Genomic DNA, 81,826 nt, shown 5'->3' with positions numbered 1-81,826 from the left:
ATCCCGCCCCTCTCACCGCCCCCCTCACCGCCCTGCTCGTCGTTCAGGTGACGCTCTACGCCACGCTCACGACGGGGATCCGGCGAGTGAACGCCGTGGTCGTCGGGGTCCTCATCGCCAGCGGATTCAGCTCCCTGGTGGGTCTGAGCTGGTGGAGTCTGGGGCTGACCATCTTCACCTCACTGCTGATCGGACGCCTGGTACGGGTCAATGAGTTCGTGCCCGAGGTGGCCATCAGCGCGATGCTCGTACTCGGCGTCTCACAGGTCGCCGACACCGCCTGGGAGCGCGTGCTGGAGACGCTCATCGGCGCCGGGGTCGGCCTCCTCTTCAACCTCCTGCTGGCACCGCCCGTCTGGGTCGAGTCGGCGGGCGCCTCCATCGGCGGCCTGGGGGAGCGGATGGGAAAGATGCTCCGTGCCCTGGGCGAGGAGATCGGCGGCACCCACCCCGTGCGGGAGGCCGCCGCGCGACTGCACGAAGCCCGCCGCCTGGACCACGACATCGTCGAGGTCGACGCATCCCTGCGGCAGGCCGAGGAGAGCCTGATGCTCAACCCCCGCGTCAAGCAGGGGCTGCTCTACCGCGTCGTCCTGCGGACCGGGCTCGACACCCTGGAGATCTGCGCCGTGGTGCTGCGCGTCCTCACCCGCACGCTGACCGACCTCGCCAAGGCGCGTACCGAGGAGACGCTCTTCCCCGAGGACGTGGCCAGGGATCTGCGGGAACTGTTCGGGCACATGTCCGACGCCGTCGAGGGGTTCGCGATGATGATCACCACCCCGATGGCAGAGAGCGGCGAAGAGGCCGAGGAACGCCTGGCCGAAGCGCTCGCCCGCAGTCGCGTGACGCGTGACCGCGTGGCAGACCTGCTGCTCGAAGACGTCCAGGAACACCCGCGGCAGTGGCAGCTGCACGGCGCCCTGCTCGCGGAGATCGACCGCATCCTCGACGAACTGGACATCGACAAACGCACGGAGCGCCTGGCCGAAGAGCTGGACCGGCGCTCGGCGCAGGCCCACGAACGCCGGCCCCGGCTGCGGGAGGTGTCCCGGCGGCTGCGCGGCGCGACGCGGACACGACTTCGGGCCGGCGAATGACGAACGCCGGCCGGGACGTCAGTCCGCCGTGTCGTGACGTTCCCCTGGCCGCGCGCGGCGACGATGGCTGGTGTCGCACCACGGGTACATCCGGCTGCGCCGGCACATGCAGACCGCGACGACGAACCGGTCGGAGACGGCCACACTGCCGTCCGGGCCGGTGATTTCGACGGGCCCCTCGACCAGCAGGGGCCCGTCGTCGCCCAGAGTGATCCGGCAGGGGCGTTCAGGCTTGTTCGGCACGGATCACCACCAGCTCCTCCGCCGTCTCTCCTTCGTCCACCAGCCCCGTATCCCTGAGCCAGCGCAGTCTGGAGCGGAGCACGGGGCCGAGGGGTACGAGCGCACGGTCACTGACCCGCGCCCGCAGTCCGGCGTCCGAGAGGCGCCGCAGGGTGACGTCGCTGTCGCACAGGCCGGAGTGCACGAGGAGGAGACGGCCTCCGGGGCGCAGCGCCGCCGGGGCGGTCGCGCAGACCCGGTCGAGGATGGCTCGGCCGTCACACCCGGCCTCCCAGGCCCGCGCCGCACCGTGCCCGGGCAGCCGGCCCACGGGTGACGGCACGTAGGGCGGATTGCAGATCACCAGGTCGTAGGACCGGCCGGGCAGAGCCGCGAGGAGGTCGCTGCGCTGCACCGTGATGCGCCGACGGTGCAGCAGCGCGTTCAGCCGCGCGGTCACCACGGCCCGGCGCGCGATGTCCACGGCTGTCACACGGGCGCCCAGCTGTGCCGCGCGCAGAGCGAGCGCGCCGCTGCCCGTGCCGACGTCCAGTACCTCGGTGCCGGGGCCGACGGCCTCCCTGTTCAGCGCGGCCAACAGCAGGCGGGTGTCGTGCTGGGGCGCGTACACCCCGGGAAGTGTCATCAGGCGGGTGTTAGGTGTGTCCTCAGCCGTGTCTGCGGACATCTGCCACTCCATTCGTTGCCGGGCCGGCGCTGCGGATCAGGACGGGGGTTCAGGCCCGCCAGTCCGCCAGCAGCCGTTCTCCGAGCCGGTCCTCGAGAAACGAGGTGGCGATGATGCCGAAAGCGATGTCGGCCGCCAGTCCGGGTTCGTCGTCGAGCAGACCGCCGATGACGTCGCGGCGCACCACCTGCTCGTGCACCGCGTCGGCTTCGACGTGCTCCGTGTAGAAGTACTCCGCCGCGGGGCCCGCACCGGTGCGCTTCATGGCGTGGGCGAGTCGACGCGAAGCGGGGGAGGAGGTGATCTCGACGGCGGCGAAGTGCCCCACCAGCGCCCCGCGCAGCCTGCGGTGCAGGCCGAACAGCGACATCTGGTTGACGAGGGTCAGCATGGGTGCCGAGCCCTCGTCCAGATACCGGCCGTAGGCGGTGTCGAGGCCCAGATCGGCCATCAGGCCGGCGAACAGCTGGGCATGGACGCGGTCCGCGCGCCCGGCGCCGAACTCGTCGTACTCGATCGCCGCCATGCCTGCCTTGGCCCGTCCATGGAGCCGGGGCAGCACCCAGGCGTGCGGGTCGGCTTCCTTGAGGTGGTACAGCGAACGCTGCATCGCGTAGTCACGCAGGTGGCGCAGTTCGCCCCGGTCCTCGAGGAACCAGGAGACGCCGGATCCACGCACCGGCTCCAGAAGGAGGCCGTCCAGGACGTCGTCCAGGCTCGCGGTTACGGGGGCATCGTGTCGCAGAGCTGTGAGGAAACGTTCCTCCAGTGCGGCGCGTACCGCGAGCAGGGGCGGGTCCCACTCCAGCTCAGGGCGCACACCGTCGAATCCGCGATAGTGCAGCTCGTAGCACACGTAGAGGGCGAGCTGCAGATCGTCGCCGTAGGGGTCGGCACCCCCGGCGGCACCTGGATCCGGCGGGGCACCGTCGTCCCGCAGGTAACCGATCACCCCCGCGGAGAGCACTCCGCGCGGGCGCGGCAGGGAAGGGCCTGTGCGGCGAGGTGACATGATCTTCCTCCTGCCCCGATCTGCCCCGGAGTCACACGGACGACCGTGATCGACTGTACGCCGAACAGCCGCGACCGGCCTGTCCTCACCCGCGGCCCCCGGTCCGGTGCGCTACCCGCGGGCCTTCTCGTTCGTCCAGTCCAGGAGCTGTTCCACGGTCCAGGAGGTGACGACCCGCTCCACGGGCACCCCGCACTCCTCCGCACGCGAGCAACCGTAGAGCTGCCAGTCCAGCTGTCCCGGCGCGTGAGCGTCGGTGTCGATCGAGAGCAGAGCGCCCGACGCGACGGCCTGCCGGAGCAGGTCGCGCGGCGGATCGAGCCGCTCCGGACGGCAGTTGATCTCCACCGCCGTCCCGGCCTCGGCACACGCCGCGAACACCAGGCCGGCGTCGAACTCCGACTCGGGCCGCTTCTTTCCGCCCAGGAGCCGCCCTGTGCAGTGCCCCAGGATGTCCGCGTGCGGATTGCGTACGGCGGCGAGCATCCGCCGGGTCATCGCCACCGCGTCCATGCGCAGTTTCGAATGAACCGAGACGACCACGACGTCCAGTCGCTCCAGCACGTCCGGGTGTTGGTCGAGCGATCCGTCTTCGAGAATGTCGCACTCGATCCCGGTGAGCAGACGGAAGGGTGCCCACCGCTCGTTGAGGCCCGCCACGACGGACAACTGGTCGAGGAGGCGCTCGGTCGAGAGACCGTTGGCCACGGTCAGCCTGGGTGAGTGATCCGTGAGCACCGCCCACTCGTGGCCCAGTTCGATCGCTGTCCGGCCCATCTCCGCGATCGGGCTGCCTCCGTCGGACCAGTCCGAGTGCATATGGCAGTCACCGCGGAGGGCGGCGAGGAGTGCTTCACCGCCCTGGACCAACGGTGCCGACGCCTCTTCCTCCAGCGCTTCGAGGTAGCCGGGCGTCGCGCCCTCCACCGCTTCACGGATCACCTTGGCGGTCTTCGGACCGATGCCGCGCACCCTCTCCAGCGAACCGTGCTCCACCCGCTCGGCGACCTCCGCCGCGTCCATGGCACCGATCGCGTCCGCCGCCGTCCGGAATGCCTTCACCCGGTACGTGGCCGCCTGGGAGCGTTCCAACAGGAACGCGATGCGCCGCAGGGCGTCCGCCGCATCCATGGTCAGGGCCTCGCGGTGTGGTCGGGGTGCCCGTGCGTACGGCGGGCTTCCTTCATCTCCGCCTCGTAGACGTGGCGCCGCCCGCCCACAAGCTCCCGGCGCACCTGCTCCTCGACCGCGAGGAACGGCCGGTAGTACGCGTCGTCGTACGCCTCGACCAGCTGGAAGGTCCAGCAGCCGGGGACGACGTTGCGGCCCAGGATCTCCCGCTCCACCAGGTCGGCCTGCTCCGCGTGCCCACCCATTCGGAGCAACTCGACCGCCCGGTCGAGCGTCAGATCCGCACCGCCGGTGAGCTGGTGGAACCCGTAGAGCTGCCCCCGGGCGCGCTCCACCTTCTCCAGCGCCTCCGTCAGCGCCCCGAGCGCCTCGACGGTCGTGTCACCCGTCCCGGGGGGCCGTACGTGCTCTTCATCGGGCCCGCTGGGGCCAGGGCTCTCACTCATGCCTACGACTGTGACGCGTCCCGCCCGAGGCGTCCCGCCGGAACGCCGAAAGGGTGAGCGCCCCGCCGGCGTCCCGCCCGGCCCGAAGCCCGGACGCCGAGATGCGCCGGAACCGATCCTGATGAGACTGAGTTCCATGGCAGAGAATCGTCGCGCCCGATCCGGGCACACAGCGAAAACGGCAGCGAAAACGGCATCCCCCCGCTCCTCGTCCCGTCGCGGCCCCGAGCACGCTGCACGTGCTGCCTGCGAGAGCTTGGAAAGACTGATCTGCCACGCCGCGGAGGGGGTGTCGGCGGTGCGGCGGAAGGACGACGGATGGTGCGTCGTCGTCGACGTACTCGAAGTCCCCCGCATCCCGGACACCACGAGCCTGCTCGCCTCCTACGAGGTGCAGATCGATGACCGGGGCGAACTCATGGAGTACAGCAGAGTCCGCCGCTACCGGCGTGGCTCGGCCGACGAATGACCCCGTCCTGCCTCCCGTTTCGCCTCTCATCCGGAAGGACCCCCCCATGACCACGACCATGTACGCCGACGAAGTCGCCCCGTGCCCGCCCAGGGCCGGCACGCTCTACGACGTTCTGGAACTCATCCTTGACCGGGGCATGGTCATCGACGTGTTCATCCGGGTGTCACTGGTCGGCATCGAGATCCTCAAGATAGACGCGCGCATCGTCGTCGCGAGTGTGGACACCTACCTGCGCTTCGCCGAGGCGTGCAACCGGCTCGACCTGGAGCGCGACTCGGGCAGCACCACCATCCCCGAACTGCTCGGCGGAGGCGCCGCCAAGTCGATCGGCAAGCGCAAGGTGCGCAAGGCGGCCGAGTCCGTCGGTGACACCGTGCGCAAAGCGGTGGGGAGCGGCGACGACGAGGACGAGGACGAGCAGGAAGAGCGGCCGAAGAAGCGCCGGGCACCCGCACGCGACGGGGCGAGCCGACGCCGACGTGCGGAGGCCTGAGCCGTGACCGAGAACGGCGTGTATGTCTATGCGTTCATCCCGGAGGGTGAGGTGCTCTCCGCCGACGCGGTCGGCGTGGGCAGTCCTCCGGCCCCGCTGCGGCTGGTGGGCGAGGGGCGCGTCATCGCAGTCGTGAGCGACGCGCCACCGCAACTGCGCGCCAGGCGCCGGGATCTGATGGCGCACCAGGAAGTGCTCCTCCGTCTGTCGGACAGCGGTCCAGTGCTGCCCATGCGGTTCGGGGCGATCGCACCCGACGAGGAGTCGGTGCGTGCCCAGCTGTCCGGATCGCAGGCGGAACTCCTCGCCACGCTGAGCCATCTGGAGGGCGCCGTCGAGATCAACCTCAAGGCGCTCCCCGCACAGAACGCCCTCGCGGCCGTCATCGCCGAGGAGAAGAACGTGCGACGGCTGCGCGCGGCAGTCCGCAGGCGCCCCGACTACGAAGCGAATGTCAGACTCGGCGAGGCCGTGGCCACCGCTCTCTCACGCAGGGCGGCCGACGCCGGGAAGAAGGTTCTCCACAAGCTCACGCCCATGGCCCGTGCGGTGGTCCCCGGGCCGGAGGTCCACGGCTGCGCCCTCAACGTGTCGTTCCTCGTCGACCGGAGCGAGAGCGACACCTTCCGGGCGACGGCCCAGCGGTTCGCCGACGCGCATCGCGAACGCGTCGAGCTCCGCGTAGCGGGGCCGCTGCCCTGCTACAGCTTCGTCTCCTCCCAAAACCTCCGGACACCGGTCGCGGGAGGCTGAGATGGGACTGTTCACCGGTCTCCTGCTGCTGCCACTAGCCCCGGTCCGCGGCGTCGCCTGGGTTGCGGAGAAGGTCAACGACGTCGCCGACCGCGAACTCCACGACCCTGGCGTGATCCGGGCTCAGCTCGCCGCACTGAACCAGGAGCTCGAGGACGGCAACGTCAGCCTGGAGGAGTTCGAACGGGAAGAGGAGGAGCTGCTCGACCGGCTCCATGCCGGACGAGTCCGCCCCGCGCCGAACCATCGAAGGTGACTCACTCATGGAAGATCAGACAAAGGTGACGCTCGCAGCAGCTGTGGTGGGCGGATACGTACTCGGCAGGACGAAGAAGGGCCGCCTGGCCATCTCCGTCGCGACCTATCTCGCAGGCAGGCGCTTCGGCCTGGAACCGCGCCAGCTCGCCGCCGAAGGCATGCGCCGGTTGGGCGAGATGCCGCAGTTCGCGGAATTGCAGGACCAGTTGAAGGGTGAGGTTCTCGATTCCGGCAGGAAGGCGCTGACGGCTGCGGCGGACCGGGGTATGAATTCCCTCGCGGATGCCATCAGTGGCCGGACCGCGCGGCTGGGGGAGTCTGACGAGCAGGACGAAGAGGACGAAGAATCCGAGGACTACGAGGGCGAGTACGACGAGGACGAGCCCGAGTACGAAGACGAGGAGGAGGAGCCGGAGGAAGAGGAAGAGCCGGAGGAAGAGGAAGAGCCGGAGGAAGAGGAGGAGCCGGAGGAAGAGGAAGAGCCGGAGGAGGAGGAAGAGCCGGAGGAGGAGGAAGAGCCGGAGGAGGACGAGGGGGAAGAGGAGGAGCCGGAGCCGAGCGCTCGCCGGGGCAGGGACTCCGGGGCCAAGGCCGGCCAGAAGGCGGCGGCGAGCAAGCGGCCTGCTGCGAAGAAGGCTGCCGCTAAGAAAACCACTGCGAAGAAGAGCGCTGCGAAGAAAGCAGCACCGGCTAAGAAGGCGGCACCGTCCAAGAAGGCGTCGGCTAAGAAGGCAGCGCCGGCGAAGAAGGCCCCGGCGAAGAAGGCACCGGCCAAGAAGTCCGCTGCCAAGAAGTCGGCACCTGCGAAGAAGTCCGCAGCAGGTAAGCCACCTGCCAAGAAGTCGGCTCAGGCAAAGAAGTCGTCGGCCAAGAAGAGCGCTTCAGCCAAGAAGACGACGTCATCTAAGCGAGCCGCGTCCCAACGCGGCGGACGACGGAGGTAGGCAGCCATGGCCAGGACGGAAAAGGACGAACCCGAGACGAAGAGCTCGGGCATGGACCGCCTGCGCGAGGAGCTATCGGGTTTTGTCGGCGCACAGACCGAGAAGCTCGCGCAGAAGGCCGGAGACAAGCTGACCGGGCTCACCGGGCAGCTTACCGACATCGCCGACAACGGCGGTTCGCTGCCGTCGATCGCATCCCGCGTCATGCAGGGCGAATCTCCGGTGAAGGCATTCGTCTCGGAAAAAGCCGGGAACGTAAAGGACAAGGTCGTGGACAAGGCCAAGGAAGCGTTCGGGGGCGGGAAGGGCAAGAGCAAGCCCGGCGGAGGCAAGTCCATGAACATCATCGAGGTCCTCGATGTGGGGGTGCCTCTGCGGGACGCGTACGACTACTGGACGCAGTACGACCAGTTCAGCAGTTTCACGAAGGGCGTGCAGAGCGTATCGATGGACGAGGAGATGTCGAGCGACTGGAAAGTCAAGATCGGTCCCTCCTCGCGCAGCTTCAAGGCAACGGTCCAGGAGCAGGTGCCCGACGACCGCATCGTGTGGACGTCCGAGGGAGCCAAGGGATCCACTCGTGGCTGTGTCAGCTTCCACGAACTGGCGCCGAGCCTCACCCGGATCGTTCTGGTTGTGGAGTACTACCCCTCGGGGTTCTTCGAGAAGACGGGCAATCTGTGGCGAGTGCAGGGCCGCCGCATGCGACTCGACTTCAAGCTCTTCCAGAAGTACGTCACACTCACCGACGAGGAGCCCGAGGGCTGGCGCGGTGAAATTCGTGACGGGGAAGTAGTCGTGTCTCACGAAGAGGCCATGGAGAACGAGGAAGCCGAGGAAGGCGAGGAGCCCGAAGACTCCGAGAACGAGGAGGAGCCGGAGGGCGAGGGCGAGGAGCCCGAAGACGACGAAGAGTACGACGAGGACGAAGAGGAACCCGAAGGCGAGGAAGAAGAGGACGAATACGAGGAGGAGGAACCCGAGGACGAGGACGAGGGAGAAGGCGAGGGTGAAGAGGAAGAGGAAGAGGAAGAGGAGGAGGAGGAGGAGGAAGAAGAACAACCCGCTCCCCGGAAGCGTGGGCGGAGGGCGTCACGGTGACTGATCTGGACGTCGGGCGGGAGGCGTACCCCATCCCGGGTCCGCAGAACACCAACCTCGCGGACATCCTCGAACGTGTCCTCGACAAGGGCATCGTCATCGCGGGTGACATCAAGATCGACCTACTCGACATCGAGCTTCTGACCATCCGGCTCCGCCTGTTCGTCGCATCCGTGGATACCGCGAAGAAGGCCGGAATCGACTGGTGGGAAACCGATCCAGCGCTGAGTTCACGGGCCGCGCGCGACTCTCTCCTGGATGAGAACCGTGAACTGCGCGAGCGCCTGGAAGCGCTCGAGTCGAAGACGGACGATACGTCGGACGACCGATGAGCAAGGAGAATCGAGCCACATGACGGAGCGGGGACCCGAACAGACGGCGGACGAGAGCGCCCTGTACGTATTCGCGGTGTGCAACGCACCCGATCCGGCGGTATTCGTCCGCCTGCCGGGTGTCGCGGTGGAAACACAGCTGCGCCCACTGCGGTTCGGTGGGCTGACCGCGATCGTTCAGACCGTCCGGGCGGCTGACTTCACGGACGAGGCGTGGCAGACCAGGATGTCCGACCGGGACGAGCTCGAACGCTACGCACGGGCGCACCACGACGTCGTGTCGGCAGCTGCCGCTTCGTGCCCCACTGTTCCCCTTCCCCTGGCCACTCTCTACCACGGCGAGGAGCGTGCCCGGCGGGCACTCCTCGACGAGACCGAGCGCTTCCGCGCTGCCCTGGAGCGCACGGCGGGCCACTGCGAGTGGGGGGTGAAGGTCTACGCTCCAGAATCCCCGCCGCCGGACCAGGGCCACCTCCCTTCCCGGGAGGAGGCGCCGGCCGCACGCTCGCGCCCGGCACCCGGAGCCGGCCTCGCCTATCTGGAGCGCAAGCGAGGAGTGCAGGCACAGCGTGAACGGCGGCACGAGGACGCCCTCAGGGTCGCCGAGACGGTGGATGCCGCGTTCCAGTGCATCGCCGCCTCAGGACGCAGGCTGCGGCTGCACGCCCCCGAGCCGGCAGGGCAGGGCCGCGTACAGGTACTCAACGCGACCTACCTGGTGGCGGAGCACCAGGCGGCAGAACTCGACGCACTCACCCGGACACTGCGGGACGCGACCGGAGCCCGGATCGAAGTTTCCGGGCCCTGGGTGCCGTACTCCTTCGTCGGCGAGGTATGAGGCATGCAACGCGAAGTGGTGCCCTGGGACAACCCCGAACCCCTGACCGGCCCCATCGGCGTGCCGCTCGTCGACCTGCTCGACCGACTGCTGGCGACGGGCGTGGTGATCAGCGGTGACCTCGTGATCGCGATCGCGGACGTCCCGCTCGTGCGGCTGTCACTCCACGCCCTCCTCTCGTCCGTCAATGAACGCGTTCCGGCCCCCTGGGCGGACGGAGGCCCACTGTGACCAACCAGCGACTCGACATCGACTCCGACCAGCTGGGGCAGGATCTCGTGGCGCTCGTGCTGACCGTGGTGGAACTGCTGCGTCAGCTCATGGAACGGCAGGCCATCCGCCGTATCGATCAGGGGGACCTCACCGACGGTCAGGTGGACGAGATCGGGACCACGCTCATGCTGCTCGACCAGCGGATGGCGGAACTCTGCGAGCAGCACGGGGTGCGTCCTGAGGACCTCAACCTGGACCTCGGCCCGCTGGGGACTCTGCTGCCACGTGATTGACGGGGGCCTGGGACGGGTCTCTGTGGCGGCGGACCGGACCAGAGGGTCTCTGGGCACGGAGCCAATCAGGGCATATCCTCACTTATGTGCTTCCTCTTCATGTGAGGAGCGCTGCGATCGGAGGCAGCCATGATCATCATCGGAGCCATCCTTCTCATCCTCGGCCTGGTGACGGGCCTGGGAGTACTTTGGACCATCGGGATCATCCTGCTCGTGATCGGGCTCGCTCTCTGGCTCCTCGGGGCAGTGGGTCACGCGGTCGGGGGCCGACGCCACTACTGGTAGTCCCTGGCGGTCCCGCGCAGGGCATGTCCGGGGTGCCGTCCTCGCCCTTGCCGTGTGATCGATTGGCGGCCCCGTCCGGTCCGTCCTAACGTCGATGAGTGAACGTTTTCGTTCACTCATCGACTCGTACGGCACACAGAGCCATGACCGGATCCCGAGCGAAGTCCGCGCCCATTGCCGAAACTCCGGAGCGGGGCCACGGCAAGGGCATAGCGCTGCTCATCATCGCCTCGTGCCAGTTGATGGTGGTTCTCGACATCACCATCGTGAACATCGCACTGCCGCACATCCAGACCTCGCTGGGCTTCTCGACCGAGAGTCTGTCGTGGGTCATCAACGCCTACACCCTGACCTTCGGCGGGCTGCTTCTGCTCGGAGGGCGACTGGGAGACATTCTCGGACGCCGCAGGGTCTTCGTCTTCGGCGTGCTGCTCTTCGTGCTGGCCTCCCTGCTGGGCGGCCTCTCGCAGGAATCCTGGCAACTGCTCGCAGCACGGGCGCTGCAGGGCGTCGGCGGCGCGATCGCCTCACCTACGGCACTCTCGCTCATCACCACGACCTTCCGGGAAGGACCCGAGCGGAACCGGGCGTTCGGCGTGTTCGCCGCTGTGTCCGCCGGCGGCAGCGCGATCGGCCTGCTCGCCGGCGGCTTGCTGGTCGAGTGGCTCGACTGGCGCTGGGTCCTCTTCGTCAACGTACCGATCGGGCTGCTCATCGCTCTCATGACGCCTCGGTACATCAAGGAATCAGAACGCCATGCCGGCCACTTCGACCTCCTCGGGGCGCTCACCTCCACGCTCGGCATGGTGCTGCTCGTCTACGGTTTCATCAGGGCTTCCGAGGACGGCTGGACCGACGCCCTGACCATCGGGGCCTTCGCGGGCGCCGTGGTCTTCCTTCTGGTCTTCCTGGCCGTCGAGCGCCGGTCGAGGCAGCCCATCACACCCCTGCACATGTTCCGTGACCGTAATCGCGCCGGCGCTTACGGAATGATGCTGAGCCTGGCCGCTGCGATGTTCGGCATGTTCTTCTTCCTGACCCTCTTCGTGCAGAACATCCTCGACTTCAGCCCGTTGCGGGCCGGGCTGGCCTTCCTGCCGATCAGCGTGATCATCGCGATCAGTGCGGGACTCGCCTCGCAACTTCTGCCCAGATGGGGCCCCAAGCCCTTCATGGTGGTGGGCGCGATCCTGGCGGCGGCGGGGCTCGGCTGGCTCACGCTGACCGATGTCCACAGCACCTATCTGGGCAGCATCCTCGGGCCCATCCTGGTCTTCGGCTTCGGCATGGGCATGCAGTTCGTTTCCCTGACGCTGATGGCGGTCTCGGGTGTCGCACCCCGCGAAGCGGGAGCCGCATCCGGGGTCCTCAACGCCACCCAGCAGGTCGGTGGTTCGCTGGGGCTGTCCATCCTGGTGACCGTGTTCGGTACGGCGAGTCGCAACGAGGCCACGGACCAGATACCGCGCTTTCTCGCCGAGGCGACCCCGGCGCAGCAGTTGGAGTTCCGCAGGACGGGAGAGCTCCCCCCGCCGTGGGGCGACCAGGTGCTGGCCTCGGGTGTCTCCAGCGCGTTCGTCGCCGCCGCTGTCTTCTCCGTCGTGGCCGCCCTCATCGCACTGCTGATCATCCAGGTCCGGTCCTCCGACCTGGAGCGCCTGCGGGGCGGCGGAGCCGTGGGGCCACCAACCACCGAGGGGGAGGGTGGCCCCGAGGGAGCGGCGGCCGGAGGCGCACCGGAGACGGGCCACCGTGCCGACGATGCGCGGGACGACGGAGACCCGACACGGAAACGCGGTGGGGGGGCTGGGTCCCCTCCACCCGGATAGGTGATGCCGTTTCCCGGCAGGTTCCCCGGGGGCGCAGGACAGGTCCGGTGAACCACATCCGGAGTTGCGCGCCGTCGGGACGGCCTCAGACGAGGTTGACGAGGCGGATGTAGCGCACCCAGTCCCAGTTGACCCCGGGGTCGGTGTGGTCGCTGCCCGGCACCTCATGGTGGCCGATGATGTGCGCACGGTCCTTGGTCAGGCCGTACCGGTCGCAGATGTCCGCCGTGAGCCTCGCCGACCGCTCATACATCGTGTGGGTGAAGTACGAGGGCTGGTCCACCCACCCCTCGTGCTCGATGCCGATGCTGCTGGTGTTGTAGTCCCAGTTCCCCGCGTGCCAGGCGATGTTCCTCTCCCGCACGCACTGGGCCACCAAGCCGTCGCCCGAGCGCACCACGTAATGGGCGGACACCTGTTTCGCCGGATTCTGAAAAATGCCGATCGTCTCGGTGAACGTCTGCTGGGCGACATGGATGATGACCCGGTCGACCGGGTACGCCGAAGGGCGACTCGACACGGTGTAGTTGGACGTTGATGCCGGGGACCACTGTGCCCCCGGGTAGTCCGTGTCCGCCGCGGGGGCGGCCACGGCACGGACAGATGCCGGAAGGAGCGCCGCGGCTGCCGTGAGCGCGGCGCCCTGAAGAATCCGTCTGCGCTGCATCAGCACTCCTGAGGGTGGGAGAGGGCCCGTCTACGGCACAACACGCCTTGCCCGACCGTACGGTTCCGCCCGGGCGAAGACAGCTGTGACGGGTGCCGGCTGCTCAGGAACCGGACAGCACGCCGGCCAGGGCCGATGCCGGATCGTCCTCCGCAGGCCCGGCCGGCACCCATCGGCCCCGCTCCTTGGCGTACGGCCACCATCGTCCGTCCCGCCCGTACCGCAGCTGCGCACCTGAACCGACCACGGTCCAGCGGTTGTCGGCGGCCCGAAGATACGGACCGTCGCCCTCCTCCCAGGCTTCTGCGATCTGTGCACGGGCACGGGCGAGGCCGTCCGGGCCGGGCAGCCACTCCTCCTCACACACCGCCAGCGCGGCCGTCCCGCCGAACCGCCAGGCCCGTACGGCGGTCTCGAGACCGGTCGGCCCGCGGCCGGCCGCCGCTCCGAGGCGTGCCGCGAGACGGGTGCCGGCCCGGCCGTCGGAAGCCAGCCGCACGGCGTCCTGTTCCGGTGTCAGCGCGGCTGCCGGAGGCCGCCGTTCGTGACCCGGCGCGAGTGCCTCCGCCAGCATCGCGTACGCCCTTACGGCGCTGTCCGCCGCCAGGAACTCCAGAGCCGAAGGATCGATACCCGGGGCAGGGCCGGTCTCCGTGCCCAGCGACGGTGAAAGGCCCGGCTGCGCGGGCATGGGCGGGGGAGGGGGCAGCGCAGGCAGTATGCCCCGCGCCGCGTACGCCTCATCGGCCCGTACCCCCCGCGCCGGCTTGTCCGTCCGGTCCTCCGCGGGCCCGTCGTCGTCCGGTCCACGGGCGGCCCGGGCGGCGCTGCGCATCTGCAACTCGTCGAGCAGCCGCCGCTCGTCGCGCCCCCGCAACAGCAGCAGCACGAACGGATCCTGGTCGAGCAGCCGGGCAACCTGATAGCAGAGGGCGCCCGAATGCGGACAGTGGTCCCAGGCCTCGCAGCTGCACTCCGGCTCCAGGTCGCCGATGCCCGGCAACAGATCGAGGCCGGCGGCGGCCGCGTCCTCCACCAGGTGCGGTGGCATCTCACGGTCCAGGAGGGCGGCGATGTGCCCGGACCGCTCGGACGCCATGTCCAGAAAGCGGTCCCACTCCTCCTCGCTCAGCTCCTGGAGCAGTACATCACTGCGGTAGGCCGTCGAGTCGCGGTCCTGTACGACCGCAGTCAGCCGGCCCGGCCGGACGGACACAGCGCCGACCCTCCCCTCTCTGGCCAGCCTCCGCCCCGCCTTCAGCTGCTGACCGTCCAGCGCCGTGTCCTCCAGCGCCTTCAGCCAGGCCCGACCCCACCAGGACGAGGCGAAGCCGCGGCCCTGTGAGGGGGGCAGCGCGGCAAACGTACGCTCCGGCTCGTGGCTCTCGTTCATCGTGCGCCCCCTCGCAGCTCGACCAGCTCGGCCAGCTCCGCATCGCTCAGTTCCGTCAGCGCGGCCTCACCACTGCCGAGCACCGCGTCCGCGAGCCCTTGCTTCCGGGCCAGCATGGCAGCGATCCTGTCCTCGACGGTGCCCTCGGCGATCAGCCGGTGCACCTGCACCGGCTGGGTCTGCCCGATCCGGTAAGCGCGGTCGGTGGCCTGCGCCTCCACGGCCGGATTCCACCAGCGGTCGAAGTGCACGACATGACCGGCCCGGGTGAGGTTGAGCCCCGTCCCCGCGGCCTTGAGCGACAGCAGGAACACCGGTGCCTCACCCGCCTGGAAGCGGTTCACCATCGTCTCCCGCGCGGCGACCGGGGTACCGCCGTGCAGGAACTGGGTGAGGATCCCGCGCGCCGCCAGATGCTGCTCCAGCAGCCGCGCCATCTGCACGTACTGGGTGAACACCAGCACGCTCGCACCCTCGGCGAGGATCGTGTCGAGCAGCTCGTCCAGCAGCTCCACCTTGCCCGAACGGTCCACGATCCGCGGCCGTTCCTCCTTGAGGTACTGCGCAGGGTGGTTGCAGATCTGCTTGAGCGCCGTCAGCAGTTTCATGACCAGCCCGCGGCGTGCGAAACCGTCCGCACCGGCGATCGCGTCGAGCGTCTCACGTACCACGGCCTCGTACAGACCGGTCTGCTCCGCGGTGAGTGACACGGCGCGGTCCGTCTCCGTCTTCGGGGGCAGCTCGGGTGCGATGCCTGGGTCGGACTTGCGGCGACGCAGGAGGAACGGGCGTACCAGGGAGGCGAGCCGCTCGGCCGCGGCGGGGTCGTTGCCGCCCTCCACCGCGCTCGCGTAGCGGGTACGGAACGTGCCGAGGCGGCCCAGCAGACCGGGGGTCGTCCAGTCGAGAATCGCCCACAGCTCGGAGAGGTTGTTCTCCACCGGGGTTCCGGTGAGGGCGATGCGGGCCCGTCCGCCGATGGTGCGGAGCTGCTTTGCGGTCGCCGAGTGCGGGTTCTTGACGTGCTGCGCCTCGTCGGCGACGACCATGCCCCAGGAGCCCTGAGCCAGCCGTGCCGAGTCGAGACGCATCGTGCCGTAGGTGGTGAGGACGAACTCGCCGTCCGCCAGGCCCTCCAACGAGCGAGACCCGCCGTGAAAGCGGCGTACGGGGGTGCCTGGGGCGAACCTCTCGATCTCCCGCTGCCAGTTGCCCATGAGGGAGGTGGGACATACCACGAGTGTGGGGCCCGCAGCCGGTTCGATGCCCTGCCGGTGCAGATGGAGCGCGATCAGCGTGATCGTCTTGCCGAGTCCCATGTCGTCGGCGAGGCAGCAGCCGAGGCCCAGCGAGGTCATGGTGTGCAGCCAGTCCAGGCCACGCAGCTGGTAGTCGCGCAGACTCGCGTCGAGCGCCTCCGGCTGTCCGACCGTCCGGCGGTTCCCCGACTCGGGGTCGGCGATCCTCTCGCGCAGCTGCTCGAGCCAGCCCGTCGCGGCCACTTCGACCCGTTGGCCGTCGACGTCGGTGGTCCCGGTCAGCACGGCCCCCAGTGCGTCGATGGGGGCAACCTTGCGGTCCCGGGTCTCCCGGGCGCGCCGGGCGTCCTCCGGGTCGATGAGAACCCACTGGTCACGCAGTCTGGCCAGCGGTCTGCGTGCCTCGGCCAGACCGTCGAGCTCCGCCCTGCTCAGCTTCGTGTCGCCCAGCGCGAACCGCCAGTCGAATGCGAGCAGCGCGTCGGCCGACAGAAAGGACGGCGTGTCCGTCCCGGACCGTGCGGCCGGTCCCGTGTCGTCCTCCTGCGGGCCGATCACCGCTCGCGCGGTGAGCTTCCTCGCCAGCTCCTTGGGCCAGTGCACCTCGACACCCGTTGCCGCGAGGTTGCCCGCCGCCGGGCCCAGCAGTTCCGCGATCTCTTCGTCGGCGGGCTCCACCGCGTCCGGAACCGCGGCCGACAGAAGGGGTGCCAGCGGGGGCCAGGCGCGGGCGGCGCGCCGCAGAGCGAGCAGGGCGTCCATCCGGGCGCGCGGGCCGAAGAGCGACGCCGCGGGGGAGCGGTCGGCCCATACGTCCGCCGCGTCGGCGACCTGGGCGGGGTCCTGGACGCTGTGGATCTGCAGGACCGCGCGGAACGAGGGCGAGCGGTCGGCGTCACCCCCGGTATCCTCAGCGCGCGCCGCGTCGGCGAGCCCCGAGACCTCGATGCGCAGCGAGAGCCGTACGCCGGCATCATGGCCGGCCGCCACGTCGGCCGCCCACGGACGCAGCCCGGGCAGATGCTGTGCGGCCGGGGCGGCGAACGCCGGTGCTCCCGTCACGAATTCGGCCGCCGGTGTGCGTGGAATCGCGTCAACCACCGCGTCGAGGAATGATCGCAGCAGCGCCTCCGGCTCTGCGAGCAGCACGGGATCGGCTGTCAGATCGAGCGGCACAGCGTGGGCGTCGGGAGGCATGGAGGCCGCCAGTACCCGGATTTGTTCGAGATCCTCCGCGGTCAGCGGGCCGGCACGCCAGGCATCGCGGTCCGAGGGACTCAGCCCGGGCAGCAGCCGTCCGCGCGCCACGAGTTGGAGCGCGAGCAGACCGGCCGCACCCCAGAACGCGGCGGACGGGGAGACATGTGCGTCAGCTGACGAGGGGGAGGCATGGGCGGCCGCCCGCGCCCGTGTCAGGATCGGCAGTGCGTCCCGCACGGGCACCATCAACGCCGGGACCAGGCAAGGGCGGACGTCGCTCCCGACGACCGTCAGCTCCGCCGGACTCCCTGGATCGCCAGGAGGGGTGCTACCGTCCGCATTCCAGAACGCGATCAGGCCGGTACGGGCCGGATCCGCGGGGAGGAAGACTGCGGAGCAGCGGGACAGTTCAGAGATCTCGTTGAGCGTTGCCGCAGGGAGCCTGTGCACAGCGATGTCAGATTCCTCAAATTTGACTAGTGAGCCCGGGGTCGCCGAGGGTACTCCATCCACGGCCCGTTCCGGGAGAAATGCACAGTGACCCACCTCACGCATTTCTGCCTTCTGAAGCTTGGGGTGCAGCCCGCACCACCGCCGGACACGGGGGATTCCCCCCGCACGGCCGGGGTGATGGCGCCATGGCTGCCGCAGGCCCGCCCTCCGTACGTTTGACGAGGTCAGCGCAGATGCCCAGAAACCGGAGACGTCATGCCCCAGGCGGCAGCAGCCACCGTTGCGCAGCACACCCGCGACGGATCGGAGATTCCGGAGAGCCCTCAGGCCCCCGGCAGTGATTTCGCACCGCTCCTGAAGGCCGTCAGGGGGCAGGGTCTCCTGGAGCGGCGCACAGGCTGGTACGCGGCGGGGATGGCCGCCAACCTGGTCGCTCTCGGGGTCGTGGTCACCGGCATGGTGCTCCTCGGTGACACCTGGTGGAACGTTCTTCTCGCCCTGCCGCTGGCCGTCCTGTGGACCCGCACGGCCTTCTTCGGTCACGACGCCGGCCACGCCCAGATAACCGGCGACCGCAAGGCCGGCCGGATCGTCGGCTTCGTGCACGCCAACCTCCTCCTCGGCATGAACGAGGCGTGGTGGAACGACAAGCACGTGCGCCACCACGCCAACCCGAACCACATAGACAAGGACCCCGACGTCGGTGTCGGAGCCCTGGTGTGGACCCAGAAGCAGGCCGCTCAGCGCGAGGGTTTCGCCCGCTGGCTCACCCGGAACCAGGCGCGGCTCTTCTTCCCGATGCTGCTCCTCGAAGGCATCGCCCTGAAGATCTACGGCTTCCAGTTCCTGCGGCGCCAGCCCGTCCGTGAGCGCGCGCTGTCCGGTCTTCTGCTGACCTGCCATCTCGCGCTGTACGCCACCCTGCTCCTGACCGTCATGTCCCCGGGCAAGGCTGTTGTTTTCGCCCTCGTGCACCACGCGCTGTTCGGTCTCCACCTGGGCATGGCCTTCGCCCCGAACCACAAGGGCATGGAGATGCCCGACCCCGACGGCGACCGCTGGGGGCATCTGCAGCGCCAGGTGCTCACCTCACGCAACGTGCGGGGCGCCGTCCTCACCGACTGGCTCCTCGGCGGCCTCAACTACCAGATAGAACACCACCTCTTCCCGAGCATGCCCCGGCCCCACCTCAGGCTGGCACAGCCTCTGGTGAAGGCGCACTGCGCATCGATCGGTATGCCGTACGCGGAGACTGGCCTCGTAGAGTCCTACCGGCAGGCTCTGCAGCACATGCACGAGGTCGGCGAGCCCCTCCGGTAGACACCGCCGGGCCGGTGCCTCGCGGGCGGAACCGTCAGGGGCGCACAAGCGTTCTCTCACCAGGAGCGGCTCCGGCCGCGGAGGAGGCGTGGATCATGTCGAACGGTGCAAAGATCGCCATCGGGGGAGTCGTCGCGGCAGTCGTCCTGATTCCGTTCATCGGATTCTGGTGGTCGCTGCTGGTCCTCATCGGCGTACCCACGCTGGGGTACCTGATGCTCGACCCGTCGCAGAGGCGCAGGCTCCGCAGGATCCGTCGTAAGGAGATAGGGCGCTGAACAGCATCGTGGCGGCGGTCAGCAGCAACGAGGGATACGCCTTCACCAAGCCCGGCAAGGACAGCGTCACGCTCCTGGCCGGACTCGGTGTGGAGGGCGACGTGCACGCCGGTGTCACGGTGAAGCACCGCTCCCGGGTCGCCCAGGACCCGACGCAGCCCAATCTGCGTCAGGTCCACCTCATGCACCAGGAGCTCTTCGCCGAGCTCAAGGACGCGGGGTTCGAGGTCGGTCCGGGCGATCTCGGGGAGAACATCACCACCAGCGGGATCGACCTTCTCGCGCTCCCTGTGGGCACCCTGCTCCGCCTCGGCGACGAGGCGGTCGTCGAGGTGACCGGTCTGCGAAACCCGTGCCTGCAGATCGACGCATTCCAGGAAGGGCTCCTCCGGCAGGTCGTCTGCCGCGCGGACGACGGCACCATCGTCCGAAAGGCCGGGATCATGGGCGTCGTCACGACGCGCGGAGTCGTACGGCCCGGTGACGCTGTCGAGGCCGAACTGCCGGCCGGACCACACCGCCCACTGGAGCGCGTGTAGTACGCACGGGCTGTACCGGCCAGGCCCTGATCCCGCGCGACGCGCGGGATCAGGCCGGTCGGGCGGCCAGTTCGTCGAGCGACTTCAGCAGCCCCGGCAGTTCGGGTCCGCGGCCGACCGGAATGATCTCGCCCGGCTCGTCGTCCAGCAGGACGAACGCGATGTCATCGGTCCTGGCCACCAGGGACCAGCCGGGGCCGTCGACCCGCAGGGTGCGGGCCCCGTCCGGAGCGAACGCGGAGCGGATCCGGCCGGGCGGGGGCGGGGAGCCGACATACGCCAGGGCCGCTTCGAGCGCCTTGCGTACGCCGGAGTGCTGCCCGGGTCCGCCGGGCGCCGCCCGACTTCCGTCCTCGTCGTCCGGGCTTACGTCGTTCTGGCCTTCGCCGTCCTCCGTGGGCTCCGCGGAGCTCCCGAACGCGGTCTCGTCGTCGATCTGATCGCGCCACGCCGCCCACTGCAGGGCGATCTCGTCCGCCCCGAGGCGCCGTTGAGGCGGCCCCCAGACCTCGGTGTCCGGCGGCCTCAGGGGAGCCGGACCCCCGCCGTCCGGGTCCGGCGACGGATCGTGCGGCTCGGGTACACCGGGTGCGGAGACCGCCAGTGCCAGCGGCCATCCCGGGAGCGCACAGACCACCGAGCGGTCGTCGGGGGAGAGGTCGTACTCCATCCCGCAGTCCCACGAGGCGATGGCCACCGCCACCGACGAGACGTCCTCCACGACCACCGTCCAGCGTGCACCCCCGCTGTCCTGGCCGAGTACGAGTCCGTACCCCTCGGCGTACGGCTCCAGCCCGAGCGTGGCGCACGCGGCCACGTAGTCGTCACCGAGCACGCTGGGGAACTGCGCGGGGGTCAGCAGCACCGCGGTCAGCACAAACAGCGCGTCGTCGTCGGCGACCGTCTCGTCCGTCGCAGCCACAGCACCCACCCTCATCCCTGATCGCTTGGTCCGTCGGCGCACCCTAACTACTCGGTAACCCTGCCGTCGAGGCCCTGACAAGCGACAACGGACACGTACCCGGAGGAGACGGCCGGCCGCCGCGGCGCACCACGGCGCGCCGTGTGTCGTGGTGCCGGCCTGTCCGGCACCCGTAGGCTGGTGACTCCGGCCGACCAGGGGGACATCATGGTGAAGCGGTACGCGCGCCTGAAGCAGATCCGGCGTCTGGACCCGGAGCGGGACTTCCTGGAGATCTACCGGCTCACCGTCTCGTACGAATTCCCCTGGGACATCACCCGCGCTCTCGAACTCGCCCTGTTTCGCACGTACGCCGTGCCCAGCATCGGCCGGCTGCTCGCGGAGACAGGAGAACTGACGGAACGTTCACAGAAGAGGTACGACGACACCGCACTTCTTCTCGACACCGTCGTCGAGCACGGCTTCGACAGCGAGGCAGGTCGTACAGCCGTCAGGCGGATCAACCGGATGCACCGTAGTTACGACATCAGCAACGACGACATGCGTTATGTGCTGTGCACATTCGTCGTCACCCCCAAGCGCTGGCTCGACACGTACGGCTGGCGCAAGCTGTCCGGTCACGAACTGCGTGCCTTCGCGGCGTACTACCGCACCCTCGGCGCCCGCATGGGCATCCAGGACGTCCCGCAGACGTACGAGGACTTCGAGCGCGCCCTGGACTCCTACGAGGACGAGCACTTCGGCTGGGACGAGGGCGCACGCAGGGTGTCCGACGCCACCCTCGCCCTCATGGGCTCCTGGCATCCGCGTCCGTTCGCACCCTTGGTGCGCAAGGCCGGCCTGGCGCTGCTCGACGACTCACTGCTGCGGACGTTCCGCTACGAGCGACCGGGGCCCGTCGCCCGGGGAGTGACCCGTGGCGCCCTGCGGCTGAGGGCGCGCGCGGTCCGCCTCCTGCCGCCGCGCTCCGCACCCCACTACGCCCGCCAGAACCCTGAGATCAAGGGCTACCCGGACGGATACGCGGTGGCCCGGCTCGGTACCTTCCCCACTCCGGGCGTGCGCGGCTGCCCCGTGCCGCACGGACGGCACTCGGACGCACCGGCCGAGTGAGCGGGGCCGCCCCCTGAAGCCGCGGCAGCTCATGCGGTCCGGAGGAGTGCGGCCTTCGGTGGCTGAACTGCCAGCGGACGCATGTTTGCGCGTAGGTGTGGTGCGGGTGCTTCCCGGAGACCTGCCGAAGCCGGTTGTGTCCGGGCGCGCCAGGCCCGTTCCGCTGACGCGGCTGCCCGCCGAGCGCATCACGGAGCGCTCGGGGCGCCCGTCCTCGGCGGCTTGTGGACCGTGGCGGGAAGCGACGCCCCCGGAGTGGGCAGGCGCTTGCCCGCAGGGGAGCCGTGCGCAAGGCTTGCGCAAAACGTGGGGAACGGACGAACGGGGAGGACGAGCACATGGCGCTGGACCGGGGACTTGACTGGCTTCTCGATGATCTCACCAGCCGGGTGGAGCACATTCAGCACGCGCTGGTGCTGTCGAACGACGGGCTGGTGACCGGGGCGAGCACAGACCTGGCCCGGGAGGATGCTGAGCACCTCGCGGCGGTCTCGTCCGGGCTGCAGAGCCTGGCCCGCGGGTCGGGCCGTCACTTCGGGGCGGGAAAAGCACGCCAGACCATGGTGGAGTTCGATGAGGCGCTGCTCTTCGTGACGGCGGCGGGGGACGGCAGCTGCCTCTGCGTGCTGACCACCGCCGAAGCCGATGTCGGTCAGGTCGCCTACGAGATGACCCTGATGGTCAACCGGGTGGGTGAGCACCTCGGCGTGACGGCGCGGCAGGGCGTCGAGAGCATCGACCGCCTCTGACCCGCACGACCCCATGACGTCCTCTGCTGTCTCTGACCTGCAGGTTCAGTGACTTTCCGGAAGTTGTCCACAGGCCTTCGTGAGGCATTGCTCTCCGAGCTACTGTGATCACAGAGAGTATGCGGACCTCATGGGGGAGGAAGATCATGACCGTTACGGAAGCTGCCCGCGCGCGCATCGCCGGGTCGGGGACAGCCGTGTGCGTCACCGCCGCCCGCGCGGCTCACGAACTGGCTTTGAAGCGGGGCGAATTCGATCTCGCCGTCCATCTGGGGGTGATCGGTTCACAACAGGCGACGGGCTGGGCCCGGCCGCGGGTCCGGCAGGAGGAGATCGACCGGCTGCGGGCTCTGCCGGGGTTCCCCGACTCGCTGCGGGACCGGGTGCGCACGGCGGGGACGGCGGAAGGCGCCAGGCTGCTCGGAGTCAGCCCCGCGCGTTTCACGGGCCTTGCCCGCGTCGGATGCGTCTCGCCGGTCGCGTTCTATCTGAATCGCTACCGCGCGGTGGTGTGGCTGTATCTGGTGGACGAGCTCCTCACTTTCGCGGCGAAGGAACCGGATCTGATCGCGGGCAGGAGCCCGGTGGGGATGCGGACCATGCTGGAGGCCGGCACGGACTGGCGTGCCCGCAACTGGCGTTCACGCAGGATCGACCGGCTTCTGGTCCGTGCGAAGGACCCGTGGGTGCGAGCCGCGCTGCAGGCATCCGCCCTGGACCCGGTCCAGTTGGCGGAGGTGGTGGAGGATCCCTACGAGCGCGCCTATCTGGCCCGGGTGCAGCCGGATGCCGCATTCGGGCGACCGGGGTCCGAATCCGGGAGGGAGGCCATGGTGAGGCTGATGCTGGCGGATGATCCGGACGAAATCCTCTGGCGCCGGGTGAATCTGACGCTGGAGCTCGAACAGGCGCGTGCTGTCCGGGCCGCTCCGCGCCCCGGATGCGACTCGGTGGCGTTCCGGTCAGCACCGGATCAACTGGTCCCGGAGCGACGGGTGTCGGACCTGCGGGTTTCGGACCAGCGGGTGTCGGATGGACCGGTTCCAGGTGTACCGGGGCTGGTGTCCGGGCAAGTCGGCCGGCTGGCCCGCCGTCGCGGCCGGGGGCTCGTTGCCGGGTGGGGGCTGCTCGATCGGATCAGGCTGCGGAGGCCGGGGCGCAGAGATCACTAAAGGGATTGCGTCGGAATGTTCGCCCAGGCATCGTGGCCCCCATGCTGATCAGAGAAGCCACTGAGGAGGACTGGCCCGCAATATGGCCGTTCTTCCACTCCATCGTCGCCGCGGGTGAGACCTTCACCTACCCTGTGGAGCTCGGCGAGGAGCCGGCCCGGGGCTGGTGGCTCCTCTCGCGGCCGGACCGTACGGTCGTCGCGGTGGACGACGCCGGGACCGTTCTCGGCACTGCCAAGATGAACCGGAACCACATGGGCAACGGCTCGCACATCGCCAGCGCCAGCTACATGGTCGCCCCGGAGCACTGCGGCCGGGGCGTGGGCAGGGCCCTGTGCGAGTACACCGTGGACTGGGCGCGTACTGCGGGATACCGGGCCATGCAGTTCAACGCCGTGGTGGAGACGAACACCCACGCCGTGCGGTTGTACCGCTCCCTGGGCTTCGAGGTCATTGGCACACTGCCCGAAGGATTCAACCACCCCACACAGGGCTACGTGGGGCTGCACATCATGCACAAGGCTCTCTGAAATCAACCTCATAGTCCGCCGGGAGGGCCGTGAGTGCGGTGACTTCCGGCTATCCTGGCGTGTCCGACATGTCATAAGTACCGATGATCCGCGCATGGTTGACGCTTCGTTGGGGCGTGGGGCGGGTGGGTGTGCCTGGGACGGGTGGCAGTACTGTGCGCCCCACCGCAATCCCAGCGGTGTACTCAATGGAGGAAAAATCCATGACCATACCCAGGAGATCGTGGCGTGGCGCGGGAGCATTCGCGGCCGCCGCGGTGGTCGGCCTGGCAGGCGGGGTCATCTCCGCAGGTCCGGCCGCAGCTCACACCCCCACCTGGGCCGTGACCTGCTCCGAAGTCACGCTCGACCTGAAGGCCTACTCGGGCAGCGCCACCAATGAGGTGACCGTTTCCGTCGTGGGCGGCGACGATCTGCTCGCCACGACCGAGTTCGGCCAGGAATTCAGCACGAAGACCCCGCTGCAGCTTCCGAAGCACGACAAGGAGCTGACCGTCCGCCTCGTCGTCAAGGCCGGGGACGACGCCCAGTACTCCTTCCAGGAGGAAAAGACCGCCGAGGTGTGCGAGGGCGAGACCCCGTCCCCCACCCCGACGGAGGCGACGCCTTCGGAGACCCCGAACACGGAGCCCCCCGTCTCGGAGACCGCCGAGCCGAGTGCGACGCCGAGCGAGACCGCCACGCAGACCGCCCCCGCTCCCGCTGAGCCGAGCAGCAGCGCTCCGGACCTGGCCGAGACCGGTTCCTCGTCCGCCACGCCCGTCATCGGCGGAGCCGCTCTCGCGGTTCTTCTCGCCGGCGGCGGCATCCTGTGGTCCGTCCGCAAGCGCCGCGCCACGCAGCACTGACGAGTCAGGGCTCTCCGGCACGCCGGTGGTGGAACACCGGTGTGCCGACGGGGGCGTACCGCGTCAACTCCGTTGCGGTACGCCCCCGTGACGTTCCACCACATCCTCAGCCTGACGAGGTGGGGCCGATCTCGCACCAGACGGCCTTGCCCTCTCCGCGAGGCTCGACGCCCCAGCGTTCGGCGACCGCGTCGAGAAGCAGCAGACCCCGCCCCGAGGTCGACGTCTCGCCCGGTTCGCGGCGTCGCGGCCAGACACTCGAACGGTCCTGTACCGACAGCCTGATGCGCCGAACCGGTTCCGGCAGCACCTCCAGCGTCAGCACCGCCCCGCCCTCCGTGTGCAGCAGGACATTGACCAGCAGCTCGCCCGTGACCAGCTCCGCGTCGTCAGCCAACACGGCGAGGCCCCAGTCGCGTAGTGCCTGACGCACGATCGACCGTGCCTCCGAGAGTCCCTGCGGATCCGCCTGATGGATGTACTGATGCAGTCGGGGAGCCTTCGGCGAACCGAGGTCCGGGCTGCGCCGCAGGACCAGCAGGGCCACGTCATCCCCCGAACCCCACCGCTCCCACAGCCGGTCCGAGAGATGGTCGGCCAGCGCCTCGGCACTGTCCGGCCCGTCACTCACTTCATGGATCAGCGCCGCGATACCTGTGTCGACATCGGCACCCGGTTCCTCGACCAGCCCGTCGGTGTACAGGACGAGCGTCTCGCCGGGCACCAGGTCGAGGCGGGTCTCCGGATACTCCTCGTCACGGAAGTCCGTGGAGATTCCCAGCGGCAGACCTCCGCGTACCTGAGGCACACCGACCCGCCCGTCGGTGTGCCTGATCAGCGGTCCGAAGTGTCCGGCCCGAGCGACGCGCACCGCCCCCGTGGCGAGGTCCACCTGCGCGTACGTCGACGTCGCGAACCGGTCGGTGTCCAGCTCCGCCAGGAAGCGGGAGGCCCGCGCCAGCACGGTCGCCGGAGGGTGCCCCTCCGCGGCGTACGCGCGCAGGGCGATCCGCAGCTGGCCCATGATCGCCGCAGCATGCGTGTCGTGTCCCTGAACATCGCCCACCACGACGCCGATACGGCCCCTCGGTAGTGTGATCACGTCGTACCAGTCGCCGCCGACCTCGCGGCCGCTCCACGCCGAGTGGTAGCGGACCGCGATCTCGCCGCCCTCGATCTCCTGGATCCGCCGCGGCAGCATGGCCGACTGCAGCCCGGTGGCGAATTCGCGCTCCTCGTCGAAGAGGATCGCCCGCTGCAGTGACTGGGCCACGATGGCGGCCAGCCCCAGACACAGGATCCTCTCGTCCGCGCTGAACACCGTGCGCTCCCGGTAGAAGAGCGCGAGTCCGCCCAGCGGGCGGGCCTGAGCGATCAGCGGAAGGTAGGCGACGGCGCGGAAGTTCAGCTCGCCGATATGGGGTTCGAGTACCGGATAGCGCCGGAGCAGCGCGGCGAGAGAGGTGATGAACCGGGGGCGCCCGCTGAGGATCGTGTCCCCGAGAGGGAACGTCGCGTCGAGCTGCCCGGAACCCAGGCCTTCGAGAACCTCCACCGAGTCACCGCTCAAAGCGATGATCTTGAGTGCTGAGTTCTCCACGAGCCCGAGCGCCAGTCCGTCCGCACCGATTCCGACCAGACCGCCCGGGCCGGTGAGCGCTGCGGTGACGTCGTCCACGGTCACCGCGCGTGACATCGCCGTGGTGGTGCGTTCGACGATGCTCGTCTGGCGACGGTGCCGCTTTTCCAGATCCAGGACCAAGGCCGAACGGGTGACCTCGGCCGTCGCATCCCGCACCACGCCGACGACGCGGTGCGCCCGCCCGTCCTCGGACCGCAGGATCCGCGCCTGCACATGCGTCCACTGGCTGGTCCCGTCCTCCAGGGGTATCTGGAAGTGGACGCTGTAGGAGTTGCTCCCGCCGGAGATCGCCTCGTCGATGGTGGTCTCCAGACTCGCCCGGTCCGTCGCGTCCAGCCGGTCGGCCACTGCCGACGGCGACGCCTCGAAGGCCGCCGCGTCCAGGCCGAAGACCAGCAGCCCGGCTTCGTCGACGTCCAGGGTCCGGGCGTCCAGATCCCATTCGAAGCTGCCGGTCCGGTTCAGCGCGAGGCGCTCCGCGGTCCTGGTCTCACCGGCGGCTCGCCGTTCGATCCGGAGCCGCGACGCTGCGTCGTCTGCTCGCCGTGAAGAGTCGGTCATGCCTGCTCCGGAGGTTGTCCGGCGGGGCTGCTGGACGTCGCGGCCCGTAGATCTCAATTGTCGAGCCCGCGATGCGGGAGTGCCACAGCGCTGGCACGGGCGCCCCCGGCGCCCGGACCCGACGGCGGCCGTCGCAGAATGGCGGGCAGAGATCGTCCACGGCTGACCGGAGCGCACACATGAACGATGACGAGCCCGTCCTGTTGCACACCGAGGGTCACATCCTGCACATCACCCTCAACCGGCCCAGAGCCATGAACGCGCTCACGCACACCATGGTGCGTGGCATCGATGAAGCGCTCAGCATGGCCGCCGGCGACGACACGGTCACCGCAGTCGTGATAGGCGGAGCCGGCGGGCGCGGCCTCTGCGCGGGCGGCGACATCCGGTCTATCTATGAGGACGCACGGGCGGGCCGTCGTGCCTCCGTGGACTTCTGGCGTGACGAGTACCGCCTCAACGCCCGGATCGCCAGGTTCCCGAAACCGTACGTGGCGCTCATGGACGGCATCGTGATGGGCGGCGGCGTGGGCGTGTCGGCCCACGGCGACGTCCGCATCGTCACCGAACGCTCGCGTGTCGCGATGCCCGAGACCGGAATCGGCTTTGTGCCCGACGTAGGGGGCACCTACCTGCTGGCCGCGGCACCCGGTGAGCTCGGGACCCACCTCGCACTGACCGGCAGGGCCGTCGACGCGGCCGACGCCATCCTGTGCGGCCTGGCCGACCACTTCGTCCCGTCCCACCGCCTGGCCGACCTCACGACAGCCCTCGCCCGTACCGCGACACCCGCCGACCTGGCAGAGACAGTACGGGGCTGCACGGCGGCAGCGCCTGAAGGAGAGCTCGCAGCGCACCGCGCGTGGATCGACGAGTGCTACGCCGCCGACACGGTCGAGGAGATCATCGACCGACTGGTGGACAGTGGGGTGTCCGCCGCGAAGGAGACCGCCGCCGCGCTCCTCACCGCGTCACCCACCGCACTCAAGGTCACTCTGGCCGCCGTACGCCGTGCCGGCCGGCTCGGCAGTCTGGAAGCCGCCCTCGACCAGGAGTTCCGTGTCTCCTGCCGAGCCTTCACGGGACATGACCTGGTGGAGGGCGTGCGTGCCCGGATCATCGACAAGGACCGCACTCCGCGGTGGAACCCCGCCGAGCTTGCCGATGTCAGCGCCGCCGAGGTCGCACGCCACTTCGAGCCGCTCGGTGACCAGGAACTGGGCCTCGCCTCGAACTGACCCGCCCCTCCTCGCACACGCAAAGGTGTTCCCGGTCCCTCCCACGGCCGCCGACGGCGGCAGCGGGAGGGACCGGGCCGCTCACAGGCGTACCGTCAGCCGGCCGGCGGCCCTGTCCCATGCCCCCGGGTCCCCCTGAGGTGTGTAGTGGCGCAGTTCCTGGGTGCGTGCCACCAGTCCGCGCATGTCCGCCAGGCCGCCCACCAGCCCATGGGCCCGCGCCTGGAGCAGTACGTTGCCGAGCGCGGTGGCCTCGGCGGGCCCTGCTGTGACCGGCAGACCGGTCGCGTCGGCGGTCCACTGGCACAGCAGCTCGTTACGCGAGCCACCGCCGACCAGATGGATCCGTGTCAGCTCGCGGCCCGCCAGCTCGGCGGCCTCCCGGAGCGTCCTGCGATGGGCCAGCGCCAGGCTCTCCAGAACGCACCGGACATACCCACCAGGGCCGTCCGGGGTCCCCTGCCCCGTCCGGATGAGAGCGGCGTCGATCCGTGACGGCATGTCTCCCGGCGCCAGGAACACCGGATCGTCCGGGTCGATCACACAGGCGAACGGCCGTGCACGCGCAGCGCCCGCGAGAAGATCCGCGAGACCCGTCGACGTACCGGCGCGCTCCCACGTACGACGGCACTCCTCGAGCAGCCACATCCCCATGATGTTGCGCAGATAGCGCACCGTGCCGTCCACACCGCGCTCGTTGGTGAAGTTCGCGGCCCTCGACTCCTCTGTGAGTACCGGCGCGTCCAGTTCGAGACCGGCCAGCGACCACGTACCGCACGACACATACGCGAATCCCTGTTCGGTGGCGGGGACCGCGGCAACCGCCGACGCGGTGTCGTGCGAGGCGACGGTCGTCACCTGGGTCTCCACCGGCAGCCCGGTGAACCCGGCCACGTGGGGAAGCAGCGTGCCCGCTCGCACACCCGGTTCACGCAAGGCGGGGAACATCGAACGTTCCAGTCCGAGCCGCCCCAGCAGGCGGTCGGACCAGCAGCCTGAACGCGCGTCGAACAGACCGGTCGTCGACGCGTTGGTCACTTCCGCGCCCACCGACCCCGTCAGCCAGTACACCAGAAGATCGGGCATCAGCAGCAGGGTCCGGGCCGCGGGCCACTGAGCTGTGGAACGGTGGGCGGCCAGCTGGAAGACCGTGTTGAACGGCAGGTGCTGCAGTCCGCCGACCTCGTACAGCTCCTGCGCATCGCATCGCGCGAGCACCTCCTCGGCAGCGGCGGTGTTACGCCCGTCGCGGTAGTGGAACGGGAGGCCGAGGAGTGACCCGTCGGAGTCCAGGAGGCCGTAGTCGACGGCCCAGGTGTCGATGCCCACCGAAGCGACCGGGCCGCTGAGCGCCGCCGCGCGCAGTCCGTGCAGCATGCCCTGGTAGAGGGCGAGTACGTCCCAGTGGAGCCCGCCGGGAAGCTGGACCGGGGTATTGGCGAAGCGGTACACCTCGGTCAGCACCAGCTTGTCGGGGCCGACACCGCCGGTGATCACCCGGCCGCTGGTGGCGCCCAGGTCCACCGCGGCGAACACCGGGTCGTGCCGTGAAGTCGCAGACATGGAGAATCTCATCCGATCCGGGCGGAGCCGCGCCCCGGGCTCTCGCCGAACAGCATCCGGGGCGCGGCAGGGTGAAACGTGCTCAGCGCAGGAACGCCGCCGCCACACCGGCGTCGACGGGAATGTGGAGGCCGGTGGTGTGGGTGAGGTCCCCACCGGTCAGTGCGAACACGGCGTTGGCCACATGTTCCGGGAGCACCTCGCGCTTGAGGATCGTGCGCTGGGCGTAGAACTCGCCCAGCTTGTCCTCCTCGATGCCGTAGGTCGCAGCGCGCTGGGCCCCCCAGCCCGCCGCGAAGATTCCGGAACCGCGCACCACGCCGTCGGGGTTGACCCCGTTGACCCGGATCCCGTGCTCGCCGAGCTCTGCCGCCAACAGGCGCACCTGGTGTGCCTGGTCGGCCTTGGTGGCCGAGTACGCGATGTTGTCGGGGCCCGCGAACACGGCGTTCTTGGACGCGATGTAGACGATGTCGCCGCCGAGATCCTGGGCTCGCATCACCCGCGCCGCCTCGCGGGACACCAGGAAGGAACCGCGCGCCATGATGTCGTGCTGGAGGTCCCAGTCCCGGGCCGAAGTCTCCAGCAGGGGCTTCGAGATGGAGATCCCGGCGTTGTTCACGACCAGGTCCACACCACCGAAGGCGAGTGCGGCCGCATTGAACGCATCGACGATCTGCTCTTCGGATGTCACGTCCACCGTCACCGCGACGGCCTTGTCCGGACCGCCGAGTTCCTCGGCGACAGCCGCCGCGTTCACGGAGTGAAGGTCAGCCACGACGACACAGGCGCCCTCCGCGACGAGCCGGTGCGCGATCGCCTTACCGATGCCCGACCCCGCACCGGTGACGAACGCGACCCGCGTGGCCAGCGCCTTCGGCTTCGGCATCCGCCGGAGCTTGGCCTCCTCCAGCTCCCAGTACTCGATGCGGAACTTCTCGGACTCCTCGATCGGCGCGTAGGAGGAGACGGACTCGGCGCCCCGCATCACGTTGATGGCGTTCAGGTAGAACTCCCCGGCGACCCGGGCGGTCTGCTTGTCCTTGCCGAACGAGAACATGCCGACACCGGGCACCAGCACGATCGCCGGGTCGGCTCCCCGCATGGCCGGCGAATCGGGCGTGGCGTGGCGCTCGTAGTACGCGCGGTACGCCTCGCGGTACTCCGCGTGGAGCACCCCGAGCCGGGCAACAGCCTCCTCCAGCGGGGCGTCGGCAGGCAGATCGAGGACCAGCGGGCTGACCTTCGTACGGAGGAAGTGGTCCGGGCAGGAGGTGCCGAGAGCGGCGAGACGGGGGTGCTCGGCACGTGAGAGGAAGTCCAGCACGGGTGCCGCGTCGGTGAAGTGCCCCACCTGAGGGCGGTCCGTGGATGCCAGCCCGCGGACCAACGGCGCGAGGGCTGCGGCCCGCTCCCTGCGCGCATCCTCTTCCAGGGCCTGCCGGCCAGGGAGGACGGCGCCGAAGGGTTCGGCCCTGCCATGGTCCTCGAGGAACTTCTCGGCCGTACGGATCATCCAGAGGGCGTTGCGCTCACACTTTTCGGAGGTCTCGCCCCAGGCGGTGATGCCGTGGCCGCCCAGGATCACACCGACCGCCTGCGGATTGGCCTCCTTGACGGCCGCGATGTCCAGGCCCAGCTGGAATCCGGGCCGGCGCCAGTCCACCCATGCGACCTTGTCACCGAAGCACTCGGCGGTCAGCTTCTCGCCGTCGGCCGCGCACGCCAGGGCGATCCCGGAGTCCGGGTGCAGATGGTCGACGTGCGCGGCCTCCACCAGCGCGTGCATCGCGGTGTCGATCGACGGGGCCGCACCCCCCTTGCCGTGCAGGCAGTAGTCGAACGCGGAGACCATCTCGTCCTCGCGCTCCACCCCCGGGTACACGTCCTTGAGCGCTCGCACCCGGTCCAGTCGCAGCACGGCGAGACCGGCCTCGGTCAGTGTGCCGAGGTCTCCGCCCGAGCCCTTGACCCAGAGCAGTTCGGCCTCGCCACCGGTGACCGGGTCGGTCTCCGTCGCCTTGGCCGAGGCGTTGCCGCCGGCGTAGTTGGTGTTGCGGGGGTCGGAGCCGGTCCGGTGGGCGCGCTCCAGGAGCGCGGCGACTTCGGCGTGCGTCGCGGACGTCATGAGAGTTCCTTCGGGAAGAGGTGACGGACGGGTGCGGCTACGTACGAAAGCGGGGGAGCGGGGCTCAGGCGCCCCAGCCGGCCTGCTCGCCGCCGACACGGTCGGCGGCGATGCGCTCCTGGTTGCCGGAGGCGAGGTAGGCGGCGAACGGGTCTCGCGCCAGGCCGAGTTCCTCGCGGACATCGGCGAGCAGCGGCCGCACGTCCGTGTTGAACGCGTCCATCAGCACTCCGTTGGACGCCAGGACATCACCGGAGCGCTGCGCTTCGGTGAGCGCCTCGGCGTCGATCAGGAGTGCCTTCGCGGTCGCCTCCTGGACATTGGTGACCGAACGGATGACGGCCGGGATCTTGGCCTCGATGTTGTGGCACTGGTCGAGCATGAAGTTGACGTTGGTCTCGGTCTCGAGGCCGCCGTTCTTCACCACCTCGTGCATGATCCGGAACAGCTGGAAGGGGTCGGCGGCCCCTGCCATCAGGTCGTCGTCGGCGTAGAAACGGGAGTTGAAGTCGAAGGCGCCGAGCTTCCCCTCCCGCAGCAGGAAGGCCACGATGAATTCGATATTGGTGCCCGGTGCGTGATGGCCGGTGTCGACGACCACCTGGGCCTTCGGCCCGAGCTTGAGGCAGTGGGCGTACGAGGTGCCCCAGTCCGGGACGTCGGTCGTGTAGAACGCCGGCTCGAAGAGTTTGTACTCCAGCAGCATCCGCTGGTCGTCGCCGAGCCGCTCGTACACCTCGGTGAGCGCCTCGGCCAAGCGGTCCTGGCGGCCCGAGATGTCGTCCTGGCCGGGGTAGTTGGTGCCGTCCGAGAACCACAGCTTGAGATCGGGCGAGCCGGTGGCGTCCATGATGTCGACGCACTCCAGCAGATGATCGGTGGCCTTGCGGCGGACCTTCGGGTCCGGGTGGGTGACAGAGCCCAGCTTGAAGTCGTCGTCCTGGAAGACATTGGAGTTGATCGCGCCGATCCGCAGCCCCAGTTCCTCGGCGTACCGGGTCAGCGCCGCGTAGTCCTCCACCCTGTCCCACGGAATGTGCAGCGACACCTTGGGGGCGACCCCGGTGCAGGCGTGCACCTGCGCCGCGTCCGCCAGCTTCTCGAACGGGTCACGAGGGACGCCTGACTGGGCGAAGACCTTGAAACGGGTTCCGGAATTGCCGTAACCCCAGGAGGGCGTCTCGATGACCTGAGACTTCAGAGCTGCCTTGACGGCCGACACATCAGACATGAACACCTCGTAAGCAGAGTCATCCGACGACCGCTCAGGATCGTGGATGTGAATCGTTTCATCAGTGCGTACGCTAGATTTGTGCACAGCTGCTCGTCAAGCTGCTGGTCACGTTTCTTCTCGGATTTGAATCAATTCATCTCGTTGCGGTGAGGGGCTTCCGGGCGCTTGCCCGACCTTGACATGTGACCATTAGGTCACGTAATTTTGTCCGTATGGACGCGGTGTTCAAAGCCATGGCCGACCCGACGCGGCGCAGCTTGCTCGACGAGCTGTTCCGCGAGGACGGGCAGACACTGAGTGCGTTGGAGGCCCGCTTCGACATCACGCGCTTCGCTGTGATGAAGCACCTCAAGCTTCTGGAGGCGGCGGGCCTGGTCGTCACGCGACGCCGGGGGCGGGAGAAGCTCCACTTCCTGAACCCTGTGCCCATCAGGCTCGTCCACGACCGATGGGTGAGCAAGTACGCCGAGCCCTGGGCGGCCGGGCTCAGCGACCTCAAGAGCCGACTGGAGATTCCCATGGAGAAGATCTTCGAGATCTACATCCGCACCACTCCCGAGCGCCTCTGGGAGGCGATCACCGATCCCGGGATCAGAAGCAAGTACAACTTCGGCGCCCGCGTCACCTCGGACTGGACCCAGGGCTCACGCTTCGAGATGGGCGCTCCCGGCGCTCCGGGCCCGCTCGGGGAGGGACAGAATCTGGAGGTCGAACCGCCGCGCAGGCTGGTCCAGAGCATGGTGGCACTCTGGAGTGACGAGGTGAGGAGCGAGGGCCCGTCCCGCATCACCTGGGAGATCGAGCCCATCGGCGACTCCTGCCGGCTGACGGTCACCCACGACGAGCTCCGCGAGGGTGCCAACGAGGAGCTGTACGGCGGCTGGCCGATGATCCTCTCCGGCCTGAAGACCTGGCTGGAGACCGGCGAGCTGCTCACCACCCCCGGCTCGCTCATGTACAGCGAGCAGTAGCCGGCCGGCCACCCCGGCTGCCCCGTCGAAACACCCGGGCATGGCGGACCCGTTGCCGTCAGAGACGGGGCAGCCACCGTGGCCTGAGGAAGCCGGCGATCTCAGCCCGTAGTGCTCGGCTGCAGCTCCCTCACCAGAGCGAAGAGCCTGTCCTCGTTCCCCGCGAGGCCCGCACTCCGCAGGGCCTCGTCGGCCTCCTCGATCGGGGAGGCGAGCAGCGGCATGTACAGAGGGGCTTCGGCCGGATCGGCGAGCGCGGCGCGTGTGGCAGCCAGTAAACGGACGTACGCCTGGGCCGCAGCCATTTCTTCCTGGTGCATCTCATTTCTCCCCGTCAGAGGTTTCGTACCGTCAAGCTTCCCTCATGGGTCTGACAATGCCTGTTCCGTCACCGAGCGAGGCCGCCGGGGGCGGGGGAGGAAGACCGCGGTTCGACTTCGAGGAAACGCCGCCTCCGGGGCCCGCGGTACAGCAGCGCCGTCCACCCCAGCCTCCGCAACACCCCGGCGCAGCCGGCCAGCGCCTCCTCCTCGTCGTGGGCCGCTCCGCTGCCCGGCGGGCCTGCCCACTCGACCCGCACCGATCCCGGCGCCTCGCCCTCGCTCACCCGGTAGCCCGTGGCGGTCCGCTGCCCGGACGCGTCGACCGCGGACGAAGGTACCCGGGCGGCCTCCAGCGCCAACGCCACGGCCCGTAGCGGCCGGTGCAGCTCCCAAGGGGCCGGCACGCTCTCGGGATCCGAAGCCTCCGCACGGGTCAGCCGCCTGATCTGAAGCATCCCCTCGAAGGCGGTGAGCACCTCCCCGGCACGGCTGCCGGACGCGTCGGGGACCGCGGGGCCGTCGCCGGTCGCGGGCTCGAACCCCCCTTCCTGCGGCGCGCTCATGTTCCGCCTCCTTCACACCCGTGCCGACTTCCGCGGCCAAGTCTGCACCCGCTCACTGACAGAGCCCCGGCTGCCTCCGTGCACACGCGTAAGATCGGCGGATACACCGTGGACCGGAGGAATCAGGCACGTGCCCCACGACGACCCGACCGCCCAGCCCCTCGTGGAACGGGCCGCCCTGCGTGCCGACTGCGCGAACTGCTTCGGCCTGTGCTGCGTAGCGCTGACGCTGACCGCGTCGGCGGACTTCGCGATCAACAAGCGGGCGGGGACCCCCTGCCCCAATCTGGCGGACGACTTCCGCTGTGGCATCCACACCCGGCTGCGGCCCGAAGGTTTCTCCGGCTGCACCGTGTACGACTGCTTCGGCGCGGGCCAGAAGGTGTCCCAGGGAACCTATGACGGCGGGGACTGGCGGTCGGACGCGGCCACCGCGCAGCAGATGTTCCAGGTCTTTCCGGTGATGAGGCAGCTTCACGAACTGCTCTGGTACCTGACCGAAGCCCTCACCCTGCCGGCCGCCGAGCGCCTGCACCCCGACCTCCGCGACGCCCTCAGCGCCACCAGGCACCTCACCGGACTGCCCGCCGACGAACTCGCGGAACTGGACGTGACCGCGCACCGCGACAGGGTGGCCGCCCTGCTACTGCGTGCCGGCGAACTCGAGCGTGCCACGGTCCACCGGCGCAGGAAGCGCAGCCAACGCGGCGCCGACCTCATCGGAGCCAAACTCCGAGGCGCCGACCTGCGCGGGGCCGAACTGCGCGGGGCCTACCTCATCGCTGCCGATCTGCGCGGCGCCGACCTGCGCAGGGCGGAGCTCATCGGCGCCGACTTCCGTGACGCCGACCTGTCCGACGCCGACCTGACCGGCGCACTCTTCCTCACCCAGGCACAGCTGAACGCGGCGAGGGGCAACACCGCCACGAAGCTGCCGGATTCCCTGAGCCGGCCCCCGCACTGGTCGGCGGGCGGGCCGGCCGCAGCCTGAAATCCGCCCTCGGCCGTTCATTTCGGCGTCTGCCGCCCGTGTCCCGAAGCGTCAGCCGCGACCCGGCCCGCCCTCCACATGGCCGGCGTCCACCGAGCCGTCCATCTCCAGCGCCGCCTTGAGGCGCTCCAGCGTGGTCCGGATGTTCCCGCGCTGGAACTCAGCGAACGTGTGCCCCCGCGTCGCGACCCGGTCGAAGGCGTTGGCGAGGAAGTCGGGCCACGCCCGCCGGTTGTCCGTCCATGTCTCCGTGACGCGGGTGAAGCCGTCGACCGCCTCGAAGCGGTACTCCCACAGCGCGATGGCACCCGCCAGCCGCGGACGCCGCACCCCGATGGCGTGCACGTGAAAGGCGAACCGCTGGCCCGGGTCGGCGGCCGTCACCGTGCACTTGGTCGTCCACCTGAAGGAGCCGCGCTTGTTGCGCCCTTCGAAGACCATCCCGACATGGGCCGGCCGGTGCTCACCGAGTATCCTCGCGCCCCGGTTCTCCGGACTCCAGCGTCCCATCGCGGTGGGGTCGCTCAGCTTTTCGTACACGGCCGACGGCGCCACCCGGATGAGGATGCTGTCCGATACGGACATGGTGCGGGGCATGACAGGTCTCCTTGTCCTCGTCCGGCCGGTGCATCTCGCGCAGGCCGGACGGGTCATGAGCGAACGGTTGGCGGTACTGGTTCGTTGGACAGTGTCGCGTACACGTAGCCGTGTTCAGACCACAGGACCCAGGAGCCCCGCACGGGCCCGCCCCTCTTGTCCTCACCGCCCCGGTACGGCCCCGCGGTCGCGGGACACGCTGTGTTCTCCGTGTTTACGTTCACGGGCAGCCGTCCTGGCGGGTGATTCCCTGCACCAACCCGTCTGACAGCCAGACACGCAAGTGGGGCCAAGCCGGGTGCACAACCAGATCCGGGGCCTGCCGAATCGGTTCAGCAGGCGAATGACGGATGCGAGAGCCCCTGACGGGCACGCATGGGAGAGAGAAACGGAACCATGATGCCCCTCTTGGAGTTGGTGCCCGTGCTGCACGGTGTCGATGTCAGCGCTCATCAGACGGATTTCGAGACGGACGGTCTGGACTTCGTCTTCGTCAAGGCGACCGAGGGCCGCTCCTATGTCAACCCAAGGCTGAAGAACCAGGTGAAGCGCGTCAGGGACGCCGAGTGTGTCGTCGGCTTCTACCATTTCCTCTGGCCCGGACACGTGAACGAGCAGGCGGAGTATTTCCTCGACAGAACACCGGAGCGGGAGGGAGACCTCCTCGCCGTCGACTGGGAGCAGACGGGTGAAGGGACGCGCGCAAGCAGCGCGGACAAGGACCGTTTCATCCGCGAGGTGAAAAGGCTGAGGCCGCATCACCGGGTACTGCTCTACTGCAACCGTTCCTTCTGGATCAACCACGACACGAGTTCGTACTCCGGCGACGGACTCTGGATCGCCGAATGCGGCAAGGCGGCAGCACCGCGCATCGAGGCGGACTGGCGCATCCATCAGTACACCGACGACCCCCTCGACAAGAACGTGGCCGACTTCCCCTCGCGAGAGGCGATGCGCGCCTGGGCCACGGTCTGAGGGCGGAGCGCAGCCCACGGAGGGTGCGGCACGTTCGTCAACACCGGGGCCGTGGCCATCGGCCAGTGGAGTGCCCTTTGCCAGCCACTGGTGCAGTGAGCACGGAGATGACCTGCCGTACCGCGGCAGGGAGTCCATTCTGGTCGCCGAGTCCACAATCGGCCGTCGACCGAAGGAGTGCCGCAGTGACGACGAGGGGTCCCTCAGTATCGGCGGAAGCCGATGCCGCCTACCAGGACGAACTGCCTGTACGGCGTCGGCAGCCGGGCAATGTGGTCATCAGGTGGCTGACCACCACCGACCACAAGACGATCGGCACGCTGTATTTGATGACCTCGTTCGGTTTCTTCATCGTCGGTGGCGTCCTGGCGCTCGTCATGCGCGCCGAACTGGCCCGTCCGGGTACGCAGATCATCTCGAACGAGCAGTTCAACCAGGCCTTCACGATCCACGGCACGATCATGCTGCTGATGTTCGCGACGCCGCTGTTCGCAGGGTTCGCGAACTGGATCATGCCGTTGCAGATCGGCGCGCCCGACGTGGCGTTCCCGCGGCTGAACATGTTCGCGTACTGGCTGTACCTCTTCGGTTCGCTGATCGCCGTGGCCGGCTTCCTCACCCCGCAGGGTGCGGCCGACTTCGGCTGGTTCGCCTACTCCCCGCTGTCGGACGCGGTCCGCTCGCCGGGCGTCGGCGCCGACATGTGGATCATGGGTCTGGCCTTCTCCGGCTTCGGCACGATCCTCGGCTCGGTCAACTTCATCACCACGATCATCTGCATGCGCGCCCCCGGCATGACGATGTTCCGCATGCCGATCTTCACCTGGAACGTCCTGCTGACCGGTGTCCTGGTCCTGCTGGCCTTCCCGGTCCTGGCCGCCGCCCTGCTGGCGCTGGAAGCTGACCGGAAATTCGGCGCACACATCTTCGATGCGTCCAACGGCGGCGCGCTGCTCTGGCAACACCTCTTCTGGTTCTTCGGCCATCCAGAGGTGTACATCATCGCGCTGCCGTTCTTCGGCATTGTTTCCGAGATCATTCCGGTGTTCAGCCGCAAGCCGATCTTCGGATATGTCGGTCTGATCAGCGCGACGATCGCCATCGCCGCTCTTTCGGTGACGGTGTGGGCGCATCATATGTATGTGACGGGCGGCGTGCTGTTGCCGTTCTTCTCCTTCATGACGTTCCTCATCGCTGTGCCGACCGGTGTGAAGTTCTTCAACTGGATCGGCACGATGTGGAAGGGGTCGTTGTCCTTCGAGACACCGATGCTCTGGTCCGTCGGCTTTCTGGTCACCTTCCTCTTCGGTGGTCTGACCGGCGTGATCCTGGCCTCTCCGCCGCTGGACTTCCACGTCTCCGACTCGTACTTCGTGGTCGCGCACTTCCACTACGTCGTCTTCGGTACCGTGGTCTTCGCGATGTTCGCCGGATTCCACTTCTGGTGGCCGAAGTTCACCGGCAAGATGCTGGACGAGCGGCTCGGGAAGATGACGTTCTGGACGCTGTTCGTCGGCTTCCACGGCACGTTCCTGGTGCAGCACTGGCTCGGTGCCGAGGGCATGCCGCGTCGTTACGCGGACTACCTCGCCGCCGACGGCTTCACCGCCCTGAACACCATCTCGTCCATCTCGTCGTTCGTACTCGGACTGTCGATGCTTCCGTTCATGTACAACGTCTGGAAGACCGCCAAGTACGGCAGGAAGATCGAGGTCGACGACCCCTGGGGCTACGGCCGTTCACTCGAATGGGCGACCTCCTGCCCGCCCCCGCGTCACAACTTCCTGACACTTCCGCGGATCCGTTCCGAATCCCCGGCGTTCGACCTGCACTATCCCTCGATCCGTGCCCTCGAAGAGGAAGTGAACCGTCCGCACGAATCCGTCACGGTGGCACCCGGGGACAAGCAGGAATAGGACTCCGGGGCGACGGCTCGAGAAGAGGAGGACCGAGTGAAGCCGGACAAGGAGAGCGCCCGGGGCCTGGCTCAGGTCGAGGGCTACCTGCTCTGGAACGCCGAGGTCGACGAGGCCCGCCGACGGGCCCGCCGCTTCACCGACGCCCTGCCCTGGCTCACCACCGCCCAGCGTGAGGACGTCGAGCGCGTCTACGTGGCGGACAGGGTGGAGGCATGCCGTGACACGCTCACAAAAATCGCCGGCCGTGCCGTGGAACTCCGCGGTGAGTACACCGCACGTTACGACCGTCTGAGGGCCCGCTGCGTGGCGGTGTCCGTCCTGACCGTCGGCATGGTGGGCGGCACCTGCGCCGGCCTGACGATGATCAGCCGCTGATTCCGGCCTCGGGTACCCGGGCGCGCATCCGGGTCCCCGAGGCCAGTGGCGACGGGACGGAACGGATGTCCGGAGGCACGGTGGACACAGGCCGTGCCTGCGTGCCGTCCGGGACGGTCGCCCCGAGCGCGAGCAGCAGGCAGGCCCCGGACGCCGCGGAGGCGGGTGCTCCTCGACCGCGGGAAGACGGTCGAAGGGTCCGGCCGGAGCGGTCGTGCTCCGCATTCCGCAAGCGGGTACTCACCGCGCCGGAACCGCCCGTGCCCGGTCGAGCTCCAAGAGGTGCGCGGCGAGCATCCCGGCGTGCACCGGAGGTGGTTCGGCGGCCGGGTGGTCCAACTGCACCGCGCATGCCGTCGTGGTGTCGATGAGCCTCTCCACGGCACCGGCGACCCCCTCGGATCCCGCGGACTGCCTGGCCACCGCAGGGAGTTCGGCAGCCGACAGATCGATCGCCGTGCGCGCCGCCGCCAGCGACCGGTAGGCGTCCCGGCGCAGCGCCCCCCTCCCGGTGTGGTCCTCCTGTGCGTGCAGGACGTGCCCCACATAGCGATGCGCCGCTCCCACCGCCGCGTCGAGAGCGGCCCGCACGGAGTGGCCCCGCCGGCCCGGCAGCGGAAGGTGCCCCACGAGGAGCACCGTCGCACAAGCGAGGAGGGACTCCACCACCCGCCCCCAGGAGGCGGGCGGTTCACCGCCCAGGAGGACGAGGGACAGGACGAGCACGGTCACCACCGCTGTCTGCACGGCGAAGTGACGGGTGGCGACAGGAAGAAACGCACCGCAGAGAGCGACCGTCGTGACCAGGGTGAACGGCGCCGCAGGCAGCATGACGACGAGGCCGAAGACCGCGGCGCCGACGACGGTCCCCACGGCCCGGCACAACACCCGGGAGGCCAGCGGCCCGAGATCGGGCTTGACGAGGAAGACGGTGGTGGCGGGGAGCCAGTACCAGTGGTCGTGATGCAGCCACTGCGCCACCAGCGTGCTCGTAGCGCAGCACACCCCGACCCTGAGACCGTACTCACGCCCCGCAGCGCTCCGCGCCCGGCCCAGGACGGAGGAGTACGAGCGTTCTCCGCGTCTGCCGGGCGACGCCCCGGTGGGGCGGTCGAAGACCGCCGCGGCTCGCAGCAGGGCATCGTCCAGGGCTCGCAGCCCGGCATCCGTCCGGGCGGGAGCCGGCAACGGTCCGCAGGTCCCACCGCTCCGCACCGATGCCGCCAGCCTGCGGGGGCCCTCCGTGATCCTGGCGGGCAGTGGGTTCCCGGCCCACGCCAGCGCGGTCGCGGCCTCGGCCAGCGGAAACGCCGCCGCGTACTGGGCGTGCAGCCGGCGCTCGGCGGATGAGCTCGCGTAGCGCCGGAGCCGTGGACCGGCCAGAGAGTCCTGGGCCCGGTCGAGCGCGGCACTCAGCGCGGCGCGCCCGGCGCGGGCCTGTGGGCCTCCTGAGGCCTGCAGGAGCCGGGCCACGGCGTCGTACACCGCTGCGACGGCCTCCCGCTCCCCGTCGAGCCGGTACGGTCCGCCGCCGAGCCTGCCCGGAGACGGGAGGACCAGCCGGAGCAGCAGGAGCCATCCCGCACCGGCCAGGAAAAGCAGTGCGCGCAGCGGGCCGGGCTCCGGCGACGGCATGCCGGCCCCGATCACGGCCGCGACGAGTACCTGGGTGCCGCACGCCGACGCGACGGGACCCGTCGAGCTCAGCGCGCCCGCGACGAGACCCAGCAGCCCGAGGACGAGCGGCAGGACGACCAGGGACCGGCCACTGCCCACCGTCGCTGCGATCATCGTGCCGGTCAGCAGGCCGGCCGAGCCCGCCAGGGCGGGCAGGCCCAGCCGCGCGACGGATGCGCGGCGGCTGCCCGGCCGGTCGTTGATGCCTGCCAGCATCGCTCCGAGGGCGGCGGGGACCCCGGCGGCGGGCCGTTCGGCGAGTACTGAAACGAGCAGGGGCGAGGCGGCCAGCGCTCCGCGCAGTACCGCGTTCCACGGCACCGGTCCGCGCTGGGCGCGCAGCACGTGGGCGAGCCATGGGGGAAGCCGAGTGGCAAGAAGGGGAGGCGTGGGCACCGTGCTCCTGTCCGCGGGTGAAGCGGCGTATCGCCGGCGGACGCCTTCGGCCTGGGCTCGGGCCCAGCCTAGACCCCTTGCGTGGAGGGGGTGCTACCTGCGCGTTTCCACAGTGTGACGGTTGACCGGGCCGCGGGTGTCAGAGAGCGGCGCCGAAGTTCTGGGTCCACACGGGGCCCCCGGACGACTCCTCCCTGCCGATCCCGATCTCCTTGAAAGCGCAGTTGAGGATGTTCGCCCGGTGCCCTTCGCTGTTCATCCAGGCGTCCATCACGGACTCGGCGGTCTGCTGGCCCTTCGCGATGTTCTCGCCGTACGTGCTCCACCGGTACCCGGCGGCGGTTATGCGGGTGCCGGGGTCCGTGCCGTCCGGAGAGGTGTGGGAGAAGTAGTCCCGCGCCACCATGTCCGCGGAGTGCCTCGACGCGGCCTTCGACAGCAGGCTGTTGCCGCTGACGGGCCCACAGCCCTCCTTCGCCCGCTCGGTGTTGACCAGTGCGATGACTTCCTGGGTCACCGACGGGGCCGGCGAGGCCTTCGGTACGGCGGCCGGTTGCGAGGACGGGGAGCGCGGCTTCGGAGCCTTGTCGGGAACGGCGGTGGCACTCCGGCTCCTGGACGCGGACGGAGACTTCGTGACGGAAGGCGAAGGCGACGCCGACGAGGGTGAGGGTGAGGGGGATGCGGGGGACGCGGACGGGGAAGACAGCGTGCTCATCGGTGCCGAGGGGCCGGTGAGCGGAGCTGTGGCGGTCGCCGGTTCCTCCTTGGCACCGTCCGTGTAGAGGTGCACGGACGCTCCGCCGCCGCCGAGTACTCCGACGGCCGCCAGACCGGCGACGACCGTCGTGCGCCGGCGGCGCCTGACGCCGTCCCGCCGACGCTCGGCGCGTCCGGGACCGGACAGACCCGCTTCGGCGGCCAGGAACGCCGTAGGCATGAGCTCGCCCGGGGGACCACCGGCGGTCGCCGCCACGGGGACGAGCGCCAGCCCCACCAGCAGGCCCTCCGCAGGAACCAGGCCGGACCTGTGCCCCGCACACACCGTGCACTCACGGGCGTGACGCGCAAGACGCTTGCGCCACAGTGCGGACGGCACTCCGTCCCACCCGGCCGTCAGGTCTTCGAGCAGGACGCAACGAGGATCCGCCGCCAGGGCGCGCACCACCACCCTGGCAGCCTCCAGCCGCTCCTTCATACGCTGGACACGCACCGCGGTGTGCTGGGTGGACAGGTCGAGGGCGCTCGCGACCTCCGCCCGGGACAGCTCCCCGGCAGTCTCCAGCCACCAGAGCGACACCAGCTCGCGGTCGTCCTCCTCCAGCCACCGAGTGGCCTCGGCGGCTTCTCGCCGCTGGCCCGTCAGACCGAGCCGGACGATCGTCAGCTCGACGAAGTCGGCAGCCGGGTCGACGACCTCGTAGGCGTCCTCCATCGGGTCCGCGGACATCTCGCCGGCCCTGCGCGCACGCCAGTGCTCGCGGATCTCGTTCATGGTGATGGCCACGAACCACGACCGGAAGCTCTTCGGGGTGCGCAGCGAGGGCAGGCCGCGGAGCATGCGCAGCACACTGTTCTGGACCACGTCGTCTACATCGGCGTGGCCGTTGAGCGCCCGGCCGACGATGTTGTAGATCAGCGGGAGGTAGGCCGCCACGAGCCGGTCCTGCGCCGCGGGGTCGCCCTTCTGCGCGGCCTTGATCAGCGCCGTCTGGCCGGTCTCGCCCATGCTGTGCTCACTCTTCCGGGATCCTGTTCCGTCACTTCCCACACTCGGGAGACGCCGTGCGGCGGGGACGATAACAGGAATCCGGTCAAGCGCTCGAAATTCGTTCCCGGATCCGGGGAAACGCTTGCCGGGCCCGGTGACGGCGGGATCCGTCACCGGGCCCGGCACGGGACGCCGTCAGACGACCGGCCGACGCTTTCCGTGATCAGGAGCGGGGCGGGTCGTCCGGGTCACGGTCCGAGCCGAACTGCTGCTTCAGCTTGTCCTGGCCGGTGTCGACATGCTTGCTGTGCTTGCCGTGGGTGCGGTCGTCGATCATGTCTCCGGCCTTGTCGACGCCCTTTCCGGTCTGGTCCTCGTGGCCCTTCAGCATTTTCTTGATCTTGTCCAGTGCGGACATGGCGGATCCTCCTCGACTCGGCTTCCCCCACCAGACCAGGGTCACCGCACATCGCCGCGTACGCATCCCCGCACGGCCTGGACGGTCCGGACGGGCTGCCGACGTGTGAAGGGCGGCTGGTTGGGCAGATACCGGATTACCTGGAGGAGGTGGTGGCCGTGGGCCGCATCCAGATCGTCCGCCGTCCGCAGCCCCCAGCGGGGCCGCCCCCGCTGGACTTGCGCACACCGTCCGGACGACCCCTGCCCTACTGAGCTCCTGAGCCGCGCACCGGCTTCGCCGCCTTGGGACGCGGGCCCTGAGCCCGCCGACCGGCGGAGCGTAAGCTCCGGAGGCATGATCGACCATTCGGCGCGCGCCCCGTCCCGTAAGACGAACTGGGCCGGCAACATCACCTTCGGCGCGAAGCAGCTGCACACGCCCGCCTCGATTGCCGAGCTGCAGGACATCGTGTCCGCCGGAACGGCTGTGAAGGTGCTCGGCACCGGGCACTCCTTCAACACCGTCGCCGACACCCACGGCGACCTGATATCCGTCGCGGGACTGCCCCGCTCCGTCGAGATCGACCGTGAGGCCCGCACCGCCACGGTGAGCGCGGGCATGCGCTTCGGGGAGCTGACCGGCGCCCTGCAGCGCAGCGGATTCGCTCTGCACAATCTCGGCTCGCTGCCCCATATCTCCGTAGCCGGAGCATGCGCTACGGGGACCCATGGCTCGGGGGTTGGAAACCGTTGTCTGGCAGGTGCCGTCAGTGCGCTGGAACTCGTCACCGCGGACGGCGGCACCGTGCCACTGGAGCGGGGCGACACCGGCTTCGACGGTGCGGTGGTCTCCATGGGCGCGCTGGGGGTGGTGACCCGACTGACCCTGGACCTCGTGCCCGCGTTCGAGATCCAGCAGTGGGTGTACGAAGCGCTCCCGCAGGAGCAGGCCCTGAGCCGGTTCGACGAGGTGATGTCCGAGGCCTACAGCGTGAGCCTCTTCACCGGCTGGCACGGCGGCCCGATCGACCAGGTGTGGCTCAAGCACCGGGTCGAGGACGACGGACCGCGCACCGCCCCGCACCGGTGGCACGGAGCGACGCTCGCCCAGGGGCCCAGACACCCGGTCCCCGGCGTGGCGGCCGAGCACTGCACGGAGCAGCAGGGCGCAGCCGGTCCGTGGCACGCCAGGCTGCCCCACTTCCGTCTCGAATTCACACCGAGCAACGGGGAGGAACTGCAGTCGGAGTATTTCGTCCCCCGGCGCGAAGCCGTCGCGGCCTACGAGGCACTCGACCGGATCCGGCAGCAGTTCTCGCCGCTGCTCCAGATCGGGGAGATCCGCACTGTGGCCGCCGATGACCTGTGGCTCAGCCCTGCCCAGGGCAGGGACTCCGTGGCCTTCCACTTCACGTGGGTACCGGACACCGCGGCCGTCACCCCCGTCCTCGGTGCCATAGAGGAGGCCCTCGCCCCGTTCGGGGCCCGGCCGCACTGGGGCAAGGTCTTCACCACTCCGCCCGGTGAGCTCCGGGAGCTGTACGAGCACTACGCCGACTTCGAGCGGCTGACCGAACGGTTCGATCCCTCCGGCACCTTCCGCAACGAGTTCCTGGCTCACCACTTCCCCCGTACCGACTAGCGCGAGTCCGCCGGTCCCCACGAAGCCGGCTCGCCGCCGGTGGATGCCCGTGGTCACCCCACTCCTGCCACCGCGCGGCGGCACCTGCGGTTTCGGGCGTCAGGAAATTCCCCGGTCGTGCCCGTTGTGCGCCCCGTTCGGCCAGTCCTCTGCCGGAGGCTGCGGCGAGAGCTCCTCCACTAGAGCCGCAAGCTCCTCGCACGCCAGCTCGGTCTCATGACGGATGTTGTTGTGCTCGGTCACGATCGCCGCGAGCAGGAGCGCGGTGAGCGCCACACAACCGTTGAGGACAGACAGGTTGAGCATCACCTCGAGCACCGAGTGGCCGGCGAACGGTCCCACGGCGTCGGTTCCCGCGACGATCGCCATGACGGAGATGAAGAGAGCGCAGGGGGCACTGCCGGCCAGCTGGAATCTGAGCGCCGCCCAGACGAGCACCGGGAAGATGACATAGATCATGGACAGTGAACTCCTGGTCGCCACAGCCGTCGCCACCGCGGTGACGACGGCGAGGGCCCCGGCCTCGGCCCACCGGTCGTCAACCCTTGGCAGGCGCGCCTTGCGCAGGACGAGCAGCAGCGGAGTGACCATGAGCACGCCCATCGCGTCTCCCGCCCACCAGGCCGACCAGACCGACCAGAACTCCGCGGCGGGCAGCGCGCCGCTCAGAAGCTGGGCCCCGGCACCCACGGTGGCACTGATCACCATGCCGCCCATGGCACCCAGGAAGACCAGGGCGACTCCGTCACGCAGGCGGTCCAGTTCTGCGCGGAATCCCACCGCGCGCAGGGCCAGGAAGGAGCACAGCGGGGCGAGAGTGCTGCCCGCCGCGATGGTGAGCCCCCAGAAGGTGAGACCGCCGCTCGTCGAGATGACGGTGAGCAGGGCACCGAGCGCGATGCCGGGCCAGATCCGTGGCCCCAGGTACAGCAGCGATGCGACGGCGATCCCGGAGGGTGGCCACAAGGGGGTGACGAGCGAACTCTCCACCTCGACCGGTCTGAGGAGACCGACCCGTCCGGACGCGTAATAGGCAGCTGCGATGCCCAGCATCTCCAGAACCAGCATGGCTCGGCGTCTTGTTTCCTTGCTGCGGATCACGCGTCCCATAAGACACCGACCGTGAAAGCAGGCCGCTGTGACACGCTCGGCGGGCCGTGCTTACCCGGGCTGTGCGGAGGCGTCTGTGTGGCGCAGGACGAGGACGGCCGCGTCGTCCTCGTGGCCCGTGAACACCGCGGCCTGGAGCACCAGGTCCGCGAGCTCCTCGGCATCGGCGCCGGCATGGGTGCTCACCAGATGCCTGATGCGCTCGAGACCGTCCTCGATCGACAGTGAGGGCCCTTCGATGACTCCATCGGTGAGCAGTACGAAAGCACCGTCGACATCCAGAACTCGCCGGGTGACGGGATAGTGCTGGCGCGGTTCGACGCCGAGCGGCAGGCCCCCGGCGTCGGCGGTGACGCCCGAGCGTCCGTCGGCCGTCGCCCACACCGAGGCGACATGGCCCGCGCGGGCGCTACGCAGCTCCCGGGTCAGCGGATCCAGCCGGAGGAACGAGCACGTCGCGAAGAGGGCGGAGTCCATCGACATGATCAGATCGTTCGTCCGGCGCATGACCTCGCTCGGATCGGAGGCCGATCCGGCGATGGCGCGCATGGCGATCCGGATCTGCCCCATGAAGGCGGCCGCGTCCACGTCATGCCCCTGGACATCGCCTATGGCCAGACCGAGTGCTCCGTCCGGCAGCAGAAATCCGTCGTACCAGTCGCCGCCGATGTCCAGCCCGTCGCGCGCGGGAGCGTAGCGAGCAGCGGTCTGGAGGCCGGGGAAGGCGGGCAGCGTCGCGGGCAGCATGTTGCGTTGCAGAGCCTGGGCCAGCTCGACGCGGGCCTGGTGCAGTCCCACCTCCTGCCGGGCACGGGCAGTCAGGTGCTGCAGGGTGCTGAGCAGGTCCTCGGCGCTCGCGGACCGGGGAGTTCGACGCCGGTTCATGGGCCGCTCCGCGTTGCGATAGTTCCTGCATCATATTTCGGCACCGGAACTCCGGCGAGCGCTGCGCGGGGACGCGGGCCGCAGGGGACGGGGGAGCCGGTCGGGTCAGCCGGCCCGGCCGAGGGATGCGGTGAGACGCCCCAGGGTCTCCTGCAGGTCCAGGACCTCCTGGACCGACAGACCCGTGGCCCGGAGGATCGAGCGGGGTACAGGCAGCGCGCGCTCGCGCAGCCCCGCCCCGGAGTCGGTGAGGTGGACCGTGACGGACCGCTCGTCCTGCGGACCGCGCTCACGTCTGACGAGACCGGCCGACTCCAGCCTCTTCAGCAGCGGCGACAGGGTGCCGGAGTCCAGATGCAGCCGGTCTCCGATCGTCTTGACCGGCAAGGGTCCGTGCTCCCACAGAACCATCATGGCGAGGTACTGCGGGTAGGTGAGGCCCAGGTCCCTGAGCGCCTCGCGGTAGACGCCGCCGAACGCACGCGAGGCGGCTTGCAGCGAGAAGCAGACCTGGTGATCCAGCTTGAGCAGCTCCCTGTCCGGCAGGCCGGTCAGGTCGGGGGTCGGTGGTCGCGTCATGAGCCCAGGATAGCCTGCCGCCCATGATTGAGTTGTGCGCAATTCAATTGTGTGACACTCTCTTGGTGTGGCCGGTCCGCGGTCACGCCGCACGAGGGAAGGTCACCCATGGAAGCGCTGTACACCGCTGCCGCCACCGCCAACGGCCGTGAAGGCCGGGCAGTGAGCTCGGACGGACGCATCGACCTCGCGCTCGCCCTGCCGCCGGCCCTCGGCGGCAACGGGGAGGGCACCAACCCCGAGCAGCTCTTCGCTGCCGGATACGCCGCGTGCTTCGCCAGTGCGATGAGTTCGGTCGCCCGCGAGATGAAGGTCGACACCAAGGACGTCTCGGTGACGGCCGAGGTCTCGATCGGCAAGGACGATACGGGTTTCGGCCTCGCGGTCGTCATGCGCGTAGAGCTGCCTGAAGCGCTCGAGGGGGAGACCGGCCGGCGTCTGGTCGAGGCGACGCACGCGTACTGCCCCTACTCCAAAGCCACGCGAGGCAACATCGACGTCGAACTCGTCATCGAATAGCGGACCCGCTTCCCCGCCCTCCGCCGGGCGGGGAAGCGATCCCGCGGGGGAGTCGGGAGCCGAACCTGCGGCATCCGGTTTCGGGGGCCGGCGTTCCGGGCCATACGCTGCACCCTGCCGTGAGAGCGGTATCGCAGCCGCCGGCAACCGGGTGTCGCGCCGGGGCCCGCCCTTTCCGGGGTCCGGTCCCCGGCAGTCGGAGGGGACCGCGTACACTCGGCTCCCGTTTCCGCTGATTGGCGGGCATAACCGATGGATAGGCAGTTTCACGTGAGTTTCGCAGAGGCGTCCGACGCACCGATCTACGCCGGTCTCGTCGAGGAGCAGGGGGATGTTCCGGCCGAGGTACGGCGGGTGGCCGAGGAGACCCTGCAGGAGGTGGAGAGCGTGCTCGACTTCAGTGCGGTGCGCGCGCCGGCCTCCGCCCGCTGAGCCAGGTCCTCCGGATCATCTCGGCGAACGTGGGCAGGATCATGTCCGGCGTCCCCTGTCCCTCTTTGTTCGGAGTCCCGCGTGACCATCAGCCTGCGCCCCTCAGCAGCCGTCCTGTTCCAGGGCGACAGCATCACCGATGTGGGACGGCTCGTGGAACAGGACACCCCTCTGGGCAACGGGTACGCCCTGATGGCGGCCGAACGTGTGCGCTCCGCCCGACCGGACGGTGACATCACGTTCGTCAACCGGGGCGTCAGCGGCGACGGCGTCTCGGATCTGCGCGCTCGATGGCGAGAGGACACCCTGGACCTCGAGCCGGACGTGGTGTCCGTCCTGATCGGCGTGAACGACACCTGGCGCCGCTACGATTCCGGCGTCGTCACCTCGGTGCGCGCGTACGAAGACGACTACCGGGCCATCCTTACGCAGGTCCGGGACGAGCTCGACGCCCAGCTCATCCTCATCGAGCCCTTCCTGGTCCCCGTACGGGACGAGCAGTGGGCCTGGCGCGAGGACCTCGACCCCAGGATCCAGACGGTCCGCCGACTGGCCGAGGAGTTCGGGGCCGCACTGCTGGCGGCGGACGGCCTGCTCAACCAGGCGGCGCGCGCCGCCGGCGGTGCCGAGTACATCGCGGGTGACGGAGTCCACCCGACCCCGCTGGGGCATACGCTCCTGGCGGAGGCGTGGACGGCACTGGCGGGGCTCTAACTCACAGGGGACCGGAGCACGGGGATCCTGGCCCAGACTGTCTTGCCGGTCCCGCCGGGACGCGACCAGCCCCAGGAACTGCTCAGAGCGTCGACGATGCGCAGTCCCCGGCCGCGCTCCAGGAACTCGTCCGCCCGGCGCAGGACCGGCACATCGGGGCTGGGATCGTTCACCGCGCAGACCAGCGTCCCTTCCTGGCAGGCGAGGCCGAGCCGGGCAGCCCACCGCCCGGTCAGCCGCGCTGTGGGCCGGAGCCCGTGGCAGACCGCGTTGCTCATCAACTCACCAGCGACGAGGGCGACATCGTCCGCGCCGGAGCGCAGGTCCCAGCGTTCCAGAGCGTCGCGGACGAATGCCCGCGCCTTTCGCAGGCTCTCCGCATCCGCGCCCAGACCGTGCGTGGTGAATCCCGGTGCCTCGATGCCGAGATCCCGCGCCAGCTCCTCGTGGGCCTCCGCGCTGCTCCCGGCCGGACCGGGCACGCATGCTGCCGCTCCGTGACGTGGTGTGTTGTCCGCGTACATGAGCGCTGATCACCATCCGCTGGAAGCCGGTCAGAGGTGCCGTGGGGGCCGGACGACCACTAGTATCCTCGCCGTCCGCACACACGGTGCAATTGCATCCGGAATTGCACCCAGGGGTGTGAGCAGAAGACACCTGTTCACCCGGTGCAGGGCCCTGGTTGCACACCAGGACGCATCAGCGCAACGAAAAGGAATGGACGCATGCAGCACATCGACAACGGCGTTCCCGCCACCTCCCTGACCGGCGTGGAGTGGAAGAAGAGTCACCACAGCAATCCCAGTGGGAACTGCGTGGAGATGGCCCGGCTGCCCGACGGTGCGGTCGCTGTACGCAACTCCCGCCACCCCGAAGGACCCGCTCTCGTGTATACCGGCGACGAAGTGCGCGCGTTCCTCGCAGGCGTCAGGGACGGCGACTTCGACACCATGACCGGCTGAACAGCCTGCAGTACGGGCCGAAAAGGCGCGGAGTTCTCGCATCGGCCGGGCCTTCGGGGGGCTCCTGATGGCACACTGGCGTCACGACGTCAGTCCTCAGGAGTCCGCATGCCCGGCATCGAACCGCTACAGCCGTCACGGAGGCCGACCCTCGCCCCGGCCCTGGGGGCGAGTCCTACGGCGCTGCGCCTGGTTCTGGGTGCGCAGCTCCGCAGGATGCGGGGCGAGGCGGGCATCACCCCTGATGCCGCGGCCGACCGGATCCGGTGCTCGACAGCCAAGATCAGCCGGATGGAGACGGGGCACTCCCCGTGCAAGGAACGCGACGCGATCGATCTTCTGGCGCTGTACGGCGTGACCGACCCCGCCAGGACGGCCGAGTTCATCGATCTGGTGCGCAGGGCGGGACAGCGCGGCTGGTGGCGCAACTACGCCGACGTGCTGCCGGACTGGTTCGAGCCCCTGGTCGGTCTGGAAGAGGCCGCCGCATCGATCCGTACATACGAGGGCCATTACGTTCCGGGGCTTCTGCAGACGGCCGACTACGCCTACGCGGTGGTGCGTTCCGGACACGCCCTCGAGTCGGAGGACGTCACTCAGCGCCGTGTCGAACTGAGGCTCAGGCGGCAGAAGTTGCTACGGCGAAGCGATGCGCCGAAGCTCTGGGTGCTGCTGGACGAGGCCGTACTGATGCGCCCGACGGGTGGCGCCCGGGTGATGCGTGAACAACTCGCCCACCTCATCGAGATGACGGAGCTGCCTCACGTGATCGTGCAGGTGGCTCCATTCGAGGTGACCGCCCATACCTCTCCGGGCAACGGCATCACTTATCTGCGGTTCGCGATGGAAGGGCTTCCCGATGTCGCGTACATCGAGCATCTGACCAATGCCACGTCCGTGAACAAGCAGGAGAGCACGGACGAATACCGGTGGATCCTGGACTCGCTCAGTGCCCAGTCGCCGAGCCCCGCCGAGAGCAGGGGCCTGCTGAGGCTGGCACTTGAGCGCTACCGGTGAGCGCCCCGAGGGGATCCACGGGGTGACGTCGACATCGTGCCCCTGAGCTCTCTGAAGGCGGCGCGGTAGGAGGGCAGTTGCACGCCGCGCAGGGGGAAGCTGCAGCCCGGACCTTCCGGCTAAGCCGAGGCCGTCGGCCTCGACGGTAGCCGCCTCCCAGCGGCAGCGGGAACCGTCCCGGGGCCGGCTATCTGGAAACCGGCCCCGTCACCGCTACCCTGCCCTCTCGCGAGGTCGTCACCATTTGCGGCCGACGCCGCCGAACTCGATCCACTCCCGGGTCGCCTGCTTCGGCGCCAGATCCGAATCCGGTCGCCACGTCGACACCTCGACCAGCCCCGGGTCCAGTACATCGAGGCCCTCCAGGAAGCCATGGACGTCATCCTGCTGACGCACCCGCCCCCACTGATTGCCGGTGCTCTTCGCCATGAAGTCCGTGACGAAATCACGAGTGACGGCGTCTTCGCTCACGAGCTGACACACCACCAGGAAGCTTCCGGGCGCCAGACGCTCCGCCACCCGGCGCACCAGCCCCGCAGGATCGTCCGCGTCAGGAATGCAGTGCAGCACGGACACGAACAGGGCGGCCACCGGCTCGTCGAAGTCGATGAGCCGGCTCACCTCCGGATGGCCGAAAATCCCTTCGGTGTCCCGCATGTCCGCCTGGATCACCGCGGTCCTGTCGTTCTCCTCGAGTATGGCCTTGCCGTGCGCCAGGACGATGGGGTCGTTGTCGATGTAGACGACCCTCGCGTCGGGGTCGACGAGTTGGGCGACCTGGTGCACGTTGTCCTGGGTGGGCAGGCCGGATCCGTGGTCGACGAACTGGCGGATCCCGTACTCGGAGGCCAGATGGTGCACGACGCGTCGCAGGAACCTTCGGTTGTTCACCGCGAGTACCTTGGTGCTCGGCACATGCTCCAGGAGCTGCTCACATGCCACCCGGTCGGCCGGGTAGTTGTCCTTGCCGCCCAGGTAGTAGTCGTACATCCGCGCGACGCTCGGCACGTTGACATCGATGTTCTTCGGAATGGAGGTGTCCCCGTTGCTCATCCAGTGCCTCGCGGTTCAAAGAGAGTGAATTAGAGGTCATGCTAGGTATCCAGCAGGGCAGCTGACAGTCCTCGGGGGAGTGAGGCAGGGCCGCAGGGAGTTGATTCAGCCACACGAGAGCCAGGGCAGGACACCCGCACGGCCGGGCCTGCTCCGCCGGGACGATCACTCCGGACATCGATTGCGCCAACTCTGCCTGATAAAACGACTGATGCTGGGCATCGGCGTCGGTGCGGCACCACTGCGCGGACCGTACCGAGCCCATTCCAACGCGGCTGAAAATTGATCGCCGGTATCTCTGCGTACTCTTGCCGCCACGGCCGGGAAGCACGCTCCCCGGACCGCGTCGGACGATCGCCGCGCCGACGCGGCGGTCTATCGTGGGAGGCATGTCCGCCCCCGAGCTGATCCGCATCGTCTCCCGCGACTCACCCATGGCCCTTGCCCAGGTCGAGCGTGTCAGGGCCGAACTGGCGGCCCGCCACCCCGCCACCGCCACCGAGGTCGTTCCCGTCAGGACCACAGGCGACAAATGGATGGGAGATCTCTCCGAAGTCCAGGGCAAGGGAGCCTTCACCAAGGAGGTGGACGCCGCCCTGCTGGCGGGAGAGGCGGATCTGGCCGTCCACTGTGTCAAGGACATCCCCGCCGACCGCCCGCTGCCGGCCGGCACGACGTTCGCCGCGTTCCTCGAACGCGACGACATTCGCGACGCCCTCGTCCACCCGGGCGGTCTCACGCTCGATCAACTTCCCGACGGCTCACGTGTCGGCACCTCGTCCGTACGCCGGACCGCGCAACTGGCCGCGTCGCATCCCCACTTGAACTGCATCCCTTTCCGCGGCAACGCGAACCGGCGGCTGGCGAAGCTCGCCGCAGGAGAGGCTGACGCGCTCCTCCTGGCCGTCGCGGGGCTCCACCGCATCGGCCGCCCCGACGTCATCAGCGACATCCTCGCCCCGGAGACCATGTGCCCCCCGATCGGCGCGGGCGTCCTCGCCCTGCAGTGCCGCGAGGACGACACGGCGACGATCGACGCAGTGAGCATGCTCAACCACCCCGGAACCTACCGGGAGATCACGGCTGAGCGCATGTTCCTCCACGTCCTTCAGGGCCACTGCAACTCCCCGATCGCCGGGTACGCCACAGCCCACCGCAACGGGGATCTCTCCCTGCGCGCCTGTGTGTTCACCCCCGACGGCAAGACCGTTCTCAACGCACACGAATGGGCAGGGCCGCTCGACCCCGCAACCCTGGGTACCTCCGTGGCCGTCACCCTGCTGCGCCAAGGCGCTCGCGAGCTGATCGACACCATCGCCCACTGACTTACCGGCCCGGCGGTCCTCCCGTCCGCCGGGCCGTACGGGCTCAGGTTCCGAGCCGGACCGGCAGGGGCGAGGAGCTAGTCGGTTCCCGCCCGCCGTGGCCGCGGACAACCCGATTGCACGCCGAACGTGCCCGTCCGGCTGCCGGGGGGCCGAGGAGCGCGGATCCTGAGAGGCAGCGTCCCTCCGGAGACGCCACGCCGCGTGCCGCGCACGTCGTACGAGAGGAGACCCCCATGGCCCGGTTCGAGGCGACGGTCGACATCGACCGGCCGGTCGCAGACGTTTTCGCCTTCCTCGCGGACGGCGAGAACGACCGGAAGTTCAGCCCACGCGTCCAGGAGATCTCCAAGTCCCCGGCCGGTCCGACAGCGGTGGGCACCGTGTTCCGCAGTACGGTGAAGGACGCCGGTATGTCGACCCGACGCGAGTTCCGGATCAGCGAACTCGTGGCGCCGGCGCGCATCCGCTGGAACGAAGTGTCGAGCAACCTTGTGACTGCCCGGGAAGGCGGTTACGACCTCGAGCCCCTGACACGCGATCGAACGCGCGTGCGAATCTTCAACGACCTGGAGGGCCACCGGCTGGGCAAGCTCCTCGTCGGACTCGCTGTCGCCGGCGCCCGGAAGGACGCCCCGGCCTTCGGGCAGCGGATCAAGGCCGCGGTGGAAGCCTCCTGATCCCGGACCTGCCGGAAGGGTGTGGGAGCCGCTCCCTCGTGCCGGTCCGCGTAGGGTCGACCCATGGTGCATGTACTGAGCAGCAGGGTATTGCTGAGGCCGGGTGACCCGGAGGCCTCCCGCGACTTCTACGGACGGACGCTCGGGCTGCCTGTCTACCGGGAGTTCGGCACCGGCCCCGACCGCGGAACGGTGTACTTCCTCGGTGGCGGCTTCCTCGAGGTGTCAGGGCGTTCGGACGCACCGCCGACCGAGACGTTGCAGCTCTGGATGCAGGTCGCCGACTGCGCGGCGGCGCACGAGGAGGTGGCTGGCCGTGGCGCACGTGTCCTCCGCCCGCCTCTCCAGGAGCCCTGGGGCCTGATCGAGATGTGGCTCGCCGATCCGGACGGCCACCGGATCGTGATGACCGAGGTCCCCGCCGACCACCCGCTCCGCTACCGCCCCTGAGCGTCGCCGGGTACGTGCCCGGGCCTGACCGGCGAGCGTGAACCGGATCGCCTGCGCGACGAACTCGACGGCGGCCCGCCGGCACGGACGGACCCCGCGGTACGGGGCGCCGGGGGAGTCGCAACGTGACGGCGACGACGCGGAGGAACGCCATATACACCCGGGTGCTTCGCCCGGTACATCGCACCGGGTCGTACGGCCGGCACCGGGCACCGACCCACGGGGGGACGACGGGTCAGCAGGCCGGGCGCGGCCCTGCCGCCACGTTACGGCCAGGAGCCTGAGCGCTCGGACCTATCCGAGTGAGCCCGTCCTCGCCTGCGGGACCGGAGCCGGACTTGTCGACGACGTAGGCGGTGCCGCCGTCGGTCACCTCGACGTGGTTGGGATACGCCTCGGTGACCACGCTCCCCACAACCGTTCCCGCGCGCGGGTCGACCACCGACACGGTTCCGGCAAGCCGGTTGGCGACCAGGACACGGCCCGAACACGGTTCGACGGCAAGGGACTTCGCACCTTCACCCGTCGCCACCGACTTGACGACGATGCCCTTTCGCAGGTCGACGACCGACATGGTCCCCGAGGTCTGGTCGGCGGTGTACGCGGTGCGCCCGTCGCTGGAGAGTGCGAGCGAGAGCGGCCCGTTGCCGGTCGGGACGAGGCGCGGAGCCCTGGAACCGGGAGCGACCTCGATGATCCTGCTGTTGGTGAAGTCGGCGGCGTAGACCGCTCCGGTCCGCTCGTTCACCGAAAGCCCCGTCGGCCCGCTCCCCAGGACGGTGACACGCTTGATCTCCTTGAGGGTACGGCTGTCGAATGCGACCAGCGCGCCGTCGCCGAAGGCACTCACCCACACCACGTCGCGTTTCTCGTCCACCACGACCTCGCGCGAGTGGTTCACGTTCAGCCGGGTGGCGAGATGCCTGCCGGTCTCCTGGCTGTAGACGGCAACCGAGTTGTTCCGGGTGTTGGTGACCCAGAGGGTGTTGTGCTCGTCGTCGACGTCGATGCCGTAAACGGCTTCGACCGTGCCGTTGTTCGTGGGAGGCGTGTACTCCGCTTCCACCTCGAGAGTTCCGGGATCGATCCGCAGCAACCGCGAAGCCGTGACGGGAGCAGGGGGCTGCCCGACGGAGGCGGTGGCCCAGAGCACGTCGTTACGCTCGGAGTACGCCGACTGGTAGAGGCCCTGAGTGAGCGGGACCGCTGCCGTGTGCGAGCGGACAGGATTGCCGGAACCTGCCGCGGCGGTCCCGGTCAGCGCGAGGGCGCCGCCGAAGGCAAGGGCCACGGCGGTCGCGGCTGCGCGGCGGACACGACGATCGAGCGAGGCCATGTGTGCTGTTCTCCCTGGGCGCGCGCCTCGTGCGAAGCGCCCGCGATATCGGGCGCGGTTCGCGCCGCGCCATGTGATCACTGTCGGTCGGCTGCTCCGAGGCTGCGGAGTCCCGGGCAGCTGACGAATGCGGAGTGACGTCTCCGGACGCGCGGGAACCGTCTGTGGCACCACACCTCAGTCGTGTTAGGTAAGCCTAAGCTGAGGTTGATCCAAAGGGCAACTGAGGCCGGACTCCGTGGCGATGGCGTCGGCGGCACCACCCGGAGCCGCCGATGCCATCGCGCGGCGGGATGCCGCGAAACACCCGTCCGCACCCGACCACGTCTTGACGGACCACCACGGGCCGGACGATGTCCCTGCGCAGTCAGGCGAAGCCGGCCGCCAGCGGCCATCCTGTCCGCCCGCATCTCCGTTGCCGGCTGTAATGTCGCGGCCATGTGGGTGGGACTGGAAGCGGTGGACTGGACGGAGCTGGAACACAACCACGGGCCTGCGGGGGACATGGCCGGTCTGTTGCGCCGATGCGCAGGACCTGATGCGCGGGACGCAGCCGACGCGGCATTCGAGATCTCCGACCACCTCTTTCATCAGGGCGGCTGGATCTGCTCAGCCGCCTCGGTCGCACTGCCCTTCCTGCTGCGCCTGGCGGCAACGCCCGGCGTGCCGGTTCCGGGCCGTCGCGCGATGCTGGACCTGGTGGCGAGGCTGGCGGCCGAGGCCGGGCAGGTCAACGGGGAGTCCGTGGATCCCGGCTGGGAGACGGCCTGGGAAAGGGCGCTGCCCGAGGTACTTGCCCTGCTCGCCGATCCCTCCCCGGAGATCCGCAGGGACACGGCCCACACACTCGGTGTCTGCGGCAGCCCTGGTGAATCCGTGTTGCCGTCGCTGCTTCGCTGTTGGGAGGAGGACGAAGATCCGGTGGTCCGACTTGACCTGGTCCTCGGGCTGGGACGAGCGGCCGAACGGGAGCCCGTCGGTGCACAGGCAGCTGAGGTCTTCGACCTGCTCCGCGAGTTGCTCGACGCTCCGGATCCGCAAATACGGCTGGCGGCCGTCCACGCACTGGCTCCGACCGACCCGGGCCTTCCCGTACGGAGACTCGGCTTCCTGCTGGAAGCGATCAGGGACCCGAGCGTTGAGCTATGGCGCCACACCGCTTCGGTCGAGGCCGGCGTCCAGGGTGTTCACCACTGGACGGCGGCCCTGTTCACGGGGCCGTCGCCCACGTTCACACTCGGTCTCCTGGATGAGCATCCCGATGGCGAGCAGCGGATCGGCGCCCTGAACCAGGCAGGCGGCTTGCTGACCCGATGGCGCTCGCCGACCGCCGCACTCCTCCCGAGCCTTTCCGCGCGTCTGGACGACCCCATCGCCGAGGTCCGATTCCGAGCTGTTGAGCTGCTGGCCTGTCTCGGTCCCAAAGCGGTGGCTCACGCCGACCAGGTCGCCTCGCTGCTCGAAGACACCGCCGCCCGGACCACCCGCACGGGGCAGACCGTCGCCGAGGCTGCAGTGTGGGCGCTGGCCCGGTTCAACGATCCGCGCTGTCTGCCGGGGCTGATGGAAGCGATGGCCGGCGCACGATCCGGCTTCGCCTCGGCTTTTGCCTACTACCCCGTCACCGACGGTCTCCACCACTCGGTCCTCCCGGCCATCGAAGAGGTGCTGAGCTTCCTTCCCGACCATGCCGAGCTGCTCCTGGCCCCACTCGGCGAGCGGCTCGAAGCCGCCACGGACGAGCACGCGGTCAACCGGCTGTGCAAGGTGCTCGCAGGCTGGGGTCCCGCTGCGAAGGCGGCAGTTCCCCAACTGCTCGGCCTCCTGGAGGACGACCGCACCTGGGCAGCAGCGGCGCACGCGCTGGCAGGCATCGGAAGGGCGGGCAACGGGGCACGAGACCTGCTGTTGGCCCGATCGGGCCCCGGCGAAGAACGCGCAGAACTCGCGGCCTGGGCCTATTGGAAGGTCGGCGGCGATCCCGGACCTGCCCTGGAGGCGATCGGACGTACAGCTGCGGGGGCATTCCTACCGCGCTCTTCCCTGCGCACACTCGCAGGCCTCGGACCGCACGCCGCCCGCTATGCGGACCAGCTCCGGACGCTGACCGCCGATGCCGACCACTGGACCCGTATCGAGGCAGCCCACGCACTCTGGGCCGTCACCGGCGACACCGAGACCACGGTCCCAGCCATGACGACCGCCGTGCGGGCTCTGGCCGAGGGCACCTGTCTGCCGGTCGCCCTTCCCGCGCTGCGCTGCCTGGCCCTGACCGGGCGTGCTGCCCGGCCTGCTGCGCAGCTCCTGCGCGGCCTGCCGTCGCGGGATCAGCGGTTCTGCAGCAACGGCGGCTGGCGGGCTTTCACCCAGGACGAAGCCGTCCGTGCCGCCCTCGAAGAGCTGTTCGCAGCGTGTGACTCACCTGTGGTGACCACCATCTGAAGCGCGGCCCAGTCACAGCGCGGTTCCGCCCCGGCCGACGAGCGAGGGGATCCGCCGACGAGGGTGCCCGACACGCCCCCACGCGCCAGGCACTCGCCGCCCACCCGGGCGGACATCGACGCCGCTCGCAGCCGAGACCGCTCCGCCGCGCCCCCGCCGTGCGCCCAGGGGTCAGAGCTGGAACTCCGCAGGGGACAGCTGCAGCGCCGTGCAGACTTCGCGGAGGATCATGTGCTCGGCCTGGGAGAAGTTGCCGTCGGCACCGGCGATGACGATGCCCGTCTGGAGCACGGCACGCGCCTCGGTCGGCTTCTTGGCGGTCTTCGCGATCTCCTGCATCGCGTCGGCCTTGCCCTGCTGGAAGTTGAGTGTCAACTGGTCCACGTGCTTGTTGAAGCGCTGACGCAACTGCTCGGGCGGGAAGTTCTGCAACACCTCGTTGCCGAGGATCATCGACTCCACGTGCTGACGCTCGGCCGGGTCGACGTGTCCGTCCGCGGCCGCGACGAGTGCGCACATCGCCATGCTCGCGTCCCGGTAGGCGCCGCTCTTCAGCTCCGTCTTGAGAGACGCGAGCTGCGACTTCAGCGTGCTGACCAACTGCGCTCGCGAACCACCGCCGGACCCCTGCCCGCTGCTGCGTCCGGCTGCCGGCCCGCGCGCTCCTTGCGACTGCTGCAGAGTCCTGGCCTGATCCTTGAGCCGGTCCCACACTGCCATTGAGGTCACCTCGGTCTTCGTCTGAGTTGTCGGTCACAAGCCGTGCGTTCACCCTGCCAACGGCCGAGCACGGGTAAAGGTTCCGCAAAGTGGCCGACGTGTTCCGGTCGCGGTCGATCTCCCCGTGGTGACAGCCTTCGTGACCGGTCGAGTGTGAACCTGAACCGTCCCACCCGGGAGCCACCTGCATGGCACGGCCGGCACCGTACGGGCAGGCTTCCAGAGTCAGTTGCGACTCAGCGACGCGCGCGCACCGGCGGTGAATTTCGCCGCCCTGGGTCAACCCGCCATGCGGTGCAACCATTCGGGCACTTCGGAGGTCACATCAAGCAGGAGCAAACGCTCTCAGGGATACAAGGGGGAAATATGCGTACTATCCGTCATCTCGCGGCTGTCGGGGCGTTCACCGCACTGGCCGTCGGCGGCACCGTCGCGTTCGGTGCCACGGCCTCCGCCGCGCCGAACGTCACGCCGCAGGGTGTCTGCGGCCAGGCATACAAGACGGTGAACTCGGCACCCGTCGGCTCGCTGGGCACCGTCTACCTGACGTACAACTCGTCCAACGGCATGAACTGTGTCGCGACCATCCGTGCCAACCCGGGTTCAGCCAAGTACATGTCCACGTACATCCACGTACCCGCGACCGACGAGTGGGCCGGGGACGACGGGAAGTTCACCTCCTACGCGGGGCCGGGCTACGTCTACGGCAAGGGCTACTGCGTGAGCTGGGGCGGCCACATCGACAACGTGTACGTGTCGGTGGAGAACTCCAACTGCGCCTCCCTGAAGGAGCAGCGGACCACCGAAATCCGCTGACAGGCCATTCGCTCATCTCCGCAGGCCGTCGCGCGGGCATCCAACCTCGCGGCCGCAGCTGTCGGTGGACAGTCCGGAGGCGCCGTACCCGATTCGGTACGGCGCCTCTGCCGGCGGCAAGGCAAACGGAGCAGGGGGTCGCTCCGCCTGCCCGAGAGGCCGGAGCTCAGAGCCCGGTGACCTTGGAGCTCGCCGACACCTCGTAGACCAGGGTGACCGTGCGGTGTCCGTTCGGTGGGACAGTGACCTCCCAGCGGGCGATACCTTCGGCGTCCACCGAATCGGGCGCAGGGGAGCAGGATTCCCCCCGCAGGCGTACCTCCACGGCCGAGACTTCGGAGACCGGCAGCCGCTCCCGAAGGACGACCACCCGGTCGCCCCGCTCTCCTGGGGAGCAGAACCGCGACACATGCAGGTGGATCGTGCGGGTGATCACTGTTCGCTGGGTGATTCCGGCGGTGTCCCGTGACTCCTCGGCATGCCGTACCACCCGGTGGTCGTCACAACTGCCGAAGGCGAGATCGACCGGGGCGCCGGGGGGAGTGAAGCCGAGCGTGCCGCGACCGCTGAACCCACTGTCACGAATCAGGTCCACAGGACCGGCGAGAAGCGCGTGGCCGGCCAGATTGTCGAACCGCACCACCCGGGTGACCAGCGGAGACAACTCAGGTGCGCAGGAGTATTCACTACGGGCGGCCGTGGTGAAGCCGGACAGCGGTACTCGGTGCGCGTGGCCGTCACCGCGCACGGAGACCCGCGCCGGGGACCGCAACACCCGGGCCTCGCCGCCGTCCTCCACCCCCGGCAGGCCCGGCATCGGGGCCGGGCCGAGGATCCCGATCTCCTCCTCGCGCAGTTCCACGCCGACTGTGCGGCGCTCCGCGACGGAACGGTCCGTGAGCGTGAGCCGGTCCTCGCCGAAGCGCGGCGGCTCGGTGGCGAGCGCCGAGCGGGCCGTCGACAAGGTCAGCAGCACGTCCGACCAGTCCTCGCCGGTGCGCTGCCAGACCATTGCGTCGGTCTCCAGCGTCAGGGATTCACCATCGGCCACGGCCCGGTAGGCGGGGCGCCACATCGCGCAGGGGGTGAGGTGGCTCAAGTGCAGCTCGACCCGCCCGGCAACCGCGGCTTCCACGGTCAGTTCGACATGGCCGACGAGTTCGGCGGGTTCCTCCTCGGACACGCGCCACGCCCGTTCCAACTGAGCGACCTCGACGTCGAGAACGGCCAGCCCGGCCTCCACGATGCGTATCTCCTCGCCGTTCGAGGCCCGCTCGTCGTCGACCCGGTCCAGCTCACTGGTCCAGCGTGGTCCGTCGGTCTGTCCGGAGCCCGCGCCCTCACCGATGTCGCGCAGGAGATCGGCAGCGAGCCGGCCCAGCAGATCATGGCGGGCGCGCAACCGGTCGCGCCGCTGTTCCAGGACCCGCTGTTCCCGCGCTAGGGCGGTCGCCCGCCGGCGAAGGGCGGAGCCGCCTTCGGCCCGCGGTGGCGGCTCTCGAGGCGTCCACGTACGGATGATCCGGACGTCGAGTACGGTCGCCTGTTGCTCGGAGGCCAGTTCCGCGTGGAGCGTCCGGTCCACGGCCAGCGCACTGACAGGTCCGAGGCGCAGCCGCTGGACCCCGGCCTTCAGATCGAGCACGACGCCGCGCTCGACGTGGGCGCGATCCTCCAGGCAGGTCACAGCCGTGACGGGAAGGGCGATCGGCTTCCGAATCGTGGTCATGGGGGTGCTTCAGCTCCTGCGGTTGCCGCCGACGAGGGCCTTGCCGGCCGGCATTCGTATCTCGTAGCCGCCGTCGAGTACGGCGGTACCGCCCGCGGGCAGGGCCACCCGCCACATGCGGGTGCCCGGGGCATAGAGGTCCGGCCCGGGGACGTCCTCGGGCGCCGTCCACTCCGCCCGTTCCTCGATCCGGACATCAGGTTCGGAAGTGACGGGCACCCGCTCGCGAACCTCGATGCTGACGGGGCCGGCAAGCCGGTTGGCCAGCTCCACGTGGACGCGATGATCGAGCACGGTGGTGCTGTTGCGCAGTCCCGAGGCGGACTCACGCAGGTTCGTACGCCGCGTCACCTGGATACCCTCCGCCGGACCCAGCCCCACCCGGCGGACCTCGCCGGGAGCGAGCGTGGGCAGTGCCGCGGTCAGCAGGTAGCCGTCGTCGACGGTGACCTCCACGGGTCCGGCAAGAAGCGCCCGATCAGTGGTATTGCGAACAACCAGAGTCGCGTAGACGGTTTGTTCCACTGCCGGTGCACACACGTACTCGGTGTGCAGGCCGACAGCGATCTCGCCGACGGTTACCGAGTGCCACGTGCCGTCCGACGGGATGTCGACACGGGCGGCGGTATCGAAGCGGTGGTCGAAGGAACCCGCCGACTCACGGGTGCGCACAGCGTGTCCGGGCAGCGGCAGTGCTACCACCGTTTCAGCGCGGCGACGGTGCTCGGTCGCCACGGGGTCGAAGGGAGAACCGGGAATCAGCCTGCCCCTGCGGCCTCCCTGTTCGTCGGGGCCGCACAGGACGAGGCATGCGTAGTCGAGTTCGGCAGCGCTCGGCTGCGGTGGACCGGCCGTCGCCGCCGGTGACACCGACGGCACGGCTCCGCCAGGGGCCGCAGGCGCAGCGGGGGGAGGGGCTGCGGAAGGCCCCCCGCCGGGACCCCGCCCGGCGCCCGTACGAGCCCGGACCGGCTGGGGGGCGACGGACATCTGGCCGGCGGCATGCTCGGGGGCCGCGCCGCCCGGTGCCGGAAGTACCGGAGGCGCGCCGTAGGCCTGTGGCGGTGGCGGTGGCGGTGGCGGTGGCGGGGGCCCGGACGCGGAAGCCACGGGTACGGCGGTCGTGGCGCGCGGACGGCCTGCCGCGTCGTACCCGGTGAACAGATCGGCAAGACCTGCGGGCGGCTCGCGCCAGCCAGTGGGCACTGAGGCCGGCTGACTGCGGCCGATCCGGATCGAGCGAAGCCTCGGCAAGCCCGTCCCGCGCCGCAGGTCGGCCGTGGCCAGACCTACGGACACGCCGGTCCAGTCCTCCCCGGTGCGCTGTGCCACCGACGCGCGCAGCACCAGGCGCCCGCTCTCGGCTCCCTGACGGCAGCTCAGCCGGTAGGCCGGTACCCAGACAGCGCCAGGTACCTCGTATTCGAGTTCGAGTTCGACCTCGGCATCCAGGTCACCCGCGGCGGAGACGTCCACGACAAGGTGAGCCGAGACCGTGGTCTCCACATGCGCTGACGGTGCGTCGGTCGAAGAGCGGGCGAGCCTGTCAACGGCGATGTCGAGCTCGTGCTCGGCGAGGCGCACCGCATCCTCCAGCTCGACCAGGCGGGTGTGCAGTCCCGCCAGCCGCTCGTCCACGAAGTCGGCGAGTTCCAGCCAGGCATCTACGGGGGTGCGACGATGCGCGTCTTCACGCCTCCGGGCCGGCGCGACGGGGCGCAGGGCCCCGATCTCCTCGATCAGGCGCAGCTGATGGTCCCGGCGCCCCTGCGCCGCCGTGAACTCGTTGCGCAGCTCTTCCACCTGCTCCTGCAACCCTTCGAGCGTGCGCGCGCCGAGCGGCTCTGCCCCGACCACCACCCGGGCCTCCCTGACGGAACCGTGGGCGCCCGTGACGCGGGCCCGCAGCGAGCCCGGATCCAGAGAGCGCGGCAGCCCCGTCACACGAACCTGTCCGCCCGGCGGGACACTGCCCCTGGCCAAGCGCCTGCAGACCGCGCCCTGTTCGTACACCACCACAGAATCGAGGGTCGATCCCCACCTCTGTGCCGCTCCGACCGTCATGTCTTCCGCCCCCCTGCTGTGCCGAGCCGAGTTTACGCCCGAGCCGCCCAGCGCAGCCTCGTCGCGTGCTGCTTCCTTCGCGCGCACTGTTGCCGGTGGACCGTCTCAGTCTCGCCGTCGTGACCCGGCCGGTCAGCCGGAACCGCTCCCGCCCGTACGAGACGAGGGAGGCTCCCCACTGCCGAACGCCCAGGCATCGATGTCGCGGTAGTGGATCGGCCCACTGCCACGCCCGGCGTTGCTGCCGACCAGATGCAGGCGTTCGGCAGGCCACCGTCGGCCCGTGAAGCCCGAGAACCCCTCGGCGATCTCCGCAGCCGAGGAACGATCCCCTCGGCGTGCCCGTGCCAAGGTCAGATGGGGGCGCAGAGGCCGGTCCTCGAAGGCGATTCCGCAGCTCTTGACCGCGGTACGCACATCGGCGGCGAGCAGGTGCAGTTCGTCGAGGTCTCCGTCGACTCCGCTCCACAGCACCCGGTCGTCGAAGACGCCGCTGCCGCACAGAGTCAGCCGGGGAGGCCGGCGGCCCGCGGCGAGGGCGGCCAGCGGCCGGCGCAGGACCGGAACCGTCTCAGCCGGCAGCTCGCCGAGGAAGGCCAGGGTGATGTGCCAGTCCTCGATACGGTTCCACCGCAGGTGTGAGTGCGTGTCGTACGCGAGGTGCAGCTCCCGGGCCAGTTCCTCTTTCGCGTGGTCGGGCGGGGCGAGGGCGATGAACACGCGAACGGTCGCGGGCTGAATCTGTTCGTTCACACCGGACTTCGTATCATCTGCGTGGCCGAGCGATGGGCCACGTACCGCCTCATCCGCCCGCTCGTCGTGGTCCAGCCACCGGCGCCGCCCGTCCGGCGCCTTCCAGGGCGTGCGTGTGCCCCGCGCCAGGACGAGCGGCTGTACGCGGCTTGCGTGACCGGCCCGGCGGACTCCGTGGCGCAGCAACTGGCCGGGGGGTGACCTCAAGGGGCGGGCGTCGTTGAGCCGGTGATCGATATCGGACTGTGGCTTCGGGGTGCTGATGGAGACGGTGCGGCGGAAGTGCTCCCGGGTGGGCGAGACGCTCCTGTGCGGTGCTGCGACGTTCGTTCTCGCCCTTACCGGCTGCGGTATCGACGGTGGGGGCGGCGAAAACGACGCCAAGGTGTCCGAGGGCGCACCTGCGAGGGTTGCCCCCGCGCCATCGACCGCGCCCGCTCCCTTGCCGACCGGGGTGGCTGACGCGACGACCAGGGCGGACGTGCTCAGGGTGTACGGCTTGATGTGGGCGGAGCGGGTGAAGGCCTACCGGGTGGCGTCGGCCGACGGGACGGACCTGAAGCGTTACATGACGCCCGACGCGTTGAGCGCGCTGGAGGCAGATCTGGCCCGCATGGACAAGGAGCGCACGGTGATGCGCGGTGCTCCCGCTCACGAGCCGTCGGTCTTCGCGTTCGCTGCCGATGCGCAGCCGCCCACAGCGACGGTGAAGGACTGCGTGGACGGGTCGAGGTGGCAGACCCTCGACATGACGACCGGATGGCGGATCCCGTCGCCGCCCGATCAGCCGCCACGGTACGTGGCCACGGCGCGGATGGAGCGGGGAGACGGAGAACGGTGGACGGTCGCCGAGTACACCGTGGACAGAACCCGCTCGTGCTGAGGCTCGGCGTCCAGGATCGCGCCCGCATCAGCAGCGAACCGAGGCTGACGGCTTGTCGGGAGGACGCGGCGACCGTGCCATGGAGTACGTAACCGGAGTGTTCAGCCGAGGGAAGGGCGAACCTGTCGGGTCGACGCCCAGCCGCCTACCGGGGCCCGGCTCTCCGTGCCGGGATCTTGGCGTGCCTCAGGACCCCGAACCCAGGGCAGCCGTCCCGCGGACCGCGTCACCGATGCGTACGCCCTTCGACGACACCGCCACGGCCTGCGGCTCCCGTGCCCGTGGGCGCCGAACATCGCAGGGAGCCCGCCGAGAGCATCACCAGGGCCCGTCAGCCGCGTACGCCCTTCGCCCCGGCGCTCTCGGCGACCGGCACGTCCAGGGGCCTGGCCAGGCCGACCACACCTTCGTCGAGGCGCTGCAGGTGACGCAGCACGCGGAAGGTCACGGTGCCGGACGGCGGCGCACCGGATCCGTCGTCCCGCAACGTCGACGCGATGCTGGCACCAGCCCGCACCCGGCCGCCGGTACCCTCGTCCCCGACATGCGCGGCGAGGACCTCGATGTTGTGGGCGATCCGCTGCCCGGCCCGCTGCAGGCGTGGATCGGCCGCTACAGTCTTGCTGTGCGGCACGAGTTCGGCGGTCGCCGCAAGCGCTCGGGCGTGGTAAGCGCATGTCTCCAGAAGCGCCACCAAATAGCGGACGGTCTGCCGACGGCCACGCAGCGGGGTGATCGGATAGGTCAACGGTCCTGTCGATTCACGCAGGTCGTCCAGAGCCGTGTCCAAGCCGCGGGCCTTGCTGAGCAGGTCGGACGCAGGACCGCCACTGAGCTGCTCCACCGATGCGGACGCGACATCGCCGAGCCGGTCGAGGACGGTCCCCAGCAGTTCGTCGGTACGGCGGTCGGTGTGCACCGGCAGCACCAGCACAGCGGCGATGATGCCGCACGCGGCCCCGATCGCGGTCTCCTCGATACGCAGCACCAGCACGTCGAAACTGTACGAGTTCAGCAGTGTGTACAGCAGGCCCAGCATGGCCGTGACGAAGAAGGACATGACCGCGTACGACAGCGGTGCGGTGAAGAACATCGCGAAGATGAAGACGAGCACGAGCGCGAACGCGACCCAGGTGCGGTCACCGACCAGTCCCGCCAGCACGACACCGGCCACGGCACCCAGCAGCGTTCCGAGAAGACGCCGGTAGCCCTTGACCAGAATCTCGCCGGTCGAGGCGGTGTTGAGGAAGACCACCCAGCACGTGAGAACGGCCCAGTACCAGCGCTGTGCGGAGAGAAGCTCACCGCCGATGATGGCCAGGACCGAGCCGACCGACACCTGGAAGGCCGCTCTCGTGGTGGGCCGCTGCAAGCCCGTGCGGTCCTCCTCCCCGGACTCCTCGGATGACGCGAGCGCGATGTCTTCGGCGTCGAACTCCTCGCGGGAACGGGTGGTTGCCGGCGAGTCGTCGGACTCGTCCTGGGGCCCGTCCAGCGCGAGTCGCAGACCCAGCACGGATCGGGCGGCCTCACCGATGCCGCGGAAGGCGTCCTGGATGCCCGCAGGGGCGGGCGGAAGCCCTTCCTCGTCGCGGTAGCCGAGCAGTCTGTTGCGGAGGTGGGCGACTCCCGTACCTCCGTCGTTCGAGGCCGTTCTGCCGACCAGGAGGTGCAGAGCCTTGAGGTCGCGGCGCAGGGCCATGGTCGCGTCGTCCTCAGCCGGCCTCCAGTCCCCGGTGAGCGGCACCGGCGCGTGCGGCAGATGAAGGGTGAGGGTGTCCGCGCGCTCCGCACTGCGGGCGTTCAGCAGCAGCATGCCGAGCCGCTCCGTGGCGATCTCCGCATCCGCTACCCGGCGTTGGAGCAGCGCAGCCTTGTCCGCGTCCTCAGTGCCTTCCTCCAGGCGGCCCTGGATCATCAGGGCGGTCTCGTGCAGGCGAGCGGTATGCCGTCGCATGTCGTCGAGGACCTTCTCCAACTGCTCGGGCCCGGCATCGAGTAGTTCGATCTGTATGGAGACGAGTTGCGCGACTCGCGTCCGGAAGGCGTCGCGCAACCGGTTCAGAACGCGTCGGGGAGTTTCGGGAACGACGGCGAACCGCACCACCGCGCTGCATCCGAACCCGATGGCCAGGGCCAGACAGAGCGTCGGCAAGCTACTTGTCGCGGCACCGACGAACAGGGAGAGGAAGTAGATCTGGAAGCCGATGAGGCCGAGCGCAGTCCCACGATCACCGAATCGCCGACAGTAGACGGCGCCGAAGATGAGGGCCACGAAGAACGCGTCGCCCGCGATGACCTGGTCGGCCAGCAGCGCACCCAGTGACGTCGCGGCGAGTGCGACGGGCAGGCCCAGAGCGAGCGTGATCGCTTGGTCGCGTACGAGTGTGTCCTTGATCGCGAAGGTGGCGGTCATCGCTGTCATCGCACCGGCGACCAAGTGGGTGACATCCGTGTCGAGGAGGACAAGGACCACCAAGGTGAGAGCGATCGCCGATACGGTGCGCAGCCCGGCCGTAAGCCGCAGAAGCCCCGGATCGGACGCCGCGAACCGATCCCACATGATGGCCCCGCCCCGCCGCACTGCCCTCACCCTGCGCTTTCTCTCGTCAACCACCCTGATGCACGTGCCGTTCAGCATCGCACGGCAGGGAACGGCCGGACCAACTCAGGTCCGGGCCGCCGTGGTCCCGGCACCACCATGTCGGCTGCCGTCGCTGGGTACACACGCACCGGAACGCCCAGGGTCGGCCCTGCACCGGGCGGTTGAAGCCGCTATGACACGCCGCGAGAGACCCGGACGCGTGCGCCGTCCGAACCCGGGCAAGTGCGAAGCATGGCAATTCTGAGGACAGTCGCCCGCCCCTTGCTCGCCTCCGTCTTCATCTCCGGCGGGCTCCGCACGCTTCGGGACCCGCACTCCGTGGCGGCCCTGGCAGATCCTGTTGCCCAACCCGTCGCAGGGCGCGTCCCGCCACTGCCGGACGACACGACACGACTGGTACGGATCAACAGTGCTGTCCAAATCGGAGCCGGCGCACTCCTTGCGGTCGGCCGCCTTCCGCGAGCCTCCGCCCTCGCCCTGGCCGTCTCGCTCGTGCCCACGACCCTGGCCGGTCACGCGTGGTGGAATGTCGAGGACCCTGGGGAACGCTCCCGTCAGCGTGTCCAGTTCTCCAAGAACCTGTCGCTGTTCGGCGGTCTGCTGATCGCGGCCGCGGACACCCACGGCAAGCCCTCTCTGGCCTACCGCTCACGAGCTGCGGCCGCTGTCGGTGCCCGCAGCGCACGCAAGGCCGGACATGCCGTGGGCGCCGCAGTCACAGACAGGGCGCACGGGGTCCGGTCAGCTGCCGGCGCCGTGCGTGAGCATCTTCCGGCCGTTTGACCACTCCGAGATCGGCCGGGGGAGCGCGGCTGCCGTACGGGGGAACGCAGGTGGGTGGCGCGTGCTCCTGCGGGAGAGCGGGAGGCGACGCAGCCGCGAGCGGATGGCTTCAGCCCCCGTTCCGGCATCAGCGCGGGCGGCCGTCCGGTTGTTTGCGTGCCCGTGGCGCCCGGGAAGCTCGACGAGACTGCCGAGGTGGCCCGATCACTCCGAGTCGCATGACCCGAGGCACGTGACCGGCTCGAACCGGAGTTCGGAGCACGAGGGGCGGCAAGGTGCGGGATGTGCCCTTCTCCTCCGCCCCAGCCCGCCCCCGAAGGCCTGGGACGAAAGGCGGAAACCGCGCCCGGACCCGGCGGAGCAGTAGCCCGGTGTCACGGAGTCGGCAGAGCGGCCTCATGTACGTCTCGTGCTGAACGGCCTGGCGCCAGCGCCGGAAGTGATTCTGTGGCGTTCAAGACACCACCGAGCGCCACGGACACGGACGGATCAGGCCAGCATGCCGGCCCGGAGCTTGCCCAGGGTGCGTGTCAGAAGACGGGAGACATGCATCTGGGAGACGTCCAGCGCGGCGCCGATCTGAGCCTGCGTCATCTCCTGGCCGAACCGCATCTCGATGATGCGGCGCTCGCGGTCGTCGAGCTCCTCCAGGAGCGGAGCCAGGGCGTGCAGATTCTCCACCGTCTCCATCGCGGCGTCCGGCTCACCCAGGACGTCGGCGAAGGTACGCGACGCTGTGCCCGTCGTCTCACCGGTATCGGTCGGCAGGTCCAACGAACCGGCGGTGTAGCCGTTGGAGGCGATGATGCCCTCGATGACCTCGTCCTCGGTGCGGTCCAGGTGGGCGGCCAGTTCCTTCGCCGTCGGATCGCGGTCCAGCCGGGTGGCGAGTTCGTCCTTGGCCTTGGCAAGTTCCACGCGGAGCTCCTGCAGCCGTCGCGGGACGTGGACGGCCCAGGTGGTGTCACGGAAGAAGCGCTTGATCTCGCCGACGATATAGGGGACGGCGAAGGTGGCGAACTCGACCTCGCGCGAGAGCTCGAACCGGTCGATGGCCTTGATGAGACCAATGGTTCCTACCTGGGTGATGTCCTCCATGTCCCCGCTGCCCCGGTTACGGAAGCGGCGCGCGGCGAACCGGACGAGAGAGATGTTCATCTCGATGAGGGTGTTGCGCGCGTACTGGTACTCGTGCGTGCCCTCCTCCAGGACCTGCAGCCGCTCGAAGAACAGCGTCGACAGAGCCCGGGCGTTCTGCGGGGCAACTTTGCCCGCGTCCTCGATCCACGGCAGCTCGCCTATGCGCTCCTGCGAGGCATCCGAAGTCTGCAACCCGTCAACCGGCGCGGCTCCGGCTGTCTGTTGAGTAATCACTGTGTAGCCACCCTCCCTGGTGCTGTACGGGATACCTGACGAGCCCCTGCCCCGCCCCCGCAGACCCATGCGCGAAGACGGCTCTTTTCTTGCTGCGCGGAAACAGTTGTCTCTGGACATCGTAGAATGAGCGGCGCCGTCCACCGGCGCGATCCTTTCGGGCGTGCCGCGCTGGATCGGGTACAGGCCCGTACGCTGGAGGCCGGCCGGGCCCGAGGGCGGCCCGGGTTTCGGCGCAGCACAATGAGAAACAGGATCACGTGGACAGATACGCTGCGGTCGAGCGGGAGCTGCGTAACGCCGCACCCCACCTGCTCCTCGACGTCGTCACGCAGGCTCTGCGGGAGCAGTACGCCGTGCAGAGCGTGGAGCTGCGGCTCGCCGACTACGGCATGACCACCCTCCAGGTGGTGTCAGAGGCGCCTCTCGCCGAGCCGGTGCACGTTCATGACAGCCCACAGGGTCGCGCCTTCGGAGTCCAGGAGCCCTATGTGGAGCCCCGGACCGCACCCGGCCCCCTGCACGTACATCTGCCGGTGACCGTCCGGGGGGACCGGCTCGGGGTTCTCACCGTCACCGGGCCGGAGGACGGTCTCTCCCGGGCGGACCTGGCGGAGATGCAGCAGGTCTGTGAGGCGCTCGGCCACGAGATCCTGGTCGCCGAACGGGACACCGACCTCTACCTCCTCGCCCGGCGCGCCACGAGGCTGACCCTGGCCGCGGAGATGCAGTGGCAGTTGCTGCCGGGCCGCTCCGTGTCCCGCCCCGAATTCAAGCTGGGCGCCCATCTGGAGCCCGCGTACGCGATCTTCGGCGACAACTTCGACTGGTCGGTCTCGGCCCATCACCTCACCCTCACCGTCACCAACGGCATGGGCACGGGGATGGAGGCGGCCCTCCTGACCAATCTCGTCGTGAGCGCGTTGCGCAACGCCCGGCGCGCCGGCCTCGGCCTCGCGGGCCAGGCCAGCCTCGCCGACCAGGCTGTCTACGCCCAGTACCGAGGCGCGCTGCACGCGGCGGTCCTGCTCCTCCGCTTCGACCTGGCCACGGGCGAGGTGGAGGCTGTGGACGCGGGATCCCCGCGGATGTGGCGGCAGCGAGGGCGCAGCGTCGAGTCCTGCGAGTTCGACGCGCAGCTCCCGCTGGGGATGTTCGAAGAGACGGAGTACGTCACTGAGCGTTTGCGCGTCGAACCTGGCGACCGGCTGCTGATCGGCAGCGACGGCGTCTACGACAGCGCGTCGGCGGCGGGAGAACGCTACGGGGAGCGCGCCATCGCCCGGTCGCTGTCCGCTCACCGCTTCCTTCCGTCCGAGCAGGTTCCGCTGGCAGTGCTCCGGGACCTGAGGGACCACCGAGGTGCCGCACCGCTGGACGACGATGCCCTGGTGGTCTGCCTGGACTGGTTCGGCCGGCAGCCGGCCACCGGCGGCACATCTGCGTGACCTGGCCTGCTTGCGGTCGGCCGGCCTCTATCCGGTCGACCGCAAGGGTCTCGCTCCACCGCTGTCCTTCCCGGAGGACGCGGACGCGTTGCGGAAGGCCCTGAGTCCTTCGAGGAGTGAGCGGCGCGCCTTGGCCGGCATGGCGTCGATCGTGGACATCAGTACCTCTTCCCGACGCATGCGCAGGTCGACGAGATACGCCTTGCCGTGGCTGGTCAGCCGGAGCTCCAGTTCCCGGCGGCTCACCGGGCTGGGGGCGCGCTCCACGAATCCCGTGGCCTGAAGCCTGTCGCACAGCCTGCTGACCGAGGGGGAGGCCGAACCCAGGGCGTCGGCGAGCATGCGCAGATTGATGCCCTCCTCCCGGTCCAGCGTGTACAGCACGCGGAGCTGCGAGGGGGATACGGGGCCGGTGGGTACGGCTTCACGTCCGTGCTCCCAGAGAACTTCCAGAAGTTCGACGAACTCGGAACCCTCACGCGCCGCATCCCGGCGACAGTGGTCGGGTTCGGGGTTCAGGCCCATATCGATGACACTCCGATCCGGCAGTTGTCTCACTCGTCCGTCTGGCCACCGGACCGAGCAAACGAGCCGGGCACTGATGCGCTCGTGTGGAAAGCCACGACGAAGGTTCCGGGACACGCGCGTGGCCCCGGATATCGTACCTCCGTCAGCAACGGTTTCCTGAGAGCACCACCTCCGGAGCCGGCCGGCCGACCCCTGGTGTGTTTCCCCATGGCAATAGTTGTCATGGGGTACGGTTTCGCAGTCGACATCCGACGCGTGATCATCCAGCGGTCATGGCCGCCCCACCCGGGGCGGCTACCGCTCCCCGGCCTGGAGCACTGACACCTATGACGCAAAGCCCGAGCCTCATCCTCACCGTCCGGCAGCCGATGGACTCGACCGCCGTCCTCACCGTCGCGGGCGAGATCGACGTGGACAGCGCGCCCACCTTGCGGACGAGGGCACTTGAGTTGATCAGACAGGGCAGATCACACCTGGTCCTCGATATGGCGCCCCTTCGATTCTGTGACTCCTCCGGCCTCAACACCATGATCGGCATCCTGCGGTATGCGAAGGACCGGCACGGGTCGCTGTCCGTGGCCGCCGCACCACCACACCTCGCGAGGCTGCTGGACGTCACGGGAGTCGGTGAACTGATACCGGCGCTTCCCAGCACCACCGATGCTCTGACCCTCATCGCGAGGCCCTGCGGCACACCGGGAGAGCACGGGACCCGTTAGACGAGCCGAGGCCCGCCGTCTCGCCGCCGCCCCCTCCGCCCAAGTACGGGACGTGGCGGGGGCCCGAGGGACGAACGGCGCTGCCGGCCGTACGCGGACGGCGGGCAGGTGCGACGAGTGCCCCTCCACCTGCGGGCTCGAAGGGCAGATCGTCGGATGCATGTCCGTTACGGGCCGCGCCAGAGATTGGCGAACGCCGTATTCTCGATGGCCCGCTTCTGACGTTCCGCCTCCAGCTCCATCACCGCATCATTGACGGCGACGAGCACTGTCGTCACGGCTTCGTCATCGAGGCTCGGCTCGTCCTCGGACGGTTCGCTCCGGATACCCACTGCCGATGCGAGGGCGACGAGAACGGGCTCGCTGGCTGCCCAGCGGCTCAAGGCCCGGCTACGAGAGGGTGAATCGGCCAGTTCCACGCGCTCGGCGCCGAACGGCGATCGGCCGCGTCGCTGCTGACGGAGCAGGCCGTTCTCCTCGAGGGCCGTCTGGTACGCCGCGGAGAGATCGTGCCCTCGCCGCCACAGCCAGTCCTCGACCCGCTCGTACGGCGCCTGACCATCGAGAACCGACCACGCACCGGCCAGGAGTCGATCAGCAGGCGCCGCTGGCCCGCCCGGGACGATCAGGTCGCCGTCCAGCGTGACGTCGGAAGCCGATGAGATGAGATCGATCAGTTCGGCTCCCGCGAGTGCGAGCGACAGGTCACCCTGTCCCACGGAATGGTCCAGGTCCACAGAGATGATGAACAGGTCCGTCGCCGTAGTCATGAACGGCTCCCCTCGGTTTTGTAGACACCGTGACGTCACTACCGGCGCGAGGCTGCCCCGCGTACGCGCAGTTCCAGTATCACTCCCCGCCGGGTGACCGATGCCATGCCGGAGGACAGGAATCTCGCCGTTCGAGGGCCGTGGCCCACAGGTTCACACGGCGCCGGCGAGGCCGGGACGGAATCGGGTAACGCGACCGGATACGGCGGCGGGCGGGGGTGAACAGCCCGCACGCATGACGCCCCCGGCATCGACCGGGGGCGTCATGCGGGGAGGCGACGTACGCAGGGGGATCAGGCCTTGTCCTGCATCGACCGGCGCGCGGGGTTGCCCTGCTGCGAGGCCTTGGGGTCCTTCTCGCCCGCCTTGGCGCGCACCCCCTTCTCGATGCGCTCACCGATCGACTTGTCGATGTTCGTCCAGTACTCGAAAGCCCGCCGCAGCACCGGCTCGGTCACTCCGTTGAGCAGGTGGCCGACGACGTTGTCCACCAACCGGTCCCGCCCGGCGTCGTCGAGGACCTTGCGCACCATGGTGCCTGCCTGGCCCCAGTCGTCGTCCTCCGCATGCGAGACGTAGGCCGCCCGGGTGATGTCTCCGTCGGTGTGCCAACTCGGCGGGTTGCCGTAGCGGTCGGTGTCGGCTGCCGGGCCACCCTTCGAGTTCGGGGCGTAGACGGGATCGGTGGTCTTCCGATACGCCATCGCTCCGTCCTTGGAGTACGTGTGCACCGGGACGACGGGCGCGTTGACAGGGAGCTGCTGGTAGTTGGCCCCGATGCGGTAGCGGTGCGCGTCCGCGTAGGAGAACAGCCGTGCGAGCAGCATCCGGTCCGGGCTCGGGCCGATACCGGGGACCAGGTTGTTCGGCTGGAAGGCCGCCTGCTCGATCTCCGCGTGGTTGTCGGTGGGGTTACGGTCCAGAGTCATCCGCCCCACCTCGACCAGCGGGTAGTCGCCGTGCGGCCACACCTTGGTCAGGTCGAACGGGTTGAACCGGTAGTCCACCGCGTCCTCGTACGGCATGACCTGGACGTACAGCGTCCAGCTCGGGAACTCGCCGTCGCGGATGTGCTCGAACAGATCACGCGTGTGATAGTCCGTGTCGGCGGAAGCCATCTGGTCGGCCTCGTGCTGGGTGAACGTTTCGACGCCCTGGTCGGTCTTGAAGTGGTACTTCACCCAGAAGCGCTCACCCTGGGCGTTGATCCACATATAGGTGTGGGAGGTGTAGCCGTTCATGTGACGCCAGGTGCGCGGGATGCCACGATCGCCCATGAGCCAGGTGACCTGGTGGGCGGACTCGGGCGAGAGCGTCCAGAAGTCCCACTGCATGTCGTGGTCGCGGAGATTGTTGTCCGCACGACGCTTCTGGGACCGGATGAAGTGCTGGAACTTCATCGGATCCTTCACGAAGAACACGGGGGTGTTGTTGCCCACCATGTCGTAGTTGCCTTCGCTGGTGTAGAACTTCACCGCGAAGCCGCGAGGGTCGCGCCAGGTGTCGGGGCTGCCCCGCTCACCGGCTACGGTCGAGAACCGGATGACCAGGTCGGTCGTTGTGCCGGGCTGGAAGAGCGCGGCCCTGGTGTATCCGCTGACGTCCCCGGTCACCTCGAAATGTCCGAAGGCCCCGCTGCCCTTGGCGTGCGGCTGACGCTCGGGGATGCGCTCCCGGTTGAACTGAGCCATCTGCTCGATCAGGTACGAGTCCTGCAGGAGGATCGGGCCGCCCGGGCCGACGGTGAGCGAATGTTCATCGCTCTCGACGGGGGTGCCGGAGTCAGTAGTGGTCGGCTTGTGCGAGGTGTCGGTCACTTTGTTTCCCCTTCGTCGTGGGGTGTGTGAAACGTCGGTAGGGCTGGGGACACGGGTCGGACGAGGCCGAGACCGGACGTAGAGCCCCGCACGGGACGGCTGCGCCACCCGGTGTCTCCCCGTTTTCCCGCCTTAGCCGGACCAGTAACCGGTATCAACATAGTTAAACCTGGACAAGCTGGCCATCGGAAGGTGCGCCTCCACCCTCACCTTCTACGGAACCGTGGCCTAGGCGAGGCCCTCGATCGTCTCCCCCGTCGTGGCCCCTCTTGCGCACCGAGCAGCCGTCTTCCGCCGCGGGTGATGGTCGCGGGGCAGGAGATGAGGCCCCCGGCAGAGCACCGAGTGTTCCTCCACCAGGTCCCGCCGCACGCGGATGCCGTCGAACAGGGTGCGGACCGCATCGCCTCGCCCGTCATGCTTGCTGGCACAGTCGTCCTCATCGCAGTGCTGGTGTACGCCGAGCTGCTGGTGCGCCGGATGGACCGCCGGACGAAGAGGGGCGTCGGATCGGGAGCCACGGAGAGCAGGGCGTGCTCCTCACGATCCTCCAGCTCCTTCCACCACTCGGCGTGGGCACGGGCGGCGGCGTCACCGAACACCCGCAGTCCGGCGTGGAACAGGTCCGACATCGAGGTTGACGAACTGCGCGCCACCGCAAACCTCTGCAACCACTGCGAGGGCTTCGACCGGAACTACTGGTGGAACCCGCTTGAGTGCAAGGACTCCGCCGACGAGGCCGCCTTCCGCGACCGGACCAGCAGGCCCGGATTCGAGAGTCCGGCAGCCCCAGGAATCATGGCGGCGCACCGGAGGACCTGCATGTCACCGTGCACATCCAAGACTGAGCTCCCGCCCGGTATTCAGCCAGGCCCGATGGCTTTGTGCCATTCGTCAGCAATTCGCCTTCGACATCACCAAAGCCGCGCTACACAAGAGGGCTGGGGCAGGCGCCTGCCGCTCCAGCGTTCTGGTTCCGGGGAGGTCAGGCGGTTGCTGACGATCAATGTGGCTGTGCTGCTCGCGGTCATCGTCGTCATACGGTTGCGCCGGCGTACGCATTCGCGGAGTCGGCTGGACGAGAAGTTCACCGTCGTCATCGTTCTGGCCCTGGGAGTGCTCATCGCACCGACACCGGTGGGCCGCGGAATCATGGACTTCCTCGGCCGGCTCGCGAGCGGCGTCACCCAGGCCGGCCGGTGAGCCCCCGTCCACGCCAGGGCCGGGCGGTGGCGAGCAGGCGCCCGCCGGCACGGCGACGGACCCGCAGGCCGAGCAGGCGTCGACAGCGAGCGGATGACCGGCTGATCGGCCTCCTCGTGACCGCGGCTCTGGCCGTCGCCCTGGTGGTGGCCATCGTCAACTGGCTACTGGTCAACTGGTGGATCCTCGTCGTCATCGGCGTGCTCGCCGTGCTGGCCGGCGGAGGCTGGCTCTATCGGAAGCAGCAACACGGGCAGTGGGAAGCGGTGCGCGCACAGGGCCTGCGCTACGGCCTGCCCCAGTTGGACGCCCTGCACCACTCGCAGTTCGAGGATGCGGTGCGCGACCTGATGCACCGGGACGGCTGCCGCAACGCCGTCCGAGTCGGAGGCGGCGGAGACCTGGGCGCGGACGTGAAGGCCACCGACCCCTACGGGCGGCGCTGGGTGATCCAGTGCAAGCACCGGCGCAAAGGTCTCGCCGGCTCCGCGGTGGGGACTCCGGACCTCCAGGTCCTCAACGGCACCGCCCGCCAGGTCCACGGCGCCGACGTCGCGGTCATCGTTACGAACGGCCGCGTCACCGGGCCGGCCGGGGACTTCGCCAAGCAACAGCGCCTTCACGTCGTCGACCGCCACACCCTCGCCGAATGGGCCGCCGGCTCCCGCCCACTGTGGGAGCTGCTGCGCGCCGTCCCGCCGCCACGCAAACCAACCTCTCTTTCCTAGGGGGCAGCAGCAAGGGGTTTCATCCGGGACGGCCTGATCAGCCGCGCGGGGGCTACGGCCAACGCCCAGCCCGCCGTGCGGGCGGAGTGCGAAGGCATCCCGTTGGAGTGAAGGAGCTTGCAGACCCAGGCCTGACTCGCTATCTCGATACCGGCGGCGGCACCCGCATCCACCCTGTCGGCCAGGAGTGCGTCGAAGCACGCCACCGGCGTCCGCTGCAGGTCAGGCGGAGGAATGTCTACCGCTGGACCTCCGGAGGCGGTGGGGTGCTGCCCCGGAAACCGGTCGGCTGGCGATATCCAGCGGCCGGGCCGGGCTGAGCGGCTTTCAGTCGCTCAGCGAAGGACCGTGCAGCCCGCCGCGCCGCGGGTGTTGTGGCTCCTCCACGAACTGCCACAACAGGACTCAGATATCTGATCAGACTTGCATGTGTGGTTGGTCTGCCGCTAGCGTCCAGGTACGGCAACGCCCAGATTCCCAAGGAGGCCGGCCATGCTGCTCACCACCGGACAGGCCGCCGAGGAGCTGGGCTGTGCGATCACCACTTACCGGCGTCTCGTCAACGCGGGCGTACTTCCCGGCCTCTCCCGGCGGGGCGTTCGCGTGATGACACCGCTCTGGGTCGTCCAGGCCCTGCGGGAACGCACCCCTGCGCCCGTGAACCGTCTGGATACCGACCTGCTCGGGGTCCTGCGTGTCGACTCTGCACGCCAGGTCGAGGACACCGGCCGGCAGTGGGTCGGCTACGCAGCAGACCTCAGTCCCGGTGACCTTCTCAAGGGCTTGAGGGGCTGGTGGCGCTGCGATGCCGCCAGCCTGGCGGCCGGGGGAGTGCTGCCGGTGACGGTGTCGGGCTACGTGGTGGCCGTCCTGACCGGCCTGGACAGGTGGGAGAAGGGCGAGGGTGGGCGGCACGCCTTTCCGGACGCAGTCCTGGCCGGATATGTCACCGACCTGGCCACCCCTGTAAAGCACCTGACTGCACCGCGACAAACCGACCGGGATATCGCGGACCTCCTCCTGGGTACCCGCTTGCCCTCGCTGTCGAGCGGCGCGATCGCGTACGTCTCCACCCGTAGCAGTACCACCAACTGACCTGCAGGCCCAAGGGATCGTGATGGACGCAAAGACCTACAACGCACAGCTGGCCGAGCTGCGGTCCCTACGTGACGACATCAAGAAGACCCAGGCCACCCTCGTCAAACTCGAGACCGACCGCGCCCGGCAGATCACCGCGCTGGCCGGATACGAGAAAGCGAAGGCAGAGCGCATCGCGCCCGCGGCCGGACTCAGCCTTGCCGACATCGTGGCGATCGCCCCGATCCTCGCCCCCGACCGGCTCACCAACACCGCATCAACAGCCCAGACCGGCGCAGCCGTCTCATCCCCTCAGCCCCCTGGGGAGACAGTGCCCAGCGGCATCGAACACGCCCAGGTTCAGGCCCAGGAGGGCACGGTCGCCCCGGCTATGACCCGACCCACCCCTGAACCAGCAGCGGAACCCGAACCGCCCGCAGCTCCTTCTGCGCCGCCGACAGTGCCAGCCCCGGCCGCAGCCGCTCCTCTCGTGGCCCATGGCGCGCAGCGCACCCTTCCCAACCTCCCTGCGGGCGCCGACGGGGACCGCTGGTTCGCCCACACCGCGAAGCTTGCCTCCACGCACCCGAACTTCACCCAGCAGGCCCGCAGTACCGTCTTCCTCGACACCGAGACCGGTGTGCTGGTCCATCGCGACCAGACGTTCCGCCTGGACCTGCAGGCCGCCAGTGCCGCAGAAATCCTGAACACCGTCTTCGCCGTCCTGCCGGACGGCGTCGAACGGATCTACATCACCGCGGGTGCCCCCTGGCACCGCCAGGCCGACCAGCACCCCTTCCTGAAGGACGCCGTCGGAGCCTGGCTGAACGCCCCCACCCCGGGCTGGCGCACCGACACCGGCCGCGGCAAGGACCGCATGGCCGGCCACTTCGTCCACCCCCGCAACCCAGTGGGCCGCTACCAGCGCGAGCATGGCGAGCAGCATGTGGAGATCCGCTCGGCGGGGGAGTGGTTCGACACTGACGGCGCCGAACCAGCTACCATCCGCGATGCGTTCGTCCTGCTCTGGAAGGCACTGCGCCGTCACTGGCCTGACGCCGTCCTGATGGGCTCTCCGTCCCAGACGGGACGGGACCTGTGGACCCGCACCATCCCGGCCAAGGGCCAGTACGCCGAGGGCTACCCCGTCCTGTCCGAAGAGCTCCGCGGGCTCTTCCACTCGACGGCCGGACAGGGCCGCACCGAACTCATCACCCCGCCCCGCGTCCCCGCACAGCTGCCCGCCCTGGTCGAGTACGACAGGACCTTCGCCTACGCCAAACACACCTGGAAAGCCGGAGTCGGCGCCCCCCGCCGTGTCACAGCCGCGAGGTTCGCCGCCTGGTCGGAAAAGGAGCAGACCAAGGCCCTGTTCGCCTGCGGGCACTGGCACGTCCGCGTCACCGTCCCCGAGGCCTGGGACCACGTGGGCATCCTCCCCGCGCCCGCTCCCGGCGACCGCGCCTGGCACTACCCGGCCACCCCCGGCACCACGTTCACCACCTGGGCGGGCGGACCCGAAATCCACACCGCCCTGTCCAACCCGCGCAGCCCGTGGAAGATCGAAATTCTCGACGGCATCCTCTTCGACGACGGCAAGCCCCTGGACGACTGGTCCAAGAAGCTCAAGGAAGCCTGGTCCTCCCTCACCGCCCAGGCCGACCTGAACGGCGACCCCGCCCAGCGCACCGCCGCGCACCTCGCAGCCCGGGCGGTGCGCGCCATCCTTCTCTACGGCATCGGCGCCTTCGCCCAACGCCCCCGCACCGTCACCGGCACCACCCCCCGCACCGCGGAGCGTGATGTCCCCGCGGACGCCGAGATCATCGGCTTCGACGACCAGACCATCACCTGGCAGCGCCCCACCGGCTTCACCCGAGACCCCAACGCCCACCCCGAATGGGCCGCCCACATCTGGTCCTCCGCCCGAGCCGCCCTGCTCTCCCAGCGCCACCGCGACGACGACACCTACGCAGGAGCCCTTCACGCCCCGCCCGGCAGCGTCGTCGCCTTCCGCACCGACGCCGTCTACCTCACCCTGCCCCAGAACTGGCCCTACCACGGCCAGCCCGGCGACTACCTGAACAAGGGCCGTCTCACCGGCCCCATCACCGCCCCCACCACCGAAGACGAACTCCTGACCCTGCGCGACAAGGGCCGTACCACCCCGCAGCCCGCACCCAACAACGAGGGTGCCTGATGCCGCCCCGCCGCCGGGCCACCCCCGCGCGCACGCATCGCAACGACGCAGCCCAGCTCGCCGACCGGCTCCAGGCAGCCGGCTACACCAAACGCGACATCGCCCGCATCATCAACCGTGACCCCTCCCTGGTCTCCCAGTTCTACACAAAGAACAAAGGCGCAGCCTTCGTCCCCGCCCTCACCCAGGTCCTCGCCGCCATCCAAAGCGCAGGCATCACCGACACCACCGAACTTGCGGCCATCGCCGCCGGGCATATCACCCGCCGCACGACGGCCGCCGGCACCAAAGCCCGCGTCCGAACGAGAGCACTCCTCATCACCCCCACCGGCACCGGATCCGGCCGT

Annotated in this window: 81 protein-coding genes (1 of these 81 running past the window's edge); 47 read left to right on the top strand and 34 right to left on the bottom strand. The window is 69.3% G+C overall.

Annotation, left to right across the window (positions count from 1 at the left end):
• On the top strand, positions 1 to 1,100 hold a 1,100-nt coding region (locus BFF76_RS09350), incomplete at its 5' end, for an FUSC family protein (protein WP_065847962.1).
• Between the two features lie 18 nt (positions 1,101 to 1,118).
• Here BFF76_RS09350 and BFF76_RS09345 read toward each other — a convergent pair.
• The 5 genes from BFF76_RS09345 to BFF76_RS09325 form a co-directional block, all read right to left on the bottom strand.
• Positions 1,119 to 1,343, bottom strand: coding sequence for a CDGSH iron-sulfur domain-containing protein (locus BFF76_RS09345; RefSeq protein WP_053928978.1), 225 nt, complete (start codon positions 1,341 to 1,343; stop codon positions 1,119 to 1,121).
• Positions 1,327 to 2,010 carry a HemK2/MTQ2 family protein methyltransferase gene (locus tag BFF76_RS09340; protein WP_031090145.1) on the bottom strand — a complete coding sequence of 228 codons (684 nt, stop codon included), beginning with the start codon at positions 2,008 to 2,010 and terminating at the stop codon, positions 1,327 to 1,329. Before BFF76_RS09340 ends, BFF76_RS09345 begins: the two co-directional genes overlap by 17 nt.
• Before the next feature lie 49 nt (positions 2,011 to 2,059).
• The gene (locus BFF76_RS09335; protein WP_053928979.1) at positions 2,060 to 3,022 is read right to left on the bottom strand and encodes an iron-containing redox enzyme family protein; all 963 of its coding nucleotides are present in this window, start codon (positions 3,020 to 3,022) and stop codon (positions 2,060 to 2,062) included.
• Positions 3,023 to 3,133: 111 nt separating this feature from the next.
• Positions 3,134 to 4,153 (bottom strand): PHP domain-containing protein, encoded by a 1,020-nt coding sequence (locus BFF76_RS09330; protein WP_053928980.1) that lies wholly within the window; start codon positions 4,151 to 4,153, stop codon positions 3,134 to 3,136.
• 2 nt (positions 4,154 to 4,155) lie between these two features.
• Positions 4,156 to 4,599, bottom strand: a complete 444-nt coding sequence (locus BFF76_RS09325) for a hypothetical protein (RefSeq protein WP_031090152.1) — start codon at positions 4,597 to 4,599, stop codon at positions 4,156 to 4,158.
• A 136-nt stretch (positions 4,600 to 4,735) separates the two neighbouring features.
• Here BFF76_RS09325 and BFF76_RS09320 point away from each other — a divergent pair, with 136 nt between their 5' ends.
• The 12 genes from BFF76_RS09320 (at position 4,736) to BFF76_RS09270 (ending at position 12,410) form a co-directional block, all read left to right on the top strand.
• Positions 4,736 to 5,068: a gas vesicle protein GvpO gene (locus BFF76_RS09320; RefSeq protein ID WP_031090154.1), complete on the top strand. Its 333-nt coding sequence runs from the start codon at positions 4,736 to 4,738 to the stop codon at positions 5,066 to 5,068.
• 46 nt (positions 5,069 to 5,114) lie between these two features.
• Positions 5,115 to 5,564 carry a gas vesicle structural protein GvpA gene (locus BFF76_RS09315; protein WP_031090156.1) on the top strand — a complete coding sequence of 150 codons (450 nt, stop codon included), beginning with the start codon at positions 5,115 to 5,117 and terminating at the stop codon, positions 5,562 to 5,564.
• A gap of 3 nt (positions 5,565 to 5,567) precedes the next feature.
• A complete protein-coding gene (locus tag BFF76_RS09310) occupies positions 5,568 to 6,317 on the top strand; it encodes a GvpL/GvpF family gas vesicle protein (RefSeq protein WP_031090158.1) in 750 nt (249 codons plus the stop codon).
• A 1-nt stretch (position 6,318) separates the two neighbouring features.
• Positions 6,319 to 6,573 (top strand): gas vesicle protein GvpG, encoded by a 255-nt coding sequence (locus BFF76_RS09305; protein WP_031090160.1) that lies wholly within the window; start codon positions 6,319 to 6,321, stop codon positions 6,571 to 6,573.
• Positions 6,574 to 6,580: 7 nt separating this feature from the next.
• Positions 6,581 to 7,519, top strand: coding sequence for a histone protein (locus tag BFF76_RS32665; protein WP_065847971.1), 939 nt, complete (start codon positions 6,581 to 6,583; stop codon positions 7,517 to 7,519).
• 6 nt (positions 7,520 to 7,525) lie between these two features.
• Complete coding sequence (locus BFF76_RS09295) at positions 7,526 to 8,620, top strand: SRPBCC family protein (protein WP_065847961.1); 1,095 nt, start codon at positions 7,526 to 7,528, stop codon at positions 8,618 to 8,620.
• A complete protein-coding gene (locus BFF76_RS09290; RefSeq protein WP_031090164.1) occupies positions 8,617 to 8,952 on the top strand; it encodes a gas vesicle protein in 336 nt (111 codons plus the stop codon). The genes BFF76_RS09295 and BFF76_RS09290 overlap by 4 nt, the downstream gene beginning before the upstream one ends.
• Positions 8,953 to 8,971: 19 nt before the next feature.
• A complete protein-coding gene (locus BFF76_RS09285; protein WP_053928982.1) occupies positions 8,972 to 9,790 on the top strand; it encodes a GvpL/GvpF family gas vesicle protein in 819 nt (272 codons plus the stop codon).
• Positions 9,791 to 9,793: 3 nt separating this feature from the next.
• Positions 9,794 to 10,021: a gas vesicle protein gene (locus BFF76_RS09280; RefSeq protein WP_031090169.1), complete on the top strand. Its 228-nt coding sequence runs from the start codon at positions 9,794 to 9,796 to the stop codon at positions 10,019 to 10,021.
• The gene (locus BFF76_RS09275) at positions 10,018 to 10,296 is read left to right on the top strand and encodes a gas vesicle protein K (RefSeq protein WP_031090170.1); all 279 of its coding nucleotides are present in this window, start codon (positions 10,018 to 10,020) and stop codon (positions 10,294 to 10,296) included. Before BFF76_RS09280 ends, BFF76_RS09275 begins: the two co-directional genes overlap by 4 nt.
• Positions 10,297 to 10,425: 129 nt before the next feature.
• Positions 10,426 to 10,581 carry a DUF6131 family protein gene (locus BFF76_RS32910; protein WP_167359481.1) on the top strand — a complete coding sequence of 52 codons (156 nt, stop codon included), beginning with the start codon at positions 10,426 to 10,428 and terminating at the stop codon, positions 10,579 to 10,581.
• A 143-nt stretch (positions 10,582 to 10,724) separates the two neighbouring features.
• A complete protein-coding gene (locus BFF76_RS09270; protein ID WP_065847960.1) occupies positions 10,725 to 12,410 on the top strand; it encodes an MFS transporter in 1,686 nt (561 codons plus the stop codon).
• A gap of 85 nt (positions 12,411 to 12,495) precedes the next feature.
• Here the strand turns inward: BFF76_RS09270 and BFF76_RS09265 are convergent, their stop codons facing one another.
• The 3 genes from BFF76_RS09265 to BFF76_RS09255 form a co-directional block, all read right to left on the bottom strand.
• A complete protein-coding gene (locus BFF76_RS09265; protein ID WP_031090172.1) occupies positions 12,496 to 13,077 on the bottom strand; it encodes an N-acetylmuramoyl-L-alanine amidase in 582 nt (193 codons plus the stop codon).
• A gap of 103 nt (positions 13,078 to 13,180) precedes the next feature.
• Entirely contained in the window at positions 13,181 to 14,470 is a 1,290-nt protein-coding gene (locus tag BFF76_RS09260) for an SWIM zinc finger family protein (RefSeq protein ID WP_065847959.1), read from the bottom strand.
• Complete coding sequence (locus tag BFF76_RS09255) at positions 14,467 to 17,379, bottom strand: DEAD/DEAH box helicase (RefSeq protein WP_065847958.1); 2,913 nt, start codon at positions 17,377 to 17,379, stop codon at positions 14,467 to 14,469. Before BFF76_RS09255 ends, BFF76_RS09260 begins: the two co-directional genes overlap by 4 nt.
• 258 nt (positions 17,380 to 17,637) lie before the next feature.
• Between BFF76_RS09255 and BFF76_RS09250 the strand changes: the two genes are divergently transcribed.
• The 3 genes from BFF76_RS09250 to BFF76_RS09240 all read left to right on the top strand — a co-directional run bounded on the left by BFF76_RS09250 (position 17,638) and on the right by BFF76_RS09240 (position 19,519).
• Positions 17,638 to 18,702 (top strand): fatty acid desaturase family protein, encoded by a 1,065-nt coding sequence (locus BFF76_RS09250; RefSeq protein WP_031090178.1) that lies wholly within the window; start codon positions 17,638 to 17,640, stop codon positions 18,700 to 18,702.
• A 95-nt stretch (positions 18,703 to 18,797) separates the two neighbouring features.
• Positions 18,798 to 18,980, top strand: a complete 183-nt coding sequence (locus BFF76_RS09245; protein ID WP_031090180.1) for a hypothetical protein — start codon at positions 18,798 to 18,800, stop codon at positions 18,978 to 18,980.
• Between the two features lie 8 nt (positions 18,981 to 18,988).
• Positions 18,989 to 19,519, top strand: a complete 531-nt coding sequence (locus BFF76_RS09240; protein WP_065847957.1) for an MOSC domain-containing protein — start codon at positions 18,989 to 18,991, stop codon at positions 19,517 to 19,519.
• 49 nt (positions 19,520 to 19,568) lie between these two features.
• On the opposite strand, the gene BFF76_RS09235 is transcribed toward BFF76_RS09240, so the two are convergent.
• The gene (locus BFF76_RS09235; RefSeq protein WP_031090185.1) at positions 19,569 to 20,456 is read right to left on the bottom strand and encodes a hypothetical protein; all 888 of its coding nucleotides are present in this window, start codon (positions 20,454 to 20,456) and stop codon (positions 19,569 to 19,571) included.
• A gap of 192 nt (positions 20,457 to 20,648) precedes the next feature.
• On the opposite strand from BFF76_RS09235, the gene BFF76_RS09230 reads away from it, so the two are divergent.
• From BFF76_RS09230 to BFF76_RS09210, 5 genes are all read left to right on the top strand, one after another.
• Positions 20,649 to 21,554: an oxygenase MpaB family protein gene (locus BFF76_RS09230; protein WP_065847970.1), complete on the top strand. Its 906-nt coding sequence runs from the start codon at positions 20,649 to 20,651 to the stop codon at positions 21,552 to 21,554.
• A gap of 338 nt (positions 21,555 to 21,892) precedes the next feature.
• Positions 21,893 to 22,303 (top strand): roadblock/LC7 domain-containing protein, encoded by a 411-nt coding sequence (locus BFF76_RS09225; protein WP_053928988.1) that lies wholly within the window; start codon positions 21,893 to 21,895, stop codon positions 22,301 to 22,303.
• A 146-nt stretch (positions 22,304 to 22,449) separates the two neighbouring features.
• A complete protein-coding gene (locus tag BFF76_RS09220) occupies positions 22,450 to 23,475 on the top strand; it encodes a DUF6397 family protein (protein ID WP_079122351.1) in 1,026 nt (341 codons plus the stop codon).
• Between the two features lie 41 nt (positions 23,476 to 23,516).
• Positions 23,517 to 24,005: a GNAT family N-acetyltransferase gene (locus tag BFF76_RS09215; protein WP_065847956.1), complete on the top strand. Its 489-nt coding sequence runs from the start codon at positions 23,517 to 23,519 to the stop codon at positions 24,003 to 24,005.
• A gap of 203 nt (positions 24,006 to 24,208) precedes the next feature.
• Entirely contained in the window at positions 24,209 to 24,853 is a 645-nt protein-coding gene (locus BFF76_RS09210; RefSeq protein ID WP_053928990.1) for an LAETG motif-containing sortase-dependent surface protein, read from the top strand.
• A 106-nt stretch (positions 24,854 to 24,959) separates the two neighbouring features.
• On the opposite strand, the gene BFF76_RS09205 is transcribed toward BFF76_RS09210, so the two are convergent.
• Positions 24,960 to 27,056 carry a SpoIIE family protein phosphatase gene (locus BFF76_RS09205; RefSeq protein ID WP_065847954.1) on the bottom strand — a complete coding sequence of 699 codons (2,097 nt, stop codon included), beginning with the start codon at positions 27,054 to 27,056 and terminating at the stop codon, positions 24,960 to 24,962.
• Positions 27,057 to 27,235: 179 nt separating this feature from the next.
• Between BFF76_RS09205 and BFF76_RS09200 the strand changes: the two genes are divergently transcribed.
• Positions 27,236 to 28,294, top strand: coding sequence for an enoyl-CoA hydratase/isomerase family protein (locus BFF76_RS09200; protein ID WP_065847952.1), 1,059 nt, complete (start codon positions 27,236 to 27,238; stop codon positions 28,292 to 28,294).
• 81 nt (positions 28,295 to 28,375) lie between these two features.
• Here BFF76_RS09200 and BFF76_RS09195 read toward each other — a convergent pair whose 3' ends face one another.
• From BFF76_RS09195 to rhaI, 3 genes are all read right to left on the bottom strand, one after another.
• On the bottom strand, positions 28,376 to 29,857 hold the full coding sequence (locus BFF76_RS09195) for a rhamnulokinase (protein ID WP_065847950.1): 1,482 nt from the start codon (positions 29,855 to 29,857) through the stop codon (positions 28,376 to 28,378).
• Positions 29,858 to 29,939: 82 nt separating this feature from the next.
• On the bottom strand, positions 29,940 to 31,985 hold the full coding sequence (locus BFF76_RS09190; protein WP_065847948.1) for a bifunctional rhamnulose-1-phosphate aldolase/short-chain dehydrogenase: 2,046 nt from the start codon (positions 31,983 to 31,985) through the stop codon (positions 29,940 to 29,942).
• A 64-nt stretch (positions 31,986 to 32,049) separates the two neighbouring features.
• A complete protein-coding gene (rhaI, locus tag BFF76_RS09185) occupies positions 32,050 to 33,216 on the bottom strand; it encodes an L-rhamnose isomerase (RefSeq protein ID WP_053929004.1) in 1,167 nt (388 codons plus the stop codon).
• A 215-nt stretch (positions 33,217 to 33,431) separates the two neighbouring features.
• Here rhaI and BFF76_RS09180 point away from each other — a divergent pair, with 215 nt between their 5' ends.
• Entirely contained in the window at positions 33,432 to 34,190 is a 759-nt protein-coding gene (locus tag BFF76_RS09180; RefSeq protein WP_065847946.1) for an ArsR/SmtB family transcription factor, read from the top strand.
• Positions 34,191 to 34,291: 101 nt separating this feature from the next.
• Here the strand turns inward: BFF76_RS09180 and BFF76_RS09175 are convergent, their stop codons facing one another.
• Positions 34,292 to 34,510 (bottom strand): hypothetical protein, encoded by a 219-nt coding sequence (locus BFF76_RS09175; protein ID WP_053928993.1) that lies wholly within the window; start codon positions 34,508 to 34,510, stop codon positions 34,292 to 34,294.
• A gap of 68 nt (positions 34,511 to 34,578) precedes the next feature.
• Positions 34,579 to 35,076, bottom strand: a complete 498-nt coding sequence (locus BFF76_RS09170; protein WP_031090204.1) for a hypothetical protein — start codon at positions 35,074 to 35,076, stop codon at positions 34,579 to 34,581.
• 130 nt (positions 35,077 to 35,206) lie between these two features.
• On the opposite strand from BFF76_RS09170, the gene BFF76_RS09165 reads away from it, so the two are divergent.
• Positions 35,207 to 36,067, top strand: a complete 861-nt coding sequence (locus tag BFF76_RS09165) for a pentapeptide repeat-containing protein (RefSeq protein WP_065847944.1) — start codon at positions 35,207 to 35,209, stop codon at positions 36,065 to 36,067.
• Between the two features lie 51 nt (positions 36,068 to 36,118).
• On the opposite strand, the gene BFF76_RS09160 is transcribed toward BFF76_RS09165, so the two are convergent.
• A complete protein-coding gene (locus BFF76_RS09160) occupies positions 36,119 to 36,664 on the bottom strand; it encodes an SRPBCC family protein (RefSeq protein ID WP_031088806.1) in 546 nt (181 codons plus the stop codon).
• Between the two features lie 423 nt (positions 36,665 to 37,087).
• On the opposite strand from BFF76_RS09160, the gene BFF76_RS09155 reads away from it, so the two are divergent.
• From BFF76_RS09155 to BFF76_RS09145, 3 genes are all read left to right on the top strand, one after another.
• Positions 37,088 to 37,639 carry a GH25 family lysozyme gene (locus BFF76_RS09155; protein WP_065847969.1) on the top strand — a complete coding sequence of 184 codons (552 nt, stop codon included), beginning with the start codon at positions 37,088 to 37,090 and terminating at the stop codon, positions 37,637 to 37,639.
• Positions 37,640 to 37,824: 185 nt separating this feature from the next.
• Positions 37,825 to 39,555, top strand: a complete 1,731-nt coding sequence (ctaD, locus tag BFF76_RS09150) for an aa3-type cytochrome oxidase subunit I (RefSeq protein WP_065847942.1) — start codon at positions 37,825 to 37,827, stop codon at positions 39,553 to 39,555.
• A gap of 36 nt (positions 39,556 to 39,591) precedes the next feature.
• Positions 39,592 to 39,933, top strand: coding sequence for a hypothetical protein (locus BFF76_RS09145; protein ID WP_031097206.1), 342 nt, complete (start codon positions 39,592 to 39,594; stop codon positions 39,931 to 39,933).
• 240 nt (positions 39,934 to 40,173) lie between these two features.
• Here the strand turns inward: BFF76_RS09145 and BFF76_RS09140 are convergent, their stop codons facing one another.
• The 3 genes from BFF76_RS09140 to BFF76_RS09130 form a co-directional block, all read right to left on the bottom strand.
• Positions 40,174 to 42,006, bottom strand: coding sequence for an FUSC family protein (locus BFF76_RS09140; protein ID WP_208604831.1), 1,833 nt, complete (start codon positions 42,004 to 42,006; stop codon positions 40,174 to 40,176).
• A gap of 139 nt (positions 42,007 to 42,145) precedes the next feature.
• The gene (locus BFF76_RS09135) at positions 42,146 to 43,735 is read right to left on the bottom strand and encodes a sigma-70 family RNA polymerase sigma factor (protein WP_053930247.1); all 1,590 of its coding nucleotides are present in this window, start codon (positions 43,733 to 43,735) and stop codon (positions 42,146 to 42,148) included.
• A gap of 205 nt (positions 43,736 to 43,940) precedes the next feature.
• Positions 43,941 to 44,135 (bottom strand): antitoxin, encoded by a 195-nt coding sequence (locus BFF76_RS09130; RefSeq protein WP_031097201.1) that lies wholly within the window; start codon positions 44,133 to 44,135, stop codon positions 43,941 to 43,943.
• A 336-nt stretch (positions 44,136 to 44,471) separates the two neighbouring features.
• Between BFF76_RS09130 and BFF76_RS09125 the strand changes: the two genes are divergently transcribed.
• Complete coding sequence (locus tag BFF76_RS09125; RefSeq protein ID WP_031097199.1) at positions 44,472 to 45,758, top strand: D-arabinono-1,4-lactone oxidase; 1,287 nt, start codon at positions 44,472 to 44,474, stop codon at positions 45,756 to 45,758.
• Between the two features lie 99 nt (positions 45,759 to 45,857).
• Here the strand turns inward: BFF76_RS09125 and BFF76_RS09120 are convergent, their stop codons facing one another.
• The 3 genes from BFF76_RS09120 to BFF76_RS09110 all read right to left on the bottom strand — a co-directional run bounded on the left by BFF76_RS09120 (position 45,858) and on the right by BFF76_RS09110 (position 48,332).
• Positions 45,858 to 46,859 (bottom strand): MASE1 domain-containing protein, encoded by a 1,002-nt coding sequence (locus tag BFF76_RS09120; protein ID WP_065847968.1) that lies wholly within the window; start codon positions 46,857 to 46,859, stop codon positions 45,858 to 45,860.
• 60 nt (positions 46,860 to 46,919) lie between these two features.
• Positions 46,920 to 47,753 (bottom strand): PP2C family protein-serine/threonine phosphatase, encoded by an 834-nt coding sequence (locus BFF76_RS09115; protein ID WP_031097197.1) that lies wholly within the window; start codon positions 47,751 to 47,753, stop codon positions 46,920 to 46,922.
• A gap of 105 nt (positions 47,754 to 47,858) precedes the next feature.
• Positions 47,859 to 48,332: a MarR family winged helix-turn-helix transcriptional regulator gene (locus tag BFF76_RS09110; RefSeq protein WP_065847939.1), complete on the bottom strand. Its 474-nt coding sequence runs from the start codon at positions 48,330 to 48,332 to the stop codon at positions 47,859 to 47,861.
• Positions 48,333 to 48,440: 108 nt separating this feature from the next.
• Between BFF76_RS09110 and BFF76_RS09105 the strand changes: the two genes are divergently transcribed.
• From BFF76_RS09105 to BFF76_RS09095, 3 genes are all read left to right on the top strand, one after another.
• The gene (locus BFF76_RS09105; protein ID WP_031097195.1) at positions 48,441 to 48,851 is read left to right on the top strand and encodes an organic hydroperoxide resistance protein; all 411 of its coding nucleotides are present in this window, start codon (positions 48,441 to 48,443) and stop codon (positions 48,849 to 48,851) included.
• A gap of 270 nt (positions 48,852 to 49,121) precedes the next feature.
• Positions 49,122 to 49,283: a hypothetical protein gene (locus tag BFF76_RS32905; RefSeq protein ID WP_167359480.1), complete on the top strand. Its 162-nt coding sequence runs from the start codon at positions 49,122 to 49,124 to the stop codon at positions 49,281 to 49,283.
• Positions 49,284 to 49,364: 81 nt separating this feature from the next.
• Positions 49,365 to 49,997 (top strand): SGNH/GDSL hydrolase family protein, encoded by a 633-nt coding sequence (locus tag BFF76_RS09095; protein WP_031097193.1) that lies wholly within the window; start codon positions 49,365 to 49,367, stop codon positions 49,995 to 49,997.
• Here the strand turns inward: BFF76_RS09095 and BFF76_RS09090 are convergent.
• Positions 49,994 to 50,479: an ATP-binding protein gene (locus BFF76_RS09090; RefSeq protein ID WP_244167242.1), complete on the bottom strand. Its 486-nt coding sequence runs from the start codon at positions 50,477 to 50,479 to the stop codon at positions 49,994 to 49,996. The genes BFF76_RS09095 and BFF76_RS09090 overlap by 4 nt on opposite strands.
• A gap of 243 nt (positions 50,480 to 50,722) precedes the next feature.
• On the opposite strand from BFF76_RS09090, the gene BFF76_RS09085 reads away from it, so the two are divergent.
• A complete protein-coding gene (locus BFF76_RS09085) occupies positions 50,723 to 50,959 on the top strand; it encodes a DUF397 domain-containing protein (RefSeq protein ID WP_065847937.1) in 237 nt (78 codons plus the stop codon).
• Between the two features lie 108 nt (positions 50,960 to 51,067).
• Positions 51,068 to 51,976: a helix-turn-helix domain-containing protein gene (locus tag BFF76_RS09080; RefSeq protein WP_065847934.1), complete on the top strand. Its 909-nt coding sequence runs from the start codon at positions 51,068 to 51,070 to the stop codon at positions 51,974 to 51,976.
• Positions 51,977 to 52,213: 237 nt separating this feature from the next.
• Here BFF76_RS09080 and BFF76_RS09075 read toward each other — a convergent pair whose 3' ends face one another.
• Positions 52,214 to 53,029: an SAM-dependent methyltransferase gene (locus tag BFF76_RS09075; RefSeq protein WP_065847932.1), complete on the bottom strand. Its 816-nt coding sequence runs from the start codon at positions 53,027 to 53,029 to the stop codon at positions 52,214 to 52,216.
• Positions 53,030 to 53,418: 389 nt separating this feature from the next.
• Here BFF76_RS09075 and hemC point away from each other — a divergent pair, with 389 nt between their 5' ends.
• The 3 genes from hemC to BFF76_RS09060 all read left to right on the top strand — a co-directional run bounded on the left by hemC (position 53,419) and on the right by BFF76_RS09060 (position 55,484).
• Positions 53,419 to 54,354, top strand: a complete 936-nt coding sequence (gene hemC, locus BFF76_RS09070) for a hydroxymethylbilane synthase (protein WP_031097188.1) — start codon at positions 53,419 to 53,421, stop codon at positions 54,352 to 54,354.
• 236 nt (positions 54,355 to 54,590) lie between these two features.
• Positions 54,591 to 55,034: an SRPBCC family protein gene (locus BFF76_RS09065; protein ID WP_065847930.1), complete on the top strand. Its 444-nt coding sequence runs from the start codon at positions 54,591 to 54,593 to the stop codon at positions 55,032 to 55,034.
• Between the two features lie 63 nt (positions 55,035 to 55,097).
• Positions 55,098 to 55,484 carry a VOC family protein gene (locus tag BFF76_RS09060; protein WP_031097185.1) on the top strand — a complete coding sequence of 129 codons (387 nt, stop codon included), beginning with the start codon at positions 55,098 to 55,100 and terminating at the stop codon, positions 55,482 to 55,484.
• Between the two features lie 235 nt (positions 55,485 to 55,719).
• On the opposite strand, the gene BFF76_RS09055 is transcribed toward BFF76_RS09060, so the two are convergent.
• Positions 55,720 to 56,820, bottom strand: a complete 1,101-nt coding sequence (locus tag BFF76_RS09055) for a YncE family protein (RefSeq protein WP_065847929.1) — start codon at positions 56,818 to 56,820, stop codon at positions 55,720 to 55,722.
• A 438-nt stretch (positions 56,821 to 57,258) separates the two neighbouring features.
• On the opposite strand from BFF76_RS09055, the gene BFF76_RS09050 reads away from it, so the two are divergent.
• The gene (locus BFF76_RS09050) at positions 57,259 to 59,262 is read left to right on the top strand and encodes a HEAT repeat domain-containing protein (protein ID WP_079122350.1); all 2,004 of its coding nucleotides are present in this window, start codon (positions 57,259 to 57,261) and stop codon (positions 59,260 to 59,262) included.
• 171 nt (positions 59,263 to 59,433) lie between these two features.
• Here BFF76_RS09050 and BFF76_RS09045 read toward each other — a convergent pair whose 3' ends face one another.
• Positions 59,434 to 59,982 (bottom strand): tellurite resistance TerB family protein, encoded by a 549-nt coding sequence (locus BFF76_RS09045; protein ID WP_031097179.1) that lies wholly within the window; start codon positions 59,980 to 59,982, stop codon positions 59,434 to 59,436.
• 366 nt (positions 59,983 to 60,348) lie between these two features.
• On the opposite strand from BFF76_RS09045, the gene BFF76_RS09040 reads away from it, so the two are divergent.
• Positions 60,349 to 60,798: a hypothetical protein gene (locus BFF76_RS09040; protein WP_031097176.1), complete on the top strand. Its 450-nt coding sequence runs from the start codon at positions 60,349 to 60,351 to the stop codon at positions 60,796 to 60,798.
• A 166-nt stretch (positions 60,799 to 60,964) separates the two neighbouring features.
• On the opposite strand, the gene BFF76_RS09035 is transcribed toward BFF76_RS09040, so the two are convergent.
• The 3 genes from BFF76_RS09035 to thpR form a co-directional block, all read right to left on the bottom strand.
• A complete protein-coding gene (locus tag BFF76_RS09035; RefSeq protein WP_065847927.1) occupies positions 60,965 to 62,527 on the bottom strand; it encodes a mucoidy inhibitor MuiA family protein in 1,563 nt (520 codons plus the stop codon).
• Between the two features lie 9 nt (positions 62,528 to 62,536).
• Positions 62,537 to 64,591, bottom strand: a complete 2,055-nt coding sequence (locus tag BFF76_RS09030) for a DUF4139 domain-containing protein (RefSeq protein ID WP_065847926.1) — start codon at positions 64,589 to 64,591, stop codon at positions 62,537 to 62,539.
• A 132-nt stretch (positions 64,592 to 64,723) separates the two neighbouring features.
• Positions 64,724 to 65,344 carry an RNA 2',3'-cyclic phosphodiesterase gene (gene thpR / locus BFF76_RS09025; protein ID WP_065847924.1) on the bottom strand — a complete coding sequence of 207 codons (621 nt, stop codon included), beginning with the start codon at positions 65,342 to 65,344 and terminating at the stop codon, positions 64,724 to 64,726.
• Positions 65,345 to 65,798: 454 nt separating this feature from the next.
• Between thpR and BFF76_RS09020 the strand changes: the two genes are divergently transcribed.
• Positions 65,799 to 66,227, top strand: coding sequence for a hypothetical protein (locus BFF76_RS09020; RefSeq protein WP_244167241.1), 429 nt, complete (start codon positions 65,799 to 65,801; stop codon positions 66,225 to 66,227).
• 331 nt (positions 66,228 to 66,558) lie between these two features.
• Here BFF76_RS09020 and BFF76_RS09015 read toward each other — a convergent pair whose 3' ends face one another.
• The gene (locus BFF76_RS09015) at positions 66,559 to 68,790 is read right to left on the bottom strand and encodes an FUSC family protein (RefSeq protein WP_065847965.1); all 2,232 of its coding nucleotides are present in this window, start codon (positions 68,788 to 68,790) and stop codon (positions 66,559 to 66,561) included.
• A 273-nt stretch (positions 68,791 to 69,063) separates the two neighbouring features.
• On the opposite strand from BFF76_RS09015, the gene BFF76_RS09010 reads away from it, so the two are divergent.
• A complete protein-coding gene (locus BFF76_RS09010; RefSeq protein WP_065847922.1) occupies positions 69,064 to 69,615 on the top strand; it encodes a DoxX family protein in 552 nt (183 codons plus the stop codon).
• Positions 69,616 to 70,104: 489 nt separating this feature from the next.
• Here BFF76_RS09010 and BFF76_RS09005 read toward each other — a convergent pair whose 3' ends face one another.
• Complete coding sequence (locus BFF76_RS09005) at positions 70,105 to 70,986, bottom strand: SigB/SigF/SigG family RNA polymerase sigma factor (RefSeq protein ID WP_031097159.1); 882 nt, start codon at positions 70,984 to 70,986, stop codon at positions 70,105 to 70,107.
• A 263-nt stretch (positions 70,987 to 71,249) separates the two neighbouring features.
• Between BFF76_RS09005 and BFF76_RS09000 the strand changes: the two genes are divergently transcribed.
• The gene (locus BFF76_RS09000; RefSeq protein ID WP_053930194.1) at positions 71,250 to 72,437 is read left to right on the top strand and encodes a PP2C family protein-serine/threonine phosphatase; all 1,188 of its coding nucleotides are present in this window, start codon (positions 71,250 to 71,252) and stop codon (positions 72,435 to 72,437) included.
• Between the two features lie 27 nt (positions 72,438 to 72,464).
• Here BFF76_RS09000 and BFF76_RS08995 read toward each other — a convergent pair whose 3' ends face one another.
• Positions 72,465 to 72,962 (bottom strand): MarR family winged helix-turn-helix transcriptional regulator, encoded by a 498-nt coding sequence (locus BFF76_RS08995; RefSeq protein ID WP_031097155.1) that lies wholly within the window; start codon positions 72,960 to 72,962, stop codon positions 72,465 to 72,467.
• 329 nt (positions 72,963 to 73,291) lie between these two features.
• Between BFF76_RS08995 and BFF76_RS08990 the strand changes: the two genes are divergently transcribed.
• On the top strand, positions 73,292 to 73,684 hold the full coding sequence (locus BFF76_RS08990) for an STAS domain-containing protein (protein WP_065847920.1): 393 nt from the start codon (positions 73,292 to 73,294) through the stop codon (positions 73,682 to 73,684).
• A gap of 167 nt (positions 73,685 to 73,851) precedes the next feature.
• Here BFF76_RS08990 and BFF76_RS08985 read toward each other — a convergent pair whose 3' ends face one another.
• Both BFF76_RS08985 and BFF76_RS08980 read right to left on the bottom strand, forming a co-directional pair.
• Positions 73,852 to 74,454: a GOLPH3/VPS74 family protein gene (locus BFF76_RS08985; RefSeq protein ID WP_031097151.1), complete on the bottom strand. Its 603-nt coding sequence runs from the start codon at positions 74,452 to 74,454 to the stop codon at positions 73,852 to 73,854.
• 293 nt (positions 74,455 to 74,747) lie between these two features.
• Complete coding sequence (locus BFF76_RS08980; RefSeq protein WP_053930193.1) at positions 74,748 to 76,271, bottom strand: catalase; 1,524 nt, start codon at positions 76,269 to 76,271, stop codon at positions 74,748 to 74,750.
• Between the two features lie 993 nt (positions 76,272 to 77,264).
• Here BFF76_RS08980 and BFF76_RS08975 point away from each other — a divergent pair.
• The 5 genes from BFF76_RS08975 to BFF76_RS08950 form a co-directional block, all read left to right on the top strand.
• Positions 77,265 to 77,474 carry a hypothetical protein gene (locus tag BFF76_RS08975; protein WP_031097149.1) on the top strand — a complete coding sequence of 70 codons (210 nt, stop codon included), beginning with the start codon at positions 77,265 to 77,267 and terminating at the stop codon, positions 77,472 to 77,474.
• 26 nt (positions 77,475 to 77,500) lie between these two features.
• Positions 77,501 to 78,202: a restriction endonuclease gene (locus tag BFF76_RS08970; RefSeq protein WP_031097148.1), complete on the top strand. Its 702-nt coding sequence runs from the start codon at positions 77,501 to 77,503 to the stop codon at positions 78,200 to 78,202.
• Between the two features lie 492 nt (positions 78,203 to 78,694).
• Positions 78,695 to 79,297, top strand: coding sequence for a hypothetical protein (locus tag BFF76_RS08960; RefSeq protein WP_065847918.1), 603 nt, complete (start codon positions 78,695 to 78,697; stop codon positions 79,295 to 79,297).
• Positions 79,298 to 79,319: 22 nt separating this feature from the next.
• The gene (locus tag BFF76_RS08955) at positions 79,320 to 81,479 is read left to right on the top strand and encodes a hypothetical protein (protein ID WP_065847916.1); all 2,160 of its coding nucleotides are present in this window, start codon (positions 79,320 to 79,322) and stop codon (positions 81,477 to 81,479) included.
• Positions 81,479 to 81,826 carry the 5' end (the start) of a hypothetical protein gene (locus tag BFF76_RS08950; protein WP_053930190.1) on the top strand. Its footprint extends 369 nt past the window's final position, so 348 of the gene's 717 nt are visible here — the first part of the coding sequence; it begins with the start codon at positions 81,479 to 81,481; the stop codon falls past the right edge of the window. The genes BFF76_RS08955 and BFF76_RS08950 overlap by 1 nt, the downstream gene beginning before the upstream one ends.

Source organism: Streptomyces mutomycini, assembly GCF_001700505.1.
Lineage (GTDB): Bacteria > Actinomycetota > Actinomycetes > Streptomycetales > Streptomycetaceae > Streptomyces > Streptomyces mutomycini.
The sequence above is the reverse complement of the archived record's forward strand: the minus strand, read 5'-3'. Positions and strand labels throughout refer to the sequence as shown.

Excerpts from the sequence above, each read along its gene's own strand:
- BFF76_RS09340 (WP_031090145.1), bottom strand. The coding sequence starts at position 2,010 with ATGTCCGCAGACACGGCTGAGGACACACCTAACACCCGCCTGATGACA.
- BFF76_RS09335 (WP_053928979.1), bottom strand. The coding sequence starts at position 3,022 with ATGTCACCTCGCCGCACAGGCCCTTCCCTGCCGCGCCCGCGCGGAGTG.
- BFF76_RS09330 (WP_053928980.1), bottom strand. The coding sequence starts at position 4,153 with ATGGATGCGGCGGACGCCCTGCGGCGCATCGCGTTCCTGTTGGAACGC.
- BFF76_RS09325 (WP_031090152.1), bottom strand. The coding sequence starts at position 4,599 with ATGAGTGAGAGCCCTGGCCCCAGCGGGCCCGATGAAGAGCACGTACGG.
- BFF76_RS09320 (WP_031090154.1), top strand. The coding sequence starts at position 4,736 with ATGGCAGAGAATCGTCGCGCCCGATCCGGGCACACAGCGAAAACGGCA.
- BFF76_RS09315 (WP_031090156.1), top strand. The coding sequence starts at position 5,115 with ATGACCACGACCATGTACGCCGACGAAGTCGCCCCGTGCCCGCCCAGG.
- BFF76_RS09305 (WP_031090160.1), top strand. The coding sequence starts at position 6,319 with ATGGGACTGTTCACCGGTCTCCTGCTGCTGCCACTAGCCCCGGTCCGC.
- BFF76_RS32665 (WP_065847971.1), top strand. The coding sequence starts at position 6,581 with ATGGAAGATCAGACAAAGGTGACGCTCGCAGCAGCTGTGGTGGGCGGA.
- BFF76_RS09295 (WP_065847961.1), top strand. The coding sequence starts at position 7,526 with ATGGCCAGGACGGAAAAGGACGAACCCGAGACGAAGAGCTCGGGCATG.
- BFF76_RS09285 (WP_053928982.1), top strand. The coding sequence starts at position 8,972 with ATGACGGAGCGGGGACCCGAACAGACGGCGGACGAGAGCGCCCTGTAC.
- BFF76_RS09280 (WP_031090169.1), top strand. The coding sequence starts at position 9,794 with ATGCAACGCGAAGTGGTGCCCTGGGACAACCCCGAACCCCTGACCGGC.
- BFF76_RS32910 (WP_167359481.1), top strand. The coding sequence starts at position 10,426 with ATGATCATCATCGGAGCCATCCTTCTCATCCTCGGCCTGGTGACGGGC.
- BFF76_RS09270 (WP_065847960.1), top strand. The coding sequence starts at position 10,725 with ATGACCGGATCCCGAGCGAAGTCCGCGCCCATTGCCGAAACTCCGGAG.
- BFF76_RS09265 (WP_031090172.1), bottom strand. The coding sequence starts at position 13,077 with ATGCAGCGCAGACGGATTCTTCAGGGCGCCGCGCTCACGGCAGCCGCG.
- BFF76_RS09260 (WP_065847959.1), bottom strand. The coding sequence starts at position 14,470 with ATGAACGAGAGCCACGAGCCGGAGCGTACGTTTGCCGCGCTGCCCCCC.
- BFF76_RS09250 (WP_031090178.1), top strand. The coding sequence starts at position 17,638 with ATGCCCCAGGCGGCAGCAGCCACCGTTGCGCAGCACACCCGCGACGGA.
- BFF76_RS09245 (WP_031090180.1), top strand. The coding sequence starts at position 18,798 with ATGTCGAACGGTGCAAAGATCGCCATCGGGGGAGTCGTCGCGGCAGTC.
- BFF76_RS09235 (WP_031090185.1), bottom strand. The coding sequence starts at position 20,456 with ATGAGGGTGGGTGCTGTGGCTGCGACGGACGAGACGGTCGCCGACGAC.
- BFF76_RS09230 (WP_065847970.1), top strand. The coding sequence starts at position 20,649 with ATGGTGAAGCGGTACGCGCGCCTGAAGCAGATCCGGCGTCTGGACCCG.
- BFF76_RS09225 (WP_053928988.1), top strand. The coding sequence starts at position 21,893 with ATGGCGCTGGACCGGGGACTTGACTGGCTTCTCGATGATCTCACCAGC.
- BFF76_RS09220 (WP_079122351.1), top strand. The coding sequence starts at position 22,450 with ATGACCGTTACGGAAGCTGCCCGCGCGCGCATCGCCGGGTCGGGGACA.
- BFF76_RS09215 (WP_065847956.1), top strand. The coding sequence starts at position 23,517 with ATGCTGATCAGAGAAGCCACTGAGGAGGACTGGCCCGCAATATGGCCG.
- BFF76_RS09210 (WP_053928990.1), top strand. The coding sequence starts at position 24,209 with ATGACCATACCCAGGAGATCGTGGCGTGGCGCGGGAGCATTCGCGGCC.
- BFF76_RS09205 (WP_065847954.1), bottom strand. The coding sequence starts at position 27,056 with ATGACCGACTCTTCACGGCGAGCAGACGACGCAGCGTCGCGGCTCCGG.
- BFF76_RS09200 (WP_065847952.1), top strand. The coding sequence starts at position 27,236 with ATGAACGATGACGAGCCCGTCCTGTTGCACACCGAGGGTCACATCCTG.
- BFF76_RS09195 (WP_065847950.1), bottom strand. The coding sequence starts at position 29,857 with ATGTCTGCGACTTCACGGCACGACCCGGTGTTCGCCGCGGTGGACCTG.
- BFF76_RS09190 (WP_065847948.1), bottom strand. The coding sequence starts at position 31,985 with ATGACGTCCGCGACGCACGCCGAAGTCGCCGCGCTCCTGGAGCGCGCC.
- rhaI (WP_053929004.1), bottom strand. The coding sequence starts at position 33,216 with ATGTCTGATGTGTCGGCCGTCAAGGCAGCTCTGAAGTCTCAGGTCATC.
- BFF76_RS09180 (WP_065847946.1), top strand. The coding sequence starts at position 33,432 with ATGGACGCGGTGTTCAAAGCCATGGCCGACCCGACGCGGCGCAGCTTG.
- BFF76_RS09175 (WP_053928993.1), bottom strand. The coding sequence starts at position 34,510 with ATGCACCAGGAAGAAATGGCTGCGGCCCAGGCGTACGTCCGTTTACTG.
- BFF76_RS09170 (WP_031090204.1), bottom strand. The coding sequence starts at position 35,076 with ATGAGCGCGCCGCAGGAAGGGGGGTTCGAGCCCGCGACCGGCGACGGC.
- BFF76_RS09160 (WP_031088806.1), bottom strand. The coding sequence starts at position 36,664 with ATGCCCCGCACCATGTCCGTATCGGACAGCATCCTCATCCGGGTGGCG.
- BFF76_RS09135 (WP_053930247.1), bottom strand. The coding sequence starts at position 43,735 with ATGGGCGAGACCGGCCAGACGGCGCTGATCAAGGCCGCGCAGAAGGGC.
- BFF76_RS09130 (WP_031097201.1), bottom strand. The coding sequence starts at position 44,135 with ATGTCCGCACTGGACAAGATCAAGAAAATGCTGAAGGGCCACGAGGAC.
- BFF76_RS09125 (WP_031097199.1), top strand. The coding sequence starts at position 44,472 with ATGATCGACCATTCGGCGCGCGCCCCGTCCCGTAAGACGAACTGGGCC.
- BFF76_RS09115 (WP_031097197.1), bottom strand. The coding sequence starts at position 47,753 with ATGAACCGGCGTCGAACTCCCCGGTCCGCGAGCGCCGAGGACCTGCTC.
- BFF76_RS09110 (WP_065847939.1), bottom strand. The coding sequence starts at position 48,332 with ATGACGCGACCACCGACCCCCGACCTGACCGGCCTGCCGGACAGGGAG.
- BFF76_RS09105 (WP_031097195.1), top strand. The coding sequence starts at position 48,441 with ATGGAAGCGCTGTACACCGCTGCCGCCACCGCCAACGGCCGTGAAGGC.
- BFF76_RS09085 (WP_065847937.1), top strand. The coding sequence starts at position 50,723 with ATGCAGCACATCGACAACGGCGTTCCCGCCACCTCCCTGACCGGCGTG.
- BFF76_RS09080 (WP_065847934.1), top strand. The coding sequence starts at position 51,068 with ATGCCCGGCATCGAACCGCTACAGCCGTCACGGAGGCCGACCCTCGCC.
- BFF76_RS09075 (WP_065847932.1), bottom strand. The coding sequence starts at position 53,029 with ATGAGCAACGGGGACACCTCCATTCCGAAGAACATCGATGTCAACGTG.
- hemC (WP_031097188.1), top strand. The coding sequence starts at position 53,419 with ATGTCCGCCCCCGAGCTGATCCGCATCGTCTCCCGCGACTCACCCATG.
- BFF76_RS09065 (WP_065847930.1), top strand. The coding sequence starts at position 54,591 with ATGGCCCGGTTCGAGGCGACGGTCGACATCGACCGGCCGGTCGCAGAC.
- BFF76_RS09060 (WP_031097185.1), top strand. The coding sequence starts at position 55,098 with ATGGTGCATGTACTGAGCAGCAGGGTATTGCTGAGGCCGGGTGACCCG.
- BFF76_RS09055 (WP_065847929.1), bottom strand. The coding sequence starts at position 56,820 with ATGGCCTCGCTCGATCGTCGTGTCCGCCGCGCAGCCGCGACCGCCGTG.
- BFF76_RS09050 (WP_079122350.1), top strand. The coding sequence starts at position 57,259 with ATGTGGGTGGGACTGGAAGCGGTGGACTGGACGGAGCTGGAACACAAC.
- BFF76_RS09045 (WP_031097179.1), bottom strand. The coding sequence starts at position 59,982 with ATGGCAGTGTGGGACCGGCTCAAGGATCAGGCCAGGACTCTGCAGCAG.
- BFF76_RS09040 (WP_031097176.1), top strand. The coding sequence starts at position 60,349 with ATGCGTACTATCCGTCATCTCGCGGCTGTCGGGGCGTTCACCGCACTG.
- BFF76_RS09035 (WP_065847927.1), bottom strand. The coding sequence starts at position 62,527 with ATGACCACGATTCGGAAGCCGATCGCCCTTCCCGTCACGGCTGTGACC.
- BFF76_RS09030 (WP_065847926.1), bottom strand. The coding sequence starts at position 64,591 with ATGACGGTCGGAGCGGCACAGAGGTGGGGATCGACCCTCGATTCTGTG.
- BFF76_RS09015 (WP_065847965.1), bottom strand. The coding sequence starts at position 68,790 with ATGTGGGATCGGTTCGCGGCGTCCGATCCGGGGCTTCTGCGGCTTACG.
- BFF76_RS09010 (WP_065847922.1), top strand. The coding sequence starts at position 69,064 with ATGGCAATTCTGAGGACAGTCGCCCGCCCCTTGCTCGCCTCCGTCTTC.
- BFF76_RS08995 (WP_031097155.1), bottom strand. The coding sequence starts at position 72,962 with ATGGGCCTGAACCCCGAACCCGACCACTGTCGCCGGGATGCGGCGCGT.
- BFF76_RS08990 (WP_065847920.1), top strand. The coding sequence starts at position 73,292 with ATGACGCAAAGCCCGAGCCTCATCCTCACCGTCCGGCAGCCGATGGAC.
- BFF76_RS08985 (WP_031097151.1), bottom strand. The coding sequence starts at position 74,454 with ATGACTACGGCGACGGACCTGTTCATCATCTCTGTGGACCTGGACCAT.
- BFF76_RS08960 (WP_065847918.1), top strand. The coding sequence starts at position 78,695 with ATGCTGCTCACCACCGGACAGGCCGCCGAGGAGCTGGGCTGTGCGATC.
- BFF76_RS08955 (WP_065847916.1), top strand. The coding sequence starts at position 79,320 with ATGGACGCAAAGACCTACAACGCACAGCTGGCCGAGCTGCGGTCCCTA.